This is a genomic window from Photobacterium indicum, assembly GCF_003026215.1.
Lineage (GTDB): Bacteria > Pseudomonadota > Gammaproteobacteria > Enterobacterales > Vibrionaceae > Photobacterium > Photobacterium indicum.
The window spans coordinates 115344-230686 of record NZ_PYOC01000002.1 but is presented as its reverse complement, the minus strand read 5'-3'; the positions used below and the strand labels follow the sequence as shown (position 1 = coordinate 230686).

General features: G+C 42.3%; 84 protein-coding genes and 4 pseudogenes (1 of these 88 only partly in view). 42 read left to right on the top strand and 46 right to left on the bottom strand.

Annotated elements, in window-relative coordinates; all coding sequences use genetic code 11:
* Positions 1–80: 80 nt before the first annotated feature.
* Together C9J47_RS06895 and C9J47_RS06890 are read right to left on the bottom strand one after the other, a co-directional pair.
* Positions 81–626: an IS1595 family transposase gene (locus C9J47_RS06895; protein WP_107252863.1), complete on the bottom strand. Its 546-nt coding sequence runs from the start codon at positions 624–626 to the stop codon at positions 81–83.
* A gap of 9 nt (positions 627–635) precedes the next feature.
* Positions 636–1028, bottom strand: coding sequence for a transposase-like zinc-binding domain-containing protein (locus C9J47_RS06890; RefSeq protein WP_107252862.1), 393 nt, complete (start codon positions 1026–1028; stop codon positions 636–638).
* A 77-nt stretch (positions 1029–1105) separates the two neighbouring features.
* Here C9J47_RS06890 and C9J47_RS06885 point away from each other — a divergent pair.
* The 11 genes and pseudogenes from C9J47_RS06885 to C9J47_RS06835 form a co-directional block, all read left to right on the top strand.
* A pseudogene (locus tag C9J47_RS06885) lies at positions 1106–1285 on the top strand (DUF3131 domain-containing protein); the annotation flags it as partial.
* 25 nt (positions 1286–1310) lie between these two features.
* Complete coding sequence (locus tag C9J47_RS06880; RefSeq protein WP_245903351.1) at positions 1311–2147, top strand: DUF3131 domain-containing protein; 837 nt, start codon at positions 1311–1313, stop codon at positions 2145–2147.
* Between the two features lie 43 nt (positions 2148–2190).
* Positions 2191–3318 carry a glycosyltransferase gene (locus tag C9J47_RS06875; RefSeq protein ID WP_245903350.1) on the top strand — a complete coding sequence of 376 codons (1128 nt, stop codon included), beginning with the start codon at positions 2191–2193 and terminating at the stop codon, positions 3316–3318.
* Positions 3319–3599: 281 nt separating this feature from the next.
* Positions 3600–4685, top strand: coding sequence for a TRAP transporter substrate-binding protein (locus C9J47_RS06870; RefSeq protein WP_107252860.1), 1086 nt, complete (start codon positions 3600–3602; stop codon positions 4683–4685).
* A 66-nt stretch (positions 4686–4751) separates the two neighbouring features.
* On the top strand, positions 4752–5318 hold the full coding sequence (locus tag C9J47_RS06865) for a TRAP transporter small permease subunit (protein ID WP_107252859.1): 567 nt from the start codon (positions 4752–4754) through the stop codon (positions 5316–5318).
* Positions 5315–6694 carry a TRAP transporter large permease gene (locus C9J47_RS06860; protein WP_107252858.1) on the top strand — a complete coding sequence of 460 codons (1380 nt, stop codon included), beginning with the start codon at positions 5315–5317 and terminating at the stop codon, positions 6692–6694. Before C9J47_RS06865 ends, C9J47_RS06860 begins: the two co-directional genes overlap by 4 nt.
* A gap of 155 nt (positions 6695–6849) precedes the next feature.
* Positions 6850–7734: a helix-turn-helix domain-containing protein gene (locus tag C9J47_RS06855; RefSeq protein WP_107252857.1), complete on the top strand. Its 885-nt coding sequence runs from the start codon at positions 6850–6852 to the stop codon at positions 7732–7734.
* A gap of 92 nt (positions 7735–7826) precedes the next feature.
* A complete protein-coding gene (locus tag C9J47_RS06850; protein WP_107252856.1) occupies positions 7827–8441 on the top strand; it encodes a GNAT family N-acetyltransferase in 615 nt (204 codons plus the stop codon).
* A gap of 708 nt (positions 8442–9149) precedes the next feature.
* Complete coding sequence (locus C9J47_RS06845) at positions 9150–12428, top strand: molybdopterin cofactor-binding domain-containing protein (RefSeq protein ID WP_107252855.1); 3279 nt, start codon at positions 9150–9152, stop codon at positions 12426–12428.
* Positions 12425–12943, top strand: a complete 519-nt coding sequence (locus tag C9J47_RS06840) for a (2Fe-2S)-binding protein (RefSeq protein WP_107252854.1) — start codon at positions 12425–12427, stop codon at positions 12941–12943. Before C9J47_RS06845 ends, C9J47_RS06840 begins: the two co-directional genes overlap by 4 nt.
* Before the next feature lie 122 nt (positions 12944–13065).
* Positions 13066–14442, top strand: a complete 1377-nt coding sequence (locus C9J47_RS06835) for a nucleobase:cation symporter-2 family protein (RefSeq protein WP_107252853.1) — start codon at positions 13066–13068, stop codon at positions 14440–14442.
* A gap of 173 nt (positions 14443–14615) precedes the next feature.
* Here C9J47_RS06835 and C9J47_RS06830 read toward each other — a convergent pair whose 3' ends face one another.
* From C9J47_RS06830 to C9J47_RS06810, 5 genes are all read right to left on the bottom strand, one after another.
* Positions 14616–17429, bottom strand: coding sequence for an FAD-binding and (Fe-S)-binding domain-containing protein (locus C9J47_RS06830; protein ID WP_107252852.1), 2814 nt, complete (start codon positions 17427–17429; stop codon positions 14616–14618).
* On the bottom strand, positions 17429–18109 hold the full coding sequence (locus C9J47_RS06825) for a LutC/YkgG family protein (protein WP_107252851.1): 681 nt from the start codon (positions 18107–18109) through the stop codon (positions 17429–17431). Before C9J47_RS06825 ends, C9J47_RS06830 begins: the two co-directional genes overlap by 1 nt.
* Positions 18106–19566, bottom strand: coding sequence for a LutB/LldF family L-lactate oxidation iron-sulfur protein (locus C9J47_RS06820; RefSeq protein ID WP_107252850.1), 1461 nt, complete (start codon positions 19564–19566; stop codon positions 18106–18108). The genes C9J47_RS06825 and C9J47_RS06820 overlap by 4 nt, the downstream gene beginning before the upstream one ends.
* 1 nt (position 19567) lies before the next feature.
* Positions 19568–20320 carry a (Fe-S)-binding protein gene (locus tag C9J47_RS06815; protein WP_107252849.1) on the bottom strand — a complete coding sequence of 251 codons (753 nt, stop codon included), beginning with the start codon at positions 20318–20320 and terminating at the stop codon, positions 19568–19570.
* A 208-nt stretch (positions 20321–20528) separates the two neighbouring features.
* The gene (locus C9J47_RS06810; RefSeq protein ID WP_107252848.1) at positions 20529–22232 is read right to left on the bottom strand and encodes an L-lactate permease; all 1704 of its coding nucleotides are present in this window, start codon (positions 22230–22232) and stop codon (positions 20529–20531) included.
* 227 nt (positions 22233–22459) lie between these two features.
* Here C9J47_RS06810 and C9J47_RS06805 point away from each other — a divergent pair, with 227 nt between their 5' ends.
* Entirely contained in the window at positions 22460–23362 is a 903-nt protein-coding gene (locus tag C9J47_RS06805; RefSeq protein ID WP_107253451.1) for a LysR family transcriptional regulator, read from the top strand.
* 34 nt (positions 23363–23396) lie between these two features.
* On the opposite strand, the gene C9J47_RS06800 is transcribed toward C9J47_RS06805, so the two are convergent.
* Positions 23397–23783 (bottom strand): YcgJ family protein, encoded by a 387-nt coding sequence (locus C9J47_RS06800; RefSeq protein ID WP_245903349.1) that lies wholly within the window; start codon positions 23781–23783, stop codon positions 23397–23399.
* A 272-nt stretch (positions 23784–24055) separates the two neighbouring features.
* Here C9J47_RS06800 and C9J47_RS06795 point away from each other — a divergent pair, with 272 nt between their 5' ends.
* Positions 24056–24445 carry a DUF805 domain-containing protein gene (locus C9J47_RS06795; RefSeq protein ID WP_107252847.1) on the top strand — a complete coding sequence of 130 codons (390 nt, stop codon included), beginning with the start codon at positions 24056–24058 and terminating at the stop codon, positions 24443–24445.
* A 127-nt stretch (positions 24446–24572) separates the two neighbouring features.
* On the opposite strand, the gene C9J47_RS06790 is transcribed toward C9J47_RS06795, so the two are convergent.
* The 9 genes and pseudogenes from C9J47_RS06790 to C9J47_RS27300 form a co-directional block, all read right to left on the bottom strand.
* Positions 24573–25631 carry a TolC family protein gene (locus C9J47_RS06790; RefSeq protein ID WP_211321730.1) on the bottom strand — a complete coding sequence of 353 codons (1059 nt, stop codon included), beginning with the start codon at positions 25629–25631 and terminating at the stop codon, positions 24573–24575.
* A 24-nt stretch (positions 25632–25655) separates the two neighbouring features.
* Entirely contained in the window at positions 25656–25790 is a 135-nt protein-coding gene (locus C9J47_RS27440; protein ID WP_281258925.1) for a hypothetical protein, read from the bottom strand.
* 427 nt (positions 25791–26217) lie between these two features.
* A complete protein-coding gene (locus tag C9J47_RS06780) occupies positions 26218–26979 on the bottom strand; it encodes an ETEC_3214 domain-containing protein (protein WP_107252846.1) in 762 nt (253 codons plus the stop codon).
* The gene (locus tag C9J47_RS27015) at positions 26979–27152 is read right to left on the bottom strand and encodes a hypothetical protein (RefSeq protein WP_170107469.1); all 174 of its coding nucleotides are present in this window, start codon (positions 27150–27152) and stop codon (positions 26979–26981) included. Before C9J47_RS27015 ends, C9J47_RS06780 begins: the two co-directional genes overlap by 1 nt.
* A 26-nt stretch (positions 27153–27178) precedes the next feature.
* The gene (locus C9J47_RS06775) at positions 27179–28690 is read right to left on the bottom strand and encodes a transglycosylase SLT domain-containing protein (protein WP_107252845.1); all 1512 of its coding nucleotides are present in this window, start codon (positions 28688–28690) and stop codon (positions 27179–27181) included.
* Positions 28691–28783: 93 nt separating this feature from the next.
* Complete coding sequence (locus C9J47_RS06770) at positions 28784–29383, bottom strand: lipoprotein (RefSeq protein ID WP_107252844.1); 600 nt, start codon at positions 29381–29383, stop codon at positions 28784–28786.
* The gene (locus tag C9J47_RS06765) at positions 29384–30382 is read right to left on the bottom strand and encodes a hypothetical protein (RefSeq protein WP_107252843.1); all 999 of its coding nucleotides are present in this window, start codon (positions 30380–30382) and stop codon (positions 29384–29386) included. It lies immediately after the preceding gene.
* Positions 30383–30407: 25 nt separating this feature from the next.
* On the bottom strand, positions 30408–31397 hold the full coding sequence (locus C9J47_RS06760; protein ID WP_107252842.1) for an LPP20 family lipoprotein: 990 nt from the start codon (positions 31395–31397) through the stop codon (positions 30408–30410).
* Between the two features lie 229 nt (positions 31398–31626).
* Positions 31627–31969: pseudogene (locus C9J47_RS27300) on the bottom strand (IS4 family transposase); the annotation flags it as partial.
* 67 nt (positions 31970–32036) lie between these two features.
* Here C9J47_RS27300 and C9J47_RS06750 point away from each other — a divergent pair.
* A pseudogene (locus C9J47_RS06750) lies at positions 32037–32327 on the top strand (SMP-30/gluconolactonase/LRE family protein); the annotation flags it as partial.
* A gap of 44 nt (positions 32328–32371) precedes the next feature.
* On the opposite strand, the gene C9J47_RS06745 reads toward C9J47_RS06750, so the two are convergent.
* The gene (locus tag C9J47_RS06745) at positions 32372–32764 is read right to left on the bottom strand and encodes a ribosome recycling factor family protein (RefSeq protein WP_107252840.1); all 393 of its coding nucleotides are present in this window, start codon (positions 32762–32764) and stop codon (positions 32372–32374) included.
* A gap of 143 nt (positions 32765–32907) precedes the next feature.
* A complete protein-coding gene (locus C9J47_RS06740; RefSeq protein WP_107252839.1) occupies positions 32908–34611 on the bottom strand; it encodes an FAD-dependent oxidoreductase in 1704 nt (567 codons plus the stop codon).
* A gap of 201 nt (positions 34612–34812) precedes the next feature.
* Between C9J47_RS06740 and C9J47_RS06735 the strand changes: the two genes are divergently transcribed.
* Together C9J47_RS06735 and C9J47_RS06730 are read left to right on the top strand one after the other, a co-directional pair.
* Positions 34813–35232 carry a YeeE/YedE family protein gene (locus C9J47_RS06735; protein WP_107252838.1) on the top strand — a complete coding sequence of 140 codons (420 nt, stop codon included), beginning with the start codon at positions 34813–34815 and terminating at the stop codon, positions 35230–35232.
* A 13-nt stretch (positions 35233–35245) separates the two neighbouring features.
* On the top strand, positions 35246–35683 hold the full coding sequence (locus C9J47_RS06730) for a YeeE/YedE family protein (protein ID WP_107253449.1): 438 nt from the start codon (positions 35246–35248) through the stop codon (positions 35681–35683).
* Positions 35684–35814: 131 nt separating this feature from the next.
* On the opposite strand, the gene C9J47_RS06725 is transcribed toward C9J47_RS06730, so the two are convergent.
* From C9J47_RS06725 to nirB, 5 genes are all read right to left on the bottom strand, one after another.
* Complete coding sequence (locus C9J47_RS06725; RefSeq protein ID WP_107252837.1) at positions 35815–36180, bottom strand: SpoIIAA family protein; 366 nt, start codon at positions 36178–36180, stop codon at positions 35815–35817.
* A 163-nt stretch (positions 36181–36343) separates the two neighbouring features.
* Positions 36344–37207 (bottom strand): uroporphyrinogen-III C-methyltransferase, encoded by an 864-nt coding sequence (gene cobA / locus C9J47_RS06720; protein WP_107252836.1) that lies wholly within the window; start codon positions 37205–37207, stop codon positions 36344–36346.
* A 44-nt stretch (positions 37208–37251) separates the two neighbouring features.
* Positions 37252–38073, bottom strand: a complete 822-nt coding sequence (gene nirC, locus C9J47_RS06715) for a nitrite transporter NirC (protein WP_107252835.1) — start codon at positions 38071–38073, stop codon at positions 37252–37254.
* Positions 38074–38203: 130 nt separating this feature from the next.
* Complete coding sequence (nirD, locus tag C9J47_RS06710) at positions 38204–38530, bottom strand: nitrite reductase small subunit NirD (RefSeq protein ID WP_107252834.1); 327 nt, start codon at positions 38528–38530, stop codon at positions 38204–38206.
* Positions 38527–41076, bottom strand: coding sequence for a nitrite reductase large subunit NirB (nirB, locus tag C9J47_RS06705; protein ID WP_107252833.1), 2550 nt, complete (start codon positions 41074–41076; stop codon positions 38527–38529). Before nirB ends, nirD begins: the two co-directional genes overlap by 4 nt.
* Before the next feature lie 436 nt (positions 41077–41512).
* On the opposite strand from nirB, the gene C9J47_RS06700 reads away from it, so the two are divergent.
* From C9J47_RS06700 to C9J47_RS06670, 7 genes are all read left to right on the top strand, one after another.
* Complete coding sequence (locus C9J47_RS06700; RefSeq protein WP_170107468.1) at positions 41513–43789, top strand: hypothetical protein; 2277 nt, start codon at positions 41513–41515, stop codon at positions 43787–43789.
* Positions 43790–44010: 221 nt separating this feature from the next.
* Positions 44011–44253: a hypothetical protein gene (locus C9J47_RS06695; protein WP_107252831.1), complete on the top strand. Its 243-nt coding sequence runs from the start codon at positions 44011–44013 to the stop codon at positions 44251–44253.
* A gap of 258 nt (positions 44254–44511) precedes the next feature.
* Entirely contained in the window at positions 44512–45258 is a 747-nt protein-coding gene (gene pnuC / locus C9J47_RS06690) for a nicotinamide riboside transporter PnuC (RefSeq protein ID WP_107252830.1), read from the top strand.
* A complete protein-coding gene (locus C9J47_RS06685; RefSeq protein ID WP_107252829.1) occupies positions 45258–46013 on the top strand; it encodes a nucleoside phosphorylase in 756 nt (251 codons plus the stop codon). Before pnuC ends, C9J47_RS06685 begins: the two co-directional genes overlap by 1 nt.
* A 227-nt stretch (positions 46014–46240) precedes the next feature.
* Positions 46241–46921: a Crp/Fnr family transcriptional regulator gene (locus C9J47_RS06680; RefSeq protein WP_107252828.1), complete on the top strand. Its 681-nt coding sequence runs from the start codon at positions 46241–46243 to the stop codon at positions 46919–46921.
* 540 nt (positions 46922–47461) lie between these two features.
* Positions 47462–48640, top strand: a complete 1179-nt coding sequence (locus C9J47_RS06675; RefSeq protein WP_107252827.1) for an amino acid permease — start codon at positions 47462–47464, stop codon at positions 48638–48640.
* 555 nt (positions 48641–49195) lie between these two features.
* Positions 49196–49999: an ATP adenylyltransferase family protein gene (locus tag C9J47_RS06670; RefSeq protein ID WP_107252826.1), complete on the top strand. Its 804-nt coding sequence runs from the start codon at positions 49196–49198 to the stop codon at positions 49997–49999.
* A 77-nt stretch (positions 50000–50076) separates the two neighbouring features.
* Here C9J47_RS06670 and C9J47_RS06665 read toward each other — a convergent pair whose 3' ends face one another.
* Together C9J47_RS06665 and C9J47_RS06660 are read right to left on the bottom strand one after the other, a co-directional pair.
* A complete protein-coding gene (locus C9J47_RS06665) occupies positions 50077–51243 on the bottom strand; it encodes a PcfJ domain-containing protein (protein ID WP_107252825.1) in 1167 nt (388 codons plus the stop codon).
* Between the two features lie 196 nt (positions 51244–51439).
* Positions 51440–51961 carry a C40 family peptidase gene (locus C9J47_RS06660; RefSeq protein WP_281258924.1) on the bottom strand — a complete coding sequence of 174 codons (522 nt, stop codon included), beginning with the start codon at positions 51959–51961 and terminating at the stop codon, positions 51440–51442.
* Positions 51962–52367: 406 nt separating this feature from the next.
* On the opposite strand from C9J47_RS06660, the gene C9J47_RS06655 reads away from it, so the two are divergent.
* Together C9J47_RS06655 and C9J47_RS06650 are read left to right on the top strand one after the other, a co-directional pair.
* Positions 52368–53555 carry a sugar ABC transporter substrate-binding protein gene (locus C9J47_RS06655; protein ID WP_245903347.1) on the top strand — a complete coding sequence of 396 codons (1188 nt, stop codon included), beginning with the start codon at positions 52368–52370 and terminating at the stop codon, positions 53553–53555.
* Positions 53552–55648, top strand: coding sequence for a diguanylate cyclase domain-containing protein (locus C9J47_RS06650; RefSeq protein ID WP_107252823.1), 2097 nt, complete (start codon positions 53552–53554; stop codon positions 55646–55648). Before C9J47_RS06655 ends, C9J47_RS06650 begins: the two co-directional genes overlap by 4 nt.
* Before the next feature lie 73 nt (positions 55649–55721).
* Here C9J47_RS06650 and C9J47_RS06645 read toward each other — a convergent pair whose 3' ends face one another.
* Complete coding sequence (locus C9J47_RS06645; protein ID WP_107252822.1) at positions 55722–56195, bottom strand: RNA methyltransferase; 474 nt, start codon at positions 56193–56195, stop codon at positions 55722–55724.
* Between the two features lie 170 nt (positions 56196–56365).
* A complete protein-coding gene (locus C9J47_RS06640) occupies positions 56366–56698 on the bottom strand; it encodes a PBPRA1643 family SWIM/SEC-C metal-binding motif protein (protein ID WP_107252821.1) in 333 nt (110 codons plus the stop codon).
* A 525-nt stretch (positions 56699–57223) separates the two neighbouring features.
* On the opposite strand from C9J47_RS06640, the gene zwf reads away from it, so the two are divergent.
* The 7 genes from zwf (at position 57224) to purU (ending at position 65790) form a co-directional block, all read left to right on the top strand.
* Complete coding sequence (gene zwf, locus C9J47_RS06635; protein WP_107252820.1) at positions 57224–58723, top strand: glucose-6-phosphate dehydrogenase; 1500 nt, start codon at positions 57224–57226, stop codon at positions 58721–58723.
* A 2-nt stretch (positions 58724–58725) separates the two neighbouring features.
* Positions 58726–59442, top strand: a complete 717-nt coding sequence (pgl, locus tag C9J47_RS06630) for a 6-phosphogluconolactonase (RefSeq protein WP_107252819.1) — start codon at positions 58726–58728, stop codon at positions 59440–59442.
* A gap of 11 nt (positions 59443–59453) precedes the next feature.
* Positions 59454–60902 carry a decarboxylating NADP(+)-dependent phosphogluconate dehydrogenase gene (gnd, locus tag C9J47_RS06625; protein WP_107252818.1) on the top strand — a complete coding sequence of 483 codons (1449 nt, stop codon included), beginning with the start codon at positions 59454–59456 and terminating at the stop codon, positions 60900–60902.
* A gap of 541 nt (positions 60903–61443) precedes the next feature.
* Positions 61444–62991 carry an alanine/glycine:cation symporter family protein gene (locus C9J47_RS06620; RefSeq protein ID WP_107252817.1) on the top strand — a complete coding sequence of 516 codons (1548 nt, stop codon included), beginning with the start codon at positions 61444–61446 and terminating at the stop codon, positions 62989–62991.
* A 207-nt stretch (positions 62992–63198) separates the two neighbouring features.
* Positions 63199–63684: a VOC family protein gene (locus C9J47_RS06615; RefSeq protein ID WP_107252816.1), complete on the top strand. Its 486-nt coding sequence runs from the start codon at positions 63199–63201 to the stop codon at positions 63682–63684.
* A 492-nt stretch (positions 63685–64176) separates the two neighbouring features.
* The gene (locus tag C9J47_RS06610) at positions 64177–64869 is read left to right on the top strand and encodes a DUF3108 domain-containing protein (RefSeq protein WP_107252815.1); all 693 of its coding nucleotides are present in this window, start codon (positions 64177–64179) and stop codon (positions 64867–64869) included.
* Between the two features lie 48 nt (positions 64870–64917).
* Positions 64918–65790: a formyltetrahydrofolate deformylase gene (gene purU / locus C9J47_RS06605; protein WP_107252814.1), complete on the top strand. Its 873-nt coding sequence runs from the start codon at positions 64918–64920 to the stop codon at positions 65788–65790.
* Positions 65791–66320: 530 nt separating this feature from the next.
* Here purU and C9J47_RS27295 read toward each other — a convergent pair.
* The 5 genes from C9J47_RS27295 to C9J47_RS06580 form a co-directional block, all read right to left on the bottom strand.
* Positions 66321–66809, bottom strand: a complete 489-nt coding sequence (locus tag C9J47_RS27295) for an alpha/beta hydrolase family protein (RefSeq protein WP_245903345.1) — start codon at positions 66807–66809, stop codon at positions 66321–66323.
* Positions 66806–67189: a DUF2784 domain-containing protein gene (locus tag C9J47_RS06595; RefSeq protein WP_107252813.1), complete on the bottom strand. Its 384-nt coding sequence runs from the start codon at positions 67187–67189 to the stop codon at positions 66806–66808. Before C9J47_RS06595 ends, C9J47_RS27295 begins: the two co-directional genes overlap by 4 nt.
* Positions 67190–67346: 157 nt before the next feature.
* Positions 67347–68102, bottom strand: coding sequence for a glutathione S-transferase N-terminal domain-containing protein (locus C9J47_RS06590; RefSeq protein ID WP_107252812.1), 756 nt, complete (start codon positions 68100–68102; stop codon positions 67347–67349).
* 277 nt (positions 68103–68379) lie between these two features.
* Positions 68380–68772 carry a hypothetical protein gene (locus C9J47_RS06585; protein ID WP_107252811.1) on the bottom strand — a complete coding sequence of 131 codons (393 nt, stop codon included), beginning with the start codon at positions 68770–68772 and terminating at the stop codon, positions 68380–68382.
* A 9-nt stretch (positions 68773–68781) separates the two neighbouring features.
* A complete protein-coding gene (locus C9J47_RS06580; RefSeq protein WP_107252810.1) occupies positions 68782–70827 on the bottom strand; it encodes a S8 family serine peptidase in 2046 nt (681 codons plus the stop codon).
* A 758-nt stretch (positions 70828–71585) separates the two neighbouring features.
* On the opposite strand from C9J47_RS06580, the gene C9J47_RS27010 reads away from it, so the two are divergent.
* Positions 71586–71954 carry a hypothetical protein gene (locus C9J47_RS27010; RefSeq protein WP_170107463.1) on the top strand — a complete coding sequence of 123 codons (369 nt, stop codon included), beginning with the start codon at positions 71586–71588 and terminating at the stop codon, positions 71952–71954.
* 76 nt (positions 71955–72030) lie between these two features.
* Positions 72031–72402, top strand: a complete 372-nt coding sequence (locus tag C9J47_RS06575; RefSeq protein WP_107252809.1) for a hypothetical protein — start codon at positions 72031–72033, stop codon at positions 72400–72402.
* 385 nt (positions 72403–72787) lie between these two features.
* On the opposite strand, the gene C9J47_RS06570 is transcribed toward C9J47_RS06575, so the two are convergent.
* Positions 72788–73684: a LysR family transcriptional regulator gene (locus C9J47_RS06570; protein ID WP_245903343.1), complete on the bottom strand. Its 897-nt coding sequence runs from the start codon at positions 73682–73684 to the stop codon at positions 72788–72790.
* A gap of 226 nt (positions 73685–73910) precedes the next feature.
* Between C9J47_RS06570 and C9J47_RS06565 the strand changes: the two genes are divergently transcribed.
* Positions 73911–75005: an alcohol dehydrogenase family protein gene (locus tag C9J47_RS06565; RefSeq protein ID WP_107252807.1), complete on the top strand. Its 1095-nt coding sequence runs from the start codon at positions 73911–73913 to the stop codon at positions 75003–75005.
* A gap of 452 nt (positions 75006–75457) precedes the next feature.
* On the opposite strand, the gene pfaD is transcribed toward C9J47_RS06565, so the two are convergent.
* From pfaD to C9J47_RS06540, 5 genes and pseudogenes are all read right to left on the bottom strand, one after another.
* Complete coding sequence (pfaD, locus tag C9J47_RS06560) at positions 75458–77092, bottom strand: eicosapentaenoate synthase subunit PfaD (protein ID WP_107252806.1); 1635 nt, start codon at positions 77090–77092, stop codon at positions 75458–75460.
* A gap of 18 nt (positions 77093–77110) precedes the next feature.
* Positions 77111–82897: pseudogene (locus tag C9J47_RS06555) on the bottom strand (beta-ketoacyl synthase N-terminal-like domain-containing protein); the annotation flags it as partial.
* 29 nt (positions 82898–82926) lie between these two features.
* Entirely contained in the window at positions 82927–85011 is a 2085-nt protein-coding gene (locus C9J47_RS06550) for a PfaB family protein (RefSeq protein ID WP_170107467.1), read from the bottom strand.
* Entirely contained in the window at positions 85011–92720 is a 7710-nt protein-coding gene (locus C9J47_RS06545; RefSeq protein WP_146150842.1) for a type I polyketide synthase, read from the bottom strand. Before C9J47_RS06545 ends, C9J47_RS06550 begins: the two co-directional genes overlap by 1 nt.
* 1091 nt (positions 92721–93811) lie before the next feature.
* Entirely contained in the window at positions 93812–94213 is a 402-nt protein-coding gene (locus C9J47_RS06540) for a thioesterase family protein (RefSeq protein ID WP_036803613.1), read from the bottom strand.
* Between the two features lie 425 nt (positions 94214–94638).
* On the opposite strand from C9J47_RS06540, the gene C9J47_RS06535 reads away from it, so the two are divergent.
* From C9J47_RS06535 to oleD, 4 genes are all read left to right on the top strand, one after another.
* Entirely contained in the window at positions 94639–95688 is a 1050-nt protein-coding gene (locus C9J47_RS06535; protein ID WP_006231582.1) for a 3-oxoacyl-ACP synthase III, read from the top strand.
* 154 nt (positions 95689–95842) lie between these two features.
* Positions 95843–96754 carry an alpha/beta fold hydrolase gene (locus tag C9J47_RS06530; protein WP_107252803.1) on the top strand — a complete coding sequence of 304 codons (912 nt, stop codon included), beginning with the start codon at positions 95843–95845 and terminating at the stop codon, positions 96752–96754.
* The gene (oleC, locus tag C9J47_RS06525) at positions 96754–98553 is read left to right on the top strand and encodes an olefin beta-lactone synthetase (RefSeq protein WP_107252802.1); all 1800 of its coding nucleotides are present in this window, start codon (positions 96754–96756) and stop codon (positions 98551–98553) included. The genes C9J47_RS06530 and oleC overlap by 1 nt, the downstream gene beginning before the upstream one ends.
* Positions 98550–99662: a 2-alkyl-3-oxoalkanoate reductase gene (gene oleD / locus C9J47_RS06520; RefSeq protein WP_107252801.1), complete on the top strand. Its 1113-nt coding sequence runs from the start codon at positions 98550–98552 to the stop codon at positions 99660–99662. The genes oleC and oleD overlap by 4 nt, the downstream gene beginning before the upstream one ends.
* 91 nt (positions 99663–99753) lie before the next feature.
* Here the strand turns inward: oleD and C9J47_RS06515 are convergent, their stop codons facing one another.
* The 5 genes from C9J47_RS06515 to purC all read right to left on the bottom strand — a co-directional run bounded on the left by C9J47_RS06515 (position 99754) and on the right by purC (position 107614).
* Complete coding sequence (locus C9J47_RS06515; RefSeq protein WP_107252800.1) at positions 99754–101622, bottom strand: methyl-accepting chemotaxis protein; 1869 nt, start codon at positions 101620–101622, stop codon at positions 99754–99756.
* A gap of 413 nt (positions 101623–102035) precedes the next feature.
* Positions 102036–104498: a trimethylamine-N-oxide reductase TorA gene (torA, locus tag C9J47_RS06510; RefSeq protein ID WP_107252799.1), complete on the bottom strand. Its 2463-nt coding sequence runs from the start codon at positions 104496–104498 to the stop codon at positions 102036–102038.
* Positions 104499–104521: 23 nt separating this feature from the next.
* The gene (torC, locus tag C9J47_RS06505) at positions 104522–105700 is read right to left on the bottom strand and encodes a pentaheme c-type cytochrome TorC (protein WP_107252798.1); all 1179 of its coding nucleotides are present in this window, start codon (positions 105698–105700) and stop codon (positions 104522–104524) included.
* A gap of 47 nt (positions 105701–105747) precedes the next feature.
* Positions 105748–105924: a trimethylamine N-oxide reductase system protein TorE gene (gene torE / locus C9J47_RS06500; RefSeq protein ID WP_041394097.1), complete on the bottom strand. Its 177-nt coding sequence runs from the start codon at positions 105922–105924 to the stop codon at positions 105748–105750.
* Between the two features lie 586 nt (positions 105925–106510).
* Complete coding sequence (purC, locus tag C9J47_RS06495; RefSeq protein ID WP_107252797.1) at positions 106511–107614, bottom strand: phosphoribosylaminoimidazolesuccinocarboxamide synthase; 1104 nt, start codon at positions 107612–107614, stop codon at positions 106511–106513.
* Between the two features lie 688 nt (positions 107615–108302).
* Between purC and C9J47_RS06490 the strand changes: the two genes are divergently transcribed.
* Positions 108303–110696 carry an ATP-dependent helicase gene (locus tag C9J47_RS06490; protein WP_107252796.1) on the top strand — a complete coding sequence of 798 codons (2394 nt, stop codon included), beginning with the start codon at positions 108303–108305 and terminating at the stop codon, positions 110694–110696.
* Between the two features lie 38 nt (positions 110697–110734).
* Positions 110735–111631 carry a LysR family transcriptional regulator gene (locus C9J47_RS06485; protein ID WP_107252795.1) on the top strand — a complete coding sequence of 299 codons (897 nt, stop codon included), beginning with the start codon at positions 110735–110737 and terminating at the stop codon, positions 111629–111631.
* 41 nt (positions 111632–111672) lie between these two features.
* On the opposite strand, the gene C9J47_RS06480 is transcribed toward C9J47_RS06485, so the two are convergent.
* Both C9J47_RS06480 and dsdC read right to left on the bottom strand, forming a co-directional pair.
* Entirely contained in the window at positions 111673–113343 is a 1671-nt protein-coding gene (locus C9J47_RS06480; protein ID WP_245903341.1) for an amidohydrolase, read from the bottom strand.
* Between the two features lie 397 nt (positions 113344–113740).
* Entirely contained in the window at positions 113741–114676 is a 936-nt protein-coding gene (gene dsdC, locus C9J47_RS06475; protein WP_006231597.1) for a DNA-binding transcriptional regulator DsdC, read from the bottom strand.
* Between the two features lie 223 nt (positions 114677–114899).
* Here dsdC and dsdX point away from each other — a divergent pair, with 223 nt between their 5' ends.
* A protein-coding gene (gene dsdX / locus C9J47_RS06470; RefSeq protein WP_006231598.1) for a D-serine transporter DsdX crosses the window boundary here: on the top strand, positions 114900–115343 show its start. It continues 894 nt past the right edge of the window; the window shows 444 of its 1338 coding nt (coding positions 1–444); its start codon is at positions 114900–114902; its stop codon lies beyond the right edge, outside the window.

The window sequence follows — 115343 nt, the reverse complement described above, 5'->3', positions numbered from 1 at the left end:
GGGAATAGCTTAACTAGTTTGGACTGAATTAGAGTGCAAACTAGTTAAGCTGGGTTTGTCCATTTTCGTGTTTGAAGCATTCATTCAAATGGCGTTAATTGACCTGTGGCCTCCTTTAGCCAAAGATTTTCCTCACCATAGCTTTTATCTCTCATCCAGATATACCAAGCTAGATAGTGTTTAACATAGACCGTTCCGACCCCACGGAAACGGTCTAGCCATTCTTTCCACAAACTAATAAACCCATTGACGTGTTGAATGTGGTATATCCCTTCAACGATGCGACCATCAGAAGCAATGATGCGCTTGTGATCGAGGTTAATATCTAGTTTTTCAACGATACTCTTGTAGGATAAATTGCCATCTGTGCAAAGACAGCAACCCTCTGACAATAAGGGTGTTATTGCTCTGGATATGTTCTCTTTCGTGTTTCTATCCATCACCTTATACGTAAATTTATCGCCACGTTGATATGAAATCAACACTGGCACTAAAGGAACTTTACCACCACCTCTTTTACGGGATGCGCGAGGCATTTTCCTTTTTCCTTTAAAGGGTTCAGGTAAGAAGGCTTCGTCAGCTTCGATAATGCCCGTAAAGCTCGAAGGCTGATTCTTGTCGGGCATTTGCAGGAATCAGTGTCGCCAGAAAAAGGCTGTTCTCAGGCTAATATTCAAGGTTTTGGCGATTTTTCTCAGTGTTATTCCATCCCACATCATAGATACGTAACTAAGCCACTTATCTTGCTTTCGCATCTTATATAGCGGTGTTTTGGTCAGAGAACAAAATGTCTTTTTACATTCTTTGCAACGGTATCGCTGAATACCTTTTGCAGTTACACCGTGCTTTACAAACTCTGGTGAATGACAGTGAGGGCATTCGGAAACTATATCTTCTCGTTCAGCGATAACCTTGCCGACTATATCTGAATCTAGCTTTTGTTTTACTGAAGAATTAAGACGCTTGGTGTCAACGTAATTTAAGGAGAGGATTAACTGTAAAATTGAGTCCAGTGCTATGTTTTTCATGACAAAGCGCCTCAAGAGTGAACTTAGTCGTTACTGTGAATATAGTTTAACAACACAGAAATACAACAGAGCCTTTAATAAACACATTCACATCGAATAATAACGGTATAACGATGGAAATACTCTTGTGTAAACAGCAAGGGAAATTACTGACTTATAAAGATAATATTGCTCCAAGTTTATGGGATAAAGCATTAGAAACCCCGTTTGGTTACGAAGGCCAATGCTTACCTCGTAAGCCAACAGCACGCCCGTAGTTGTGGTTGTTTGAAAGGGATGTCGATGTTGAAAGTAGCTGTTGCCGTTAGTCTAGCTTTATCATTATCTGCTTGTGGGGTGGTGTATAAAGGTGTGCAAGATGGAGTTTCCTCTATTAACGAGTCGCAAGTGATTCGTCAGGGGCGCTTTGGCGAGCTTACAGAACTTGAAATTGAATGGGCTAGGGTAGCGTGGAAATATGTTGAAAATAATACGCAGCTTAGTACCGGGTTAGTGAATACTATCGATAATTACCCGACAACTAACATGGCAGGTCTGGCTGATTATTTACTGGCTTTAACTGCTGCGCGTGAATTTGAATTTATTACAAGTAAAGAACATGATGAACGCCTATCGTTAGCCATTAGTTTTCTTGCCAAAATGAACCTCGGGCCGACTGGGGTTCCCAATAAGGTTTACAGCACAAATACTGGTCAAAAAGTAGATTATGGCAATCAACCTAGTGATATTGGTTGGTCATCGATTGATGTTGGACGGTTATTAATCGTTCTAGCCATTATTAAGCAGCGTAATCCAGAATTTTCAGAATACGTTGATAAAGCTGTTTTACGTTGGAATTTTTGTGAGCTAGTCAGCCAAGATGGGGAACTATATGGTGGGGCAATTAATGATGGGCAGATATTTCGTTACAAAGAAGGTCGACTAGGCGTCGAAGAATATACATCTTACGGGTATGTAGATTGGCATATTGTGCCAGAAAAATCGATGCGATTAGACCCGTACGATGTTGCCACAATAAATGGTATCGATCTGTTATTTGATGGGCGAGACCCTCGCCATTACGATGTACTTCGTCCAGAAGAAGTACATCAAAAAAAAATTACTGATTCTTGCAAATAAATTATATTGCCTTACTGAAGTATCAACTGAATTTTATAAAAATATGATCAAAGAGGTAAGGCGCCCTCTAGAATTTCGCCTTGCTATTAAATTGGTAGAGTCTCGTCGTTATTTATTATCACTGAACAAACCACTAACGATTGGCGTCGTATTTGCCATGTGGGGGGAACATAATAGATTAAATGTAAAGAGTGTTACTAACCCTCACGGTGAAGATTCCCTGCGAACAAAAATAAATCAGCTAAATTGGATAACAAAAGGTACATCGGTTGATTGGCATTTATACCCCGTTGATGATGGGTGTCCGCATAATAGCGGAGGAATAGCGAAGAACATACTGGCCTCCCATGCAGATAAGAATAAAGTGACCGTGCTAGCGCTTCAAAATGCGATTCCCACTGAATCTGGCCCTTTGCAGAATCTTCATCATGCTGATGATTCGCGTAAAGGTGGTGCGATTATTTATGGTTGTGAGGTTGCCTTAAAAGATAATGTCGATTGTGTTGTGTATACCGATGCAGATAACTCTGTTCACTTAGGGCAGTTGGGTTTGCTGGTCGAGCCTTATATCAAAAATGATTATCAAGTTGTATTGGGTAATCGTAAGCACCCAGATTCAATTTTGGTCAAGCAGGAAGAACGCTGGGGTGTGGGTATAAAAACACTACGTCATATACAGCGAATGATAGGGCAAGAAATTTTTACTAAAGGTATTAAAGACACTCAAGCCGCTTTTAAATTATACGGTAATGTAGCTTTAAGAAAAATTGTCAAAACACCGACAGTGTATGATTTCTCATTTGATACCGATTGGATTCTTGCAGCGATGGAGATGAATCAGCCTATAACAACAGTACCTTTTGCTTTCATTGATTCTGCTGCCGAATCCGCTTCTATTGTGCAAGGGCCAATGACGACGTGGTATACCCTGCTTGATGGTTTAGTGAAGGCGGTTCGCGCAAGACATGCAGCGCACAGTACAGAGATGGCAGATGTATTTGAACGAGAAATTTTATCTCATGAAGATCTCGAGTTGATTATTAATTGTGTGCCACCTGAACTGATCAATGCTCAAGACTCTGATTTAGGCGATCCCAATGTTATGTCTCCTAAAGCCATTGAGCAGTGGTTGATCACCATGAAATCACCTCAGACGCAGAGCGTTACTTGAACCTTATATACATAGGTTATGTGGCTATAAGTTAAACCGCTTCCTAATCATTGTGCATTTGCATACCACCTCAATACCTAATGCTAACTTAGCGGAAGGATTGGGGTGTTTTTTCATCCAATTTCAAGTGAACTTTTATTCATATAGAGCAAATGAATGTTTGATCAGCTTCAAACATAGACCAATTAAATTTTTATAAGTGTCAGTTATGTCTACAGTTGTATTAACAAATTTGTAACCTAATAGTGATCTATATGGGCGCTAACAACAAGGAGAGCAGGATGCAGTTGAAAGAAGTAATAAAAAAGTTAGCACTGATTACAACAGTCGCCAGTGTGCTTTTTACCCCACTTATTGTGCAGGCAGCAAGCGCTGAATATAAGTGGAAAATGGTGACCACATGGCCTAAGAATTTCCCTGGTTTAGGTACAGGTGCAAATGATTTAGCCAACCAAATTAATGAAATGAGTAATGGCCGTATTCAAGTCAAAGTATACGGTGCAAAAGAGCTTGTCGGTGCACTTGAAGTTTTTGATGCAGTGTCGCGTGGTACTGCTGAAATGGGGCATGGTGCAGGGTATTATTGGAAAGGAAAAGTACCTGCAGGTCAGTTTTTTGCGGCTGTGCCTTTTGGCTTAACCGCGCAAGAGATGAACGGTTGGATTTATAGTGGTGGTGGTTTAGAACTGTGGCAAGAAGCCTATGCACCGTTTGGGATTATTCCGATGCCTGGTGGTAATACAGGTGTGCAAATGGGGGGGTGGTTTAATAAAGAAATCAAAACCCTTGGTGATCTTAAAGGCTTGAAAATGCGAATCCCAGGTCTTGGTGGCGAGGTATTAAAACGTGCAGGAGGCACGCCTGTATTGTTACCGGGTGGTGAAATATTCCCAGCGCTTCAGTCGGGTGCGATTGATGCCACTGAATGGGTAGGCCCGTACAACGATATGGCATTTGGTCTTTATAAAGCCGCGAAATATTACTATTACCCAGGTTGGCATGAGCCAGGTACAACACTTGAAGCGCTGATCAATAAAAAAGCCTTCGATAAGCTACCTAAAGACTTACAAGCGATTGTATTAAACGCGACAAAAGTGGCTAACTCGAACATGTTGGCTGAATACACCGCACGAAATAATGCCGCGTTGCAAAGCCTGATTACGGATCACAAGGTTAAGTTATTACCTTACCCTGCAGAAGTGTTAAGCCAGCTGAAAACCTTATCAGATGAAGTCGTCGCAGAAGAAGCTCAGAAAGATGAAATGAGTAAGAAGGTGTATGCCTCTTATATTGCTTTCCGTGATCAAGCGGTCGATTGGCATGCTGTTTCAGAGCAAGCTTACTTGAATGCGAGAAACCCTGAATAAAGAGTCGTAATACGGTGGGGTAGAAGGCTTACCCCATCAATTTGTATGTTGTAATGAGTATTGTGTATGGACGCACCATCTCCCGCTGTTATCAGTTTTATACGGCGTCTTAATCGTTTCAGTGATATTACTGGTCGGTTTGTTTCGTGGTTTGTTTTAGCCATAGTGTTAATCACCTTCGTCGTTGTGGTTATGCGTTATGTGTTTAATACGGGTTCGGTTTTTCTACAGGAATTAATCACCTATTTTCATAATTATGTCATCATGTTGGGTGCTGCTTATGCACTGCTCAAAGGTGCGCATGTCAGAGTCGACATATTCTATCGCCCTATGTCGAATAAGAAGAAAGCGTGGATTGATTTATTCGGTTTTCTTTTTCTATTGTTACCGACCTGCTTATTCATTTTTGTCATTGCTTGGGAATATGTCGCCTTGTCGTGGAAAATATTTGAAGGTTCGCAAGAAGCTGGGGGAGTTGATGCCCGTTATCTTTTTAAAACCACGATTCTATTAATGCCTATATTAATGATTGTGCAAGGCTTGGCAGAAAGTATGAAGGCACTTTTAACCATTGCGGGTTATGAAGATGCAGTGAAAGCGCTTGATGAACATGACGAGGAGCACGCATTATGATTGAGCTTCTTCCTCTTTTACTTTTTGTTGTTGTATTTATTGTGTTGTTGTTTGGCTATCCCGTAGCGTTTTCGTTAGCAGGTTCAGCTTTATTATTTGCCGCAATTGGTTATGTAACAGAGACATTTGATCCTGTATTTCTTGAAGCCATACCCAATCGAATTCAAGGCATATTATCGAACGAGCTATTAATTGCGATTCCGCTATTTGTGTTCATGGGCGTAATGCTAGAAAAATCTAAAATAGCTGAAGAATTACTCGATACCATGGGGCAAGTATTTGGTGGTATGGCGGGGGGTTTAGGTTTATCCGTCACCTTAGTCGGCATGTTATTAGCCGCAAGTACCGGTATCGTCGGAGCAACTGTCGTTACCATGGGGTTACTGTCGCTGCCGACTATGTTACGTCGGGGCTACTCGCCTGAAATCTCTACTGGGATCATTTGTGCATCTGGTACGTTAGGGCAAATTATTCCCCCGTCGATTGTATTGGTGCTATTGGGGGATGTGATTTCATCTTCTTATCAACAAGCTCAGCTCGATCAGGGGATCTTCGCTCCAGACAGTGTCACCGTGGGTGATTTGTTTTTTGGCGCGCTTATTCCAGGTTTGATTCTTGTGAGTCTGTACGCACTTTATATTATTGCCATTGCGATTATCTCGCCAGAAAAAGTCCCCCCTATTCCTGAAGATGAACGTAAAGTCAGCAAAGAACTGTGGATGCAAGTGCTCACCGTTTTAATACCGCCGATTTTATTGATCGTATTAGTACTGGGTTCAATTTTAGGGGGTATTGCGACACCGACAGAAGCTGCATCGGTTGGCTCTGTAGGGGCAATAATACTGTCGTGCTTTAAACGTACTTTCACCTTCAATATTCTTCAACAGGTCATGCGAAGCACGACGGAAGTGACTGCGATGGTGTTCATGATATTAATTGGCGCATCGGTATTTTCGTTAGTGTTTCGTGGTTTTGGTGGTGATGATCTTGTTAGAGATTTTCTGATTGATCTACCCGGTGGTGTCTTTGGCGCTGTACTGTTAGTTATGATTGTCATGTTTTTATTGGGCTTCTTTTTAGATTTTATTGAAATTACGTTTGTTGTGATTCCAATTGTTGCACCAATACTGCTGACTATGGGGCTAGATCCAATCTGGTTGGGAATAATGATTGCGTTAAACCTCCAAACATCATTCTTAACACCACCCTTTGGCTTTTCACTGTTTTATCTTCGGGGGGTTGCACCTGATTCAGTCTCAACACCACAAATCTATCGGGGGGTGATTCCGTTTATTGGCATTCAATTGTTCGTACTTGGTTTGTTAGCGTATTGGCCAGCTCTTGCAACTTGGTTACCTAATGCCGTTTATGGCTAGATAGGTGCTTTCATCGTTTAGTGCTATGCATGGCTAACTATGCTTATAGTTAGTCATGTATGCATATATTCGTTTTCCTGAGAGGGTTATGAAGTTTGGGTACAAAGGGGATTTATGAGAATATTCATCCGACGTTTATTAAATGATTGGATCTCATGAAAACTTGGATGCACCAGCCACGCAATATTGATGTTTCACACTACGTAGATCGATACTGGTGGCTAGAGGTTGGTGAAAGCGATAGTGGTTATGAACCCGCGCTATTAATTCCCAATCCGAATGCTAACCTCATTTTTACATTGCCGACTCAGCAATATTCCTATCACCAAGAACAGCAGGAATTAGTCGGGCAGGGTAGCCATTTACTTCACCTATGCAGCAAAGCAATCAGTATTAATGACCAAGGCAGTATTATTCGGCTTGGCATTAAGTTTAAAGCAGGTGCGCTGTATGCGTTATTTGGTATTGAAGGAAGTGAAACACAGAATACGGTTACCTCTGATTTGTCGCTGTTGCATCCATCGTTCACTCTTGCCAATATACGTCAGCTCATTGATACTGACTATGCTTCTGATAAACAGGCGGATCAGATCAAATACAGCGTTGATAATGTGATTGAACGATTGGATAACCTGTTTTCGCAAGTTATTCAATTAGCAAAAGAAGATCGCCACAGTATATTGGTGCGTGATGCGTTGAGTCTACTTGCTGATAATTCATCGGTTGGGATCGAAACTAAACTGTTTTGTTCACGTAGAACTCTTGAAAGGGCATTTTTGCGTGTAACGGGTGTATCAATAAAGCAGTACGAAATGATGATGCGGTTAGATGCCGTTCTGATGTATATCTTTAAGAACTTAACTGATCCCAAGAATGATACGAGAATAACAGAGCCTGATTGGGCTGATATCGCACAGTACTTTGGTTTTAGTGATCAACCACATCTTATCCGTCAGTTAAAGCAAGCGATTGGACATACCCCAAACAAATACCTGAATACACGTAATCTGATTATTGATGTGTATGGTGATTTTGAATAAGTCGCTATTTATCTGACCACACCACACATTGTCGCTTTTGTTCAATCACCATTTTGCTTTAGAGGTTATGCTCTGATGCAGGATCTATATTAATGAAGAGTAACATTTTGCAACTTGAAGATTTAAAACAAGGTAAACCTGTTCCCCTATCAAATACATTTACTATTCAACTTATTCGCCAAGAAGATTTTACCGATATTCGAGTGATGCTTGAAAACCCGAATGTGACTAAATTTTTATTTTTCGCACCAGCCCCCGTTGAGCTGTATGAAGCGTTCTTCTTGCCAATCATTGAAAATACAGAAAAAGCGATAGCAAGCGGTGAGTGGCCAGAACATCTAACTATCATCATTCGTGATAAGAACCATCAATACATGGGCATGGCGGGTTTAACGCAAGTCATGCTGTTAGCGGGTAATTTTGAAGTTGGCTTCCAGCTACCCGAACATGCTTGGGGTTTAGGCATCGGTACATTGACGTGTGAATACTTAACTAAAGTCGCATTTGAACAGCTTAATGCACATAAGGTTACTGCAGACTGTTATAGCCAAAATGTGGGGTCTGCAGGTGTATTGCGTAAGTCAGGTTATGTACTTGAAGGTAACCAAGCAGGGTATTTTCATACCGAAGAATCAACCGATGATCGTTTGTTATTTGGTATGACGGCAAGCCAGTACTTGGCAAAGAAAATGGGTCAAGCTGTATAGAAAAGCGATAGAATAAATAATGGCGGTGTACAGCCATTAGAAGGCTGCTTTTCGAATATTAAAATTGTTTCCCGCCGAAAGACAATACGTTTTCCAATGCTCATCCCCACAGTGGATGAGCAACTTTATAGATAGCTTTGTCCTTGTCAACTAACCCTACCTTTAGTCAATTTAGCCTCAATGTTCACTTTTATCATTTTGATATTGTTTATTGTTTTGATAGTAAAAATGACTATCAAACTGATATTTACGCACTCTCATTGCGTAAGTGTGCAGTTGTAATTTACAGATGTGATTAGTTTGATCCTTAAACTAATATCTTTGATTAAGAATCAACCCCTGCAAGATCACATATCTCCTTCTTGTTTTCTACTCTTGCCCCAAGTCGGTCTAATTTCTGCTTAACAAGATTACCTGTTTATCATTTCTGTGTTTATGGAAGTATCTCGGTGAAAGTATGGCGACAAGGGGTAATTGGATAACCCATGCGTCTTCATCGTTTCGTGGGTAAACAGATTAGCCCCAGAGTAGTGGATTCAGTCTTTTATTGTTCCTTCTAATGGATAGAGTGCCCAGGCAAGACGGGTAGGGATAATCGTAAACAAAGATTGTTGCGCTCTGGGTTGGCCTGCAGGGTATCCCTATCTCACATGCAATTCCGCTGTGAATACCTTGTTGAGTCAGAACCCAATTGAGAAGGATATTTCAATGACTAGCTTTAATCAGCTTGGCAAGCGCACCCCTCGGGTCGATGGACTTGCTAAAGTGACGGGAAAGGCGATTTACGGTAATGATATTCAGATTCCTGGCATGCTTTATGGAGTATGCCGTTACGCTGATATTCCGGCAGGTAAAATCAATAAGATAGATACAGAAGACGCTGAGAAAATTGCAGGTGTAATACGTATCGCGCGTTTTGACGATATACCGGGAGATCCTACTGCTGGGGTGATCATTCGTGATTATTACCCCATAGTAAAAGATGAAGTCTGCTTTATGGGCGACGTAGTGGCTGTGGTGGTTGCTGAAACCTATGAAGCGGCGTGTCTGGCGGCAGATAAAATCAAAGTGGAATACACGCCATATTCGCCGATTTCGGATGTACATGATGCGCTCAAACCTGATGCGCGTCGTATTCATCCCGATAAGCCTTCGAATGTGGTGGCGACACATCATACTCAGCGTGGTGATTACGAAGCGGGGTTTGCACGATCGAGCCACGTGATTGAGCGAACGTTTCAAATTGGCTTCCAAGAACACGCGTATATTGAGCCTGAATCTATTACCGCTTACCTCGATCCTACCTCTTCTGATCTTATTCTGACAGGGTCAATTCAAAACCCACACCGTGTTCGCGGTTTTGTGTCGTCGTATGTGGGTCTACCACAAGCGAAAGTCGATGTGCGCCGAGCTGTTATGGGCGGTTCGTTTGGCGGCAAAGATGACACCATAGATCATTTGTCATGCCGTGCAGGTTTGATGGCCATGCTCACGAAACGCCCAGTGAAGTTCACCTATACCCGTGAGCATTCCATGGCTGAGAGCAGCAAGCGTCACCCGTATCACATGACCTACAAAGTTGGCTTTGATAGTGACGGAAAAATCCATGGCATGAAGGTTGATATTCTGGCTGATAGTGGTGCTTATGCGGCATGCACGCCGTTTGTGACTTGGCGTTCCGTAGTACAGGCGGCAGGTCCATACGACATCGAGAATGTTCGTGTTGATATTCAAGGTGTGTACACCAACAACACATACACAGGTGCGATGCGTGGATTTGGCTCGCCACAAATTGTGTTCGCCAATGAATCCTTGATGGATGAAATTGCAGAACATTGTGGCATCAGTGCGATAGCTGTCCGTGAAATAAACGCTATTAAACAGGGTGGCCATAGCATTACAGGGCAGAAATTCGATAACCACGCGGTGTCTGCGCTGGAAGTGATGGAAAAGGCAACAACGCAAGCAGAATACCTCAGTAAAGTGGAACAGTACAAGGCGTTGAATGCGTCCGATAACACGGTCAAATATGGTATTGGCTTAGCGATTAGCTACCGAGGTTGTTCAATGGGAGCGGAAGGCGCCGATACCTCATCTGCATTGGTGTCAGTCAATACCGATGGTAGTGTGAATATCTCGACAGGCGTATGTGAAAACGGTCAAGGATTGCAAACCACTATGTCGTTGATAACGGCTGAAGTCTTGGGTCTGCCTGTTGATGCTGTGAATTTCACAGAGCCACCGACGTCTATGATTTCTGACGGCGGTCCAACTGTTGCCTCGCGCGCCACGATCACTGGCGGCAATGCCGTCAAAAATGGCGCTGACATCATCAAAGCCCGTATTTTTTCGGTGATTGCCGAAACTCTTCAGGTCGCAGAGCTAGAAGATACGATTTGGAAAGACGGTGTCATTAGTAATAACAAACAACCTCATTTGCATATCACGTTTGCTGAAGCGGCAAACAAGGCGAAATGGGCTGGTGTGAATCTGGCTGCGTACGGCTGGTTCGATCAACCAGATATTAGTTGGGATGAGGAACAAGGCTGCGGCAGCCCGTATTTTACTTGGGTCTATGCGTGCCAAGTCGTCGATCTCAAGGTCGATACCAGCACGGGCAAATTGGAATTGCTCGATATTACAGCGGTTCATGATGTGGGGCAGGTGATCAGCCAAGTGGGCTTTGAAGGTCAAGTTGCTGGCGGTATAGCACAAGGTTTTGGTTTAGGTGTACTGGAAGATTACAACATTGAGCATGGTGAACTAAAGTCTGAAAACTTTGATAGCTACCTCTTGCCGACCATCAAAGATATGCCACCGATGACCATTATGGCAGTCGAAAATGCAGATACGGGTGGGCCTTTTGGTGCCAAGAGCATTGGTGAACCCGCAACGGAGCTTGCGGCGGCAGCAATCAATAACGCAGTCAGTTTTGCACTCAATAAACGTATGCGCCAATTACCACTGACCCTTGAGCAATTGGTGTTGGGCTATAATCTCAAGAAACCTGCGCGTCAAAGTGAGCAGATGCTCAAATCGGAAGAGAAGAAACATACCCATCGCTTAACGGGCTTTTCGGTGGTAAACCCCTCATCACTCGCTCAAGCATTGTCGTTGTTGCAAGATGGTAAAGCCACCGCGATTGCTGGCGGCACCGATGTGTTGGTGCAAGGTCGTATGCAAAGTGGCGAGCGTAAGTTGGTCAATATTGCTGACTTGCAAGGCTTATGCGAAATTATCGAAGACGATACCCATGTCACTATCGGTGGTGGTGTGCACTTTAATTGCTTGGTAGAGCATCCGGCCATAGCGGAGAACTTCCCGTTATTGGCAACTGCCTGCCACACCATTGGTTCCCACCAGATCCGCAATCGCGCTACAGTCGGCGGTAACATCGTTAATGCGGCACCGTGTGCTGATTCTGTTCCTCCACTGATGATCTACGGCGCCGAAGTTGAGCTTCGTATGGCGAGCTCTTCCCTATCAGAGGGTGCGAGCGAAGGCGTCATCACTCGTCGTATGCCGCTGTCTGCGTTCATCACAGGAGGGTATCGCACAGAATTGCAGACTGGCGAACTGCTCACCAAAGTGATCTTACCGAAGCTGCCTACTCAAATATCATCCCGGTCTTGTGGTTATATCCAGAAGTATAGCCAACTGGGGCGACGCAATGCGCTCAACATTACCCGTTTGAGCTTAAGCTGCTTGATGGCATTTGATGAAGAAGGATATGTGTCGACTTGCCGCTTGGTTGATGGGGCATTGTTCAGTAAGCCACAACGCTTAACTGCGGTTGAAGATGAATTACTGGGCTATCCACTCGACGAAGAGCGGCTAATACGTGCAGAAGCGGTGCTGATGGATGCAATTGATACTGCGATTGGCGGGCGTTGGTCGGCGAAATACAAACAACCAGTCTTCACCAATATGTTCCGTGATTTGATGAATGAGATTCGTGCAGAGCAAGCAGAAGGGGTTTCGCAATGAATGAATTACAAGCGACAGCGATTGATCAGCGTGAAACTACGCGTATTCGTCTAACGGTGAACGGCAAACTTCATTTGTTGGATATCGACGGCAATACCCGTCTGTTGGATTTAGTTCGTAATGACTTAGGCCACACGGGCACCAAAGAGGGCTGCTCAATTGGTGAGTGCGGGGCGTGTACCGTCATCATGAACCAAGAAGCAGTGTGTTCTTGTATGGTTTTGGCGGCACAATGTAATGGTGCCGAAATCACCACGATTGAAGGCGTGGCCGAAGATCCGTTAGCCAATCAACTGCAACAGTCTTTCATTGAAGAAGGAGGAGTGCAATGTGGATTTTGTACGCCGGGTGTGTTGATGAGTACTAAAGCATTATTGGATAAAAAGCCCACGCCATCTGACGACGAAATCATGGACGCGCTGGAAGGCAACTTATGCCGTTGTACGGGGTACCAACCGATCATGAGTTCCGTAAAAGCCGTAATCGCGCGCAATCACGACAAGGATAAGCAATAGCCATTATAAGCTCAATAACTACCGTTCATAACGAGTTTCCCCCTGCGGTTGAGTGAGAGGCAGGTAGCCTATACATAAGCTCTGGGGGGGCACGGATGCGTTTTACCATTGAGGATACAACAATGAAGTTACTATACAAGCTGAACGAAAAGCCTCCCCAGGGAGTGACCTTCTTTCTCGCGCTACAACACATGTTGGCATCAATCGGCGGGATAGTGGCGGTACCCCTGATCGTGGGTGGATCTATAGGGTTACCACCGGATGAAATAGTGACGCTCATCAGTGCATCGTTGTTTGTATCTGGTATTGCGACCATCGTGCAATGTATCGGTGTTGGGCCGGTTGGGATTCGTTTACCCGTTGTGATGGGGTCCAGTTTTGCGTTCTTGGGTACGTGTATTGCGATCGGAACGAACCAAGGTATGTCCGGTATTATCGGCGCAGCGTTTGTTGGTTCCTTTATGGTGATTATTGCCAGTTTCTATATGGAATATATCCGAAAGCTCTTTCCTACCTTGGTGAGTGGTGTCGTGGTGACCCTGATTGGCTTGACTATTTTGCCTGTCGCCATGAGCTGGATTGGTGATGCGCCAGCAGGAAGCCCTGAATTTGCCTCGTTACCCAAAATCTTTTTGGCCGCAGTTTCATTGGCGGTAGTGATTGGTGTTTCCGTTTTTTGTAAAGGCGCAGTAGCCGCATCGGCGATAGTGGTCGGCTTGGCAGTGGGTTATATCATCGCTCTACCAATGGGTATGGTCGACCTGCAACAATTGTCTGACGCATCATGGTTTGCGATGCCTGAACCGTTGAAATACGGCATGACATTCTCACTGCCTGCCATTATTAGCATGACCTTGGTCTATATCGTGGTGGTGGCAGAAGCAACTGGTGACTTCATGGCACTAGGCAGTAATTGTCATGTGGAAGTGTCAGGGAAAGATCTAAAACGGGGGCTACTTGGTGATGGTTTAGGCAGTACCTTTGGTGCATTGCTAACCGCGATGCCAGTCGCGAGTTTTAGCCAGAACGTCGGTATAGTCGGTATCAGTGGCGTTGCTAGCCGTTTTGTTGTTGGCGTCACGGGTGGGTTGCTGATCCTTGGCGGTTTGTTCCCTAAAGTCGCCGCATTGGCGGTTACTGTACCGAAACCTGTGTTGGGCGGGGTCGGCTTTGTAATGTTTGGTATGATTGCGTATGCCGGTATTCGCATGTTACTGAAAGCGGCAGATTCACGTCGTAATGCGCTGGTGGTTTGCGTTGGTTTGGCATCTGGTATGGCAGTCACCTTGGAGCCTAATTTGCTGCAACACTTCCCTGAAGATCTTAAGATGCTGTTTCATTCGGGAATCACGACTGGGACACTAGCGACCGTGGTTTTGAATATGTTGCTGCCGAAATCGAAGAAGAGTGAGCTTGAAGATGAAGAACCTGAAAAGAACATTACAGCGAAATCGATTCTGACGAAGCCAGATAAACGTACAAAAAAGATCGCTGATTAATTAGTAATGCAGGAGTGCTATGAAGCTGTGTTTTACAAATATGTAGGGCGGCTTTTTGGTGCTACATGGCGAGTGGAATAAAAGAGAATAAAGCAAAACCATTGCCACAGTGGATGATGGTATCTCTAGGTGGCAATGGTTTATGTCGTTTTTAATTTGTTCTTTTATTTATATTAAGATGTCGCTTCATCGACTAAATACAAGATTGATTGATAGGGAATACCACTGTGGTGTGATAATCCTATTTCACAGGTACGGCTATTACTGAATCCACGCGTACAGTTATTGGGCACTTGTTCTTTTAGTGGGTGTACAGCCGCAGCGTTAAGTTCTGGCGTGGTAAAGCCTTTATCACCCGCCCATCCACAGCATTGAATATGTTCGGGAATAACCACTTCAGATGCACAGGCATTGGCTAATTTAAGCATACTGCTTTCTAAGCCCATTCGTCGAGAACTGCAAGTAACATGTAACATTACCGTTTCTTCAATGGGTGAAATAGTTAAATAGTCGAGTAAATATTTGAGTACAAAACCTGTGGGTTCTAAGATTTCCATAGGTTGCGTAAATTGCTCAATACTGCGTTTAGTACAAGGGCTGGTATCCATTAACACGGGCCACTTTCCTTGCTCGCTCGCTTGCCATAGTGCATCTTCTAATTGTTGCGATTTCTGTTCTGCCAGTGCAGTCATGCCTTTGCTATCGTAAGGCATCCCACAACATTGGTCGGCTAAAGGCTCAGGAATGATTATGTCAAAGCCTGCTTTTTTGATCAGTGATGTGGTTACTTCAGTGAGTGGTCGGCTATCAGTATTACCTGCTTGTTGGCCCATAGTGCGGCTGGCACATGAAGGCAAATACACCACCTTTTTATTGACTCCGGTGTGTGCTTTTATGTTTTTGGGCTGGTGGCGATTAGAGGTTGGCATTTCCGGCATCCAAATAGGTGTTCTACCAGCAGTTAGATTACGGATACCGTTGGTCATTTTACCAACTGTTTTTTCACCCAGTACTTTCTGAGCGAGTTCATTGGCTTTAAGCCCGACATTCACCATTTTGGTCGTTGCAGTGAAATGATCTGCTGTCCAGCGGGCAATTGGGGTAAATTTCTGGTACTTGGCAGTACGCAATTTTTTCACCAGATCACCAGTATTGATACCGACAGGGCAGCGATCAGCACATAAACCCGTTGCAGCACAGGTGTCTAGCCCTTGGTATTCAAATATGTCACGCAATGCTGCTGAATTGGCTGTTTCGCCAGCGGCTTCTCGACGTTGAATCTCGCGGTATAGCACAATACGTTGGCGTGGCGATAAAGTAAGTGTACGAGAAGGGCATACAGGTTCACAGAAACCACACTCAATACAACGATCAATCAGATCGTCAGCTTTAGGCATAGGTTTCAGGTTTTTAATGTGTGATTGAGGATCATCATTAATAATGACTCCAGGGTTTAATATGCCACGGGGATCAAACAACGCTTTGATTTGCTGCATTAAGGCATAGCCATCTTTGCCCCATTCCAGCTCGACATACGGTGCCATGTTACGCCCTGTGCCGTGTTCTGCTTTTAATGATCCTTGATATTTGACCGCAACTAATTCAGCCACGGCATCCATGAAATCACCATAACGTTGTATTTCATCGGGTGATTCAAAACCTTGAGTGAAAACAAAATGCAAGTTGCCTTCAAGTGCATGGCCAAAAATAATGGCTTCGCCGTAATGGAATTGGTCAAAGAGCTGTTGTAAATCACGTACACCTGCTGCCAAATTTTCAACGGGAAAAGCGACATCTTCAATAATAACGCTAGTGCCAACTTCGCGCACAGCACCAACGGCGGGGAACATGCCTTTACGAATGCCCCATAAGGTTGCGACGGTGTGGGCATCGGTGGTGAAAGCGATAGATTCAATCACATTGAATTGCGCGATCGTTTGCATGATGGCGTTGCACTGTTGGTTTAATGTTGCTTGGTTACTGGCATGAGATTCAATTAACAGCGTACCGGCTTCTAAATTCAAATGCTGAATAAAATCAGGCATACCCGGTTTGTCTGCCACTGAATGTATCGCGCGACCGTCCATCATTTCGACGGCTGATACGGGATCTTTGGCTAAAGCGGTAACCGCTTGGCTAGCTTCTTCAATGCTGTTAAAAACGATCAATGCAGAGGCTTTGTACGGGTGTTCGATCACTGTGTTATAGGTGATCTCAGCAATGAAGCCTAATGTGCCTTCGGATCCGATCATTAAATGCTTGATCACTTCGATCGGGTCGGAATAGTCGACTAACGCATTGAGCGAATAGCCTGTGGTATTTTTTAGGCGATATTTATGGCGAATACGTTGGGCTAACTCGACATTATTTCTGACATCGGTGCACAGGTTTTTAATACCCGATATCAATTCGGGCTGTTTATGTTCAAAAGCAACAATACTTTCTTCACTGGCTGTATCGAGTAGCGTACCGTCGGCAAATACTAACTTCATGCTATCAACAGTACGGTAAGAATTTTGTGCAGTACCACAGCACATACCACTGGCATTGTTTGCTGCGATGCCCCCAATTTTACAGGTATTGATAGAGGCGGGATCAGGCCCTATTTTACGACCGAACGACGCGAGGTATTTGTTTGCGTCGGCACCAATTACGCCCGGCTGTAGGGTGATTTTATGTCCGTCGTCGTGAATTTGGTGCTCACGCCAACCATCAGTCAATGTGATTAACACGGAGTCTGATACCGCCTGCCCAGATAAGCTAGTGCCTGCTGCACGAAATGTACAAGGAATATTGAGTTGATCACAAGCTTGAATGGTGAAAATGACTTCATCAAGGTCTTTTAAGCGCACGACCATTTTCGGAATTAAACGGTAAAAGCTGGCATCTGTACCGTATGCAAGAAGCTGGGCTTCTTCGGTGAAAATTCTGTCTTGAGCAAGACGAGTCGCCAACATATTTTTCAGTTGTTGGTAGTTATATTCCATTACATATCCTCAATCAAAATCACTACCAACTGGCTTGGACCATGTGCACCATAAGCCAGTGTTTGCTGTATATCGGCGGTTTTAGATGGACCAGAAACTAAGACGATATTGGTAGGCATATTGTTCTGCCATGCTTGCGTTACTATGAGTTCAGCAAAGTTGCTAACAATGGTCGAGCGTTTTATCAAGGCAATGTGACATGGTGGGACTAATGAAAGGGTTCTTGGTTCTGAAATGTCTGGCCACAACACTAATGTACCTGTATCTGCAATACCCGCCCGGCAATGGGTAATACCGGCATCGACATCATTAAATAGCGCTGACTTCAAATCACTGATGTCGCAATCAAACGTCATTGTTTCTAATGGCTGTGTTTCTATTGCTGGTGTTTCTAATGATTGCGTGGCTTTCACTATATCGGAATGAAATTCACCTGCGGTGCCTAGTGCGATGCGCGAAAACTGCTTACTTACAACGATGTTTTTAATGACGTTATTTAATGCATCACGATCTGTTGAAATAATTTCAGCATGGCTGGCAGATAAACCATCAATAAAACGTTGCCTTGTGAGTTGAGCATCGTTGCTTACCCACGGTTGATAGGTGATGGTTTCCATTGCTTTTGCTTCAGGCTTGGCGTCACGAAGACGGGATAGAATCGCATTTCTTGACGTACTCATGATTTTTCTCCCTGTTTCCGAGCTTTGATTAATTGGTGCAAGGTTTTACTGGCGGGTTTAGGCGCTGTTCGGCATTGTGTCCATGGCCCTAGGTTACTGGGCATTAAGGCTTTCATCTTGGTGGCTGACCATGTACCCATGTGATAAATTGACGGATGTGATGCTGCAAATGCAAACCCTTTCATTGCCAAAGATTCTGCTTTACTGGCTGCGGCTTCTTGCCCTCTCATCGCTGGCATATCGGGTTTTGGCGGGTTTTTTGCTTCATTGCGTAAGCGTTGTAGCATCTCAGGAATAGGGATCCGCACTGGGCATACTTCACCACATGCCCCACATAAACTTGATGCGGTAATCAAATCTTTGGTTTTTTCTAATCCCATCATATGGGGTGAGATGATCTTACCAATCGGTCCTGGGTAAACGGTGCCGTAAGCGTGCCCACCAATACGGGTATAAACAGGGCAGTGGTTCATGCAAGCACCGCAACGAATACATTGCAGTGTTTTACGCATTTCCTCATCGCGGAACGCCTGCGAGCGGCCATTATCAAGTAATACAAGGTGCACTTCTTCAGGACCATCTAATTCACCATCACGACGGGGTGAGCTGATCATATTGAAGTAGGTGGTAATCGCTTGTCCGGTTGCTGAGCGAGTTAACGCGCTATAAAGAGGCGGTACATCGGTTAAGAATTCCACCACCTTTTCGATACCAGTAATGGCGATATGTACATTCGGCACTGTCGTACACATACGCCCGTTGCCTTCGTTTTCTACTAAGCACAATGACCCTGTTTCTGCGACTGCAAAGTTAACGCCAGATAAGCCAATATCAGCATCATGAAACTTTTGACGTAAACGACTACGACCTGTTTGGATCAGTTCATCAACATCGAGCGTTGGTGTAAAGTTATCGAGGTTTTTCTCAAACGTATCACTGACTTCTTGTTTGTTTTTATGAATTGCGGGCATGATGATATGCGAGGGCTTATCGCCATCGAGTTGAACGATGTATTCGCCCATATCACTTTCTAAACACTCGATACCTAGCTTTGCCATTTCATGGTTGAGTTCAATTTCTTCACTCACCATCGATTTGCCTTTCACAATACTTTTTGCATTATGGCGTTGAGAGATAGCGGCAATAATTGCGTTAGCTGCTTTAGCGTCTTGAGCCCAATGCACCTGAATGCCATTGTTGGTACAATTGGTTTCAAGTTGTTCAAGTAAATCGGGCAGTTTGCTAAGGCAACGTTGACGAATCGCTTCAGATAAATCACGAATGTGTTTTTCTTCTGCGGGATCAGAAAAAGCTGTTTTGCGTTTGTCTTGCAAGTAGTCCATTGCGCCACGAAAGTTTTGACGCAGTTGTGGATCGGCGAGTGCCGCTTTAGCTTGGTCATGAAAATGTTCTGGTGCCAGTTCTTGTATATGAACACCGTTATTTGATTGGCTCATCTTATTTTCCTCCCGTTCGCTCTAATAAAAAGCTCGCAAGGTGACGGCCATGCATAGGTTTACCTTGGTATTCCAGCGCACCGTTAATATTGAGCAAACAGCCCCAATCAGCACTGACAAATTCACTGGCTTGGGTATCTGATAAATGGCGAGTTTTATCTTCGACCATGGCTTGGCTTATATTAGGATGGCGTACTGCGAAAGTACCACCAAAGCCACAACATTCACTCTCATAGGCTTGCTCACGAATTTCAACATTATCGAGCTGAGTAAGCAGTTGAGTTGCAGTAACGTGCACGTTCATTTCACGACGAGCAGCGCATGAGGTATGCATAACAACCGACGTGCTTTCTCCTTTATCGTTGAGCTTTACTCGACAGACGTTAACCAAAAATTCAGTCATTTCAAATACACGATCACAGAAAGCATCCACGTGTGCTTGGTTTTCATCGTCTTTAAATAAACGACGGTAGTGATGATGCATCATGCCACCACAAGAGCCTGATAATACGACAACAGGCCAGTTTTCAGTAAAGAGATCCATCTGGCTTTGCGCGACTTGTTTGGCTTCTTTATCGTAACCCGAGCTATAAGCCGGTTGACCGCAACAAGTTTGCTTTTCGATGAAGATCACTTCGATCTCTTGTTGTTCTAATAATGTAATGGCATCAAGACCGGCTTCTGGATCAAACATGTCAACTAAACACGTAGCATAGAAATAGACTTTTACCGGCTTTGCAGGGTAGATACGCATTAGTGTTCTCCTTTATCGCTATTCAGTCTTTATTCTAGTGCGCACTTTTAGTCAGTGACTATGGGCATTTATATGATCTGAATAACGAAATAGTTTGGGCTTCTTTTTACGGTTTCAGTGTAGAAATAGGCTTAGCTTTATTCCCTAAGCCTATGCTGAAAAATGTGGTCTTTGTAAACATGGGCGTGTTGTAAACGTGACGCTGTGTTTAACCTTGTTGAGCAAGCATCAGGGCGTCGGTAATATTGAAACCATAGATGATCACTAAACCAATAACACCTGTTGCAACAAGGTAATAGAAGGTAGGGATTACCGTTTTACGCAGTGTTGCACCTTCACGACCGAGCAGCCCAACAGTGGCAGATGCCGCCACAACGTTGTGAATGGCAATCATATTACCGGCGGCTGCACCGACAGCTTGAAGGGAAACAACCGCGGCACTTGATATGGTTAATGTTTGCGCCACTTCGAACTGAAATTGACTAAACATCATATTTGAAACGGTATTAGAACCTGCAATGAATGCACCTAGCGCACCAATAGTGGCACTAAGAGCGGGAAAGAACTCACCGACCAAACCTGAGGCAAAGTGCGCTGTGGTTACAGGCATACTGGCTAAATCAGCCGCGTTAACACCTGAGTTTATAAAGATACGTACCATCGGAATGGTAAACACCAATACAAAACCTGCGCCAACCAGTGTTTTACTTGATTCGTGAAGAGCATTGGCTAAAGGCTTAACACTGCGTGATTGTAATAAAACAGCAAGTAATGCAATGAAAACCAAAATTCCACCCGGTAGGTATAGCGGTTGAATTGCGGCATTAACGCCTGTTTCGCCTAAGATATTGCTGAACGATAAGCTAATACCTGTTAAGAAGCCTTTGAAATCAGCGCTAACGCGACTAGCTACAAGTACCACAGCCAATAATACGTAAGGTGTCCAAGCAAGCGCGAGGCTCATTGGTTTTTTGTTATCGTCTTTCAAATCCATTTTCAGTGAGCCTAACCATTCTTGAGGCCACTTGTTTTCGTTTTCAAAATCCCACTTTGTTTTAGGTACAAGAAAGCCTTTTTTAGCTGCTGTTACCACAATCGCGAGGCTCACTAAACCACCAATCAATGATGGGAACTCTGCGCCAAGGAAAACACCCGTTAATGCGTAAGGTACAGTAAATGCCAAACCTGCAAAAATAGCGAAAGGCAGTATATCTAACCCCTCAGTCCAGCTTTTGTTCTTGCCAAAGAAGCGAGTCAGCATCATTGCCATTAGTACAGGAATAAATGTACCGACGGTTGCATGAATGATGGCCACATTGGTTGTGATTTGCTGTAGGTAGAACTCCCACGTTGAACCGCCAGAAACTAGAATTTCAGAAATATTATGGGTATCAAGGCCTTTGTTAACACCAACAATGATGGGTGTACCTACAGCACCGAATGATACTGGGGTAGATTGAATCATCATCCCCATTAAGACTGCAGCTAAAGCGGGAAAACCGATGGCAACTAAAAGTGGGGCAGCAATAGCAGCAGGTGTACCAAAACCAGATGCACCTTCAATGAACGAACCAAAACACCAAGCAATGATGATAGCTTGCACTCGGCGGTCGGCAGAGATATCGGTGAATCCATTTCGGATAACACTGATAGCACCAGTATGTTTCAGCGTATTGAGTAAGAAAATAGCGCCGAAGACGATCCATAGAACCGCAACGGTTATTGCTAATCCTTGTAGGGATGAGGCAATAACACGAGTGGCAGACATATCCCAACAAAATAGTGCCACAACAACTGTCAGCGCAAAGGCGACAGGCATGGCACGTTTTGCTGGCCAGTTCAGGCCGACCAGCAACACGGCTGAGACCATTATTGGTGAAAATGCGATTAACGCGAGTAGGGTATCATTCATGATTGTGTTTCCTTCCTTCGTACAGCTGTTGTGTCGTAATAGGTATGTTTAAAAGAGAGTGAAATTCGTTTATCGTTATTTTTATTTGTTGTTATATTGTATGTTCACATGCGGCTTTCTGTAGGCCTCCTTGTAATCCATTTGTTAACTTGATGTAACGGTACTCCTTTATTTTTTTTCAATATAGAGAAATAATGAAAAAGATTATTTCCAAAAGTGGACTAATGATGGCAAAAACAGATGACCTTATCCTGTTTGCTCAGGTGGTAGAACAGGGTTCTTTTAGTAAAGTGGCAGAGCTTAATTCCCTTACAAATTCAGTTGTTAGTAAGCGTATAGCGCGGTTGGAAGAAGACCTTGGTGTGCAGCTTTTGTATCGAACGACACGTAAATTAACGGTCAGTGAAGCAGGGAAAGTACTTTATCAAGGTGCGAAAAATGTGAAGCAGGCAGCGGTAGAAGCTATTGATGCGGTGTATGGATACGGTGAAAGTGTTACAGGGCACGTAAAAATGTCGGTGCCTACTATCTCGGGTGATTTATTGTTAGCTGATGCGGTAGCCGAATTTTGCAGTATGCATCCTGGATTAACTGTTGATATGTCGCTTGAGAATTTATTTGTTGATCTTGTTGAAGATGGTTATGACTTGGTGATACGAACAGGATACTTAGAAGATTCAAGCTTAATTGCACGCCATATTCTCGATTCACAATGGGTGATTTGCGCAGCGCCTGCTTATATCGCTAGTGTGGGTAAACCGGTGACACCAGAAGACTTGGTTAATCATAATTGCTTGCAATACGCGTATCAAACAACAGGGGCATCTGAATGGGAATTCAAAGGGGATAACGGCAACTATATCGTCAAAGTCGCGGGTAATTTTTCAACCGATAATGCCGCGGCGTTACGAAAAGCGGCATTAGGTGGTTATGGTTTAGCTTATGTTCCTCGTTGTTTGGTCTATCAAGATTTTTTAGAAGGTGACCTAATTGATGTTTTTCCTAAACGCGTGGGTAAAAAGCTTGGTATATATGCTGTTTATCCGTTTACACGGCAGCCACCTCAGAAAATCCGTTTGCTTATAGAACACATCAGAGAGCGATATTTAGCCATGCGTGAGTGCTTTTAATTGCTTTGATTATAAAGAGTTAAATTAAATACGTTTAGTTGAATAATATGTCAGAGAATTTTACTTCTCGCGTGTCATTAAAACGGGATTTGAAACAGCCTTGTTTAAGAGAATCACAAAAAACGCCATTACTGAGTGAATAACGCGTTGTGTCGAAGTTTTTAGTGCCAACAGAGTCGATCACTTTCATCATCTCTTTTTGGGCTTCATTGCCTAAGTATTCTTGGGTAAATGCCATAGAGATACCGAATGAATCAACACAAAATCCCGCTTTTTTATCACATATTACACCTTTGTATGGTGAGTAGATGTGGGGTGTTAATTCAGTAGTCACTGCCGATACTGAACCAGACAATATCGTTAATAAGGCTAAGGTAACAAGTTGCTTAATTCGGATTGAATGCAAATGGATGGTATTCATGGTACTTCGCTTTTTGATAGTAAAGGGACATAAATTAAGCGTAGCAGTTGATGATAATTTTCATATATCGATAGCGTGGCATTAATATTAAGTGCAAAATTATTTGTATGACGTTTTATTGGTACTATACCCAAGCATCTTGAGGTGACTTGGGTATACACTGATATAACACACTGTTAGTGAACGAAGTGATCCATTGTGAATGCCATTCAGTTTTATGGACGTCTGTCAGTGTTTACGTGTTTAATTATGTTGAATCAATAGGTGAAAGAATGAATTGGTATTTGGCAGTTTTGAAAAAATATGCGGTGTTTCAAGGACGAGCAAGAAGACAAGAATATTGGTACTTCTTTCTATTTAATATTGTGATTGCGATTGCCCTAGGTATTCTTGATGGTGTTTTAGGCACCCCAGGGACACCTGAATCAGGGCTTCTTAGTTCTCTGTACTCTTTAGCTATTTTAATTCCAAGTATTGCCGTTGGGGTACGTCGGTTACATGATTCTGGTCGCAAAGGCTGGTGGATGTTAATTGGTTTAATACCTTTAATTGGCGCATTGGTTTTGTTGTATTTCTTCATTCAAGATAGCCAGCCCGGTTCTAATGAATATGGCGAAAACCCTAAAGAAAATAATAATGACAGTGGTCAAATCAGCATGTAGCTTGGGTATAAGGCTGTTGGTTTTCGTGATTTCGTTATTCAACTGACAGAATACAAAGCCCAAATATCTTGAAGAAGTATATTCGGGCTTTGTGTATTGATGAACCATATTCGACTAAGCGCTGTGTTTACTCTGGCAATGTTAGCTTTTCTGGTAATGGAACATCCGTTTCGACCCAACCGCCTCCAAGTACTTTATAGAGTGTCAATAAGTTGAGTTGCTTACTGAGCTTCGTTGTAATCAAATCTTGTTGCGCGGTGTAATAAGACCGCTGCGAATCGAGCACAGTGAAATAGTCATCGACCCCTTCATTAAAGCGCAAATTTGATAATCGGAAACTGTCGCCTGAGGCATCCACGGGCATTTGTTGTGTCGAAAGTTGATCATCTAATGTAGCTTGATTAGCAAGGGCATCGGCCACTTCTTGAAAAGCAGTTTGAATTGTTTTTTCGTATTGATTCAAGGCAATCTGTTGATCGGCAATCGCCACATCCAATTGAGAGTCTAATTCTCCCCAGTTAAATATCGGTAGGCTTAATGCGGGTGAAAATACCCAACTTCGGCTATCACCAGAAAATAAATCATCGGCTGCCGAGCTTAATATCCCACCTGTTGCCGTTAATGACATCGTCGGGAAATACGCGGCTCGTGCTGCGCCAATATTGGCGTTTGCAGCAATTAGGTTGTGCTCTGCGGCCATAATATCAGGACGCTGCAATAACACCTGTGACGGTAAACCTACAGCAACAGGTGAAAGGGTATTTAGATCACCAGTACGGGGTAATAGGTGATCAGGTATTGGAGACCCAACCAACACATTCAAGGCATTGATATTAACTTGGCTAGTAAAGAGGGCGACATCTTTCAATGCAGTTGCAACGGTTGTTTCGGCTTGTGCGACATCAAGCCCCGATGAAACGCCATTTTGGAAGCTTTTCTGGGTTAACGTTAACGAACTTTGTTGGCTAACCAATGTTTCTTTTGCTAACTGCAATAGGCTTTTTGTTGTGGTTAAATTCAAATACGCTTCTATTACGCTGCTGATTAAGGTGAGCTGTGTATTTCGACGTCCTTCAATGGTTGATAAGTATTGTTCTAATGCTTGTTTTTCGAGGCTAGAAATTCGTCCCCAAAAATCAATTTCGTAGCTGGTGATACCTAAATTAACACTGTACTGACGGTCAATGGTGGAATTGCCTCCGTTGACATTTTACGATAACCGTTGATTGGAAGCATCAGCTGATAAATCAATGTTAGGGAACAATTGTGAACGCTGAATATTGTTGCTTTGCACAAATTGTCGCCAATCACTGTAAGGTGAAACTTGCGCGCCAAGGTATTTCATCTTTAAGCTCTATATTTTGGGGCACTATAGTGGTGTAACCAATATCATATTGCGGTTGTTGCTGCACTGCAGGCTCTTTGCTATCACAGCCCGTAAGAACAAGGCTTAATAAAATTAAGATGTGGCTGCGCGTAAATACATTGAATTTATTATTCTTTTTATGCACCAAAGCCTCCGAAAAAACAAGCCTGCTAATAATCAAAAAGTATATTTAAGAAATGAATGAATATTTTTAAATGTCAGTAATTTAGGAAGGTACTTATGAGGAGAGTGTATTCTTCACGAAGAATTTTATAAAGAAGAGTTGAAGATAATTGTAACCCAAAAGAGTTAACTTAAACCGGTCTATGTTGATGGTAAGAAATATTGAAATTCCTTACCATCAAGTGAAAATTGTGAATGTTCTCGTAGCCTTGAGGGGCAAGTTTTATTTATGAATAAGTCTGTATTCTGAATTAGACAAAATTGCGTCTTCTAAGGTAGCTAGGCTAAGAGTGCTATAACCATAAAAGTTAGGCTTAATGTTTTTTCTAATGTCTTTAATAGTCTCAATTACATTCTCATCTAACATTTGTGCATCAGTTAAGTTAGAAAGGCGTTTCTTATCATCAACTGATGACGGCATTAAAAACTCACTAAATCCACTAATTGAAGAGTATAGGTAGCCAAAATCACCGCCATTATTTTCTTCAATATAGTAAATTCCAGTTCTTGCATAAGATGAACGAACATCATTAACGCTTTCGATGTTATCTAATGGTTGTTCGAAAAACAACTCACCGCCAGCATGCTCAAGTGTTGTAGGTTGAAACCCTTTATTAGGAAAAACTAAAAACGCTACAATTGCATCATCACGAGTAATTGCAGATAAAATAAACTGTTCGTCTAAATAGTACTTGATTACATCATCAGAACTTGACCGTTTAATGTATACAGGGGCACCAAATGTTTCATTTAAAACATCAGACGAGGCTCGAATATAAATACGCTCTAACTTATGGTGAGATGGGATATCAGTAAGTTGAGATAAGCTGAAATCAGCTATCTTTTCTAATGCTTCAAAGGTGTCATTGAATCCACCTAAAGCAATAGAGACAACAGAGGCGAGAGCGATACTTTTTGCCCATTTGTTTTGAACTTGGTCTCTAAATGTCGGAACCGTTAAGTCTGCTGCATTTATATCACTCATTATTTATCCTTTAATATTTCTATTCTTTCTAGTAGGACGTCTTTACCTTCTTCTACTTTTTCTTGAATTTTTTCAAATGTTTCAGTATCCATAATTGTTTCAACTTCATCGTTGTAGTTGAGGCCGAGATAGATGCCCAAGCAGATAAAAATTAATGGAAAAATTTTAAACATAAATAGCTCGTATTAAGTCGTGGTGATCAACGGTATAAAGCGATACGGCCGTTTACTTTTTTCAAGTAATTTTTTGTTTCGTCGTATGGAAGGTTTTTAATCAAGTGGTCGTAAACTTCATCTGGAGACATTAAATTGATAACCTTTGCAGCGCGACCAACGCTTGTCGATTTATTCGTATTGAATGCTCTGGCGACATTACCAGCACCAGTGTTATAGGCAGCAATAACACAATATAAACGGCTCTCATTACTTTTAATCGACTTAAGGTACCTATCGTGCAAGATGTGTAAATAAGCAGTACCAGTTTCAACATTAATTTCTGGTTTATATAGGTCAGCGGCTTTCATTGGTGCATCAATGTTTCTGACTTGTTTGTTTACGTCGTGGCCAGCACTTGAAGGCACCACTTGCATTAAACCAAATGCAGGTACATGTGATTTAGCATCAGGCCGAAACGCCGATTCACTGTGCATTATAGCCATCACGAGTGCAGCATCAATTTTCCAAGTCTGGCTTTCTTTTTCTGCAAGAGGCTGGTATTGAGTGGCTCGTATCTTCAAGCTGTTTGCAGGTAATTTAACGTTATACTTAACCACTTTTTTGGGTGTCGTTACTTTAGGCGTAGATACGACCGCAGGTGCTTTTTTTGCAATCACAGGTGCTGTTGCCGTTTCTGTTTTTTTCTGAGGTTGTACTTTTGGATCGTCTTTTTGTGTTGGCGCACTTATTAGAGTGCCAGTTTTCTTTTTTTCTACTTTTATCGGTACGGTGTTTACTGGGGTACTTTCGATGGGAGAGCTCTCTTTAGCTATAATCACTTCTTCTGGAATGCCGTATTTTGCTCTCATTTCTTTATAAATTTTAGATTGAACATCAATACGCTTTTTTGACTGCATGATTAGCGCCATGTTTTTCTTATAAGCGCGCTCATAAATATAAGAATCTGGAACACCAGTATCTGAACGAATTAATCGCTCAGCTTGAATGTCTAACTCATTCATTTGTTGCTGTGTTTGAGTAATAATGAATTGAGTTTCTTTCTTTTCTTTTTCCGGTGAATATAGGTTTAACTCTTCTTCAAATTCAAGTTTTTCAAGCTCAAATTTTTGACCATCAATTGATGACGGTACTTTTTTAGCGAGTTGTTTCATGTCTCTAGGGTTATAGTTTACATCTACAAGTAAAGAGACTGACATTGTATTTGTATCATAGTCAACCACTGTTTTTACTTGACCATCTTCAGAGTAATCGACTGTTTTTGTTTTACCTGAAACTTCACCTTCACCCCATGATGCAATTAATTTAGCACGCTGAGCGTCTAGATCTTTTGTATATTGATCTCTCCAGCTTTCATATTCATCTAAATACGCATTAATATAAGAATGAAATTCAACAACTTTATCAACATGAGATTGCTTTTGTTTTGTGACGGCTTGATCAAGCTCTGCAAACTTATCGTCGGCAATGGCTATATTGAAAGAGAGTGCAGATGCAATAGCAACGGCAAGGGTACTTTTGACTATCGAATTAAACATAAACATCATCCTGATTTTTAGGTATCGAGAATACAAGATAAAAAGGCTACCTTGAGGTAGCCTTTAAATTGAGATAGGCATTAAATTGGGCTATTACCGTTTTAATGACTCTAATGCTTGTGCAAGTTCTTTAGCAGCTTTCTCGTTATTGAATTTGTCCCAAAGAGCAGAATCTTCATTTTTCACTTCATCTACTACTTTGTTTACATTCATATCATAAGCAGCTTGATCCATTCCAACTAAAACATACAAACCACCAGAAGGGCTTGCTTGGCTGACGATCAAATGGCTGTTTGTTAGCGCTCTTGTTGTCACATTTTTAGTGATGCTTTCGAACGTTTCCTGAACGCGCTCATTAGCACCTAAAGCCGTCGTTGTTTCTGTCGTGGCTTCAATTGCTTGCTTGAACATATTGTTAATGTCTACTTGGAATTGAGATGCTAAATCAACACGTGCATTGTTTATTGCAACTTTACGCATCACGCTCATACCAGCAACGCTTTTCTTAGCATGCCCTGTAGCACCAGCAGCCAGATCTTTTGGCATAACATCACAAATCCATGCTGGCGCTTCAACCGCCGGTGCATCAGGAAAAGTACAGTTTGCAAATGTTTGAGTTTGTTCAACAGTTTGTGTACTTGAGCAGCCTGCCAGTGCTACTGTTATTGTTGTAGCAAGAAGTAGTTTTTTCATTTATTTCATCCATTCTTTTGCTTGACATTCTATGTCTATAAAGCTGCATTCTTCTGGGATAATTTTAGCAATATTTCCTTTTTGCACTTTTTTTGCTAATTCTTTATCAACGGAAACCCAAGAATACTTGGCTTTAATACCGTGCTCAGGGATGCTAACAACGGTACCTTCACCAAGTGCAAATGTTTCAACTTCACCGTCGTCATTCTTCATTGATTTGGAAAAAGCAACGTCTATGCCTGGTGTTACTTTTTTGTTTGTACCCATGGCAATTTTAACCATGCTGCCTTCTGTACATTGACGAAGTTCTAGAATTGACGCACTTGGCGCAAGCATTTTCTTTAGATCATGAGTATAACTGACTGACTCTGCTGCGGCCTTACTTGCTAAACCTGTGTATTGAGCGCTAGAGATAGGACATTTTGAACTGCGAGTTTCCGTTGTAATTGATTCATCACCAGTCAACTCAATGCGTTTGACTAGTTCCATGCTTGGAAGAGAAACTACTTTTGCAATGGCTTTAATATCCACTTTATAGCTACATTTAGCGGGAACCCTTTTAGTTTCACCATCTTTATTTTCATAGGTATAAGCTTCTTTATATGACTTACTCAAATCAGTAGAGATGATTTCAGTTAGGATTGCATAATCAGCTATAGGCACACCTTTACTGTTATAGCGACCACTTTGTTCTGCTAATTTTATTTCATTTTTTAATTTATTAGCCAGTTTACGATCAACCAAATTTGCACCAGAGTGAGCTATTTGGGCTTCTAAATCGTTGCGAAGAACTGATTTCACTTTTGTATTTGAACTGTCTTTAAACTCTGCATCTACAGGTAAAACAATCACTTTTAAGTTTTCTGTTGAAGGTGTTTTTACGTCTGCAGTTTCTATAGCAACTTTAGTGTCAGGGGTACATACGCGCTCTGGTCCAGTAGTTACACAGCCTGATAAAGTCGTCAGTAAAATAGTAGCCAACAGTGTTTTTTTGAACATTAAAATTTGCTCCAATGCGTTTTTATTATTGAGTAATTCCGAGTGACGTCCATAGACCATGGTCATCAATTTGTTGTGCAAAATGACGGCTAGCACCTTCATTCGCCATTTTGTAGCTAGTGACTGAGTTTCCTGAGGAGATGATCTCATTACTTGCGATCGTCTTACCTTTTTTATTTATAAGTTTAAGCTCAGTGACTAGTGTTGATACATAAGCATCACCTATAATGTTTTTACGCGGCTCGCTTATTAGAGTTAACGTATGTGTAGTGTATTTGTTATAGGTATTGGTGGTAGATATGTTCTCTAGTGAAAATTTATCACTTAATAATGAAGCTGATTTTTTATTTCTTTTATTTGTTTTGATTTGAATAAGAAGTGAACTATTTACACTACTTAATGATACTAGTGATTCATCCAGTAAAAGGGTATTAAACTTATCTTGTGGAGATACTACAGATAACATTGCAATTCTAATGAGTGCATCTTTTTTTAATTGAAAAGCATTTTGATTCTTTAACCACCATAATAATGAATCTGAATTTTTTAATGAATCTAATTGAGATTGTGCATTATTATTCAGCTGGTTTAGTTCTAAAATGAGCTGTTTTCTTACAAGCTCTTTTTTTACTCGAACTTCAACAAAAAAACCTAACTCGTTCTCTTCTGTATTCAAGAACTCAACACCGTTTAGTGTTAACTTTGCAGTTTTAGTATTGATTTTATTATCAATTAGGTTGTTTGATGTACTCTGCCCATTGTTTTCTTTGGCTACATCTCTCATATAGAAAGAAGAATCTACCTGTGTCCATAGCTTTTCATTGACATTATTGATCGCCATTTTTTTGGCGTGACTTAAACTTCTCCCCTGAGCTGCTGCATAAATATACTTATTTGTATCCGGTTTTGGTGAGGTATACCATTCTGGAGGAGTAGTGCTTGCACAGCCAGTAATAAATATTGTGATGCTGATCAATGTTATTTTAATACAGAGTGTGATTGAGATGAGTTTCATTAGATAGCTCACGAAATGAAAGTGACGTTATTCTATATAATAAAACTCATCAATCAATAATTAAAATATGTTAAATGTCTCTTTTTATTAAATTCGATCGATTTTGTACGCGGTATAATATGAAAAAGAAGCTGAATTCTAATGCCTGTGCTGTATTTAATGGCTTTTTGTATGAATGAAAATTGAATAAATCTCAGTGTTGATTTAAATGCTGGTGAGTTTTATATCGTCATGGATGATAATTATTCATCGACATTAGAATAAGAGTACACTTCATCCAGCGTATTTTTGATTTGTTGTGTGATATTTCAACTGTCGACAATCTCTTTTCAGAATATAACGAAATGAAATGTTTCGGCCTTTATCTCACCTGTCAAAAAAATGACGGCACCGCCAATTGTGCTCTGTAATAACCGCAAACCACCAATCGACCATAAATGTAAGTAGACCTATAAGCAGTAGAATATCGAATTGTTTAGAAGAATGGGGGTAGCTTTGGCGTAAGCCAAACCGTATTGCGGACTTTTTAAGTCACGAAACGTTTCTTCAATTTACATACGTTTGGTGTAGAGTCTGGCGATACACCGAGATGAAAAATTCCCTTAAGCGAAAGGATGCCCTCGCTGGGATGATCCTTTAGGCTGTTTCGCTATGTGGCGTGATGAAGGTTTTATACTGGCAGCTAAGTCAGGAATATACCGTTTAGAGAGCTGGGAAAGTAACCGTGAACTTGTTGCTCCCCTTATTTCTGAGTATCCGCGTATGCGTTTTAATGACGGTAGAGCGGCACCGAGTGGGCATTTTGTTGCTGGTACTCGTAATGGTGCCAAGTTAGGTGATCAAGGGCAGTTTTATCAATTGACTGAAAATGGTCAGACAAACCCGATGCCAATGTACGCTTGGGCATGCTGCTATTTAGCTATCCAGTAATCAATCAAGATAGACGAATGGTGATGTTATCTCAATTGCCGCCATTAAAACGAATCAGCGTCGAATCGAGCAAACCTAGCTTCTGTGATAGAGCAGTTAGTTATCTGCATTAGCTCAGCAAGCGTGATATTTGAATTCTGTATAACGAGTCTTTTTAATTTATCTTCTATTCGTTCTAGCTTGTCGTTGTATGTAGTGAGTCTTTCGTCAATTTTTCGTATTAGAAATTGCATGGCTTCAGGCTCAGAGAGTCGCAGCCTTTCAGACAGTTTTTTAAATGAATGTTCATTGCCAGCTACTTGCCAATTTCTAGAACGTCGAATTCGCTTGATTTCACAACCACACTCAAGGGCAACGAGCTTTGCCTTCTTTGTGTTGTCTGAGCCGATTCGATGAATTAATGATGGTAGGTGAGTCGTTATAGTTTTATCTGTCATCTGCCCAATATTGCATGTTATTTAATGAAAAATCCAATCGTACGCAATTAACTTGTATTAGGAATCGTGGTTCAAATCATATTTAAGTGTTTGAAATAAAAAAAGCCAGAACGGAATCTTTCTGGCTAGGATTTTGAGGTTGATTACATTTTCGCAAATTTATAAGTGCGGTACCCGCCGATAAGGTTTCGTGCTTTAAAGCCATTGTTGACCAGTTGACGATAAGCAACGTTACCGCGTAACCCAACCTGACAGTAAATAACGATTTCTTTATCTTTTGGTAGTTCGTGCATGCGCTGGCGAAGTTCATCGACAGGAATATTGAGCGTGCCTTCAATGTAGCCACCGTTCTCTAATTCCCCAGAATTACGCACATCAAGCAATACTTGGTCATCCGTTAGGTTATCTATCTCATCAAAGTGGATGGGTGTTGCGTCTCCCTTGATGATGTTATTGGCAACAAAGGCAGCTTGGTTGATAACATCTTTTGCGCTGCCATAAGGGGGCGCATAAGTCAGCTCTAAGTGTTGAAGTTGTTCAACCGTCATACCTGCACGCTGCGCAACGGCCATGATATCAATACGTTTATCGACACCATCTTTACCTGCTGCTTGCGCACCGAAAATCTTGCCTGATTTAGGGTCAAACAACATCTTGAACGAAACAATTTCTGCTCCAGGGTAATAGCTGGCGTGGCTCGCGGTGTGTACGTAGACTTTTTCATAATCAACGCCATCACGTTTAAGCTGCTTCTCGTTCTTGCCTGTAGCTGCGATAGCTAAATCGAAAATCTTACAAATCGCTGTGCCTTGTGTGCCTTGGTAGTTCTCATTTCGACCAAGCATATTGTCTGCCGCCATGCGACCTTGTCGATTTGCTGGGCCCGCAAGAGGTACTAGTGTTTGGTTACCTGTAACGAAATCAGTTTCTTCTATTGCATCGCCTACAGCATAGATTGCTGGATCGCTGGTCTGCATATTTGGCGTTGTCCAAATGCCACCTAACTCGCCAATTTTAAGCCCAGCTTCTGAAGCCAGTGTCGTTTCAGGGCGAACACCAATCGCCATAATAAGAAGATCAGTTTTTAGTGATTCACTGTTGCTGAGTGATAGGTTCAAATGCCCATTAATGTGTTGATGCTCGGTGCTTTCACCAGACTCAAAACTGGCAATGTGCGTCTCTGGTATATATTCAACGCCAGATAGGGCAATACCAAGGCGCAGATCAATGCCGTGATCGCGAATTTCGGCATGCGCAAAGCCAGCCATTTCTTTATCAACAGGCGTCATTACTTGGTCGGCAAGTTCTAGCAATGTGGTTTTAATGCCACGTTGGTGGAACGCTTCCATCATTTCAAGACCGATGAACCCACCACCTACAACTGTTGCGTGTTCGACATTGTTGGTTTCAATCGTCTGAAGGATGCGATCCATATCAGGAATATTACGCAGAGAATGCGTTAACGGATTTTTCACGCCAGGAATAGGTGGAACGATAGGGCCAGCACCAGGGCTTAGCAATAAAAAATCGTAACGTTCAGTGTATTCGTTTCCGTCTAATAGGTTTTTAACGGTCACTGTTTTTTCATTACGGTTAATGTTCACGACTTCGTTCATCACGCGAACATCAACATTAAAACGCGCCAAGAAACTTTCAGGTGTCTGTAGTAATAGTTTGCTGCGGTCCTGAATGTCGCCGCCAATATGATACGGTAAACCACAGTTAGCAAACGATACGAACTCGCCTCGTTCGAACATGATGATTTCGGCATCTTCACTCAAACGACGTGCTCTAGCTGCTGCTGAAGCACCACCTGCAACGCCTCCGACGATAAGAATTTTAGTCATCTATTACTTCCTTTCAATGCATCTTGAGGTAGCTTGGGTATAAGCTATTCCATCGGTATTGTAAGATACTATAAACAATCAATTAGTAAAAGCTAATAAAATATATGCTTTATTAGTTAAGGCTAAATTACTATTGACTAATTTTTATAATTTAGTAATCTCTAATTAACGAAATCTATGTTTGATTAGGAAAGAAAACATATGACATTTGAAATCCCATGGGATGCATTACGTGGCGGTATGTTACTTGGGCTAGCCGCAGCGTTGTTATTAATAATGAATGGAAGAATCGCAGGCATAAGTGGCATTGTTTCTGGGTTACTTAAACCCGTTAAAGGTGAAGTGTCGTGGCGGCTTCTTTTTGTTCTAGGCATGGTGATGAGTGGGGCACTGGCACCTTTACTTGGCTTTAACGTACCGGAATCGCTACCTGTCACATCAGTATTTTGGGTTGCGTTGGCTGGGTTACTTGTCGGTATTGGCACGAAGCTTGGTAACGGTTGTACAAGTGGGCATGGGATTTGTGGAATGGGGCGTTTATCTAAACGTTCGATTGTTGCGACTTGTGTCTTTATGGCCGTTGCGTTTGTGACGGTATTTGTCCGTTTACATCTTTTATAAGAGCATGATGAATATGAATCTATTATCTAAGGTGATTGCACTTATAGCGGGGCTGCTGTTTGGATTAGGCATGATGATGTCTGGAATGGTTGATCCCACTAAAGTCATTGGCTTTCTTGATATTGCGGGCGATTGGGATCCTAGCTTAGCATTCGTGATGGGTGGGGCATTGTTAGTGTTTACGCCAATTTACTTGTTAGTGATTAAAAAGCGTGAAAAGCCTGTGTGTAGCCGTGAGTTTCAAATCAGTTCAAATAATACGGTTGATAAGCGTTTAATCAGTGGTGCGGCATTATTTGGTTTAGGGTGGGGTATTGCAGGCATTTGTCCAGGACCTGCCTTTACATCGCTTTCTGCGTTGAATAGTTCGATGTTGTTATTTATTGCTTTTATGCTGGCGGGTATGTGGTTGGGCATTAAAATTGATGAAAAACGTTCTGCGCTAGCGTAACTTTTCTTGCTTGGATATTAAGCTAGACAGATTAAGCTCTTATGAAGAGGGTACGTTGCTAATTACGATGTTTCACTATGTTAGGTTATTCGGTCAGTAATTTAATAAGTAATTAGCAGCGTTTGATTATGTTATTGAGTTAGCCATGCTTCGGCATTTTCAGTGTCATTGGGTGGAAAGCCTTTAATGTCTAATCCTGGAAATAACATACCTTCTAGTTCACTGATTTTTCGTATCCATTGTTGTTCGGCAAGCACTGCCACTTTTTTAAATTTACGTGTGTGGCGAAAAAGTTCAGGCAAACGAGTGAGTTCTATACCTATAGCACTGAGTGTCGGAAAATCGAATTCGTGAATGGTGTATAGCATAGTGCCATTTTCTACATCTTTGGTTTTATCCACGAATTCATCTAATAGTGCTTTCATTTCTTCGCTATCAAGTTTGCCGCCGAATGACATATCAATACGATTGTCACCACATTGCGTTATTTCAAACATACGTACCTCAACTACAGTTGTTAACCAACTGTACTCATTTTAGTGCACGTTTGCAGATATTAGGTGATAAATTACGAAAAACCAGAGGACATAACCTTCGATATTAGTTTAAACAACTATCTAAGGTCTGTTCTCGGCTTTTATACTTTGTTAAAAAAAGAGTTTATAAACCTGCTACTTTGGCTATTGGAGCAACTCGCATTTCAGAGTATTCGTCATGGATATTTTTTTCTGGTGCAAACCATGACAACTTATGAGTAAGCTGTGTAACACTGCCAATAATAATTAAGGATGGGCTTTGTGCATGTTCAGCAATAATGTCTAATGTTTGAAGTGAGCAAGGTAGTACACGTTGCTGTTTGCTTGTACCACGTTCAACAATAGCAACAGGTGTCGAAGGTGACATGCCGTTAGCTTCTAATCGACGGCGAATTTCACCGCTTTGGCTTAATCCCATATAGAACACTAAAGTGTGGTTTGAACGGGCCAATGAGGCCCAATCAATTTGCTCTTTTTCTGATTTTAGGTGACCTGTAATAAATTGCACACTTTGCGCATGATCACGGTGAGTCAGAGGAATACCAGCATAAGCCGCACAACCCGCCGCAGCCGTAATACCGGGTACCACTTCAAATGGAATTTGGTATGGCAGTAATGCTTCTAGTTCTTCACCACCACGACCAAATATAAATGGGTCGCCGCCTTTTAGGCGAACCACCAATTTACCTTTTAATGCATGCTCAACTAAAATCTGGTTAATACCCTCTTGCGGTACACAATGGTGTCCTGCACGTTTTCCCACAAAGACTAATTCAGTGCTTTCTGGCGCAAGTGCCACAATATCGTTAGAGACAAGTCGGTCATACACGATGACATCAGCTTGCTGAATAAGACGCAGCGCTTTCACGGTTAGCAAATCAGGATCGCCCGGCCCTGCACCAACAAGTACGACTTTACCGAGTTGAGTGTTATCACGTTTCTGATTCACTGCTTGGTTTAGCTGACTTACTGTATTGATAGTTGCCATTGTATGCTTACTCCGCGTCATTATTCGGTATGTTCAGTCTGGTATTAAGCTGTTTGGGTCACGTTGTTAGTCAGTTCTTTTTTTGCAGAAGCAAGCAAAGGACGTTGCGCTTTGGGTGTAGAAAACCAGTAACCTAAGCCTACAAAGACAACACCAGAAATCGTATTACCCACAGTTACCCAAAGTAGATTGTGACCAATGCCTGCTAATGTGAAGGCTTCTTTATGTTCACCAAAGTAAGACAGAGCAAAAATAGTCATGTTAGCCACAGAGTGTTCGAAACCTGATGCGATGAAGGCAAGCAAACACCACCAGATAGCGATGAATTTTGATGAACCTTCAACACGCTGGCACATCCAAATAGCCAGACAAACTAGCCAATTACATAGAATACCTTTAAACAAAAGTACTGACGCTGGGGCGGCTGTTTTTGCCATCGCCACGTTGTTTAATAAGCTGTTGCTATCAGGTAATAATTTACCGCCGCCAGCATAGAAGAACAGTAGGGCGACACCGACAGAGCCAATTAAATTACCCATCCACGTTTGAGGTAGTACGCGTAAGGTATCTGCAACAGTGATTTGACCTGTTTTTACACCAAAAGTAAGGAACATAGTGTGTCCGGTGTATAGCTCAGAGCCAGCGATAATAACGAGTGTTAAAGCAAGACCAAATGTACTACCCATTACCAGTGAACGGATTGATGGATCAACCATGTTCCCCAGTGTGAATATCAAAATAATGCCTAAACCAACATAAGCACCAGCCATGGCAGAGCTTAGCCAGAATCCAAATCTTTCTTTATCTGCAAAATCGACGATACGTGCAGCGGTAGCTGAACATTTCTTGATTGTATCTGCGTACATGTAGTTCTTCCTTAAGTTAAATCGAAATCTTTTTGGAATAGATAAAAGAAGTATCCATACTCATTCCAAAAAGCAGGGAATTCAAAACAACTGGAGATGCTGAATTCCCTGAATGATGTTTCTAACTATTCTATGCTGCGACTTGAACGTCGCCGTTTTCTACTTGTATCTGGTAGCTTTTTACTGAAACGTCAGCGTTTTCTAAACAACGCCCATCTTTTAAAGCGAATCGCTGTTTTTTCAATGGACTTGCAACCCAGAGTTCACCATCATGTTCACAAATTAAACCGCGAGATAGCACGTTTGAGCGTGCAAATGGGTCCATGTTGTCGATGGCAAAAAGTTCTTCTGACGCGTATGGGCGAAAGATAGCAACTTGCTCGCCTTCAATAAGAGCACATACCCCTGTGCCTGGCATCAAGTCGTCAATTGCACATACTGAAATCCACCGGCTCATACTTTTTCCTCCAATGAAATAGTGTAGATTGGCGCTTTTTCATTTTCAGTTGCAGGGCGATGTTGTTCACGTTCGGGAACGAAAGCGACATTGCTGTCACGCTCTGAAGAGTTAATGAAATGATTGAAACGCTTCAATTGGTTGTCATCTTCAAGTGTTGTTGTCCATTCACACTGGAAGCTAGCAATCAGTTTCTCAACATCGGCTTCAAGTTGAGCATTGATGCCTAACTTGTCGTTGATGATCACATCGCGCAGGTATTCGATACCGCCTTCTAAGTTTTCTAACCATACCGATGTACGCTGTACCTTATCGGCAGTACGTATATAGAACATCATGTAGCGGTCGATGTATTTAATTAGTGTGTCTTTATCAAGGTCGGCTGCTAATAAATCAGCATGGCGAGGTTTCATACCACCGTTACCACACACATACATATTCCAACCAGCATCCGTTGCAATGATACCCAGATCTTTACCTTGTGCTTCCGCACATTCACGGGTACAACCCGATACACCGAACTTCATTTTGTGTGGTGTGCGAATACCTTTGTAGCGATTTTCTAGAGCAACACCTAGAGCGGTACTGTCTTGAACACCAAAGCGACACCAAGTGCTACCTACGCATGTTTTTGCCATGCGAAGGGCTTTTGCATAGGCTTGACCTGTTTCAAAACCAGCAGCAATCAATTTTTCCCAAATAGCAGGAAGGTCATCTTTGTGTGCACCGAATAAGCCAATACGCTGTGCACCTGTAATTTTGGTGTACAAGTTGTAGTCGTTAGCCACTTGAGCAATGGCAAGTAATGCTACTGGTGTAACTTCGCCTCCCGCCATACGCGGAATAACAGAGTATGTACCGTCTTTTTGCATGTTGCCAAGGAAGATATCGTTGGTATCTTGCAGTTGCGTATTGTCTTTAGTTAGAACGTAATCGTTCCAGCTAGACGCAAGAATAGAGCCGACGGTTGGCTTACAAACTTCACAGCCGTAGCCTTTACCGTATTTCTTTAATAATTCGTCGAATGATTTGATTTCTTCAACACGAATGAGGTGGAATAGCTCTTGGCGAGAATATTCAAAGTGCTCACATAAGTGATTTTTAACTTCGATACCGGCTTTTGCTAGCTCAGCATTCAGTACTTGTGTAATCAGTGGAATACAACCACCACAACCCGTACCCGCACCCGTTACAGCTTTAATTTCACCTAATGTTGTATGGCCATCCGCAACAGCGGTTGCAATCTTGCCTTTAGTCACATCGAAACATGAACAGATAACTGCTGTTTCAGGTAACGAGTCTGCACCCATTGATGGCTTTTCTGCACCAGCGTGGGCAGGCAAAATCAATGTATCTGGATGCTTAGGCAGATCCATATCATTAAGCTTAAGTTGCAGTAGATTACCGTAATCGGATGTATCGCCGACTAATACCGCGCCTAATAACTTTTTACCGTCTTCAGAAACGATGATGCGTTTATACACTTCTTCGTTTTCATCAAGGTAAACGTAGCTCTTACAGTTAGGTGTACGACCATTCGCATCGCCAATACTGCCTACTTTTACGCCAAGCAATTTTAGCTTCGCGCTCATGTCTGCGCCTTCGAATGTTTTGTCTTCACCAATAAGGTGGCTAACAGCAACTTGTGCCATTTTGTAGCCCGGTGCGACTAAGCCGTAGAATATTTCATTCCACGATGCACATTCACCAATTGCGTAAACATCTTCGTCTGATGTCAGGCAAGTGTTATTGATTGCAATACCACCGCGACGACCTGTTGCCAAGCCACATTGCATTGCGAGTTTATCTTGTGGGCGAATACCAGTAGAGAACACGATGAAATCGACTTCTAGCGATGTGCCATCAGCAAAGTTCATGGTGTTGCGTGCTTCAGTACCTTCTGCCAAGATTTCTTTGGTGTTTTTGCCTGTGTGTACTTTCACACCCAGCTTTTCGATCTTGTTACGAAGCTGCTCACCGCCTTGGCGATCAAGCTGTTCAGCCATCAATACGGGAGCAAATTCGATAACGTGTGTTTCAACACCAAGTGCTTTTAATGCACCAGCGGCTTCAAGCCCGAGTAAACCGCCACCAACAACAACGCCACTTTTACTGCGTTTGGCTGTTGCTTCAATGGTCTTTAAATCTTCGATTGTACGGTAAACGAAACAGTCTTTTCCTTCGTTACCTTTAATTGGTGGCACCCAAGGATAAGAACCTGTCGCCATGATCAATTTGTCGTATTTAATTTCACGACCAGTATTCGAGTAAATGATTTTTTGAGCGCGGTTGATTGTGATAGCACGTTCACCAATAAGGACATTGATGCCGTGTTTCTCATAGAAGCCTTCTTTTACTAAAGAAAGTTCATCTGCAGTGTGGTGCGAGAAGTAAGAAGACAGGTGAACCCTGTCATATGCAATGCGTGGTTCTTCACAGAAAACTGTTACTTCAAAATTTTCCATGTCTGCTTTATCGACAAGTTCTTCGATATAGCGATGGCCGACCATACCGTTTCCGATAATTGCCAATCTGACTTTGCTCATAATATCCTCTTAACGAAGGCGTTAAATCTGATTGGATAATAATAAGTCAGCTTGTGAATGAATATGATGTAAATCAACCACACTTTAAAATAACCCTAAAGAGGTATACCTTTATTATCAGTAACTTATGAGTGGTATTTTATTTTTATGCTGTATATTGAAAGAAAATTACACGAAATATGAATGATTTATGAGTGGTTGTGAGCAAATAATCATTTTGAGTGATGGTATTTAAATAAAAAATATTTACGGCCAGGTACGAGTAAGTATTTACTTTGTGCATGTATTTAACTGCAACTATACATCTCGCTTTTATAGTTAAAATCAAATGGTTAGTTGGTTTCACACTTAGTGAAGATTTTACATTCCTCTAACATTTCTCTATGGGTTGGTTTGTAGGGTGCATATGCGTCTATACACCTACATAGGAAATATAATGAATATAAAAAAACTACATTACTGCTTGTTGCCGTTTGCTGCTTTGTTAACTGGTTGTTTTGATGATAGCGAACTTGAGGTAGATACAAGGCAATACATAACTTACGATTTAAAAGCACTGCATTATCCGAATGATCTTTATTTAACTGGGAGTGATGGCACGATTGAGCTGCCGTCTGAATCTACTGATGAAGTGGATTACCAAAATTATGAAAATGTTTATGGGGCACTTGATGGTTGGTCGACGGGGTATAAAATTCGTTTGCCGCTTTCTGGTGTCGAAACCGATATCGATGAAGGAACTTTGGCTGGCAATATAGTTGTTTATGATGTTGCGGCAGGGAAGTTACTGGGTGAAGATAAATTCATCAGCCGTGTCTCCGCTGAACGTGAAATTGAAATACTACCTACCGAAGTATTGCCTGAATCCACAAGCTATATTCTTGCGGTTACCGCTGGGGTAAAAGATCTTGATGGTGTGCCATTAAGAAAAGATTATAACTATGAGCAACTCGCACAAGGGAAAGTGCTTGACGGTGAAGCAAGTAGTAGTGATGCCATTGCGCAGATAGCCCAGAATGAAAGCTTACTCAAACAGGTCGGCGTAACGAACGAGGTTGTCTACAGCGCTGCTTTTACAACACAAAGCATTATGCCTGTAATGGAGGCTGGCCGAGCGTTGATTCCTGATGATATAGCGCTCAATGACAGCTTTAGTCATTTAACAGAAATTGCTGTTGGCGGTGGTGGGCTATCAAAATATGATACATACGGCACGACGGTAACTTTACCGTATTATCTGGAGTCACCGACTTCGGTTAATGACTGCAAAGTGTTGACGTTATCTGGCACTCAACTGACTGAAGAGGAAAAATTGGCTGTTCGAGCAGATCCTATTGGTAGCTGCCCTGCGCTTTATAGCTGGTGGGAAGACAGTGCAAAAGGGTTTGTTCATGGTGGTAATACTGCGCTGACAAAGAAATCAGACCAAACTGTACCTGTGGTTATTTATGCACCTAAAGGCTGGGATGGTACACCATTGCCGGCAGCTATTTTTGTCCATGGTATTACTGGTTGGAAAGAATCTGCAGCAACCATGGTGGCAAGTATTACCAGTAGAGATGGTAAAAAAGGAAGGGACAGGCTTGTTATTGCCATTGATCAGCCGCTTCATGGTTCGACAAAAACGGATGGTGGTCGAGGTGTTGATCTTGATGGTGACGGTATCCTAGACATTACCGCTACCAGCACGGACGAATTTGAAAACAAATCTGTTTACCTCAATCTATCAAGCCCCTTAACTTTACGTGATAACCAACGCCAAGCGGTGCTTGATCAGTTAGCCTTACGTAAAGCGCTTAATAACACGAGTTTTATTGAGAAAAGAGTGGGAACTGATAACGCAGAAGTTAGTTTGATTGGTCATTCTCTAGGTGGGATTGTATCAACTATGGTAAGCGAAATGTCACAAAATGATAGCTCTAAAGCTGGTGATGAATTCAAGTTTACCACTGTCAATCTTGCTGTTCCGGGTATGGGCTTAACCGATATTATGTTGAACTCGCCATTATTGAGCGGTGAGGTTGTTAGTGAGATTAAAGCCTCAACAGATGTGCAATTAGCGGTGGCAAGCATGTTGGGTCTTTATGATGAGAGTACTGATACCCCGCAGGAAGGGTTAGCAGCGATTGATGCGTACCGTCTTGAAGATGAGGAAAAGGTCGTTAAATTTGAAAATATTGTTTACGACATGGTTGCCCCTGCTCTGTTGCAGGCAACGCAAACAACTGTCGATGGTGGCGATCCCGCTAACTTTACGACAGAGCAAGCAAACAGTGCCCAACCGATTTTGTTATTGGAAGCAGTAGGTAACTGTGGTGATGGTTCAACCCCTGAATGTGAAGTGGGGGTTGAGTATATATCAGACAATGTGGTTGTTAACTCTGTTGAGGGTATTCCGTTAACAGGAACTGAGCCTTTAATTACGCATTTAGGGTTAGATGCTATTACTGCAGATATAACAATGAGTACAGATGTCATAAAAGGGGTTATTCGAGTGAAGTCGGGCGGTCATGGAACTTACCTCTTTCCTTATGAAGGTCCTGTTAACGAAGATGGAGTGCCTGGGTCAGTGAATGGTCACATGGGTTACCTGAATGAGTCGATGGCAATGCAACAGGAAGCAGTAGCATCCTTTATTAATAGTGATGGTGAATACGTGAATATTATTAATCCAGTACATGTTGAGGGTGAAGTGCCTCCTCCTGTAAATTGATGCTTCTGAAAATGATCGGTTCTTAGTTACATAAATAAACCCATCCTCTTGCGTGGTTGCAGTACCACTAAAATAGAGGGTGGGTTAGTTTGCTCATGCAGCTAAAAGGTGAATTAATAGACAGATACCGGTTTCATAGTATTACAAAGAGAAATTAAGGCTTGCATCTGCGTCTCGATTTGGTAAAACAAAGTATGACCTCAAGGAAGCAGGTGTCCAATATGACGATTGCCAATAAATTACTTAGCCCTGCCATTGAAGCCCAAGCAAAAAAGGAAGGGGCACTGAACGCGCTAGAAGCGGTGTATGTAAAAGCCCGTTACGCCAGATTCAAAAAAGTTAATTGGGGAGGTCGTATTTTCGACGGTATCCAATTTGGCGACGGCAGTTTAATTGCAGTGAAGCCCGGTGCTTTTAATCGGTTAACGTTGGTATCGGTTGAGCATGAAAGCATGCTGGAGTAGCCTTTGGTGTAAGCCGATTTGCTAAGCTGCATCGCGTAATGGCAGATATGCTTAGTGATAAACATGATATTTCTTATTCTGAAGCCCTGATGATGGTGTTAAAACACTGTTGTCGGGGCTTTCTTGCTTCAATCTTTGATATACGTCGAGTACGAGGGGACAAATGTCCTCTTGCTGTTTTCGTACATTCATTACACTGATAACCACAACAGCAATACAGCTAAATAATAAATGCAATAACATTAGAAGGGATAGAACATGGATATACTTGCGTGGTTTGATATCAATAATACTTTGGTGAATATTCCAATTGGTGGCGGGTATGCCATGTCATGGATTGAAGCTGTTGGTACCGTTTTTGGCTTGCTGTGTATTTGGTACGCCAGCCAAGAAAAAACCATTAATTACGTGTTTGGTCTGATTAACGTTTCCCTTTTCGCGATCATTTTCTTTCAGATCCAACTCTACGGCATTTTGATGCTGCAATTGTTTTTCTTCTGCGCCAACATCTATGGTTGGTATGCGTGGACACGTCCTTCCTCGGAAGCTGGCGAGATGTTGGAAGTCCGTTGGCTTAATAAGCAAAAAATGGCGTTTACTGCTGCGGTCAGTGTTGCTGCTATCGCTATTATGACGGTATTTATCGATCCTATTTTCTTTGCTTTAGCGAATATCAGCGTGGATGTACTGAATACTTTTGGTGCTGATTTAGCACGTCCAGAATTGTCGCCAGATGCTTTCCCATTCTGGGATTCAGTAATGACAGTCTTGTCGATTGTGGCGCAAATCCTAATGACGCGTAAATACGTTGAAAACTGGATGTTGTGGGTCGTAATTAACATGATCAGCGTGTGTATTTATGCCGCGCAAGGTGTGTATGCTCTGTCTATTGAATATGCGATTTTACTGTTTATTGCGGCGAATGGTACACGTCAGTGGATGAATACAGCGAAGCAAAATCAGCAAAGCAAGCAATACGATCAGGCGGCTGAGGTAAAAGCATAATGAGTAAGCAACCTCACCTTTGTGTTTCGGCAGAACAAATTGCTAAGCGTGTGATTGTATGTGGTGAGCCTGATAGGGTTAATCGCATTGCTGCCCTACTGGATGGTGTCGAAATCATTGCTGAAAACCGTGAATACCGTTTGATGAATGGACGATTCAATGATCAACTCATCACGATTTGCAGTACTGGCATTGGTGCACCGTCAGCTATTATCGCACTCGAAGAGCTTAACTTGTGTGGTGTGAAGCAAGTGATCCGCGTGGGGTCATCGGGTGCACTGCAAGTTAATATTGCACTGGGTGATTTGATTGTTGCCGAGGCTGCTGTAAGAGATGATGGTGGATCGAAAACGTATGTTTCGAGTGCTTTTCCAGCATATGCAGATCGTCATCTGATAGCCAAGATAGAAGCTTATTTGAATCGCTCTCTGACAATGCCAAATACCGAGCAACATGTCGGTCAGGTGCATTACGGTGTGGTACGTTCACACGATAGCTTTTATACCGATAACGAAGCGCAACTTTGCCAGCATTGGCATGAAAAAGGCGTACTAGGCGCAGATATGGAAACTTCGGCGTTACTGACTGTCGGTAAGTTGAGAGGGATGCAGGTTGCATCGATTTTGAATAATGTCGTGCTGTTCGAGCAAGATGTACAAGAAGGTGTTGGTCACTATGTGAATGCTGAGGCCGTGATGATGAATGGTGAACAACGTGCTGCCTTGGCGGCGTTGCATGCCCTGTGTAACGATTAAGCGAGCAAGTAACATTACTATGGCTGCTGCTGTATTGAGGGCTGTATTTGATTGATATGAATACAGTGTACAACCTGAGAGCCCAGCATATGTTTTTATTAACATGTGCAGGGCTTTCTATTTTAGATAGCCCTGTTTTTAAATAACCCTGTTTTTAGAAAATCCTGCTATTTAGGTATATCATGTGAGCCAATAATTGCTCGAGAATATGTTGGAAACCCAACGCTATGCAGATTAAGCCCTATCAGCAAGGACGTTTCACACGTCACCTTGAAACACTTTATCCTGCCTTTAAAGCTGCGTTTTATCAATGCCAAACGCACCAGCAGTTGTTCTGTGCTGGCGATGAAATTTTGCGTCAGGGACAAACGTTAGAATACTTGTATGTGGTGTCGGTTGGGCGTGTTTCAATGAATATTGCCGCAATGAATGGCCGTCGTTTTCAATTGGGAGAGATCGATTGTGATCATCATATCTTTGGTGAAATGGAATTTTTCAGTGACACCCCTTGCCAATGGAGTGTGGTGGCAGAAGAAGATCTCGATGTTGATATTATCTGTTTACAAGCATTGACGACATTGCTGATTGAGCGACCTGAGTTTCAAGTGTTTTTTTCTAGCGCGCTGGCTGCCGATTACCAAGACTCGTTAGATATCTATACCCATAGGTTATTGCATCCGATTACTTATAATATTGCTTACGATTTGTGGCATCGCAGCCAAGTGAATGTGATGCTTGGCAACTTCGATAAAGTGACGTTGGAAGCTGAGCGGTTTGGCACTTCTAGCCGCGTTTATCGTCGCGCAGTAAAAGAACTGATAGAGAAAGGATTAATAGAAAAAGAGGGGGCGGAAATCTCAATAGTCAGTCTTTCAGCATTAAAAACCTTTATCGACCATTATGATTAGCAGTAAATTTTACGTATTTATAACAAATTATTGTAAAATAATCATTGTGCTTTAGTGCGAAGTTTATTATTTTGCTCAGTGACCGATTTACTGTTCTGACCGGAGCAGTGTAGATGGCAGAAGACCTGTCATTGGAAAATAGGGATTACATCGTTTTTGGAGTACGATAAATGAAACACATTTCTGCTGTGCTGCAGTTAATGCCAGCAAGCATACTACATGCAATATCCGCCGCTATACGTTCGGGGTCGACCCGTATTGCTTCACGCACCCACGTCTATCTTTCCTATACCTCAAGCCGATTTATGGGCTTTTTTGCTTTTTCAGGTCTTAGTGCTTTTCGATTTTAATCCTGAAATTTCAATTTATTAAGACATCTTTATTCGTTACACCTTTTTCAATTTGATTGCAGTACATGATGAATACTCTTTTATATCAAAGTCTATCATGTCCGGAATTCGCACAACTGACCGAGTATTGCGTACCTTTTCTGCAAGCAATGGGGTGTAAACAAGTAACAATTAGGTATAGGTAAATATTGTGAATTTAAAATTAGTGGGTAGTTCGTTAATCATTGCAGGTACCGCGCTGGGCGCAGGTATGTTAGCCATTCCGATGGTACTGGCGCAGTTTGGCCTATTATGGGGCACTCTTTTGATGGGGGTGATTTGGTTGGGTACAACCTACGCCGCATTGTTATTACTTGAAGCCAGTATTAAAGCTGGTGGTGGCTTAGGCATGAACACCATTGCGCGTAAGACCTTGGGTAAAGGCGGCCAGCTGGTCACCAACGGTTTGCTTTACGCGTTGTTAGTATGCTTATTGATGGCTTACATCATCGGAGCCGGTGATTTAGTGAAGAAGATGCTGCACGGTGTTGGCATTGAAATGTCGATGATGCAGACACAAATCTTGTTCACACTGGTTGCAGGTGTAGTCGTTGCCTCTGGTACTGCAGCCATCGATAAGATTAACCGCCTGTTGTTTGCTGTAATGGTTGTCGTATTAGGTATCACGCTATTCTCGCTCGTGCCGACTATGTCTTTTGAACACCTTTTAGATGCGGCAAGCAATGATAAAGTTGAGCTAATAAAAACCAGCTCAGTGTTGTTCACCAGCTTTGGTTTTATGGTCGTGATTCCATCACTTGTAACCTACAACAAAGGCGCGTCACACCGTGATTTGCGTAACATGGTTATTGTAGGCTCTGTTATTCCATTAGCTTGTTACTTATTGTGGTTATATGCCGTTGTGGGTAACTTAACCCCAGAACAATTGGTGAAGTTTTCAAATGTGTCTGAATTGATTGCCGCATTGGGCGAGCGTTTCAGCGGCATTCAAGTAATTCTGTCTACTTTCACAGGCCTAGCGTTACTGACGTCATTCTTGGGCGTGGCCATGGCACTGTTCGATCAAAATGCGGATACATTTAAGCAAAATAAAGCCGTTACCTATGTACTTACCTTTATTTTCCCATTAGTTGGTGCACTTTGGGCCGCTGATCAGTTCTTATCTGTATTGGGTTATGCTGGCTTTATTCTTGTGTTCTTGGCTATCTTTGTACCAATGGCGATGACAATGAAGTTACGTAGTTTTGAAAAGCAAAAGTCATCTGGGCATGAAGCTCTGGCAGAAGCTTACCAAGCTGGTGGCGGCTCGGTTGCTATGGGGCTTAGTTTCGTATTTGGTTGCTTCTTAATTGGTGCTCAGTTGGTATAAGAGCTGTTGATTACTGATTGTAGAAATAGAATGTGATTTAGATGAAAAAGGCGTTTATCGAAAGGTAAGCGTCTTTTTTTGTATTCTTAAAGTGTAAATCTGGAAAATAGGATGCGAAGAAGGCAGAGGTCTTTAGCAAACAAGTAGAAATAAGAATGGATGTATTAACGCGAAGGTTTACGGAGTAGAGAGGGAAAATAGGGGTAATCAGTTTGACCGAACTGAAAATACCCCTATCTAATGGTAAACCTTTAAGTGACCGAAAAATAAAGGTTTACCGCTAAATCTTGCTCTTTTCCATGGAGTACGAAAACGGGTTCGTTGGAAAACAGCACTACTTAACTTGATGCGGGAATCATACAAATTTTCATCCAAACCTGCTACAAAAGGCCTGAGTTTTGTCATTGCTATTTTTGATGTAAGTGTAAACTAAACAATACACTTTAGTTTGAATGCACCGATCAAGCACGGAATCTTAGGTTGTCGTTTTGGCGACATGACAGCAGGGCAAACATGCTTTATGTTATTTCATCGGTAAATTAGAAGGATAAGGGCATGTTTTGGAAAAAAGCTGAAAAGGTTGTTGAGCAAGCACTAGTCAATAATAGTCTTCTACCCATAACAACCGAAGCTTGTGTGATCAACGAAGCTGGTATTGATTACTTTGGGCATGTCGTTACTCAAAACGCGGAACGTAAATTTCAGTCAGGTACGAAACAAGACAATCCTTTTTTACCTTACGAAGAAGACATGTTTGTCGATAATGCTGGTGAGAGTCATGTTTGCCTGCTTAATAAATTTCCGGTGTTATCTCCCCACTTGTTAATTTGCTCCCGTGAGTTCGTTCCTCAAACATCGCCTTTAGAGCTACAGGATTTTTGTGCATGGGTAATGGGGTTCGATAGTGACAATGTGTTAGGTTTTTATAATAGCGGAACGATTGCAGGCGCGAGTCAAGCCCACCGACACATGCAGCTCGTACAATCTTCTATTCCTTTAGAACACGCAATTATAAATCATGAACTACCGTTCAAACATCACTTGTATCAGTTTGATTCACTCAGTGGTGAGCGACTGTATTTGTGTTATTTAGCGGGGTTAAGAGAACTAGGTATATTGGATAAAAATGGTTTAACTAATGACAATAGCTTACCAAGCGAGCTAGTGTGTAAGCCATACAATTTGCTACTAACTAAGCACTGGATGTTAATGATTCCACGCTCTACGAATCAGGTAAATGATGTGTTTGCGAATGGCATTAACTACAGTGGTCGTTTTTTAGTGAAAGAGCCTGAACAACTGGCTTGGCTAAAGGAGTACGGCATGATGCAGTTTTTGAAAGACTGTAGCCAAGGTTAGCTTCTTATTAACACAGCGAGATGCAATAAAAAAGACCACTTCAATAACGTTGTGGTCTTTAGAGCGACTATCGAAGGCTATAAATTCATGCGTTGCTTTTCACCTTCGAGCCATGCATAAAGGGCTTGAAGTGTTTCTTCAAGAGGGCGACGATTACATTTTGCTTGAACTTGGTCAATTTCGTAATACTTACGACCATCAGGGCGCCTTATCATCCTAACTCCCATCGTGACACGCTCTGGTGCAGTGACTTTGAATACTTGATATTCATCGTTTAAAACTCGCGCATGGTAAGCTCCTACACAATGGCGTTGCTCTTCACCTTCATCACGTAATTCAAAATAGTTTGTTAACGGCTGAATATATTCAGTACCAGTAAAGACTATCTGATACGGCTTTTTATGGGTCGGACACGGTACATAGTGCTTACGGTTTTGGGCTCGAATCCAGCTATCATGTAGTGCTGAAACATCTTCGACGGTGCGTAACTTACGTAAATAACGCATAGGTTCAGTTAAACCTAAATTAACCCCCATCATTAATGTGTCATTAAGTAACGTTGGCAGTTTAATTCTGCTTTTGAGCTTGCTCTCAGATAAATTAATAGCAAGGTTTGAGCCAGTTAATCCCGGTAATACCATATCAAGCTGTAATGACTGATGAGTAATAATAGGGTAATGACCAAATAGACGGTAACGCTCAGCAATTGGATGCAATAGGCGTGTAACTAAGGTATGGCTTGAACGCGTATCAAACGTAATATCTAGACGATCTAAAAAGCGCAAGGCTGCTTTACTGTGTGAAAAACCGAGTATACGTAAGATTTCACGTTGACCGTATTGGCAAAGTTCTAATGATTTTTCGCGATCTAGAGGGTATTCATTGCAGATTAAATATAATAGAGCAGGGCGTAATTCAAGAAGCTGACGAGCATTTCTATTGGAAGCTGCCAAGCTCAACATATAAATTGAAGTTTCAGGGAATGGTTTTACGCGTTCTACAAGTAACGGGGGAATAGAGGCAATCCATTCATCGCCACCAGGCGTAAAGGCGATTTGATCGATAGAAAAACCAATGTTTCCTTCTAAGGATTCAATATCACCATTCGTGTACTCGCGCTTCAAAAGTAATTGCTGATCCCACGGCCATAATTTTAGGCTGAACTTAAAACCAAACGGTGTTAAATCGAGAACCAGAACTTGGCTTTCATCATTGATTGTGTGCGTGTTTTCAGCTAACTGCATTGTTCTGTCATTATATGTTATTTATCTGAATTAATCCCAGTAAGAATAGTACCTGGGGTGCTTATATGCCATTCAAGATGAAGGTTATCTATGAAGCAAGAGTCTTGATGTAGCTTAGATATAGATACTAACAAAAATTAAGCGTATTTCTACGAATAAAATAAACATTTTTGTCAATGTATTGTTATTTTTATCGTTACATTCTAACGACAGTTAAAAAGCGTTTGGGGTAACCACTTTTATGATAATTCGTTTCCGTTACACCGAAGTGCTTCTGCGATGATGAGCTATGTACAAACTTTATTGAATTATTATTTATCTCTGAAATTATACCAGCGTGGCCAGGTTTTCGTACATTAGGGTTTGTTCCTGTAAATACAATCAGATCGCCGACTTGTGCATCCTTTAACGTCACAGATTTTGTGAAAAGTTGAGAGTACTCTGACGTCGTTCTTGGAATTTTAATATTGTAACTATTATATACGTATTGAATGAAACCTGAGCAATCAAAGCCTTTTGGGGTAGACCCGCCCCACACATATTTAGTACCGATAAAACTACGCGCATAACTGATCATTTTTTGTTCATGTCTTGTGGGGCTATTTACCGTTAAGTTTTTGGCTACTGAACTTGAAGGCGCATTAGGGCTTTGACAAGCTGTTATAAAAACAAGCGTGATGATACAAGATGAAAACTTAAAATAGTGTGAGGTGTTCATTTTATTATTTTCTTTGTTTTATAGAAATCATGATTTAAGTGTGAAATAAATTTTATCTCTTAAATCCATTTAAAAATGTAAAAACGTGGTATTCGTTCAATACATAAGTAGCATTGAAGGTAGACTATTTAACGAAAGAGTCGTATTTAATTTATTACCGTTACTTGGGTATAAAGACAGCTTCTTATGTGGTTAGTTTCATCTTCTATATGATAATTTATAAAATGGTAGAGGATAATCTTGATAGTGGTAATGTTAACTATGTGGTACACGTGTTTCTGTACTTTTCGTCTATAACTTAGAGTGATACTGTATAAAAAATGGTAGTCTAAGTGCTTAAATAAATAGGCGTTTATGCCGTTTTTATGGTCATTTGACCGATGGTTCCTTTTTAGAGGCGTGTGAGTTGACCGTTTTTCGCCGTTTTATATTGATGTTAGTAGCCTTAATACTAGGCACTCTTTCCTCACAATCCGCTTTTGCGGCAGATATTACTATTTGGTATTCACATCAGTCATCACGATTTGTTGAAGGTTTAGTGCAGCGTTTTGAACAAGAAACTGGCATTCAAGTGTCGCTAGTCCAGTTTAAGCCGAGTAAAATTAAAGCAGAACTTTTGCTAGGGGCTCAATACGGTGGCGTGCCGGATCTTGCTTTAGTACCATCTGATTTTTTGGGTCTTTACCAGCAAATGCGATTAGAGCCAGTTTTGGAACAGTGGTTGAGTACTGACCTTAGCGAAGATGCATTAAAAACGGCTAAAGTCGATGATGCTTATTGGGGGGTGCCTGTTATACAAGGTAACCACTTAATGTTGTTTTATAATAAAAAGTTTGTCGAAGAACCCGTAGCTAGTTGGCAAGAACTTATAAAAACATCTCAGCAATATCGAGATAATAATCTTATGCCAATTGGCTGGAATTATACTGATATGTACTTTTTCATGCCATTTCTATTCGCTTTTAATGGGCAACCTCTAGATGGTGATATGATCACTTTAGATACGCCTGAAATGGTTGAAGCACTTGATTACTATCAACAACTCTCTGTTCAGCAAGTTGTTGATAAAACATGTAATTATAATTGCTCTCAGCAACGTTTGATTAAAGGTGAAGAAGCTTATGCAATTAATGGTGATTGGGCATATCAAGACTTAAAAGATGAAATGGGTGATGATTTAGGGGTGGCATTGTTGCCAACACTTAACAGCAAACCTATGTATTCAATGAAAAGTACGTTTGTCTTTACCCTTCCTGGTAAATTGACAAAAAACAGTGAGAGGGAAAATAGAATTGCAGCTTTCCTAACATTTGTTCAGCGTGAAGATAACCAACAGTGGGTCTACCAAAATTATCATTTATTACCTGTTCATCAAGCTTTATTTCAACAGGTTGTTTCTCAAGCAAAGGGTGATGAATTAGTGTTATTACAGCAGCTACAATTTGCTAAGCCGATGTCATCGGAAACAAACATGGCTATTGTTTGGGCTGCAATGGAAAAAGGTTATCAACGGTTTAGAAATGGTTTATCAGCGAAAGAATCAGCACAGTACATGCAGAAGGTAGCTAATAAACAGAGCAAGCGGTTACGATGAAAATGAAATTACGCCTGAAGTATTCTCTTGCATCATTAATGATACTTATCGCAGTGATACCTGCGGTGATTGTTGGTGGGCTACTACTTAAACAGCAGACTGAAATTGAAACCAATTATCAGCGAGAAAAACTTGAGCGTTTAAGCAATACACTAAAGCAGGAATTCAATTATCGTTTTTATGTTTTATCAACCAGCTTAGATGTACTTTCTAGAGATCGCTTGTTAGTTCAAGCGATGGATGACTTTTTTCTTACTAGCCACGTACGTGAAACATTAGATTCGTTAGTGAGAAAGGTGCCGTTAGTTGAAGCTGCTTATTTGATTGATAGCGACTGGGAAGAGGTTGAGAATTACAACGGAATTTCAGGTCAAAATAGCTTCAGTAAGATAAAGCACTATCTCGCTGAGCAGTACGAAAAAAAGTTGTTAGAAAACGGCTATCAATGGCTATTTACTTATGTAGATAAAGAGCTCGTTTTAGATGAAGAGAACCCCTCTGATGATGGGCTTATTGTTGTTGACCCTATTTACTCTTCAGTATTATCTAGTGGGCTGAAAAGAAAACCTGTTGGGTATTTAATTGTAGTCATTCCGACTGAAAATATTAGTAAAATGTTGAGAATGTATTTGACTGGCGATGAAAAGGTTACGTTTTTACGTAATGAAAAAGAAATCTTGAATATTAAATCAGATGGGTCTTTGGGGAGTAACGGGATACTAACGTTAAACCAAAAAATTAAAATAGACAGTGATTTAATTTCGAACCCGCTTGAATACGAGATTAAGATCTCGATGGATAAAAAACCGGAAGAGGATAAGTTTACCCATTCGCTTCAGATTATTTCTATTGTGGGTATCTGTATGGTTATTGTCGGCATATTTGGTGCAGCGATAACCTACCGTTGGGTAACGCGCCCACTGGCTGCTTTGATGGTAATGGTAAGGTCGTACTCTCGTGGTGATTATAACCAGCGTGAGCGAAAGTTACGATTTTCTGAATTCTATCAAGTCGGGGAGTTGTTTCATGATATGGCAACCACGATTGAAGAGCAGCTTGAAGATCTAGCATCCAAAAATACAGAGCTGAAACAGGCTAATAATCAGAAAGAAGAATATAACCGTCAGCTGATCAACTTTAATGACAAATTAGAGAAAAAGGTAGAGGAAAAAACAGGGGAATTAACGTTATCACTTGAGCGAGAAGAAAGGCGCCGTGAAATATTGAAATCCTTATTGGCATTTAGCTCGAAGCTGCAACAAGAAGATATTAAATCGGTTGCACTCGCCCAAGTTTCAAGCCTGTATCCTGAAGCTAATTGGGCACTAAAGCTGAGTAAAATCGATAATAACCAATGGCAATCAGACGGTATTATTGAGTCTGTGTTAGCTAAAGTGGATGCAGTTCAAAATAAAGCTGAGTACTTTTTTGTTCCAGATATTAAATTATTGTACTGTTTCAATTTGATTGATTCTTCAGGTCAATTGCTAGGGCGTCTAGTGATGAAAAGTGAGAAGTTAGCAAGAACTGACTTGGAAATTGTTTCATTGTTTGCGCGTCAATTGTCATCAACAATTGAAGGGCGGATACTGAACGCTGAACTTGAACGAATTGCTGTAACCGATGCATTAACAGAGCTACCCAATAGAAAAGCATTTGATAACGATTTTAAAAACAATGCTGAGCGATTGAAGCGTTACCCCGAGCGACAATTTGGTTTATTTATTATTGACGTTAATAAGCTTAAACAAGTTAATGATGAATTCGGTCATTATGTGGGGGATGAATTACTAAAAGCGGTATCAGAATTATTGATAGGTGTTTGTCGTCAAACAGATAGAGTTTACCGTTTAGGTGGTGATGAATTCGCTATTTTGTTAGAAGAAGGTAGCGAGCAAGCTTGCCGCCGGTTATCAGCTCGTCTTGATAGTACTCGAGGTCATTCCTTTACGCAAATAGAGACGGGCGAGTTATTGCCTATTCATTTTGCTTTAGGCTGGCTAAGTAGCGAAAGTATTTCCCCTGAAAAGATGTTTAAAGCAGCAGATAAAGCGATGTACAAAGATAAACAAGCCTACCGTAATAGTAACTAGCCTAAATGTTACAAAACCACCGTGTATAAGATTTGTTGCTAATTCAGATACAAGGTGGCTTTTTATTAGATTTCTAGTGGTTAGAAAACTCTTCGCCTCTTTCAATTTTAGCCATGCGATCATAAAGGATAACATTGACTGCAGCAGCTAAATTCATGCAACCTTTGGTTGGTACATAAATCGTATCGCGACAAAAATCTGTGATCTCTTTTTTTAACGTACCGTCTTCTGGTCCAAAAATATAGAATGCGCGCTCAGGGTGCTTATATTCTGGTAGTGGCTTTGCGCCTTCTATCAGATCAACAGCAACAGGCGTACAACCAACAGGAATGATGTCTTTTAACTCTTGCACACCAATCAGAGGAATATTATTGATGACATTTTTCGTATCGGTACAGAATTGCTTAGCAAGGTCATAGCGTGTGCCAGTATAAAAAACAGAGTTAACACCATAACAGCCAGACGCGCGTAAAACGGAGCCAACATTTTCTGGTGTCTTTGGATTAAACAGACCTATGCAAGTGTAACCTTTACTTTTTTTGCTCATAATGTACATCTTAACTGAAAAATTGAAGCGGGATTATATGTGTTTAAAAATCAGGGGATTACAACTGGAAAAGTGTGTGAATCCCTAGCACGTATAATATGGATACTGATAAAAAAACATAATAGATTTGTATTTATTACGCTTTGAACAGCGAAGTTGCAGCTCTAATATTAACCGCAACACTTCTTGAATTTTTTACCACTGCCGCATGAACAAGGGTCATTACGGTTAGGTGTTTTTTCGAAGGTTGTCGTTTTAGGCTTATTCAGCAAGCCGTTTAAATCAACAATGTTTTCCTCAACGTCAGCGTTTACTTCGATTGTTGCGAATAACGTGTTCTCTTCTAGAATTGCTTCAACTTCTAGTTTACGTGCTTCAGTTTGTACGATAACAGAAATTGGGTTCTCTTCTGTACCAGGCTTAGCTTCACGCTTAGTGTTGTAACCACAGCTTGAGTGTTTAGGTTTTTTTTCAATGCGGCCTTTAAAGAAAAATTTAGACATTACGACTTCCTGTATACACACATTTACCCATTTCTCTTAAGAGCTGATGGGAAATTTGAGTAAGGTGTTAATAGAAAAAGCCTGCTCAACAAGCAGGCTTTTCAAAATATTGGGCGTTTATATTACGAGTAACGCTGAAAATTCAGCAGTTTTATGCCTCGTCGCCATCAGTTGGCGATAATGTTAACGGGATCACAGCTTTCAAGCAAGTTTTCAGACGTTTTGAGCGCATATATTCTCACTATTTATTGATCATGAGCAGACTATATTGGGTCGAAACCCATAAATTTCTTCCTACTTTATAACAGCTAAAACACAGTGCTGAGAAGTGACGTTAATCGGCGGGTTTTGAAAAAGTGTGGATGTAACAGTCTTTGACTAAGCTTCATACAGTTTAAGCTTTTGCCTATTAATACGATAGGTAATACCGAATATCACTGAAAACTATAAATGCTAACATCATGAACAGCCAGCAAAACTGATTGCTACCTCAGATCGCCGATCTGTGTTAAATGGGAAAATTATATGGTTAAGCCAGAAAATAACGCGATTGTTATTTTTGGTGCGTCAGGCGACTTGACTCACCGAAAATTGATTCCAGCATTTTATCACCTCTATGCTAATGGGTTATTACCAGAAGATTTTGCAATTTTAGGCGTAAGTCGCACAGCGTACAGTGACCAAGATTTTCGTGAAAAACTAAAAATTTCACTCTCAGAAACAGAAAAGGTAAACGAAGAAACGCTAATTAAATTTTGTGAGCATTTATATTACCAAGCATTGAATACGTCAGAAGTGGCTGAATATGCGCTGTTAAAACAGCGTTTGGGTGATTTGAATGATAAGCATCATACCCAAGGTAATACTGTCTATTACTTAGCAACCCCACCTAGCTTGTATGGTGTTATTCCTGAATGTTTGGGGGCACATGGCTTAAATGATGAAATGCAAGGTTGGAAAAACCTTATTGTTGAAAAGCCATTTGGTTACGATTTAGCATCAGCCAACGAGCTTGATGAACGTATTCACGCACATTTCAAAGAGCAGCAAATTTACCGTATTGACCACTACTTGGGCAAAGAAACGGTGCAAAACCTTCTTGTATTTCGTTTTGCCAATGGGATGTTTGAACCACTATGGAACCGCAACTTCATCGATTATGTTGAGATCACGGCAGCTGAATCTTTAGGTGTAGAAGAGCGCGGTGGTTATTACGATGGAGCAGGTGCTGTACGTGATATGTTCCAAAATCACTTACTTCAAGTACTTGCTATGGTTGGAATGGAGTCGCCAGCAGCAATCAATGCCGATTCTATCCGTGATGAAGTTGTAAAGGTTATGCAAAGCTTTCAGCCTTTATCAGAAAAAGATTTAGAAAAGAATCTTGTGTTAGGTCAATACACTGAATCTACGGTACGAGGGGATTATTTACCTGGTTATCGTGAAGAACATGGCGTAGCAGATGATTCTCGAACAGAAACGTATGTCGGTATGAAGATGTTTATCCAGAACTGGCGTTGGAATGGCGTGCCATTTTACGTTCGTACTGGTAAGCGTTTACCCACTCGTGTTACGGAAGTGGTCATTCACTTTAAGAAAACACCACACCCAGTGTTCGGAACCAATGCACCAGAGAATAAGCTGATCATTCGTATTCAACCCGATGAAGGTATCCTAATGAGCTTCGGTTTGAAAAAGCCAGGAGCTGGTTTTGAAGCTGAAGAAGTTTCCATGGATTTTCATTACGGTGATTTAGAAGAAACGAATATGCTTACCGCTTACGAGCGTTTATTACTTGATTGTATGAAGGGTGACGCCACGTTGTTTGCCCGAACTGATGCGGTAAAAGCGTGCTGGAAGTTCGTTCAACCTATTCTTGACTATAAAGAAAACCCTGAACATTTATTTGGTTATGCGGCAGGTACTTGGGGACCAAAAGAAGCAGATGAGTTATTACAAGGCGACGAACGTAATTGGCGCTTTCCGTGTAAGAACCTGACGAATACTGACTACTGTGAGTTATAACCATGATGAATTACCGCGTATTTGAAACTCCCGTTCATGTTGTGCAGTCGTTAGCAGAAACAATGTTGGCATTTAGCCAAGAAGGACGACCAGTCCATATTTCTCTCTCTGGTGGCAGTACGCCGAAGTTATTATTCAAGACACTAGCGCAATCTCCATTCGCTGAACAGATTGTATGGAATAACCTGCATTTTTGGTGGGGTGATGAGCGTTGTGTAGAGCCGACAGATACCGAAAGCAACTTTGGTGAAGCAAACGAACTGTTGTTTAAACATATAGCACTACCAAACGCTAATATTCATCGCATTCGTGGTGAAGATGAACCTGAGCAAGAATCTGGGCGTTTAGCCGGTGAAATGGATACCGTTATTCCGCATAAAAACGGCTTACCTGCGTTTGATTGGATTTTGCTAGGAATGGGAACCGATGGGCATACCGCGTCATTATTCCCAAACCAAACGAACTTCAATGACCCAGCACTGACAGTGATTGCAGCACATCCTGAAAGTGGTCAGTTGCGTATTTCAAAAACGGCACGTTTACTTGAAAATGCCGATCGCATTACGTATTTAGTTTTGGGTGCCAGTAAAGCTGATGTAATCAAAGAAATTAATGATCAACCAGCAGAAGCATTGCCATACCCAGCAGCAAAAATTAAGGCCGTACACGGTCAAACAGAATGGTTTTTAGATTCAGACGCAGCCAAAGCGCTAGTGTAAAGGAGAGTAGGATGAAAGGTGATATTGGTGTAATCGGTTTGGCTGTAATGGGTCAGAATCTGATTTTAAACATGAACGATCACGGTTTTAAAGTCGTAGCGTTTAATCGAACCGTTGCTAAAGTGGATGAATTTCTAGCGGGCCCTGCGAAAGACACGAACATTATTGGCGCAACGTCTTTAGAAGACCTTGTAGCAAGCTTAGAAGCCCCCCGTAAAGTGATGCTGATGGTACGTGCTGGTGATGTGGTTGATCATTTCATTGATAGCCTTGTGCCTTTATTAGATAAGGGCGACATCATTATTGATGGTGGTAATTCTAATTACCCTGACACGAACCGTCGCGTTGCTGATTTAGAAGCAAAAGGTATTTACTTCGTCGGTACGGGTGTATCGGGTGGTGAAGAAGGTGCACGATTTGGGCCTTCGATTATGCCGGGCGGCTCTCCTGAAGCTTGGCCACATGTGAAGCCGATTTTTCAAGCAATCTCTGCAAAAACCGATCAAGGTGAAGCGTGTTGTGATTGGGTAGGTAAAGATGGATCGGGTCATTTTGTTAAAATGGTTCACAACGGCATCGAATACGGTGATATGCAGCTGATCAGTGAAGCATATCATTTCATGAAAGAAGGCTTAGGGCTATCTTATGATGAGATGCAAGCAATCTTTAAAGAATGGAATGACACTGAACTCAATAGTTACTTAGTTGAAATTACAGCCGATATATTAGGCTACCGTGATGAAGATGGCGAACCGCTGCTAGAGAAAATTCTTGATACGGCAGGTCAAAAGGGTACTGGTAAATGGACGGGAATTAATGCACTCGACCTTGGTATTCCGCTAACGCTGATTACTGAGTCTGTGTTTGCACGTTGCCTGTCAGCCATTAAAGATCAGCGTGTGGAAGCTGAAGTGTTATTTGGCAAAGCCATTCAACCGGTTGATGGTGATAAGAAAGAGTGGGTTGATGCACTGCGTCAGGCGCTGCTTGCTTCAAAAATTATTTCTTATGCACAAGGTTTTATGTTGATTCGTGAAGCCTCAGAAGAAAATAATTGGTCACTGAACTACGGTAACGTAGCACTCATGTGGCGTGGCGGTTGTATTATACGAAGTGCTTTCTTGGGCAATATTCGTGATGCATACGAAGCCACACCTGATATTAAGTTCTTGGGTACTGACCCATACTTTAAAGATATCTTGGTCGATGGCTTACCAGCATGGCGTAAAGTGGCTGCGAAAGCAATGGAAGTGGGTTTGCCTATGCCAACAATGACATCAGCATTAACATTCCTTGATGGTTACACAACAGGTCGTCTACCTGCCAATATGATTCAAGCACAACGAGACTACTTTGGTGCGCATACGTATGAGCGCTTAGACCAACCTCGTGGTCAGTTCTTTCACACGAACTGGACAGGTACGGGCGGTGATACAGCATCTACCACGTACGATGTGTAATCTCGTATAATTGGTTCTTAATTATTCAATAAAAAACCACCGTTCAGTCAACTGGGCGGTGGTTTTTTTAGGGGAAATATGGCCTATAGAATCAGTTATTAGCCTGTTTCTGCTGAATCAGCGACATGAAACTTGCCACTATGTTAAATGTTTTTAACATACCATTTGTTCCGTTTACTATTTTGTGTATCGTTTGTATATATTGATTTCTTTGAATAAAAAGTGAATATTTCGCACTAGTATGGTGCGCTTTTGCTTTAAGTTGGTGCGTTTAAATGCGGCGAATTAAGGGGGTTATTGGCAGTTTATATTTAAATTTGATGAACGCGCATATGAATACCTGTTGCATATCAGTGTGTTGCTGTGAATAAATAATTATATTTAGCCATTGGATAGAGTAGAGCTCTCTGTGTAAATGTTATCTTTTTGTGCTTGCTGTCACACGGAATGGTGTTACAAAATAAAAAACTTAACAATTCACTTACAATCTGTTTATTATGCTGCTGAACATTATTTACCAAGCTATATAACAGGGAGTTTTATGCAGGAGTTTGTAGATTTTCTAAACGGTATTATTTGGAGCCCAATCCTCATTTATTTGTGCTTGGGTGCTGGTTTGTTCTATTCCATCGCAACACGCTTTGTACAGTTAAGGCACTTCCGCGAAATGTGGAGACTGCTTCTTTCTGGCAAAAGTTCCGATCAAGGTATTTCCTCTTTTCAAGCATTAGCAGTTTCGTTATCGGGGCGTGTAGGTACAGGTAACATAGCAGGTGTTGCAGCGGCTATCGGTTTTGGTGGTCCTGGTGCAGTATTCTGGATGTGGGTTGTGGCATTTCTTGGTGCAGCAACAGCATACACTGAATCAGCGTTAGCACAGATTTATAAAGAAGAAGATGAAGACGGTCAGTTCCGTGGTGGCCCAGCTTACTACATTGAAAAAGCAATGGGACAAAAATGGTACGCATGGGTTTTTGCCATCGCAACCATCTTTGCATGTGGTATTTTACTTCCTGGCGTTCAATCAAACAGTATCGGTAATGCGGTAGAAGCTGCATTTGGTCCTGGCGAAATGATTGAAACGGCTATCGGAACAATCAGCTTTGCTAAGATTGTGACAGGTACAATAATTTCTATCATTCTTTCTTTCATCATCTTTGGTGGCGTTAAGCGTATTGCTAACTTCACACAGATTGTTGTGCCATTTATGGCATTGGCATACATTGTTGTTGCTTTCATCATCATTCTTCTAAACATCGGTCAAGTACCAACTGTTTTTGCAATGATTGTGGGTGATGCCTTTACACCGATGGCTGGCTTTGGTGCGGCGATTGGTTGGGGTGTTAAGCGAGGTGTTTACTCGAACGAAGCGGGTCAAGGTACTGGTCCTCATGCAGCAGCTGCAGCAGATGTTGAGCACCCAGCCCAGCAGGGTCTTGTTCAAGCGTTTTCTATCTACATTGATACATTACTTGTTTGTTCAGCCACGGCGTTCATGATCATCATCACTGGTGCGTATAACGTACACGGTGGTGCTGAAGGTGTATTCCTTGTTCAGAATCTAGCGACAAATATTGGTGCGAATGGCCCAGTCTTTACACAGATGGCAATTGAAAGTGCAATGCCAGGTATTGGTAAGCCATTTATCGCCTTTGCGTTGTTCTTCTTCGCATTCACTACGATTCTTGCTTACTACTATATTGCTGAAACCAATGTTGCATACATTCGTCGTACGTTCAAAGTGCCTGGTTTGATGTTCATCTTAAAAGGTGTGCTTGTTGTGGCAACTTTCTATGGCACAGTGAAAACAGCGAACTTAGCATGGGCTTTGGGCGATGTGGGTGTAGGTTTGATGGCATGGTTGAACATTGTCGGTATTCTGATTGTCTTCTTCTTAGGTAGACCTGCGCTTAAGGCTCTTAAAGATTATGAAGCGCAACAGAAAGCGGGTGTTACTAAATTTACCTTTGACCCTGTCAAGTTAGGTATTAAAAATGCGGACTTCTGGGAGAAGAAACTTAAATCTCAGGGTAAACCAAAGGCAGTTGAAGACGTTGCTGATGGTGAGCCAATTAAGCCTATTGCTTAATAACGGTTAACTTATAACGTGAAAAGGGGCTAGCTATCGTGCTAGCCCTTTGTTTTTATGAGTATATAGAGTTTGTATTTACTCTATTGCAATAAGTTTTCATTATCATTTTTATAAATAATGATAATTTCAAGGAATTAAAAGAGGATTATATACTCACTCCATCAAAACGAATAATGAATCAATTATCTGAATTTGGAGTAAATTATGAAAATGAATCATGTCGGTATTATGGTGGGTGACATGGATAAAGCTGTTGAGTTTTATACTAATGCTCTTGGTCTTAAAGTCGTAATGGGCAATACCAAGGTTGAAGAAGAGCGCGAAACAGCAATCGGTAGAATGTGTGTTGCAGTTTTTGGTGAAGGTTTTAAAGGCTTTAACATTGCACATCTAGTCACTACTGATGGTATTGGTATTGAGCTATTTGAAATGAAAGAGCGCCAAGAGCGTCACGAAGTTGATTTTTCTCGAATCGGTATTTTCCACTTCTGCCTTCAAACAGATGACTTCCATGGTGTTATTGAGCGTACTAAAAACTTTGGCGGTAAAGTACGCATGGATATTATGCGTTACCACCCAGAAGATAATAACAAGCAAGCTAAGATGGTGTACTTAGAAGACCCATTTGGCAACCTATTTGAGCTTTACTCACATACTTATGAAGAGACTTATGCGTCTGAGTATGAGTAATTAATAACACAAAGAACAATGATGAGGGTTGGCCATAGCGCCAGCCCTTTTTTGTGCTGCCTTTGCTTGAATTCAATTGTTATACCAACCTAAATAAGTACCTGTTCATTCTTGCTGATTAAAATCGATAATAACAGCGTTAGAAATTTTATAATTAGAACCACTAGTTACTTCAATTTCTGCCTTGTTCTTACTGATTTTTCTTGCGCAAATTTATGACCATTTACTTATCCAGATTGGTATTAAATAGCCAACCTGTATAAATAGGTTGACCATGATAACTGAACTCAGTGTTAATGGAATAATTAAGCATTATCTGAGGGCTTCAACAAAGCCGCACCAACCCGATATTCACGTTTAGCAGCATTTTTTCTCCTGATGTGCACGTTTCTTATTATACTGATCTAATATGCTTGAAGGCATCTATCTCTCCATATAGCCGCGGAAAGTGGCTGATATATATCACGAAGGTATGTATCAAAGGAGCTGTACATGAACAAAATTCTGGTTGCTACTGTTGTGGGGCTTTTTGCATGTCTGGCTCAGGCCAGTGAGGAATTGCAGCTTTTTCATGCCAACTATGAAGCTTACTATCAAGGCGCTCACTTGGGAAATGGCGTCAGAAAGTTAGAGCGTTTGCCAAATGGTAAGTACCGGATGAGTAGCGAAAGCAAACTCAGGTTCCTGCTCATATCTGATACACGTTACGAGGCGACTGAGTTTACATATCATGACGGGCAGTTGCAGCCAGTCTCTTATTATTTTACTCGGAAAGGAACAGGCCGCGACCATCAAATGCTGGTTAATTTTTCCGCCAGGCAAGCTTGGGTGAACTATGACAATAAGAAGAAAGTGATTCAGGTCAAAGAGGTTTTATTTGATCCTCTTTCTTACCAGGTACAATTAAGGCTCGATGTAATGCGGGATAAATTAACCTTTACTTATCCAGCGGTGATTAAGGGTAACTTGCGTCAGCTTGATTTTGAAGTGGTGGGAGAGGAGTTATTGAAGCTGCCTTATGGCAAAGTAAATACCATTAAGCTGAAAAAAGTCAGAAAAAACAGCAAACGCGAAACCTATATCTGGTTAGCCAAAGAGCTGAATTATATCTTGGTGCGCCTACAGCAAAAAGAAAACGGTAATGAAGAAGCAGATTTAAGATTAGCCAGAGTCAAATTTCTATAAATGGCACTTGAGCAATGCTGCTGGACTTGTACTGAATAGGATGAGGATATGAACCAACAAAGTTTGACTTATATACTGACTGCGAGTTGCCCCGGACGCTCGGGTACTGTGGATGTTGTAACTCGCTTCCTACGGAAATTTGGCTGCTACATTACTGAACTGAATTCCTTTGACGATGCACTGAACCAGCGTTTTTTTATTCGCACGGTATTTCGCATGGAAGATAATGCCCCGCTTGATCAATCTGCGTTTTGCGCCACCTTTGCCGAGCGGGCCGAAGCGTTTGATATGGAGTGGGAGCTGACGCCGTCAGATTACCGACCTAAAGTGGTGATCATGGTGTCTAAATACGAGCACTGTCTGAACGATCTGTTATACCGCTTCCGAACCGGCAATCTTCCGGTCGATATTCGAGCTGTGATTTCCAATCACCCTGATCTACAGTCACTGGCCCAGTGGCACGATATTCCTTATTACCACTTTCCGATCAATGCAGATACTAAGCCGCAGCAGGAAGCTCAGGTACAAGCCGTTTTAGATGAAACTGGCTGTGAGCTGCTGGTGCTTGCCCGCTATATGCAGGTGCTTTCTCATGAAATGTGCGTTCGCTGGGCGAGGAAGGCCATCAACATCCACCACTCGCTGTTACCTGGCTTCAAAGGGGCTAAGCCTTATCATCAGGCCTATAACAAGGGGGTCAAGTTGGTGGGGGCTACAGCCCATTATGTCAGCGACCATCTGGATGAAGGACCGATTATTACTCAGGGAATGGGAACCGTAAACCATACCTATTATCCCGCTGATTTGGCTAGAAAAGGGATGGATGTCGAATCCCTGACATTGGCCCGAGCCATTCAATATCACGTCGAGAAACGCATATTTCTATTTAACGACAAAACCGTAGTGTTCGAACGCTCGTGAGCTGAAGGTTAGTTTTCACCAACAGTTTTGCTGAGGGGGTTATGTGGGGGGGGGCAACTAACCAGGTAAGACAGCTCTACCCCAGTGATGGCCCAATGATTACTAGTAAATCGCCTCAACATTGAAGAGACGATTCAAGGGGGCTAATGTAATGAACCATCCCGCCCCATAGCGTCCGTCACGCTATGATTATGGTGACAATTAATAAGCAATTAATTGATAAGTGGGAAATGAATGAATAGAAAGTTATCGGATTTAGTATGATTGCAACGCTCGCTTCACCCCAGCAATATATTCAGGATACAGTGAAATATCGTTATGATCGGCTCCGCTGACTAGAACCGAGTCGATCAGTTGCTCTGTGAATTGATCTTTTAACCGCTCGCTTCTTGCCCGCGGGATTACCCGATCGTTTTCCGCAATAAAGATATAAGTTTGTGCAGTAATGTTTTTCGCCCTGTTTATTGACTGGAACTTATCCTGAAGAAGCAGGGAGACCGGAAACATCCAGTAGATATTCTTGGCGACATTTACGATGCTATCAAAGGGAGTGACCAGTAGCAGTTTTTCCACCTGCCGGTTAAAACCGCCACATAGGTGGCAACACCTGAGCCAAGGCTTCTACCCATCAAAGAGATCTGTTCATGGTTTACCTTTACCCGATCAAAAATATACAAGGCATCGTGATAGAGATATGCTTCGCTAGGCGTACCAGTACTGTTGCCATAACCCCGATACGGAATTAAATATACGCTATAATTCGACAATACAGCTTCAAAAAATGCGATGTTATTTTCAATACGTTCTGCATTGCCACCATAATAGATTAATGCTTTCGGCTGGCCCTCATTAACCACCCAGCCACTCAACTGTACACCGTCGGTAGTAAAGCTGATTTCAGTTATTCCTCTTACCGCAGCTGATGGTTGCGGAAAATATATAAATTTACGTTGCAAAACGAACAGTAGCAGACAGAATATAATATAGATTAGCAGTATTGTCGTTAAGGTACTTTTCATACCCGTTTCCCGCCGTGCTTAGCCATACGCTTATAATAGACAAAACAATAAATACTGAGGTTAATTAGTAAAGCAAAGATGCCAAGCATGACCTGAATATTAGGAGTTAAATTATTCGGATAAATGATAGGAATCAGATAATGCTCGACAAATCCTTGCTCATAATCAGCCGAACCAGCAACTCGCCTCAAGTGATTTTCCAACGGAGTCAATGGACAAATCCAACCCTTAAAACTAATCAGCGTTGCCCAGATGACGGCAGGGAGATGCACAAAAATAAGAGAGCCGCGTAACATAAGCAATAGCCCGCCCAAAAGTACAAAAATGATAAATAGCAAATGCACTAGCACCAGCAAATCTGCCAGTATTAGGTAAGTCATTATTTTCACCTTACATATTAGCCCATGCTTGATATTATAAGTTATATACTCGTTACCTATAGAAATGCAAAAATCAGCATATCTATAGCAATTTCATAAATTGATAACGCCTATTAAGGGTTTTGTTGAAGCGCTCAAATAACCCACAAAATGCATTTCACACCGCATAAGTCTGCTGTAAATAACGCAGGATATCTTTTGACTCAAACATTTCTATGCTGGTATTCGGATCAATCAGATAGGGCACCTGTACATTGCCGTGTCGCCTGAAAAATTCATCCCGCTTGGTATTTGGCAATGGCCTGTAAGTCTTAAGGGTCCAGTGGATATTGGCCAGCCCCATATCTGAAAATTGCTGTTTCCCAAGGTTGATCAGGATATAAGTCAGCTCAAGTTCGCATAGTCGCTCACGGACAGGACGGGAAAAAGGACTGGACTCAAAACTGTATAAGATCAACGGCAGATCTGGTTGTTGAGATGGCCGCGCTTTAATGCCGGCCCCAAAACGAACTCCTGTTGCCAATTTGGATGTCAGACTGCTTTTTAGTATGCTGGCAAATTCTCTTGGTGCTTGCATTTCTTTGTACTGTTTAAACAGGTAACGGACAATCTCAATAGCCCCTTTGGTTACGCTTGGGCTATTGAGATCAACCAGCATTGGGGGGCTAACACCATTGAATACCGATTTAAATTTAGTGATATTTAGCCCGCCGGCGGGACAGGGAGCGACGATAACATCCAAGTTCAGCTCGGTTAGTACTTCGCGCACAAGCCGACACTCCGGGTTGCCTTCTTGATCAAACAAGATCAGCATTTGCTTAGGCTGAGCGGTGGTTTTGCTGGCCAAGGTTCCGTGCCAGAACCGACAACTCGAGGCCAGAGTTGATGTCGTGATATCCAGCAAATGGTTCATGTGCTCACCTGTTATCCATATTAGAGGGGGGGGGATGGAATACACATCCAGGGTAAGTAAAAGCAGTTGCAGTGAGTATTTAATCTAAAAAAGCACCCGACGGCGGTTCTGTCGCAAATAGAGTTTTTTAGCCAAAATCCAAATTTAAAATCGATTGAAAACAGATTGTTAAAAAATGAAAAAACGTCCAAATTTACTATTTGCGACAAAACCTTATCTTCTCCCTTTATATTCCTGGATTAGAGTAGATACGGTTACCTTGTGTTTATTGTGTATCTTACAAAGATAAGCCGTTTTTCTTTTCAAATAATTGTCGCTCTGGATTGGGTTCCACATAGTCGATGATGCCGCGATAATCTATACGATCAGAGTCGATTTCTTCAAAAGCCGCTTTATCAAGCGTGACGATCAAAATACGTCGTTCTGGCATAGCGTCAGTGATTGTTCCACCAAGCTTATTCACTAAAGATTCAGTTTTTTCCTGCATATCAGGCTTATATTTCAGATAGTAGCTTATCTGCATATTTTCCTGACCTTGCTCTGACTGTTGATCAGAGGCTGGAAAAAGCATGTTTGGGTTATTAGCATGTGCAGGAATACTAAAAAGAGCAGTAAATCCAACAGCTAGCCCAACACTCAATAAAGCCTGTGAACGTAGTTTCATTTGCATAGGTCAACCTTATTTAAAGTTGATACGCCAGTTGTTTAGAGTACCAGTATCACGGCGAGAATCATCGTACACTTTCAATTGCCAAGTGCCTTCAGATTCGACACCAGTAAAATCAGCTTCAAATAATTTAATGATATCATTGCTTGAACGTCCGCTATTATTATGTAAAACAACGCTTTGACCTGTTGGTGATATTAACGCCACGTTTAGATCACCGATATAGGTATGAGTGATGTTAAGATCAACCGTTACCACACCTGCGTCACCTTGACGGGTGACATTAATGTCGCTTGTGATACCTGAAAGGTTATTGTCTGGAATAGCTGTTACTTGTGCATTTTCAAAGCTACTTGCCTTAGAACCACCTCCGCTACCGTCTGGGCCATTACATCCTGCATCTAAATATTCTTTAGCTGCGACAGTGTTGATAAGACCATTACCAGTACGATTATCTCGACCTACAACATCAATATCTTCCGCTGTGGCATTTAGCGCATCTCGGACTTGTTTAGCTGAACATTGAGGGTGATAACTCCATACTAGTGCTGCAACACCTGTTACGTGTGGTGTTGCCATTGATGTGCCGTTGTAGTATTCGTAATCTTCGTTAACCGAACTATCGACAGTAATCGTTTGGCCAACAGCATTTGTTAGCTCAAGACCAAGATCTCGATCGACAGATACAGACACTAGATTGTAACTGTCATTAGTATCAACGAGGAACGGATTTTGTAGACCAGCAAGTTCAGCATTACTGTATACAATTGCCGCAGATGCCCCCGCGTTGTAGCAAGCTTTTACAGCATCAACTTCAGGATAGACACCGGATGAGTCTTGATTACCTATACGCTCAGTAAGACAGATTTTCCCGGTCATATCACCACAGTTAAAACTACCTGAAGAGGTGTCACAATGGGCAAGTTCACCCGTTTTTGAACCTGGAACTGGTGACGATTCATAGCTGCCGTTAATATTAACTAGACGGTTATGCGGAACCACGCCACGATCAAAATAACGTTGACCAGCCAGTGAAATATCCGCAAGGCGACCTTCACCTAATGTAACGGTAGATAAGATCGCTTCGCCAGGTGCAGAGATCTCTACTTGATTAGTTGCCTGTGAAAAATCAGCATGATGTTTTTGGTTATCAATAGCAGCTACCGATACTACTGAATCATATGAAGCAGGGTAGCTGTGTGCGGTATTACCATCATTACCTGCAGCAGCAATTAGTAGCACTCCATTGTTGTAGTGATCTTTTAGTGTATTTTCTTCTGTTCGGCTTGAGTTATCACCACCTAAGCTCATATTGATCACGTTAGCGCCGTTTGCAACACAAGTATCAATCGCTTTCACTAAGCTTGAAGAGTAGCCCCAACCTGATTCATTGAATACCTTAACGATATGTAAGTTAGCATTCTGATTGGGTAAAACTCCTACTACACCTTCTGTGTTAGATATTGCTGCGATGGTACCGGCAACATGTGTACCGTGTGCGTTGTGATTACCTGGTGAAGACCAATTACCTGTACCACTATCGTTGGTTCCATCAACTTGGTTGCCGCTCAAATCGTTGTGGGCTAAATCGTAACCAGAATCGATAATACAAACGGTACGGTTGCCTGCATTACTGTCACTGAGCTGCGTAGCCCCAACAAAGGTTTGTCCCCATGGAAGGCTTTGGGAGAGTAGATAGCGAGGTTGATCGACTTCAACGTACTCAACCTCAGGGTTGCTTTGCAATTGGTTAATTGCTTTCGTATCGAGTAAAGCACTGTAAGCAGAAGCACTGCCAAACTTCTCAACCTGTTTAGCACTTAAGCGGTCAAGAAGCGTTTCTTGAGCAACACGTTCCCCTGAGAATGCTGTGCTTGCACTTCTTAGTGAACGAGTATTGTCCTGCTGCTCTTTAAACTTAACAATATATTTAACTGGGATATTCGGTTTACTAAAACTAGCCAATTCATTAGCGTTTGCTGATGCACTTACACCGAGGGCAATGGTTATCACTGATAACGTAATACCAGCAACGCTAATTTTATTTTTTCTGTTCATCCGCTCTTTCCTTTTTTTATGAGCATTTTTATTGCTTATAACCTAATGATGTTTATTCATTTTTTGTGAATATCTGTACCAGATAGGCAACATGCTACATATAGCTCAGTTAATTTATAAGCGTGAATAAAAACAAAAAAAAGATTAATAATTGCGCTGAAGATCTGATTATCAACTAACCAAGTAAGTATTTGCGGGGTGAATGCTCTGTTTGTAAGTGATTTGGTTGGTCAATCAAATGCAATTATATGTAACTTATCTGACTAATTAATACAGATGAAAAATCTGTGATTGCAGCAGTCACGCTGTAAATACGTAATGGGCATAGCAAGGGAGAAGACCATCTGACCTTGTAGGCCACATACCAGCGGATCGCCATTAGAATAGTGGCGGAAGGAAACTGTTTGTTGATGGGGTGTTTTTTTGAACAGCATCACAGAACCATTGCTCGCAATCGAGCATTATACCTTCTCCAGCTGCTCGAACGAACATTTGGGCTCTGTGAAATGGTTATTTGAAACCATGACTACGTTGAAGTACTGAGGTTATAAATGTTTGGTATATTCAATCCAAAAGAGCATATTGCTCCTTTACTCGGGGATTGAATTGATTCCACTTATAAGCAATTAAGATGGCAATTGTTCCTTGGTACTTTCTTTGATTATGCTGGTTATATGAAGGACAGTGTTTACTTACAAATTACTAGCTTGAAGTTTAGTTTTCGAACGAACCAAATTTTAAATTATTGGGCTACACATATGAATGTTATAAATATTGTGAGCAATATAGCAAGAGTAATGCTCGTTGGTGGAATATTAATTTCTGTGTATTTCTACCATAATCCTAAAATGGTGATGATAAGTTCTGTAACATCGTTAGTGGGAATGTTGGTATTAAAAGTAATGAGTATCATGTGTAATCGTGATTTATTGATTCTAGATATCGCTCAATCAACTGAGCGCTCATTTCTAATGGAAATTAAGAGACGCGTTGAAAATGAAAAATCATTCAATGATGAACTCATCAGCCTATGTAGTAATGCCACAAATGAGGTAGAAGCCAAATATAAAGTTATTCATAACTTAAATAGGCCTGTTGAAGCCGCTTGTCGCAAGAATCTGACCTAAAATTAGAATATCACTTTACTGATTTGGTCGACACTTGGCGTTGTTTAATACAAAGTTAGGAATTTAGGCGGTTGGGATGGAATATCAACATTTTCAAGCTTTAATAAAAGATGCATTATCTGATGGTGTTATATTTTATTATCCTGGTGGTGGCTCGTCGAAAGTGCAACAAGTATTAGTCTATAAAGTTGGTTATACAAGGTCTAAGTCGACAATATACCTTTCTATACCAGATATGTTTTCTACCTTTACCGAGTTTTCAGGCTCTAGTATTACATCTAATGACTTAAAACGATTTATGCCTGAAGTTTATGATTCTAAAGCTCTGCCGGCGGGGAATTCATGTAATTGCGCTTTTTTCTTTATGGTTATTAATAGTATAGGGTTGGCGGGAAATATTAACGGTAAAGGTGTAAGAGGGAATCCTTTTGGGATAATACTTAAGTAATGAGTTTCGTGCCAATCAAAGCAATCGCAGCGACCGCTATTACTCAGTAGTTTTAGCCTGATTTACCATAACGCCCGTGAATGGCTACCAAGCTGGTTTTTTCTGTATAAACAAGCAAAAAGGTCACGTCCGTGGCCTTTTCACACAAACATCTCTTGTGACTCATCTTTACCCCATTATTTGCTAGAACTATTACTCATTTACATCCTGTTCATGTCGATTTTCCATATCTGAAGTAATGTGGTAATGGGTCGTGTTCCTGAGAGTCAACATCGCTTATAACTCCCATTTGTGAGCGTTGCGCAAAATTTTTCGGTTCAGGTTCGTGGTGTTTTTTTGTCCGCTTTCAGAAAAAGCGTGCAAGAGAATTTTGCTCGAAATTTCCCTAAACAGATGTCTTTCCTAACCGTTGGCTGGTGCTGGCTAGCCGCAAGCATTCTGCTATTTTAGTTAGTATTGGTTCGTCTATCATTGGTGAATTAATCATATTCATATTGAGCACTAAATTACTTTTTAAAATACTTGAAGATACCTCTTGGATTTTGCAAGCATTAAACATTGATTCTGGTAACAGTGATATGGCGAAACCGGAATGAACGGCGGTGGCGACATTTTCGAGTATTGAACTGCTAAATACCTGCCGATATGAGATATTGGCTTTTTTCAATCCACTGATACATAAATCGCTAACGATGCAGTTATCATCATAAATGGCGACAGGTACTTCTTTCAGTTCTTTCAAATTGATATGGGTAGAGGCTGACCATATCAATCGCTCACTCCAGAGCAATAGATCATCTGTGTAGTCTGCTTCCCCTGCAACAATAGCAATATCCAATTCGCCAGCTTCCAGCTTCTCTCGTAAGTTTCGACTACGGTCACAGACTATTCTCGCTTCAAGGTTTGGAATCTCACGGGTCAATACTGGCATAAAGTAATTTAAAAAATCTTGGGCATAGTCCGTCGGAACGCCAAAATTGAACTGACCGGACAGGTCTCGCTCATTTAATGCCGAAAAGGTTGCGTTATTGAGTTTCAGAAACTGTTCGCTGTAGCCGAGTAAGGTTTCTCCGGCACCGGTTAATTGTATCCCCCGGTTGCTGCGTTCCATCAGCGTGCAGCCAACTAATTCCTCTAGTCTCTTCATCTGCATACTAACGGCTGCTTGAGAGCGGAAAATGGCTTCAGCTGCTTTCTTTAATTCTCCGGTCTTAGCGACCATGACAAAGGTACGTAATAACTCAAGATCGAGCAATAGACCTATTTTCAACCTTTTATCCATCTCAGCTATCTCTTCTGCTTTATAAATTAGACACTTACGATTCAGTTCATAAATTCTGAATCGAAGGTTCACTATTATTCGTTTGGTTGAAGTATACGTTTTTTTTATAGTTATAGGTAGTTGAGCTGTTCCGGCTTTCAAGCGCTGATACGTGAAGAAAGGGTTGGAATAGCAATATGTAAACAAGTTTTTGTCGTTCAATGAGATCGAAGAGAGTGGTATTACAATGAACAAGCTACCTAAGAAAATGTCTGGCGTTATATTGACTGGTCACGGAGGTTTAGAAAAACTGGAGTATCGCACTGACTTGCCAGTACCAACTCCAGAAAAAGGTGAGGTACTTATCAAGGTTGGAGCTAGTGCGGTGAACAATACCGATATTAACACCCGTATCGGGTGGTATTCAAAATGCGTAATAGAGCAAACCAATGCAGGTGCTTTCGATGGCTTTCAGACTATTAATGACAATGATGCCAGTTGGTCTGGTATTCCAGTTAAGTTTCCCCGGATACAAGGTGCTGATTGTTGCGGTGAAATAGTAGCAGTCGGAGAACAAGTCAGCTCTGACCGAATTGGAGAACGGGTGCTGGTGCGAACTTTGCAACAATCGGTAATGACAGAGGCTGAGTACAGTTGTATTACTTATGGCTCTGAGTGTGATGGGGGCTTTGCCCAGTATACCAAGGTACTGGCAACGGAAGCGTTTCCGATTCGAAGCTCGTTGAACGATGCTGAATTAGCTTCGTTTCCATGCGCGTACTCAACGGCTGAAAATATGATCGATCGGGCCAACGTTAAACCCAATGATACAGTTCTCATTACAGGTGCATCCGGTGGTGTTGGGTCAGCTGCGGTACAATTGGTCAAACGACGTCATGCTGAGGTCATTGCTATCTGTAGTGAAAATAAAATGGAGCAACTTATTGCGCTCGGGGCAGATAAAGTGATTCCACGTGGACGAAACCTACTTGATTTCTTGGGGCAAGACTCAGTGGATGTTGTAATTGATCTCGTTGCAGGGAAGCAATGGCCAGAACTCCCCGACCTACTACGAAAAGGAGGCAGCTATACTGTTGCAGGAGCAATTGCGGGGCCAATAGTGGAACTGGATGTCAGAACACTATATCTAAAGGATTTAAGTTTTTTGGGCTGTACTTACCAACCTAGATCAGTGTTCGAGAACCTGATCCGATATATTGAACGTAGTGAGCTTCACCCCTTAGTCGCTAAGCAATATTCATTGAAAGAAATTAAAAGCGCACAACAGGATTTCATGGCTAAAAAATTCGTAGGGAAGCTGATATTACTGCCGCCTCAGTAATATTGATTAAATTCGTTGACACCTTTATTTATTTTCGTTTGCTCAACACAGTATAAATGGAGTTGCCGAAGGGCTAAAACGCTGGCTAAGCATATAAGGGATTGAACAAAAGTTTAAGTTTTCAAGATACTTTCCCTAATGTAAATCAACCTTGTTGGAGTCGCAACTCTAACAAGGTTTTGTCCATATATGGTTTAGAGTAATTATGATCGTTTTGTGATCCTGCCTGACATTGTGATCAAACTATTGTCTGCTGACTGTAGTAAACAGAACTAATAAAATGGTTGAGAGAGGTTGAAAGGGTGTAACTAACCGTTATATTTGTAAAACCAGAGGTCTTAGCCTGAAGCCGCTTGGTATGGAGTTCATAGCCGTTGAGGCAGGAATAACGTAAAAATAAAAAAGCCCCAGTCATAACAACAGGGGCTCATAAGCGTTTCTAGTATTTAGCTTTAAATCATTTTCTCAACAGGCTTCCAACGTGCAAGCTCTGCAGGTAATCGAATACCTTGAGCTGCAAGTAGGTTAACGCGTGCAAGGTAAGCAGCACCATGCATTAGATGCTTGGTTAAATCAACAGCACGACGGTCTTGGTAGTTATCTAAGTAACTGCCTTTTGCCCATGCATTGAATGCCCCCAGAGCAGGACCAGCCCAAATTTGGTAATCCATCTCACGGCCTGCTTCGCCAGTGTTTGACCAACGGCTTGAAAGACCAAGATACCAGCGGAAAATCAGTGCCATTTTACGCTTAGGGTTGCCTTGCGCACGTTCAATTTGCTTAGGATCGCGCTCGTTAAAGTGAGCAACGGTTCCTTCCCAAATGGCATCTAGCGTTGAACGGAAAACCTGAGCTTCAAGCTTGTGGCGTTCGTCTGCTGGAATCGCTTCAATTGAATCGTAACGTGTGTAGATTTCGTACAGCTTGTTAGCGCGCATTGGGAACAATGTACCGCGCTTCACAACTTGTAGCTTTACACCCATTTCGAACATGTCAGCCGCAGGAGCCATTGCAACATCAGCCATCTCGGTAGTCGCAAGCAGTTTACGAGTATGTTCACTTGCTCCCGCTTCAATACAAGCTTGGTTGATTGACCCTGTCACAATGTAAGCAGCGCCCATATTGAAGGCTGCGAGTGCAGCATCAGGAGTACCGATACCGCCACCAGAACCTACACGTAGTGGTGTTTTGAATTGGTGCTTAGCTTGAATGGTTTCTTTTAACGCTAAAATAGTAGGCAATAGCGTAACAAGAGGGCGGTTATCTGTATGGCCACCAGAATCAGCTTCTGCTGTAATATCATCAGCCATTGGTACTAGCTGGGCTAATTCCATTTGTTCAGCAGTGATACGTCCTTCATCAACTAAGCCTTGAAGCATCTTAGCAGGTGCAGGTTCCATGAACTTAATCGCCACTTCAGTACGGCTTACTTTCGCAATCACCTTGTTTGCGATAACGATCTCGCCTTGTGCATCACGGCTTAAGCCTGCTGCACGGTATTGAACGATTTGCGGCGTTAGACCTAAGAATGCAGACGCTTCAACGGTACGTACTTTGTGTTTTAAAAACAGCTCAACGCTACCACGCTCTAGTGCGGGTTCACTTGGGCTGTGGATCAAGTTAAACGCGTAAGGGCCATTAGGCAGTGCTGCTTGAATACGGTTGATTGCCTGTTCTACACGAGAAGGAATCAGACCTGCGGCACCAAACGAACATAAAATGCCCGCCTGACCTAATGCAATCACTAACTCTTCAGAAGAGATACCGTTAGCCATTGCACCTGCGTAGTAAGCATATTTAACACCGTGTACACGACGGAAATCATTGTCGCCTAAACTTTGGGTGCCTAATGCTGGTGCGAAAGCACTTACTGGGTGTACATGGCTTGCACTTGCACTATCTCCAGATGTGATTTCAGCCTGCTGGCTAATGCCAACCCCTTTTTCAGGGTGATTCACTACGTAACAACCTAGGCTCAAATCTTTTAAAATTTTAGCCATTGCTGCATTATCAAAGTGAGTTGCATTTTCTTCAACCTGCCACGGCCATGGCGACAGCTTTTCATTATTCATTGTTTGCGTTGTCATATTCTATTTACCCTTACTTCAGGCTTCTTCAATACAGATTGCAATGTCTTTCACTTCGTAAATACGCAGACCGTCTTTACTTAAGTTGGCATCACCCACGATGATACGTTTACCGTCTTCATCTTTAATCGCGGTGATGTGTACATCTAATGACATTTGCTTGTTTAGTGGGTTAATTTGACCACGGTATTTCCATTTTACTTCAGATTGAATTTGACCAAACTTCGGCGAACGGAAACCTGCGCCTAAATCTTTGTTTAGGGCATAAGTTTGCATCAGTTCAATAATGGCTTCTACACCTAGTGAGCCTGGCATTACAGGATCTTGGTGGAAGTGGAATTGGAAGAACCAGTCACTCGGGTCGATAGTACGCTCGGCATATAAGTAACCTAAGCCTGCTTTACCGCCATCACTGGTAATATCTACTTTATCGATGAAGTTTAAACGGCCGCCAGCTAACTGGTAGTGCGGTTGTGCTTCACCTGTTGCTGAAAGTGGCGCGTTGAAGTAACGGCTTTCTTTATCAAGCAAGTTAATACTTACGTCAGGCGTACGGTTATTATCAACATGCCATGGGTAGGTGACTTTACCGTTATCCAGACCAAGCTGATCTTTCAGTGCTGCACCTTTGAAGTAACCAAACACTGCCGTGCCTTCATAGAAAGGAACACCGTCGGTACTCAGTTCGAAGCTGAAGCTTTGAACGATGTTGGTACCCATCATTACCGTTGATAACAGACGCGAATCGTTGACGATAGTTTTACCACGCAGGTCGACATTGCGCAGCATCTTGCCGCTACCATCAAGGTTACGGAAGAACAGCTCTAAGCCTGGGAAGCCTAACGTTGTGCCCATGTAACCAGAGATGAAGCCATTAGGTTGTAATGAAATTTCCATTAGTACCGAATATGGCATCAAGCTGCTGTGGCTGTTTTCATCAAAGTACCATGCGTTTTCTGGCACTTCATATTCAGCAATACATGATGACGGCGTTTTAAAATCGCCACGTGTACCGTTAACTTCGATAACACGAGTCGTTAGCTGCAGATCGCCACAAGGAGTACGTGGTGGGATCATGCCGCGATAGATAGAGAAATCAGGACCGAAACATTTTTCAATATCACCCGTTGCGAATTCAAACATATGGTACGGCGTGAACGGTACTGTGTCTGGTGTACGGTTTTGGTAATCAGGAACGATAGGTGCTTCAACGTGTTGAAGAGGAATAACACCTTTGTTTGACGCTGTATCAAAATCTGGTACTTGTGCCATTAACGGCGCATTCGCTGATGCTTGTTGGCTGATCTTAGCTTCGACTGGAGCAATGATTTCTACCTGAGTCGGGGTACTTTCCGGCGTGTAGTCTGATGAGCCGATGTAGCGAGTACATTCTGACTCTTCTTTGATCATCACACCCAAGTTTTGGAAATCAACCACAACTTTGCCATCAAGCAAGATATCGATGTTTGCTTTTGCATACGGGCGAGGGCTTAAACCAATCTCGGTCACTTCCATGCGGTAAGTTAACACTGCTGATTGAGGAAGTACCTGACCACGACAACGTACTTGTTGAGGTGCATTCTCAAGCGGTTGGAAACGACCATTTTCCACTTGCGTGTGCATGCCTAAGTACATCATGAAGAACTGTAGTAATTGACCACAACCTTCTGCCATTAATGAACCCGCCATAACGGAATCATCTTTGAAATGACAAGGGAAGTACCAGTGGTCAGCTTCAAGCTGCTTGTGACCTTCGATTAGGCCCAGTCCCCATGTACCACCTTGTGGGTCAACATGGCTAACTTGTTCAATCATCATGAACTTATCAGAGCTGAAGCATAGCGATGGTTGATGACGGTCTGAAATATGGCTTTCACCGAAACAACCTGCAATATTGGCGTTTAGCAAGTTATGCAGTGTTTGGTAATCAAATTGCGTTTTCTGGCAATGCAGAAGCGGGTTGAAACGCTGTTTAACTGCGAGGTTTCTTGATTTGATTTCGTCTTCAGTGCGAATAACACCTTTACCGTCTGCCAGCTCTTCATCAGTGAAGAAACCTGCACAGCCGTTATCCATTTTCAGGATCATCTTGTCGCCTACGAAACATTCGTAAGAGAAGAAGAACAGCAAAGTATCGCCATTACGGGCAAAGTTATTAATCGAGATATCGTAACGAAGTGTATCACCACCACGAGGCAAGTCACCAAGGAAGGTCAGCGTACAATCTAATAGACGGTATACACGCTCGCCTTTGTTTTCAAAATCGATACCTAAGTAGCTTATTAGCATCAAGTCACACTGACCTGATTCTACTGCAACAGCCCAAGGGATTTGACCATCAACCAAATACGGTGCATCAACAGGAATATCGTATTCTGTCGTCATTGTGCTTGGCTTGTACTCAAGCATGGTTGCATCAAGCTTTGTTACTCGAGATACCAACAGGTAATCGGTGGTTGGTAGTCTTACACGGCGAGAATAGTTATCGATCACTGCATAGTCAGGACCAAACACATTAGCGATATCGCCTTCAGCGTATTCCACTAAATCTTCGTAATCCCAGATACAAGGTTTGCGAATAGGGTTCATAACCGCTGGTGTAGCAGCCACATTCACAGGTACTGCTGTTGAAGCTTCTGTTTGTACTGGAGATGGTGCTAGCTGGTGGTCAAATACCTGACCTGTAGCGGCATTTATTTGAGCCGTTACTTCGTTCAATTGTGCTTTTAATAAAGCGTCAGCCATCTTCAAACCTTGTTCACGGTTTTGAAGGAAAGCTTGATGCACTTGTTGCGCGAGTTGTTGGTTTTCAACAAACGCAGAGCTTTGGAATGCAGTTAAATCATGCTTGTTTTTAGCGGATAGGACATTGGTCATATTGCTTTGAATACCTGTAATCGGCGTCTGACGTGGTGTTGTCAGAATCGGGGATACTGATGGAGCTGCTGCTGGCTGTTCGATGCTCTGTGGTTGAGCTACGGGTTTTGCAATAGCTTGAATGCGAGGCTTCTGAATCTTCGGCTTCGTATTCGCGACTTTCTGCTGAATTTGTTGAATGTCAGAAAGTTCGGTTGTCACGATATGTTGATAAATATCGCGTCCACCAAGGGTAACTTGCTTAATTAATTGACGTTTTGAGTCGTTAGCCAGTTCGCTATTTAGACGAGCGGTTAATGACTGAGTTTCAGAACTGGTTTGGGTTAACAGCAGCTGAGAGCATTGGTTTTCGCTGACGTTAGCCACGATTGCCGCTTTAGATACCGCAGTATTGAGGTCGGATATTGTAGTTTGTTTAGGTATTGTATTCAGGCTTAACAAGCCATGAAGAATACTCGCCATACCAGATGCAGCATAGCAATGCCCTAAGCGTTGGTTAGCCTGAGTTTGCACTGCTGATGGCAGTGGAAACTGCACGACATCAATGCTTTCTGGTGCTTGGTTTAGCTCCAGTAGGTTGACGTTTTTTGCTGTAATTCCCGCAGTAGTTAACAGACGATCGCTAATGATATTGCTCTGAGCGGCAGAGCCAAAATCAAGCGCAGCGATTTCACCGTAGCTGTTTTGAGTCTGCGTATTGTCAGTATCGACAAGAACGATAGCACCCGCACCTTCACCCACATTCCAGCCACTGTCTTGCGCATGTAATGCAACAGGCGTTACGCTGTTTTTAAGGATGATTTGTTCAGCACTGCCACTTAAATCAACAGCGGCAATAACCACTGCATCTAATGACTCTTGCGACATGAGGTTTTGTGCAACATCAATACAACGCGCAACAGATTGTTCCGCTGCTGAAATAGTGAAGGCTGGACCATTAAAGTCCCACAATGAGGCAATACGCGACGCCATTATGTTCCCAATGAAACTGGTGTACTGGTTTAGCTTTGCTGCATCCAGAACACTATCCATCGCAATGGTTTCAAGCGCTTGGTATTCGCTACCTGTAAGCTCAACGCCCATGTTCTGTAGGCTGTCAGCAAGTTGGGTATGTAAATTTACACGGCCACGGAACTGATGCATTTCGAGTTCCGTTTCCATTGCTACCAGTACCGCGACTTTTTGACCCGCCTCAAGTTTTGCATCACGAATGGCTTCATCGGCAACTTTCATCAACAGAAGTTGTTGTGAAATTAGGCGATCATCTTCATTCGGTGGCACTTTAAAGCGTAAGAAATCTAATTCAAACTGATCAATGTATGCGCCATGTGGAACGGCATCTAATCCGAACTGGCTTAATAGCTCAGGATGTTGATCTAAGCCTTTCCAACGTTTCTTTGGCAAAGCAATAAAAGCATCAGTATTTGTTGTAATGGCGTTATGTAGCGCATTAATGGTTTTTAACGAACCGAAATGTGACGCTAGGCCTGTTACTTTCAATGGTGCTGAAACAGCTGACTTTGCAGGACTATTTGTTGCAGGGCTATTTCTTGCAGAGTTAGCTGAATGTGCTTCAAGTAATAGGTGGGCATTACAGCCACCAAAACCAAAGACTGATACACCAGCACATCGTTCAGTATTGCCTGCTTTGTCTGGCCAAGCTTGAACTTGAGTTGGTAACGTATGCGAACCGAATAAACCTTCAGGTGATGACAATGGCGTTGAAAGGTTAATGCTTGGTGGTAGTACACCTTCTTTCATTGCAAAGATCATTTTCATGATCCCTGGCATACCGGCAGCCGTTAACAGGTGGCCTAAATTCGATTTTGCAGAACCAATAAGCGGAGCTTGAGAACCGTTTAATTTGTCTGCAAAGAAACGTTCCATCGAGGTCATCTCAACTTTGTCACCCAAAGGTGTACCTGTTGCATGGCACTCTATGACTTCAATGCTTTCTGGTGATAAATTTGTCGCTTCATAAGCACGTTCGAATGCTTGGACTTGTCCTTTGCTGTTCGGGCTCAGTACAAACTGACCACGACCATCATTAGATAAACCAATACCACTAACAACGGCATAAATATTATCGCCATCACGCTCTGCATCTTCTAGGCGTTTTAGTACTAAAACACCAGCGCCTTCGCCTGCAAAAAGCCCTTTACTATTGGTATCGAATGGAACCGATACACCATGGTCAGGGTAAGCGTGGAAGATAGAGAAACCCATATTGATGAAGAATGGGTCAGCGCCAGATACTGCGCCTGCTAACATCATGTCTGCTTTACCTGTACTTAGGTAATCACAGGCTAATTTCAGTGAATAGACTGAACTTGCACATGCCGCATCTAGGCTAAGCTGTGCGCTACCCAAACCCAGTGCATCGGCAACGAGCTTAGAGGCATTGTGTGCCGCAGAACCGTTTGCAGGATTAAGGCTAGTAATATTTGCGTTTGATGGGGTTAATGAAAAGTGTTCATTTCCCAGTTTGGTTTGTAATGCTTTCTCTACCGCAGAGTGATAAATCGGTAGGAATAAGTCATTTGAACGCTTAGTCGGGAACGATAGGGCACCCATAATAACACCCGTACGTTCAAGTACCGCGCTATCTAATGAAATGCCAGCATCAGCCAGTGCTTTGCGGCTGGTATCTAATGCCCAAAGAAAGCTTTCATCTAAACCTTCAAATGTCTCTACTGGCAAACGGTATCCGTTGCTATCAAAAGAGAAATTTTGAATGTAGCCGCCTTTATCACAATAAAAGCGATCTGACTCACCTTGTACACCTTGATAGGCATCAGGGTTAGCCCCTAATTTTTCAGGGCTCAAGGTGGTGCGAGAATCTTTTTTAGCGAGTAGGTTTTGCCAGAAATCCTTTGGCGTATCCGCATCAGGATATTGATTCGCTAAACCGACAATGGCAATTTTATTGCTTTGGGAAGCAGTACTATGTTGAGAACTCACACTGGCTCTCCTTGTGTAGTGTTCGGTGTGGTATTAGCTGAAGATGCACTGCGTAATTCCAGTGTATTCACTTGTTCTTCTAACCCTTGAAGCAGGGGTGAAAGTGACAGCGGTATTTGATGCGTAATTAACTGGGCAATGCATTTAAGCAAAGTAACGATATCTTCGCCGCCTTTTGCATTTGCTGCGATAGTACAACTCTCTGTTGTTACGTTATCTGTGCGGTTTATCTTATCGATAAGCGTACTGGTTTGTCTGTCGGCACCAATTTCAACAAATAAACGTGCGCCTTGTTCACGGGCGGTGCGAATCAAAGCGGTAAAATCGAGTGTTGTGCAAAAAGTATCGGCAATCGAATTGGCAATACTTTGGCTGTCGATATTTACAGGTACGTTTTGATTCTGAGGCAATAGCCCAGCCGCGCTGATGAACTTAATGTTCGTCGGTAGCTGATCACATAATGGCTGAGTATAAAACTCGGTGACTTGTGAATGCTGGCTTAATGCTGGTGTGGTGTGCATAGCGGTTACACGATTCGCTGCAATACCGCGTTTGCCAAGCTTTTTGAGTAAGGCACGACATGTCGCTTCACAACCTGCTAATACACAAGTGTCACCTTGAATAATCGCAAGGTAGGCGCGCGGGAATTCAGGTAATAATGCTTCAATAGACGCCGAATCACAGCGAACAACAAAGCTATTCCATGTGATTTCGTCTGCATCAGTTAATTGCCATGCTTCACGAACAGCGGTTAGCTTACCGGAAATAGCTGTGGTGAAAATTGGGCTCGTTTGGGTTAGCTCGATCAATGCATGTGGGTTCTTCCACACACCTAAGCTCGCCCACATTGAGGCTTCACCTTTAGAGTAACCTAAAGCGAAATCAGGCTTAACGGCAAATTCTTCGCAGAGTAATTGGGTTAACAAGTAGCTGCTACCAACACCAGCAATGGCTAATTCACCGAGTGTCATTTCGGCTGGATTTTCACCGTATGTTTTTTCGGCTTGCAGCATTTCTTTCAGGTTTCCTTCGCGCTCTAGTTGTGCGAAAAGTGCGGGGAAATACTGATGAAATTCGCGGAACATGCCAGGGTATACAGTACCAACGCCTGGATAGACAAAAGTAACACCGCCTTTGCTATTGGGTGCAGGTGAGAAGCAACTTCCGGCTGGTGTTTTGTAATGACTTTTCTCTGCTATTACTTTTGGTAAAGCATTACTGATTGCAGATATTTCCTGCAAAACAGCGGCAACAGAAGCACCTTGCAATACGATAGTCGGTAGTGACATCGATGAAGTGGCAGACGAAACGTCAGTTTGAAACTGTGTTAAGTTCTCTGTCATTAAAGCAATAAGTGTGGCGTTGTCATTTGCAGTCAAGTTATCAGGGAAGCCTGTTAAGCGTTGCTTTAGCTGCTCTAATTGTACAGATAAGTCTATTTCATTTTGCCCTGCCACGATGAAGAAAAGGCGAGAGGCGTTCAGTAATGATTGCGCTTTTTGTAAGCCTGTTGCTTGTGTTAATACCAAGCTGCTTTCTGAGTCAGAATTGGCATTAAACGTTAAACTTGCCACGCGTGCTTTATGCGGTTCAGTGAACCAATAATGGTTTGTATTATCAGCTGTTTTTATTGTTCGGCTGGCAATACCATCAATCATCTTAAAGAAAGCCAAAAACTGCTGATCGGCAGCTAATGTTTCAGATGTTTGTTGATGACTGAGATCGGCATTCTGGCGACGAGATTGGTTGAGGGCTATTTCTAGACTATTAACAGAGCCTTCAGCAAAACCTGCAAGATATGCGTGTGGGTGGATTTTGTTTTTAGCTGCAGCTAAACCGTTAAGCATTAGTAAACGGTGTTGTGGTTCGTTTGGCTTACATTGAAGGGTAAGTTGAACCAACTGACCTTGGTTTACAGCTTGAATCGCAGTTTGAAGCGCGGCATTGAAATTGCCATCAACCGCAATATGTTGAATTGCTGGTAATGACACTAAAATATCGGCAGAAAGCCCAGCAGCGTCTGCTGCTTGGGCTAAAAGAGCGATGCGCAATGGCATCGCTTTATTAGAAGTATCAGCCACTATGACAGAAGCTCCTTCTCTGGCTCAGACTTCACCAAAAATGCCTCGTTTAGGCTTTTGCTGATCGTTACTTTTGCGCCTTTCATAACAGCACTTAAACGACCATCTTGATGGTAAAGCGAGATGTTAGCCTGTAGTGAGCGCGACGTATTTTTAATTACGTCGAGTTCTAACCAACCTTTATCACCGGCTTGCATTGGTTCATAAGAAACAAATTCGCCGATTGCTGAAGGTAGGCTAGCAGCACCGTATTTCAAGCGTGCCCACACCAACATTGCTTGTAGCAAGTAGTCTTCAGCGAAAGGCTGGCAACCACCAAGGTGTTGGGTTGGTACAAATACGCCACAGTCTGTATCAGCAACTGTTGGTAGCTGACACTGTGCTAGCAAACCAGCATCATCAAAACGTTCAACCGTTGTGATGCCTTGCAGTCGTGGACCATGGAATAAGGTGCCATTACTGTATAAGATTTCAGCCGTTGTCACGGGTTCATTTGAATCCGCGGTAAAGGTTTTAGCCTGTGCAACTGATACGGATTCGACAACCAACATCGCTTGATACTGAGGACGGCCTTGGCAGCTGATCAAAGCTTTAATTTGATCCGTTGCTTTTGCGTCTGGCGTCAGTGTCAATGTGAGTGTTTGTACTTCATTAGTATCAAAGATCACGCCTTTAAGCAGTTTGTAGTTGCGAATAGTAACGTTCGCCCCTAGCACTTGCTCTGCTGCTTCACGCATCCATTGAATGGCACACACTGTCGGTAACACTGGGTTACCGGCAATGCAGTGATCATTGATGAAAGGCATTGCCTTCGGGTCAAGATCGCGTGTTACAGTGATGCTTGAATTCAGCGGACTCTTTGCTACTAGCACAGACTCCGCATCAAGCTTTTTTACAGCGGCTTCCTTGTTGTCTGAACCTTGCATACTTGTACCCACAAGCAGTTGAATACCTGTTTCACTTAGCAGCTGAGAGCTAAATAGCTCAGCACCCGCCTGAAGAGGAATCACGTATACACCACGTTCAGTAAACATTTTCTTCAATGCTGCGTTTACCATGCCACCGTCCCACGGTCCCCAGTTGAAGCTCATTACTTTAGCTTCAGGGTTACGTGCAGACAGCTGTAATGCTGCTTTATTCAAGATTTCATTGGACATCGCGTAATCGCTTTGACCAGTGTTGCCGTAGAAGCCCGCTGCTGATGAGAACATCGCAACCAGTTTTAGCTTGTCGCTGCTTAATGCGTTAAGCACAGCTTCAAGGCCGCCTACTTTAGTGCCATAAACAAGGTTTAACTCATCAAGCGTTTTATCTTGAATATGTTTATCAGCTAGCACGCCTGCGCCGTGAATCAGACCCGTAATATCATTGAACTGAGACAATGTTTTAGCAACAGAGTCACTGTTTGATACGTCAAGGCTTATGTATTCAGCACTCGCACCCACGTTAGCAAATGCAGAAAGAGCAGTGTTAATTTCAAGGCTGCTTAATACAGGTTTGAGTAACGCGTCTACTTTCTTTGGTGTTGGCTTATCGCCAGATGTTTGAATATGGCGAATGGCTGCTGGCTTTAGCTCGTTTGCTTGTTTACCTTGTGCCCATTCTGGCAGTTCGTTTGTCGTAATATGCTTACTACGACCTGCAAGAATGAAGTGTGATTTACACTGTTTAGCCAGTGTTAATGCACATTCAAACGTAACGCCTTTAGCACCACCAGTTACAAGCACTTTATCGTTCTTGTCCAGTTTTGCTGAGGTGTTTTTTGTTAGAGCAGTACCAGCATCGGTTGCAATCAGTGTTGCTCGACCAGATTCACCGTTATTCGCATCAGCAAGGCCCACTTCAACAGTGTGAGTATCAATATCGAATAATTCAGCTGTTACTGCTTCTGCAAGATGACGAGCATCAAGCGTTGGTGCAACATCCAGTGCGCGACAGAATACTGTTGACCATTCGTGGCTCAATGTTTTCGTTAAACCAGATAATGCCGCTTGGTTTAATTCTGCATTGATAAGTTGTTCTGCATTCAAGTAACCAAAGCCACCATCAATACGACTTACCGTAAAGAAGGCACTGCGGTTTGTTGCTGCGTTTAGCTGAGTTTTAAGCAATTTAGCGAATAGGAAAGCAATCGAGATACTTTCTTTTGCCGCAGCATGCAATGTTACAGCTGTTGTTTTATCTGTTTTAACATCGGCAGCAAGAGGCTGTAAGTGAATGAATCCACCAATTGCTTTTTGCTTGCTCTCAATGTCTGAAATGACAGTTTTGATACTAGCGTCATCAATGCTTGCTAATGTGTAGCTCGCGATTTCGCTATTTAACGGTGACGCGGCAGATAGAGGACTACGTACAACAGCAACTTGAAGGCCGTTTGCACTTAACTTTTCTGCTAGAACACCGGCATTGTGACCATCATCGGTAATCACGATACAAGCTTCTTTGGAAAAACAGTCTACTAATTTATCTACCGCTGGTAACTTTTTTAGCGCCACCTCGCTGTGAGGAGGAAGCTCTACATTGCTTGTTTCTGCAATCGATTCTACAAGGTTTTCAACAGCAGGTGCAGAAGGCGCTGCAACTGCTGAAGTGTTAGAAAGCTTGCTTTGCATGTAAGTAACGATTTCGCCCAGTGTACGACACTCAGCTAAATCTTCAGGGTTCAATTCAGGCAAGCCCGGTAGTTGGTCTTGCACTGTACCTAGAATTTCAACACGCTTGATAGAGTCGATACCAAGGTCAGCTTCCATGTCCATTGCAAGGTCTAGCATTTCTGCTGGGTAACCTGTTTTGTCGGCAACCACATTCATCATCGTGTTTTGAACATGTGCTGCGTCTAAACCGTTTGATGCAGGAGCCGCAGCTACTGATACCGTTGCTGTTTGTACTGCTACATTTTGTGTAGAGACAGCTGGTAGTTTGCTGTTCATGTAGTCAACGATTTCGCCCAGTGTACGGCACTCAGCTAAATCTTCAGGGTTCAGTTCAGGCAAACCCGGTAGTTGGTCTTGCACAGTACCTAGAATTTCAACACGCTTGATAGAGTCGATACCAAGGTCTGCTTCCATGTCCATTGCAAGGTCTAGCATTTCTGCTGGGTAGCCAGTTTTATCGGCAACCACTTCAAGCATAGTGCCTTGAACTTGTGCTGCATCTAAACCGTGAGATGCAGGAGCCGCTACTGGTGCTGCTGTTTGAACCGCTACATTTTGTACAGGAGCAGCAGGTAATTTGCTGTTCATGTAATCTACGATTTCGCCTAGCGTACGACACTCTGCTAAGTCTTCAGGGTTCAGTTCAGGTAAGCCCGGTAGTTGGTCTTGCACTGTACCTAGAATTTCAACACGTTTGATAGAGTCGATACCCAAATCTGCTTCCATGTCCATTGCAAGGTCTAGCATTTCAGTTGGGTAGCCAGTCTTATCTGCAACAACGTCTAGCATTGTGCTTTGAACTTGCGTTGCGTCTAAGCCATTTGATGCAGGAGCAGAAGCAACTGTCGCTGCTACAGCAGAAGCTGCAGGAAGCTTGCTGTTCATGTAGCTTACGATTTCGCCTAGCGTACGACATTCAGCCAAATCTTCAGGGTTTAACTCAGGAAGCGTTGGTAGCTGGTCTTGAACCGTACCTAGAATCTCAACACGCTTGATAGAGTCGATACCTAGGTCTGCTTCCATATCCATTTCTAGATCAAGCATTTCAGTTGGGTAGCCAGTTTTTTCAGCAACCACTTCAAGCATTGTGCTTTGAACTTGTGTTGCGTCTAAGCCGTTTGATGCTACAGGAGCAGAAGTAACCGTTGCAGCAGAAGAAGCTGCAGGCATTTTGCTGTTCATGTAAGTAACGATTTCGCGCAGTGTACGGCACTCAGCAAGATCTTCAGGGCTTAGCTCAGGCAGGTTTGGCATTTGGTCTTGCACTGTACCTAGAATCTCAACACGCTTAATCGAGTCGATACCTAGGTCTGCTTCCATATCCATATCGAGATCTAACATCTCGGTAGGGTAGCCAGTTTTCTCTGCAACCACTTCTAGCATAACTTGTTCTGGATTCGCGGTTTGAACAACCGCTTGTGCTACTGCCTGAACAACAGGTGTTGGCTTAACTGTTTGTGCAACAGGTGCTGCGATTGGCGCTGAAGCGACAGGTGCTGAAGCGACAGGTGCTGATTGTTGAGTTGGAACAACAGCCTTAACTGGCGCAGGTGTCGCGACTGGCGTAGCAACTACTGGAGCAGCAGGAGCCGGAGCTACTGATACTTGCTGAACTGGCGTCTGATAAACAGGAACCTGATGAGCAGGCGCTTGTGAAGTCAACATACCTAATGCAGAGTTATTGCTGCTTGCTTGTAACTCAAGGTAGTGGGCATGTGCTTTTAACGTTTCAGCCTGATGCTGATGGAATAGCTCCATCGAACGCTGTAGGCTTTCAGGTACCGCAATACCAGCCGTTGCCATTTTAGCTTGTTCTGTCATCAATGCCGTGAATGTGTCACCGTATTGCTGAGGAATCGCTAGGAACTGCTGATGAAGTTCAGCGGCCTGCTGTTGAGCACTAAAGAATGCATGCAGTGACGCATCACCGACTGGCAGTTGTGCCGTTGTTTGTGTAACAACTTGAGCTGGCGCTGTTGTTGCGACTGCTGGCGCCGCTGCTTGTACAGTTACAGCCTGCGTTGGCGCTGCAGCAACAGGTACTTCGCGAATTTCCGTTTTAATCACTTCTTTTTCCACAATCTTCTCAACGACTTTTTCAACGATTTCAGTTTTTGTGCTTACTTCGCCGGTTGCTAATGATTTTGCCATTTTCGCACGGGTAGAAGGGCTAATGTAATTCGTTGCGTTTAGTTTGATGTTCATTGGTGATGTTGCTGCTGGTGGCGCGATCTCTGCTTGATATGGGTCGATATTGTCTAGCGAGATACCCACAACAGCCAGCTGAACAGCGGCTAAGCGTAATTGCTGATCACTATCACCTTTAGGGTTCGGGTTAATACTGATCGTGCAAAGCTCATCGGCTTTATTCGTTAACGTCTTTTCAACCAGCTTTTGTAGAATGTTCTTTGGTCCGAATTCGACAAATACACGTGCGCCAGCATCATACATAGCTTCAAGCTGTGTGCTGAAACGAACAGATTGCAACATATGTTGCTTGAACGCCTTCTTAATGACCTTGCCATCGTTCTTATGCAGCTCACCTGTCGCATTAGAATAAAGCGGTAATGTTGGTGTGCTGAACGTTGCTTTATCAATAGCTGTTGCAAAAGGCTTTTGTGCATGAGCAACGAGTGGGGTGTGGAAAGCACCAGAAACCGGAAGAGGAATCGCTTTGAAGCCTTGCTCTGTTAGTGCTTTGGCAGCAAGTTGAGCGTTGTCTGTAGGACCCGCAATAACTAATTGTGTAGGCGCGTTGTAATTAGCAATGCTTACGCCTTCAAATGCACTAATGCATTTTTCAACATCTGCCAGCTTATCAGCGTCAAGAATAACAGCGTACATTGTACCGCTATCACCTTCTGCTGGTGTTGCTGCCATTGCGTTACCGCGTGCAAAAGCAAGCTGGTAGTAATCATCTTGAGAGATAACACCAGAAGCGCATAGGGCACTTAACTCACCAAAGCTGTGGCCTGCAACCATGTCGGCTTTAAAGCCTGCTTGCGTTAGCAGTTCAAATTGACCCATCGACATTACACCGATTGCACTTTGTGCATTGGCGGTATTAGTCAGTAAAGCCTCTTGTGCTTGTGTGCTTTCTTTATTGAACGTTGGAATAGGGAACAGAACTTGTGATAGTGCTGTTTTCTTATTCTGACCGAATACTTGATCAGCTTTCGCTAACTGTTGACGCATTTCAGGGTAATGACATGCTAGCTCACGGCCCATGTTCAGGTATTGTGAACCTTGACCCGCAAATAATGCTGCAATTTTTGCTGAATCATTACCGTTTACAAGCGCTGATTCGCGGTAGCTTGTACCACTAGGAAGCTGCCAATGTGTTTTAGTTTGGCTTTCTAGGTTTGAAATTGCTTGAGCAAGCTGAGTGTTTAGCTCTTCGCTTGTTTTAACAACTAGACCTAAACGTGCGTGTGATTCTTCGATGCTGCGTAAGCCATGGCTTTCAGCCAGTGTTTCAAGATTCACACTATCGTTAGCAATATTTGCTGATGTTTCTTTTAAGCTCGCAATCAGTGCTTCGCGAGACGCTGCGCTAAACAATAACGTTTGTGCGACTTGGCGCTGACGGTATTTGTCACCGCGTGCATGTTCTGGGGTGTATTCTTCCAATACAATGTGGAAGTTTGTACCACCGAAACCAAATGAACTGATGCCAGCACGACGTGGTGTACCATCAACACGTTGCATCCATGGACGCGTTTGTGTATTGAGGTAGAAAGGTGAGTCCTCAATATTCAGTTTAGGGTTAGGGCTGGTTACATTGATTGTTGGCGGCAGTACTTTATGGTGCAGTGCTAAAGACGCTTTGATTAGACCTGCAGTACCTGCTGTTGACTTAGTGTGACCAATCTGAGATTTCACTGAACCCAATGCGATGTGTTGCTTCTCGTCATTACCTTCACTGAATACCGAATTCAGGCCACTGAATTCTGCCACATCACCTGCAGCTGTACCTGTGCCATGGGCTTCAAGTAAGCCAAGTGTGTGCGGTGCAAAACCGGCATCGTCGTAAGCGCGCTTAAGTGCTTTAGCCTGGCCTTCAGGGCGCGGCGCGTAAATGCTCTTAAACTTACCGTCTGAAGATGCACCAACACCTTTAATAACCGAATAGATACGGTCGCCATCGCGCTCTGCGTCTTCAAGACGTTTAAGCGCAATCATACCGATGCCTTCACCAATCATCATACCTTTCGAGTCAATATCGAATGGTTGAATTGTTTCGTTGGTTGTAAATGCTGGTGTTTTAGAGAAGCTCATGTACATGGTTGGTGAGTTATCGGTACACACACCACCTGTGATCATCATTTCGCTGCGGCCTTCAACAAGCTCGCTTAATGCCATACGCAATGCAGCAAGAGAGCCCGCACATGCTGCATCAACCACACAGTTCATACCACCGAGATCGAAACGGTTAGCAATACGACCGGAAATAACGTTACCCAAAGAACCTGGGAATGAGTTTTCTTCCCAGTGAATATATTGATCTTGGAATTTCTTAATCAACATTTCACTGTCTTCGTCACTGATACCGCTGTTTTTGAATACTTTTTTTAGAACAGGGTATTGAAGACGAGCGTTAAGGCTTTGACTGATCTTCTGACCACCACCCACACCAAGGGTAATACCGATTTTATCGCGGTCGTATGCTTCAGGAAGCTTGGCATCAGCCAACACTTCTTTTGCTACGATCAGTGAAAGTAGCTGTGACGTATCAGTTAGTTCAAGAATGTTAGGCGGAAGGCCAAATTCCATTGGGTTAAAATCAACTTCCGGCATAAAGCCGCCACGTTTACAGTAAGACTTATCCGGCGTGCTTTTGTTTGCATCGTAATAATCTTCTGGGCGCCAGTGAGTTTCTGGCACTTCTGTAATCGCGTCAATCTTCTCGCTGATAAGATCCCAGAACTTATTTAAGTAACGGGAATTCGCAAACATACTCGCCATGCCAACAATCGCAATTGGCATGTCTTTAAGACGTTTATTGAGTCGCGTATCTTCCTGCGATTCAGACGTGGTTTTCGGGGTTTGGCTCATCATGAGTCTCCGCTTAACACCCAAGAGCTGGGTGTTATATATTCGGTGTGGGCGTTGCGATTAGGCAACTGGTGAAAAATAAGAGTGAAAAAATGGCATAACGCATGTGTGAGTACAGGCGCTAAAAATTGATTGGCAGCATCATGGCTTCGGAATGTACGAGTAGAAAGATTATGCATATTTATGACTGCATTTTTTTGACATTCGACGATGCACAGTTGTGCTTTCATCCGTAACGGTAATATCCATCATAATCCTGCTGTACTACTGCTGCGATTATCAAATAAGGAGGTACTTACCATCCGTAATGAAAGCATGCTTAATCAGTTAATGGTTGGCAGACTACCCGAGGACGCTTTTCGTTACAATCACTGGAGCAAGAGGTTGGATCACTTCAGAGCCGTTTTAAAAAGCAATTCCCGAGCGTTTGTAATGTTTACGTTATTAAGTTATTGATTGTATATCTATTATCCTACCAAATTAGTGTAAATACTCAGATGCAATTGAAAATATGACCTATGCCGCATTTTTGTAAATAAGTGTGATGTAACAGCTGATATCAACGGGTTTTAGAGCTTGATTGCAAAAAAAAGTCATTAGACAATATAGTAGATGATTACACTTTTTTTACTCCACAAACAGGTAACTTATTGGCAGGATGTGAGTAGATATAAAAGATATGGCTGATTACTCGAAAGGATATTTTTTTGTCATCTTCAAGTACTATTCAGCTATGGCTCTGTCTTTTGTATCAACGTACCGGTTATATGATCAAAATTGGTGTTATTGAAACTTCTGAATCAAGTGAATTGTTAGAAAAAAGCAGGAGAAGGTTGAGTCATAACAAGTTAATTAAAGTGACTTGTTATCGTAAAGTTGACGGTCAAATAAATGGGTGTTATTTATACGATTTAAGCAAGGGTTATTAATTGGTTGGAAGTTTTCCCTAAGTAACAACGGTGACTATATAATTTGATAACTTTAATTCGAGAGGGAAAACGCTCTAAAAGCCAATGCTGAAATGAGATGCTACTGTCATTCGCATGTAGGTAAACATGAGAATGACAGGCAGTGCAGGGTGCGATACGTATTTAATCAGCCATCATCGAAGCGAGAATATCAGCAGGTACAGGTTGTAAGCGTTTTTCTTTATCTAGACATACCATCTCAATATCACCAATAACGGCTGCACGACTTGCACCTGGTCGCCAGACTTCCTGACGCCATAGTGTTTTGTACTTGCCATCCAATGTGAACGATGTGCGAATATCGCAGATCTCAGCAAATTCCACACCATCTTGAAAAATCATATTCGCTTTGTATACGGCAAAGCCTAATCCGTGATCGTTCCACAATGTGGCGAGTTTATCACTATCAATAACGTGTTCGCGTGCACGTTCAAAATACTTTAAAAAATTTGGGTGATAAACCACACCAGAATGATCGGTATCTTCGTAATAGATTTGCACTGGGTGGTGATAAATTTTACTCATTGCTGCAACAACTCTCATGAAGGTCGGAATATACAAGCATAATAATATTATTATGCTAATTGGCGCTCATTATTAGGAGGAATAACCCAAGTGGTGTAACTCAATATGAACTTATCTACCTTGATGGTTACAGTCTGTAAATTCAAATGATTTAAAACTGGTCGTACAAGCTAGCAACATCTCGTTATATGACAGTTTTTATTGAATCATGCGAGTTTTCTTGCTCAAATGGCGCGTTACTATACCCAAGTTACCTCAAGTCGCAGGGATCTGTGAGATTAAAATCGATGGTTTACTGCCGTTTATTTGCCTTTAACTGAATCTTCAGCAGCGCATCTACGATGGATTGAGGTTGTTTTGGTATAAACCCATAATAACGATGATCGGCACTTTTCGCCGAGATAGTGAGCAAGTTATATAGCTTAATGAAATATTCTAGCGTATTTATCAATAGTCTAGCTTACGAGCTAGCACCACAAGTGGTTTCGAGTTCTGAGTTAGAATCCCGTTTAGCCCCTTTATATCAAAAATTCCGTATTCCTATGGGCCAACTGGCAGCACTTACTGGAATAGAAGAGCGTCGATGGTGGCCGAAAGGTCACGTTTTATCTGATGGCGCATTATTAGCAGCCCGTAAAGCGATTGATGAAACGGGTATCAATGTTGGAGATTTAGGTGCTGTTGTGTACACCGGTGTATGCCGAGATCAGCATGAACCCGCAACGGCTTGCCGTATTGCAGCTGAATTAGGTGTATCAAAAAATACGGCTATCTATGACATCAGCAATGCGTGTTTAGGCGTACTTTCGGGCATTCTTGATATCGCAAATCGTATCGAACTAGGGCAAATCAAAGCTGGATTAGTGGTTTCATGTGAATCTGCCCGTCATATTGTTGATATTACAATTGACCACATGCTTGCCGAACCGACGATGCAAAATTTTGCACAATCTTTAGCGACCTTAACTGGCGGTTCAGGTGCTGTTGCTGTGATATTAACAGATGGAAGCCTTCCTCTTCACAATGAGCGCCAGCATCAGCTATTAGGTGCTAGCCACTTATCAGCACCTGAGCACCACGATCTATGTCAGTGGGGCTTACAAGAAGTAGGGCCTCAGCTGTACCGTGAATTTATGCGAACAGATGGCGTAACCCTTCTGAAAGAAGGTGTGCAACTGGCGCGTGATACATGGTCACATTTCTTAGCACAGCGTGACTGGGTTGTTGAAAATGTAGATAAAGTTATTTGTCACCAAGTTGGCGCTTCGAATCGTCGACAAGTCCTTAATGCCCTCAATATTCCAGTAAATAAAGAATTTCCGACCTATAAGCTAATGGGCAATATGGGCAGTGTTTCTTTACCTGCTACCGCTGCAATGGCTCACGATCATGGTTTCTTAAAATCAGGCGATAATGTGAGTTTTCTAGGTATAGGTAGTGGACTTAACTGTATGATGTTAGGGCTAAAGTGGTAATCAAACCTTATCGTTGTTTCATTTTTAATTCATATTAAAAGTGCATGAAAATGAAACAGCAGAGATGGTTACTGATAAATGCTTAGTGCAAATACCGAAATAGTTACAAAAACAGGATGGGTAATTCCATGCTGAGAATAGTCAAGGATTGGTCATGTTAGACACGTTGTTTCCCTTTAAACGTAATTTTCTTAGCCGCAATGGGCACAAACTCCATTACGTAAATGAAGGGCAGGGTGAACCTGTCGTCATGGTTCATGGTAACCCGAGCTGGTCTTTCTATTACCGTAATTTGGTGACGGAATTAAGCCAGAACCACCAATGTATCGTACCTGACCATATCGGTTGTGGTTTATCGGATAAACCCGATGACACGGGTTATGACTATACGTTAAAGAACCGTATCGATGATCTCGAAGCGTTACTTGAACACCTTGAAGTACGTGAAAATATTACCCTTGTCGTACATGACTGGGGTGGAATGATCGGCATGGGTTATGCGGCTCGTTATCCTGACCGCATTAAACGTTTAGTGATACTCAATACAGGTGCTTTCCATTTACCTGACACTAAACCTTTTCCGTGGGCATTATGGATTTGCCGCAATACGTTATTAGGCACAGGCTTAGTACGTGGTTTTAATGCATTCTCATCCATTGCTTCTTATATTGGCGTTAAGCGTAAGCCAATGAGCCCTGAAGTGCGTAAAGCGTATGTTTCTCCTTTCAATTCTTGGGAAAACCGTATTTCTACATTACGTTTTGTGCAAGATATTCCATTAAGAAAAGGGGATAGAAACTACGAGCTAGTTTCTGAGATCGCTGCAAGTTTGCCGAAGTTCTCGCACGTTCCAACGCTTATTTGTTTTGGCTTGAAAGATTTTGTATTTGATAAGCACTTCTTAGCTGTATGGCGTGAAAAAATGCCACATGCGACAGTGCATGAGTTCGAAGATTGCGGACACTACATATTAGAAGATGCCTGCGATGAGGTTGTACCGCTTATTTCAGATTTTATGAAGACGCCATTAGCAACTGATAGCAAGCCAAGCGAGGCAGATTTGTGATGGATAAAGGGCATGAGACTGATGCCTCTTTCGATTCAGATGAGGCGTCGACGTTAGCATCTTCGAAAGCTAATAAAGCCAATATTTGCCGCCACTTAACACGCGCGGCAAAAGAAACGCCTGATTCACTCGCTGTTGCTGTTCAAATAAAATCATTATTCGGCAAACTACGCTATGAAGAGTTAACGTTCGAACAGTTAAATACTGACAGTAATGCGATTGCGCAAGCGCTGAATGATCACGGTATTAAACGAGGCATGAAAGCGGTACTGATGGTAACGCCTAGTCTTGATTTTTTTGCCCTTACATTTGCGTTATTCAAAGCGGGTATTGTTCCTATTTTGGTGGATCCCGGAATGGGGGTTAAAAACCTCAAACAGTGCTTTGATGAAGCTAAGCCCGATGCGTTTATTGGTATTCCTAAAGCACATATTGCCCGTTGTTTATTTGGTTGGGGTAAACCGAGTGTTCGACGTTTACTCACCGTTGGTGGGAATGATGTGTTCGCCAATATTTTTGGTGGCACAACACTAAAAGCATTGCTTAAGCGAAATACCGTTATTAAGCCGCGCAGTAAAATGCATCAAGCGGTTGATTACGATATTGCCAAGCTCAAAAATGATGATATGGCTGCCATTCTATTTACCAGTGGCAGTACGGGTACGCCGAAAGGTGTTGTGTATACCCATGCAATGTTTGAAGCACAAATCAGTGTATTGAAAAATGATTATGGTATCGCCCACGGCGAGCGTGATCTCGCTACCTTCCCGTTATTCTCTCTTTTTGGTCCAGCTTTAGGCATGGCATCGATTGTGCCTGATATGGATGCCAGTAAACCAATAACGGCTAATCCCGACAGTTTGTTTGCTGCGATAGAACAATACCAATGTACCAATATGTTTGTGAATCCTGCATTGATAGAGCGTTTAGGGCAAGCAGGGACGCAGCGTCATAAGCCTCATACATTACCCAGTATCAAACGTGTTATTTCCGCTGGTGCACCTGCCACTATTTCGTCTATTTCGCGCTTTAGTAAAATGCTAAAGGATGGGGTTGAAGTACTGAATTCTTATGGTGCGACAGAATCATTACCTCTTACTATGATTGGTAGTGACCGATTAATGCAAACCACGGATATCACTGATAACGGTGGTGGTATTTGTGTCGGGCAACCTGTTGATGGTGTTGATATTGCGATCATTACGATCACTGACGATCCAATTACTACGTGGGACGAAGCCCTGTGCTTACCTGTAAACCAAATTGGCGAAATCGTTGTAAAAGGTCCAATGGTGAGCCGTGCGTATTATCATCGTGATCATGCAACTGTTCAGGCTAAAATTACCGATGGAGCGGATACTGTACGTCACCGCATGGGGGATTTGGGCTATTTAGACGAAAACGGGCAGCTGTGGATGTGTGGTCGTAAAGCTCACCGTGTTGAAGCCAATCGCGTTGCGGTTGCATCAGACAGGCTGCCGTATTTCTCTATTCCTTGTGAACGTATATTTAATACTCACTCTTCAGTCAAGCGTACCGCATTGGTAGGCATTGAACGTAATGGTGAAACCGTACCACTGCTGTGTGTTGAGCTTAATAAAGGCACAACCCTAACAGATGATACTGCCCGTAATACGTTTTTTGCCGAGCTTAAAACGATTGGCGCCAAACATCAGCAAACTGTGGGCATTGTTGATTTTCTTATTCATCCTGATTTTCCCGTTGATATACGCCATAACGCCAAGATCTTCAGAGAAAAACTGGCTGTATGGGCGCAAAAAGAAGGGAAAGCATCATGAGTATTTCATCCCACTCACAAAGCCTGCTTAATCGTAAATTTCCTGATCGTGAATTGCTCCCATGTCGAGAATTGTTACCGGCTGAAGAAGCGGCATTACTCTCGTTATCTTCAAGTGTAAAACATGCATTTGTTACGGGGGCGGGTGGTTTTCTAGGTAAAGCAATTTGTCGATACCTACGCATTGCTGGTATTGAAGTTACAGGTTTTGCCCGTGGCAGTTACCCCGATTTAGAGCAAATGGGTGTCACCATGGTGAAAGGTGATATCAGTACTAAGTCTGATTTATTACAAGCGATGCAAGGTTGTGATCTTGTATTTCATGTTGCATCAAAAGCAGGGGTGTGGGGATCGAAAAGTGATTATTACAGCCCAAATGTAGACGGTGCGCGTAATATCATAGAGGCATGTCAAGAGCTTGGTATCGATAAGTTGGTTTATACCAGCACGCCAAGTGTTACCTTTGCAGGCAATGATGAAGCAGACATTGATGAATCGACACCCTATGCCGATAGCTACCTTAATTTTTATGCAGAATCTAAAGCCATTGCCGAGAAAATGGTATTGGCTGCAAACGGGAAGTCAGTGAGAACTGTCGCATTGCGTCCTCACCTTATTTGGGGGCCGAATGATCCACATCTTGTGCCTAGAGTCATTGAACGTGCGAAAGCGGGGCGTTTAAAGCTTGTGGGGCGTGAAGATAAACTGGTTGATACCATTTATGTTGATAATGCTGCCTATGCCCATATTTTAGCGGCATTACGTTTAACCGATCCAAGCAGTACTTGTGCTGGTAAGGCTTACTTTTTGAGTAATGATGAACCCATAACAATGGCATCTATGCTCAATAAAATTTTATCGTGTGCTGATTTACCGAAGGTGACAAAGCGTGTACCCGCGGGATTAGCATATCAGGTAGGTGCATTATTAGAGTGGATTTATGGCGCTTTGAATAAGCAAGAAGAGCCGATAATGACTCGCTTTGTTGCGCGCCAACTGTCGACTAGCCATTACTTTAATATTAGTGCTGCTAAGCGTGATTTAGGCTATACACCCTTGGTGAGTATTGATGACGGTATGAAACGGTTAAAGCATACTTTGAACGCCTAGTGGCGTGGGGCGAGCTTCAAGATGCTGTTAATTGAAAAATAAAAAAGACCGAACTGTGTATGCAGTTCGGTCTTTTATTTTAAGCTATAGCTTACACCACAAACTTATTCATGATGTCATCTTGGGCACGTACGGTATTAATTTGAATTGCCATCGCGTCGTTGGCTCCATCTGCAGCACTTGCGACCTGTTCCGATAAATCTTTTATCTTAATAGTGTTACTGTTGATTTCTTCAGCGACTAGGCTTTGTTCTTCTGCCGCAGAGGCAATTTGCATGTTCATGTCACTGATTTGCTGAATGGCAACACGTATGCGCTCTAGCGCACCATCTGCCTCTTGGGCTTTCGTTACTGTATTGGTTGCCGTTTCTTTACTTTGACTCATAACGGTCACGGCAGAGCTTGATCCAGATTGTAACTGCTCGATCATCTGGCGGATTTCTGTGGTTGATTGCTGAGTACGTTGTGCCAATGTTCTTACTTCATCGGCGACCACTGCAAAACCTCGGCCTGAATCACCAGCACGAGCGGCTTCAATGGCTGCATTTAACGCAAGCAGATTAGTTTGGTCTGCAATTTCGTTAATGACTTTTAAGATGGTTTCGATATTGCCTGTCGCATGTTCCAGTTCGCGAACCACGTTTACGGCTTGGTCAATTTGCTCTGAAAGCTCGTTAATGGCTGATGTTGTATGTGAGACAATGCTTGCCCCTTCGATTACTGCGTTATCGGCTTCTTGGGCTGAAGCGGCTGCACCTTGTGCGTTACCGGCTACATCTGAAGAGGTTGATGCCATCTCGTTCATTGCTGTTGCGAGTTGCTCTAATTCTTGCAGCTGAGTCGACATCGCGCTAGCTGATTGCTTTGCACCTTCTGCCGTTTGCTCGGTGCCAGCCATAATATCTTCACCTAGCGACTTACTTTCGATAATTAAGTGCTGCAGCTTTTCAGTGAAGGCATTAAAGCCTTTTGCCAATTCTGCGAACTCTTCGTCAGTGTTGGTATCGAGACGACGGGTTAAGTCTCCCTGACCTGAGGCGACGTCTTGAATTGCTTCGTTTAATTCGCGCAGTGGGCGCATTAAGACTTTAAATACTAACAACAAAGCGATGATGCCAGCGAACAATGCCACCAACGAATAGATGATAGAATCGTTTTTCAGCTCATCAACGGCAGCAAATGCGATGCTTTCATCGAGCACAACACCTACGTACCAGTCTTGACCATCAATTTTGTCGAATGATACCTCTAGATCTTTTCCGTCAGCTACAAAACTCTGTGATTGCTCAGAAATTGATGTGTTACCTAAGAAGCTCGACATTGGTTTGCCATTTAATTTGGCATTTGGGTGTGAAATGATAATGCCATCAGCCGAAACGAGGAAGATGTAGCCAGCATCAAGCAAAGAAACCTTGTTCGCCAATTCCGCTAAACCAGATAAGCTGACATCAAAGAAGATAGCCCCTTTAAATTGATTGTTTTGCATCACTGGTGTCGCAATTGATACCAATATTTCATTGGTTACTGAATCAGCATACGGTGCTGTTATTATAATACTATTGGCTTGTTTGGTATCTTTATACCAAGGGCGGCTACGCGGATCCCATGATGCACCAGGATCCCAGTTAGGATCGTTACTCACAAAGCTCCCATCTGACTCAAAACCAAGCCCTGCAAGTAGAAAAGTATTCTTTACGATAGGTTGGCTAATCACCGTTTCAATCTCAGATGGCGTTAGATTTTCTTCTGCCATGCTGGTGGCATAGCTGGCTAGCGCTTTACGACTGTTTAATTCGGCATTAACGGCACTTCCTATACCCGATACAATCTCTTCCACACTTTTAGTAACCAGTGAGTGGATCTGCGATTTTATATTGAAATATTGATTAGCAGAGAGCGCAGACAGCGCAACCAAGAGAATGGCGGAAGAGGTCGCCACAATTTTGTGATTAAATTTCATCGGGTTATTCCTTTAGCAAATGTCAAATACAGTGTATTTCTATTCTTATGTTCTTTTTATCGGCAATAAGGCTGGTTTCTATAGGTTGAATGTAAGAAATATGTGAAAAAAGAATATATGGTTTGTACTTTATGTAAGGGGATGTGATGCCGCTTCAGGTTTAGTTTGTGGGGTAATTGATATTCTCAATAATAAGTGCCAAATGACGATATGTGTCAAGGTGAATGTAATGGTCAATGAATTGTGGGCTAGGCATTGGTAGAAATGAAATTAAAGGGGGGGGGGGTAGAGAATCGTTACCGGTATGAAAAAGAAAAGGGCACTCATGCTTTACTTGAATAAGTAATGTCATGAATACCCTTTATTGACTGGTTAGTCATATGCAGTGATATAGCTCAACGCAGTAATACCAATTAGCTTACTTCGATCGGACCGCCGAATGAAGTAACAGGTGGCACTTCACCTTTGAACTTCTCAAAGTTAACCAAGCAGGTGTTTGCACTTGTTGCCTGAGCAAGCTCTGATGACGGAATATCCTGAGTTAGGGTATTTGGATCGCCATAGGTATCAATTGCACCAACTTTTTCGTTAAGCGGGCCGTACCATGCACCTTCTTCAATACGGATAACACCACGAGAGTAGCTATCACTAAGAACTGCACCAGCAAGTAGTTGACCACGGTCATTGAATACGCGAACGATATCACCGTCTTTGATGCCTTTTTCTGCTGCATCTTTCGGGTTGATATATACAGGCTCACGACCTTTCACGGCGTAAGTTGCACGCATTTCTTCAGATTCACACATTTGAGAGTGCAAACGCTTATCAGGGTGACAAGACTGCATCCAGAATGGGTGTTTCTTCGAACCAGGACCACCGTGAGAACGTTCACTCTTCTCGAACCACATTGGGTGGCCTTGACAGTGTTCGTAACCGAAACGGTCGATCTTACGGCTTGAAATTTCAATGAAACCTGATGGTGTGCCTAGTGCATTGATTTCAGGATCTTCACGGAAATCAGCATGGCGAACCCATGGTTTACCTTCACCAAAATCAAGTACGCCTTTTGCCCAGAATTCATCAAACTCAGGCATGTCGAACTTGGCTTTGTTTGCGTCGCGACAGTCAGAGTACAATGAGCGAACCCACTCCATCTCATCCATGCCACGGGTATATTCTTTGTGACGACCGAAACGACGAGACAACTCAGTAAAGATGTCGAAGTCAGTTTTCGATTGGTATAACGGGTCAACTAACTTGTGCATCGCAACCAAACCACGACCACTGTATGAACCGTAAACATCAATATCGTTACGTTCAAATTGTGTACAAGCTGGCAGTACGATGTCAGAGAAACGACAGGTTGCCGTCCAAGCAAAATCGACGGTTACAACCGTTTGAAGCTTCTGGAAAGCTTGCTTCATACGGTTACGGTCTTGGTGGTGATGCCACGGGTTATTACCACTGATTATCATCATTTTGTAATCAGGTAAGGTAACTTTAGAACCGTTGTATTTGATTTCTTTACCTGGTTCAAGCAAACAATCAACCCAACGAGCTACAGGAATAGTGCGGCTGTAGCCGTTAAAGTCGTTGTTATCCCATTTAGGCTTCTGACCTTCGTCAACATTACGAGGGAAACCACCTGGTGCCGCGAAACCTGTTGATGGAACACCAATTGAACTGTAGTGGTGACCGTAAGAAACACCGCCACCAGGTAAACCAATTTGACCTACCATGGCTGCGATTACAGCACCCATCCAGTAAGGCTGCTCACCGTGCTCTTGGCGTTGAATACACCAACCAAATAGAATCTGAGTACGCTCAGAAACTAACATACGTGCAAAGTCACGGATTTCATCAGCAGGTAAACCACAAATTTCCGCTGCCCACTCAGGTGTTTTTTCGATGTTATCTTTGCTCTTACCCATGAAGTAAGGAACAAACTCGTCGAAACCTAAGCAGTACATCTTGATGAATTCTTTGTCGTAAAGATCTTCAGTGTACAAGGTATGCGCAACTGCCAGCATGAATGCTACGTCAGTTTGCGGGTTGATATACATGTGGTCGTTGCCCAAGAAACGTTGTGTCTTGTTTTTCACTGGGTCAACAGACAGTACGTTGATCTCGCCTTTTGCAACTTTCTCTTTCAGTTGTTCAAGGTATGCGAATGATTCATGTGTTTCACAGTTCCAGCCAACTTGCAGGTTTTTCACTGGATCTGTTGCCCACAGTACGATGTTCTTACTGTGATCAAGAATTTCAGACCAAGATGTACCTTGAGCGTAAACTTCTGTCGAACCTAATACGTAAGGCAGAATAGTTTGGCCTGCACCCGTCGAGTAGTCGCCTACTTTTGTGATGAAGTTACCGTGCATGCCGACAGCACGTTGCATGTGGCTAGTACAGCTGTGGAACTGACCTGTTTGACGCCAGCCAGTTTGACCCGCGTGCAATGCCCATGGGCCGTAGTCTTTTTGAACGCGCTCTAGTTCGCGGTAGAACAAATCAAGCGCATCATCCCACGTCATACGGATAAAACGGTTGTTACCACGAGTTTCGCCACTGTATTTGTGTTTCTTCAACCAATCTAGACGCACCATTGGGTAACGAACACGTGATGGGCTGTAGATAATTCCCTTAATGCCGTTCAGCATATCAGTAGGGTATTTATCCATTTCTAATGGCTTAATTTCTTGTACTTTACCCGCATAAACGTGGGCACGGAATGCACCCCAGTGAGAACCGGATGTTTTCCATGTTCCTGTTGTTTCTGCAGCCATCGCTTTTGATGATGCTAGTAGGCTAGGACCAATTACAGATACTGCACTTGTTGTCGCTAAGCCTTTAAGAAAACTTCTTCTGCTAACAGACATATTCAAATTACTCCATCAATCGCTTAGTGTTTGTTATCAGAAAAATCTGAAGAGTGTTTTTGTAGGTACTTCAATACCAGTGCTTTACTGTCTGTGTCGAAGTTTACAAATGCCATCATACCGTTGAACATACCCGGCCATGTGTTGGCATCGAAGTGATCTTCAGCTGGTTGAGTGTGACAAACAGAACAGTTAGTTTGGTAAGATTGCTTAGCTTTATCCCAAATAGGTTGAACATTTGCTAGCATTGCATCTTTCTTCATCCACACTTTCACGTTCACACGCTGCCATGGTAGGCCGGTTAAGTCGTCTTCTTTAATTTCGAATTTATCAACAACCGCATCGTTCTGTGCGCTTTCTTTTAGTAAAGAAGCAACCGCGATATTCATACCAAAGTCTTCTTGAATTACGCGACCGTAACCTTTGTCTTTACGCCAGCCTGCAATTTCAACTTGCATAACATCGCCAGATTCAGCAACAACTTTTACTGAAGACGCAGGGTTTAGAAGGCCCGCTTCAACGGATAATGCTTTATCTTCATAGATAGGTAAATGACGAACGCTGGTGTAGTTTTCATCTTTTTCATATTTAGTGTTTGATGCCAATTGCTCTAGTTCAGAGATCATGCCGCCACTTGAATCCATATTTTCAGGAAGGTGGTGTGCAATACCTTTATGGCAATCAATACAGCTTTGGTCACGTTCTTTCGCTTGCTTCATTTGAATGCGAGCAGTAGGGGACATTTTAGTAAAGTCCATACCATCGTAATCGTGACAATTACGGCATTCCAAGGATTTATTAGCGCTAAAGCGATCCCATTCATGCTGGGCAAGTGTTATTCGACGTTCTTCAAATTTTTCTGGTGTATCGATAAAGCCAGCAAAGTGAGCGAACACTTCTTTACTTGCTTGAATCTTACGAGAAATCTTTGATGTCCAATCGTGAGGAACGTGGCAATCAGGACAAGTAGCACGAACACCTGAACGGTTTTTATCGTGAATAGTGCCAGCGTATTCTGGTGCGATGTTATCAGCATGACAACCAACACAGAATTCTTCGGTGTTAGTTGCTTCTAGTGCCGTGTTAAACCCACCCCAGAAGATAATGCCAGCTAAAAATCCACCTAGGGTTAGGACACCTAGGCTGATATGTACACTTGGACGAGCAAACGTCTTCCAAGCTTTTAATAAAAATGATTTCATAATGTGCTCTTTCTAAACAAATTCAGTTATATTTATTGGTAAGTTGCTTAGCCGCCATGGCCAGGAGGACCTAAAAGGAACACTTGCAGCATCCAAATAATAAAACCGTACCCACCTACAAACATCACACTAAGAATTGGAAATAAAAAGACAGTGATAAAAAGGAAGGCTTTCCACTCGCTAGAGCGGGTTTCCCCATCACCGTTATTAGTTACACTACTCATAAACACCACCTGCTATTTTTTATGTTTTTATTTAAATAGAATGCATTTCAATATGTAACAAACTATTTATACGCAGATCATAAAGTAGTCACTCCCTATAGTTCAATTAATACTTAGGGGTTAAACCTTATATTTAATAAGTTTTTTGATGCTGCACAGGATTATTAATGAGATGCGATCTAATGTGTTGTTATGTATACAAATAAGAAGAAGTAAGAGTAAATATGAAAAGATATGAAGAGTATTTTTTCGTAGCTGAATGTATACACTTTGTTTTATTTGTAGCGGTAATGTATCGAGTTGTTACTACCCACAATAAAGAAAAGGTTATTTTGCAGCTGAAATAAAATATGAAACACAGTGATTAACAAGGTGGTCATTTCTATCTTAGAAATACGTTAACAATTTACGGAAGTAAAGATATTAAGAGCTATTTAGAAAAGTAATGAATAGCTGTTCTGGTGATGCCTGAACTTTTTATAACTCTTCATTATTAATAGCATGTATACCTGAATGAATGCTGAACAAAAAAGGGTAGCGCAATGCTACCCTTTTTTGTAATTGTAACTAAGTTTAGCTGCGTCGCTTAATCAACTAAGCCATATTGGTCACGTAGAATCGCTGTAATTTCTGCTTTAGGGTTCTTGCTCAGGATGATTTTTTTACCTGTGATTTTTTCTGCAATGTCAGTGTAAATTTTAGATACTTGCATCAATACTTCTTCAGGTAATGCATTATCGCGTGCTAAAGCGGAACGCTCTTCCATACGATCTTTATTCAAAAGAATATCTGGATCAGGGAAGTGGTTAAGCAGTAATTGGCGGAAATCTTCTTTCGAATTTTCTACAATTTTACCATCACGGTAAGCTGCGGCATCCCAAATACGAGACGAATCTGGCGTACCGACTTCATCCATGTAAATAAGCTTTTCTTTACCGCTCGCATCTGTCACGTAGCCAAATTCGAACTTGGTATCGACGAAGATTTGATCAAGTTTTTCTAGCTCAGAGCTAATAACATCGAAGCCTTCTTTTAGTAGTTTCTCGTAATGATTAATATCATCCGTATTACGGAAATTGAATGCTTCGAAGTTTTCTTCAATATTTTTACGCGTAATGTTTACGTCATCAACTGCTGGAACTCCTGGAATACCTTCCAGAATACCTTTCGTTGACGGTGTAATTAATAGTTCTGGTAATTTCTGATCTTTATTTAGACCTTCTGGTACTTCAATACCACAGAAATCACGTTCGCCTTTGCTGTAAGAACGCCACATTGAACCAGTAATGTATTGACGGCAAATTGCTTCAATCATTACTGGTTTGGCTTTTTGTACAATCCAGATGAATGGGTGCGGAATATCTAGAATATGGCTTTCTGCTAAATCATTGTCGCGGAAAAGCTTAAACCAATGGTTAGAGATTGCGTTTAATGCAGCACCTTTACCTGGTACGCCCTTCATTCCGCCTTCACCATGCCAAATGCAATCAAAAGCTGAAATACGGTCACTGATTACCATGATGGCAAGCGGTGCATCCGGTGCAACGTTATACCCTTTTTCTTCGATCAGGCGACGACTATCCGCTTCAGTTAACCAGTAAACAGAACGTACTTTGCCACTGTGTACAGGTTTGTCGGTACGGATTGGTAGGTCATCATTTACAGCAAGAACTTGATCAGCAAGGCTCATGGTGAAATTCCTATTTCAATAATCAATATAATGATAAAAGCACTTCGCGGCTAATGACTGAGATATAAGCCCTTTAGCCGAATTCTGATGAGAATAATACCAGAATTTACAGCGGTCGCCAGTAAAAAAAGCAAACGTTTGCCTTTTGTGGGTGAGTTATACGATTCCAGAAATGAAAGTTAGAATTATCTTGAGCGATTTTTGAACGTAATTTGATATCAAAAAGAACCTTGAAAGGGATATATATTGCTTATTGTCTATAGCCGTTTGTCTTATATGTGTATACCCAAGTCACCTCAAGATGCTCGTTTCAGCGAGAATTTGTTGGGCTCTAGGCAAGGCATTTATTTATAGGCCTAGTCGTTCTACGTTGGAAATAAGTAACACCGCATAGAGCCCAACAAAACTTGCCCTTCGGGAGTGATTCAGCGTATCTACTTCTGTGTCAAACGTGCTTGAAAGGGAATGCCATTCCTACACACATTTTCCTTGAATTAAATACGCTGATATCACTCTGAATCCTGCATCTTGAGGTGGCTTGGGTATAATAAGGTTAATTATTATGCACTGGTGAGTGGTGTGAAGATAAAAGACGCGGCGTTTGCTGCTTTAGGCGCTATATCATGTTCAAATACAGTACGTTTATCGAGTCCATTTTGTTTATTACATTTAAGAGCTGAATCAAAGCATGACGAGTTTTACCCCAGAACAAACAGCCTTCATTAATCACCAATCAGGCAATGCCTTGTGTGTTGCGGGGGCGGGCACCGGTAAAACCACGACATTGGTCGGTTTGATTGCGAATAAACTCGATACCGTACCTGCCAACGAAATGTTGGTGATGATGTTCAACCGTGACATTCGAATCGATTTCCAAGCCAAGTTGCAGGCGAAAGGTATTAATAGTGCTGTTCCTGTTCATACTTTTCACAGTTTTTGTATGCAATTGCTTAAGCAAACAGGCTATTTGAATGAAACTGGTTTTCAGCTAAGTTTTAATGAAGGCGATCGCGACAAAACTATCGCTAAATCCATCTTACGCACTGTTGCGGCGGGTGAAAAAAGTTATCAACGTCAGCAGTTGATTAAAGACCCTAAAACCATTGAGCTTTTAATGAGCTTCATTGGTTTGGTTAAAGCCTACATGTTACCGCCTAAAGAAGTGTTCGAGATGTCGGACATTAACCGCGAATACCTGTTTATTATTGATGCATATTGGCAGTTTGAAACCATACGAAAAGAGCAGAAATTGTTGTTCTTTGATGATTGGTTGGTTGAATCTGTACATGTGTTGAAAACGAATACCAATATCCGCGATTTCTATCATCAACGTTTTAAATTTATTGTGGTTGATGAGTTCCAAGATATCAACACAGCGCAATATTGGTTGTTAAAACATTTACTCGCACCGAATGCCCAGCTAGTGGCGGTAGGCGATGTGGATCAGTGCATCTACAAATGGCGTGGCAGTGCACCACAGTTTATGCTTAATTTTGATGAAGATTTTGCGCCTGCGACAACCTACACCTTATCGCGTACTTTCCGATTTGGTCACAGTTTAGCGCTGTCTGCTAGTCATTTGATTTCAAACAATAAACAACGTTTCCATGATTTTTTAACCGTATCTCACGATAATGTTGACGATACCTTGGTGGAAGTGATTGGCAGTGAACGCCAAGTGGGCGAAATTGTACAATCAATCCAGCAGTATTTAGCGCAAGGTGGAAAGCCTTCTGAAGTGGCGATTTTAGTGCGTCGCTGGTCACAAACGCTATTGTTTGAATTAGCCTTTTTGACTAAGCAAATTCCTTATCATATGCCAGTGCCTTCAGTGTTAGCTCATAGCCGAGAGGTCAAACTGTTGCTAGACGTTATGAGCTTGGCAACGGGGCGCTTCAATGAAAACGAACCTCATTTTCGTGCGACATCATTGTTTAATTTACTGTGTTTTCCACATTGCTATGTGCCTAATGCGCAGTTACGTCCGATTTGTGATGAATTGGCAAACATGCCTGCGCCGCAATGGGAATTACACGCTAAGAAGTTGGAAAAAGCGAAAGGTGACGGCAAGTTAGATACGCTTATTGAGCGAGTGAACTTGTTGGCTCGATTACAACAAAAAGGTAGCGTGAAAGCGGTTAGTGTATACCGTCAGTACCGTGCTGAAAGCCAATTAGATGCATGGATTTGGAAAACAGAATCGACCGCATCAGAAATTGAAGAAGCTATTGAGCGCTTAGACAGTATCGAAACCGTTTTAGATTCAATGGATCAAGATTGTGGTAAAGCACTGCAATACTTCGAGTATTACTCACAGAAGTCAGCGTCAAACTCCCGCGGTAATTCGTATCAAAATCCAAGTTCAAATCCAAGTTCAAGTCAGCAACAACAGAAACAAGGTGTAATCGGTGGGGCAGATGAAGCCGTACAGCCTGTTCAGCTGACCACTATTTTCCGTGCTAAAGGCTGCGAATATAACCATGTATATCTACCGTATTGGGATAAAGATGCTTTTCCGTATGTGAATCGCTCGTCGGCAGGTATCTCAGCCGATACAGAGGAAGAACGCCGTTTAGCTTATGTCGGTATAACGCGGGCTAAAGAGCAGGCTAAAATTTACTATACCGTTGAACCTGTTAAAAAAGGCACATACGTAAGGCCAGATAAAAATGCCAGCCAATTCGTGTTAGAAGCGAATATGAAAGTGGCGCAAGCTTTGGGTCCTATGTTGTATGAGGCACAACCGATCCCGTACCATAAATCACTGATCGCTCAGGGTTACTGTAAACATTTGGGCCGTTTAGATGATATGGCAGAAGCACCGCCAGAGCCTGTAATAACCGCTCCTTCAGTTAAAGATGGGTACAGTTATAAATGGGCAATAGAACAGCCTATTCCACCTAATGGCGAAAAACTTATTCGCTCAATGGTTAAAACGAAAACCATTAAATACCTTGAAACCGAATTGGCTCGTGTTTTACGGGATTTGAAATCGGCGATCAAGAATGAAGATGATGCCAAGCAAAAGGTGTTGGTGAATCGTTTGATTGTTATCGCGCGCGCCAAAGGTCGACGTTACTGAGTGTGAATGGTTCTGTTTGTGAGTAGGAATAAAGTGTCATGAATATTCAACATTTAAAAGCGTTTGTACTTGCTCACCAGTTGGGTTCTATTTCAGCGGCTGCCCGCACTATGGGCAAGCGCCAGTCGCAGGTTAGCCAGTGGATTTCAGAGCTAGAGATCGACTTTGGGGTTACTTTACTCGAGCGAACAGGCAACAGTATTCGCCTAAGTGCAGCGGGGGAAGAGCTGCTACCAATGATGGTACATACCGTGAGCCAAGCAGACAAACTGACAGCATGTGCATCTGCGTTATCACTTGAAGAACCCACCTTGTTACGGATTGGTATTGATAATTATATTCCCCAATCGTGTTTGCAAGCAGTATGGGTGAAGGCGTTGCAGCAACTGAACGTTAATCTTGAAGTGTCGACCAATAGCCGTAAAGCGTTATTAGTGGGGCTAGATGATGGCTCGCTAGACATTAGCTTACTCACCGAACATACCACACTGCATTATAGTGATTTTGATTATTGCCGATTGGGCAGTTACCGAGATGTGCTAGTGGCAGGGATATCGCACCCGTTAGCGTCTGAATCTGTAGTAACTGCCGATCATTTGTCAGCCTATCGAGAACTGATCTGGACTCGTGAAGCCATGACTGACGATGAAGAAGTGGGTTATAGCCCAACGTATGCAACCTTTACCGAGTTGGCTTCTTTAGTGGCGGTACTTCAAAACGGCGTGGGTTATGCAATGTTGCCGTATGATCAGATCGCGCCATATCTAGCGGCTAATCAGGCAGATAAACGCTTACAGGTATTATCGACCGATTTTGAACAAGCAGCGATGAGCCGTCGTGTTGAAGCAGTATGGCAACATGGGTTGTCACAAACCGAGCAAGGCAAGCTGTTATTATCACTGATAAAAACAGAACATGCCTTACTCGTCGAGTAGTAAGCTATTTGTTACTCTTGATTACATTATTCTTGATTATGTTACTTGTCATCACTATCGAACACGACTTCACCTTGTAGCATAGTGAGCATAACGAGAGCATTCGGAATATTTTTAGGTTTCATGGTGCGAATGTCTTTATCTAACACCACAAAGTCTGCCGATTTTCCGACTTCAATACTGCCTGTAATATCGTCTAAACCTAAACTGACCGCTGCATTAATCGTGTAAGCATCGATGGCTGTTTTGATATCCGGTAAGCCTGTTTTTCCCATTAAAAGGCTATTACTGATACCCACTAATGGGTTGATATCGTGCACGTTCCAGTCGCTGCTTAGACTAACATTCGCGCCTGTTTGGTATAAACGGTTCACTTGCATCATGTTGTTGGCACGCTTCTCGCCAATAAAAGGAACAGCCCATTCATGGTCATGTTCCACGATGTAATCGGAACCGACCTGAAAATCAGCCGTCACGTTAAGGGCTTTGAAACGCGGTAAGTCTGCATCTTGCACCATCTCGACATGGGTCAGCGTATAATCACGGTTAGAATGCGTTTGTCTGACAGCCTCAATGGCATTCAGGGATTCATTAATCGCACCGTCTCCGATGGCATGAATATGCGCCCCGTAACCAATTTTATCGAGTGCTTTTAACCACGATTTCATTGCAGTTGGGGCTATGTAGTTAATGCCGTATGGTTCATCTTCGATGTAAGTAGATAGATACGGTGCCAGTGTTTTAGCTGTGCCGTTGATCAAGATACCATCGCTGTACATTTTGACCTGATCGACGATCAAGCGTGATTCAGGATCCCGAGATTGAATACGTTGTAAATAGGGAAGTTGGGCTTCCATGCTATCTGACGGGTAAATCCACGGACGTAACGACACACGCGCTGTTAACGCATCATCTTTTTCTGCCGCTTTCCATACGTCATACCAGCCGCGCTTCCAATACAAGCGTCCGTCACCAATGGTAGTGATACCGTATACCGCGGCTTCTTCTAATCCGTTCATGAGCCCGTCGTAACTTTGGTTAAATTTATCGGCTAAGCTGTTCCACGCCATTTCCATTACGACGTCACCCGCATTATCAAACAAAATGCCATTAAGTTCGCCCGTTTCATGGTCGGTGAGTATCTTGCCACCTTGCGGTTCTGGGCTGTTTCTCGTGATGCCTGCCAATTTTAAAGCCTGGGAGTTGACCCACATGGAGTGCGATGTTTGTTCCATCAACACAACGGGTTGATCGGGGAAAATCTCATCCAGTACTTCAAGCGGTGTACGAGTGTTGTCATCGCTCAACGTCATATCGAGTGAAAAGCCGTACCCCATTAGCCAATCATTTTTTGACGACACATTTTTTTGACTGGTTTTACGACATTGCAGTAAGTACGGGATTTGCTCTTCAAGTGATGCATCCATACTCAGTTCGCAATTACCACCGGCTTCTGATGCCGCTTCAAAAACGTGATTATGGTTATCGACGAAGCCAGGTAATACAAAAGCGCCTTCAAGATCGATAACCTCAGTGTTTGGTGAGCGGTAAGCATTGATGTCAGATTGTTTGCCCATCGCAATTATTTTTCCGTCAGCAATCGCTACAGCTTTGACGGGCTGACCAGTATAAAAAACAGCATTGGTTAGAATCGTCTCAGCAGTTTGCTGTGCTGCTATTGCTGACGGTGCTAGACCAGATTGTACTGTCATTATCATAAGTCCCAAGAGAGTTGGTTTGATGCTTTTCATCGAGCATTCCTTTTATAAGAGTGTGAGACTTAACAATCGAACGATAACCACAAGCGAACTGAATGAATACTATAGTGTATTTCTATTCTGGTACGTTTTTTCTGCATAATGCCAATATTAGAGACATCATATGGGTTGTTGTCGTTAAACAGAGCGTTTGATTGTTAAGTGGAAAAAGCATAACGGCATTGTTTAGATAATGAAAAATGCTCACTATCATGAATCTGTGATAGTGAAATGGAGGTTAAAGAGGGGAGTTAATCGCCACAAGAGATAATTGTGGCGGCTGATATTTGCTGGGAATAGTTACTTATTTCATTAAGTTTGGCGAATCTCTAGGAGGTCTAGAATGTGTGAATTATTCTGCTTCGCGCTTAAGCCAATCGAGAAATAGCTCAATTTGTTTTGAGTGTTGATTTTGAAGCGTGGTTACGTAGTACCTTTGTTGGCAAGAGACTGTTTTTTCCGAAAATGGTTGAATCAATTCTCCGGACTTTATTTTCTTCTGAACTAAGCTGTGTCTGCCCATTGCAACACCTGCATTATTTATCGCGGCAATGACCGCCAAGTCGGATCTATCAAAACTTATACTTGGTATCTGTTTTATTGACTCAATGTCATATGTCTTTGCCCAAGATTCCCATTCATCTAGGTTAGACTCGTAATCCCATGCTTGGTTATCATGCAGTAATGTGCATTTGTGTAAATTTTGAACTTTACCCACCAAATCGTGCTTTTTCGCATAATTTGGAGTGCATACCGGGACAATAGTCTCTGACATTATCTCTTGATACCAAAGTTTTTTAGGTGTTTTATCATCAAAATAGATAGCGATATCGATACCGTAACCACAGAAGTTGATATTTTCGTTACCCGTCAGAATCTTAAGTTCAATAGCGGGATGTAGTTCTTTGAACTTATATATGCGAGGCACTAACCAGCACTGTGCAAAAGATGGTCGTGAATAGATAGTAAGTGTTCCCGAAACCTCGCCATTTCGTACTTCAAAAATTTCTTGATTTAATGTGTTTAGGGATTGCTTTAAGGAAAGATAGATTCGCTTCCCCTCAGTGGTTAGGCTTATTTTTCTATGGGAACGTTTAAATAACTGAATCCCAAGCTCATCTTCTAATCCATTTATTCGATGTGATATCGCGCTGGGTGTCATAGAGAGTTCTTCTGCAGCTAAAGAAAAAGAACTGTGTCTTGCGGCGACTTCAAATGTATGAAGTTTTGAGAGCTGAAAGCTATTTAACCGCTGATTTTTAGCAAGAATATTATCCTTGGTATACATTAAGTCGCCTTTTAAATGAGGTTTGCTTATTACATATCTCATTAACCATACTGGTTTCACATGAATAAATGTGACGCAAATAGCGAAATTATTCTGAATGTCGACTTAGATCACGCGGTTGTTTAAATTTAGCTCATGTATTGGTGATTTTTGATCGCTTGTCAGCACTTTGTATCCTTTGTCTAATACGACGAAATTAAACAATAAAAACAAGGTGTAAAATATGGAGTCGCAACTCTGGGTTATAGCAACCCTCGTATCAAGTATTGTAATGATCGTTTTTGCGATAGTTAAATTTAAGCTACACCCATTCTTAGCACTACTTTTAGCCAGCTTTTATGTTGGTACGTCGATGGGAATGGGCCCAGTCGAAATGGTTAACGCTATTGAAAATGGTATTGGCGGAACTCTAGGTTTCTTAGCTGCAATAATTGGGCTTGGTACCATTCTGGGGAAAATGATGGAGGTTTCCGGTGCAGCAGAGCGTATCGGATTAACACTTCAAAAATGTCGCTGGTTATCACCTGAAGTAATCATGGTTTTAATTGGGCTTGTTTGCGGTATTACACTTTTTGTGGAAGTGGGTGTTGTCCTTCTTATTCCTCTTGCCTTTTCTATCGCTAAAAAAACAAATACATCTTTGTTAAATTTAGCAATACCACTATGT

Bases quoted from the DNA above. Each gene is read 5' to 3' on its own strand.
- C9J47_RS06830 (WP_107252852.1), bottom strand. From the start codon at position 17,429: ATGGAATATAACTACCAACAACTGAAAAATATGTTGGCGACTCGTCTT.
- C9J47_RS06645 (WP_107252822.1), bottom strand. From the start codon at position 56,195: ATGAGCAAAAAAAGTAAAGGTTACACTTGCATAGGTCTGTTTAATCCA.
- C9J47_RS06740 (WP_107252839.1), bottom strand. From the start codon at position 34,611: ATGACTAAAATTCTTATCGTCGGAGGCGTTGCAGGTGGTGCTTCAGCA.
- C9J47_RS06595 (WP_107252813.1), bottom strand. From the start codon at position 67,189: ATGACTTACCTAATACTGGCAGATTTGCTGGTGCTAGTGCATTTGCTA.
- C9J47_RS06835 (WP_107252853.1), top strand. From the start codon at position 13,066: ATGAAGTTACTATACAAGCTGAACGAAAAGCCTCCCCAGGGAGTGACC.
- C9J47_RS06530 (WP_107252803.1), top strand. From the start codon at position 95,843: ATGTTAGACACGTTGTTTCCCTTTAAACGTAATTTTCTTAGCCGCAAT.
- cobA (WP_107252836.1), bottom strand. From the start codon at position 37,207: ATGGCAACTATCAATACAGTAAGTCAGCTAAACCAAGCAGTGAATCAG.
- C9J47_RS06640 (WP_107252821.1), bottom strand. From the start codon at position 56,698: ATGTCTAAATTTTTCTTTAAAGGCCGCATTGAAAAAAAACCTAAACAC.
- nirB (WP_107252833.1), bottom strand. From the start codon at position 41,076: ATGAGCAAAGTCAGATTGGCAATTATCGGAAACGGTATGGTCGGCCAT.
- C9J47_RS06565 (WP_107252807.1), top strand. From the start codon at position 73,911: ATGAACAAGCTACCTAAGAAAATGTCTGGCGTTATATTGACTGGTCAC.
- C9J47_RS06670 (WP_107252826.1), top strand. From the start codon at position 49,196: ATGTTTTGGAAAAAAGCTGAAAAGGTTGTTGAGCAAGCACTAGTCAAT.
- purU (WP_107252814.1), top strand. From the start codon at position 64,918: ATGAACCAACAAAGTTTGACTTATATACTGACTGCGAGTTGCCCCGGA.
- C9J47_RS06585 (WP_107252811.1), bottom strand. From the start codon at position 68,772: ATGCAAATGAAACTACGTTCACAGGCTTTATTGAGTGTTGGGCTAGCT.
- C9J47_RS06620 (WP_107252817.1), top strand. From the start codon at position 61,444: ATGCAGGAGTTTGTAGATTTTCTAAACGGTATTATTTGGAGCCCAATC.
- C9J47_RS06880 (WP_245903351.1), top strand. From the start codon at position 1,311: ATGTTGAAAGTAGCTGTTGCCGTTAGTCTAGCTTTATCATTATCTGCT.
- nirD (WP_107252834.1), bottom strand. From the start codon at position 38,530: ATGAGCCGGTGGATTTCAGTATGTGCAATTGACGACTTGATGCCAGGC.
- C9J47_RS27015 (WP_170107469.1), bottom strand. From the start codon at position 27,152: ATGTTTAAAATTTTTCCATTAATTTTTATCTGCTTGGGCATCTATCTC.
- C9J47_RS06665 (WP_107252825.1), bottom strand. From the start codon at position 51,243: ATGCAGTTAGCTGAAAACACGCACACAATCAATGATGAAAGCCAAGTT.
- C9J47_RS06680 (WP_107252828.1), top strand. From the start codon at position 46,241: ATGCAGATTAAGCCCTATCAGCAAGGACGTTTCACACGTCACCTTGAA.
- C9J47_RS06570 (WP_245903343.1), bottom strand. From the start codon at position 73,684: ATGGATAAAAGGTTGAAAATAGGTCTATTGCTCGATCTTGAGTTATTA.
- C9J47_RS06545 (WP_146150842.1), bottom strand. From the start codon at position 92,720: ATGAGCCAAACCCCGAAAACCACGTCTGAATCGCAGGAAGATACGCGA.
- pfaD (WP_107252806.1), bottom strand. From the start codon at position 77,092: ATGACAACGCAAACAATGAATAATGAAAAGCTGTCGCCATGGCCGTGG.
- C9J47_RS06840 (WP_107252854.1), top strand. From the start codon at position 12,425: ATGAATGAATTACAAGCGACAGCGATTGATCAGCGTGAAACTACGCGT.
- C9J47_RS06775 (WP_107252845.1), bottom strand. From the start codon at position 28,690: ATGTTTAATTCGATAGTCAAAAGTACCCTTGCCGTTGCTATTGCATCT.
- oleD (WP_107252801.1), top strand. From the start codon at position 98,550: ATGAGTATTTCATCCCACTCACAAAGCCTGCTTAATCGTAAATTTCCT.
- C9J47_RS06780 (WP_107252846.1), bottom strand. From the start codon at position 26,979: ATGAGTGATATAAATGCAGCAGACTTAACGGTTCCGACATTTAGAGAC.
- C9J47_RS06735 (WP_107252838.1), top strand. From the start codon at position 34,813: ATGACATTTGAAATCCCATGGGATGCATTACGTGGCGGTATGTTACTT.
- C9J47_RS27295 (WP_245903345.1), bottom strand. From the start codon at position 66,809: ATGAAAAGTACCTTAACGACAATACTGCTAATCTATATTATATTCTGT.
- C9J47_RS06805 (WP_107253451.1), top strand. From the start codon at position 22,460: ATGGCAAAAACAGATGACCTTATCCTGTTTGCTCAGGTGGTAGAACAG.
- C9J47_RS06865 (WP_107252859.1), top strand. From the start codon at position 4,752: ATGGACGCACCATCTCCCGCTGTTATCAGTTTTATACGGCGTCTTAAT.
- torA (WP_107252799.1), bottom strand. From the start codon at position 104,498: ATGTCTGTTAGCAGAAGAAGTTTTCTTAAAGGCTTAGCGACAACAAGT.
- C9J47_RS06650 (WP_107252823.1), top strand. From the start codon at position 53,552: ATGAAAATGAAATTACGCCTGAAGTATTCTCTTGCATCATTAATGATA.
- pgl (WP_107252819.1), top strand. From the start codon at position 58,726: ATGATGAATTACCGCGTATTTGAAACTCCCGTTCATGTTGTGCAGTCG.
- C9J47_RS27010 (WP_170107463.1), top strand. From the start codon at position 71,586: ATGAATGTTATAAATATTGTGAGCAATATAGCAAGAGTAATGCTCGTT.
- C9J47_RS06480 (WP_245903341.1), bottom strand. From the start codon at position 113,343: ATGACAGTACAATCTGGTCTAGCACCGTCAGCAATAGCAGCACAGCAA.
- C9J47_RS06725 (WP_107252837.1), bottom strand. From the start codon at position 36,180: ATGTTTGAAATAACGCAATGTGGTGACAATCGTATTGATATGTCATTC.
- C9J47_RS06485 (WP_107252795.1), top strand. From the start codon at position 110,735: ATGAATATTCAACATTTAAAAGCGTTTGTACTTGCTCACCAGTTGGGT.
- C9J47_RS06660 (WP_281258924.1), bottom strand. From the start codon at position 51,961: ATGAACACCTCACACTATTTTAAGTTTTCATCTTGTATCATCACGCTT.
- C9J47_RS06895 (WP_107252863.1), bottom strand. From the start codon at position 626: ATGCCCGACAAGAATCAGCCTTCGAGCTTTACGGGCATTATCGAAGCT.
- C9J47_RS06855 (WP_107252857.1), top strand. From the start codon at position 6,850: ATGAAAACTTGGATGCACCAGCCACGCAATATTGATGTTTCACACTAC.
- C9J47_RS06760 (WP_107252842.1), bottom strand. From the start codon at position 31,397: ATGAAACTCATCTCAATCACACTCTGTATTAAAATAACATTGATCAGC.
- C9J47_RS06535 (WP_006231582.1), top strand. From the start codon at position 94,639: ATGAAATATTCTAGCGTATTTATCAATAGTCTAGCTTACGAGCTAGCA.
- purC (WP_107252797.1), bottom strand. From the start codon at position 107,614: ATGAGCCTTGCTGATCAAGTTCTTGCTGTAAATGATGACCTACCAATC.
- C9J47_RS06795 (WP_107252847.1), top strand. From the start codon at position 24,056: ATGAATTGGTATTTGGCAGTTTTGAAAAAATATGCGGTGTTTCAAGGA.
- C9J47_RS06870 (WP_107252860.1), top strand. From the start codon at position 3,600: ATGCAGTTGAAAGAAGTAATAAAAAAGTTAGCACTGATTACAACAGTC.
- C9J47_RS06610 (WP_107252815.1), top strand. From the start codon at position 64,177: ATGAACAAAATTCTGGTTGCTACTGTTGTGGGGCTTTTTGCATGTCTG.
- nirC (WP_107252835.1), bottom strand. From the start codon at position 38,073: ATGTACGCAGATACAATCAAGAAATGTTCAGCTACCGCTGCACGTATC.
- oleC (WP_107252802.1), top strand. From the start codon at position 96,754: ATGGATAAAGGGCATGAGACTGATGCCTCTTTCGATTCAGATGAGGCG.
- C9J47_RS06590 (WP_107252812.1), bottom strand. From the start codon at position 68,102: ATGAACCATTTGCTGGATATCACGACATCAACTCTGGCCTCGAGTTGT.
- C9J47_RS06825 (WP_107252851.1), bottom strand. From the start codon at position 18,109: ATGAGTACGTCAAGAAATGCGATTCTATCCCGTCTTCGTGACGCCAAG.
- C9J47_RS06575 (WP_107252809.1), top strand. From the start codon at position 72,031: ATGGAATATCAACATTTTCAAGCTTTAATAAAAGATGCATTATCTGAT.
- C9J47_RS06800 (WP_245903349.1), bottom strand. From the start codon at position 23,783: ATGAATACCATCCATTTGCATTCAATCCGAATTAAGCAACTTGTTACC.
- C9J47_RS06770 (WP_107252844.1), bottom strand. From the start codon at position 29,383: ATGAAAAAACTACTTCTTGCTACAACAATAACAGTAGCACTGGCAGGC.
- C9J47_RS27440 (WP_281258925.1), bottom strand. From the start codon at position 25,790: ATGAAATACCTTGGCGCGCAAGTTTCACCTTACAGTGATTGGCGACAA.
- torC (WP_107252798.1), bottom strand. From the start codon at position 105,700: ATGAAATCATTTTTATTAAAAGCTTGGAAGACGTTTGCTCGTCCAAGT.
- C9J47_RS06580 (WP_107252810.1), bottom strand. From the start codon at position 70,827: ATGAACAGAAAAAATAAAATTAGCGTTGCTGGTATTACGTTATCAGTG.
- C9J47_RS06810 (WP_107252848.1), bottom strand. From the start codon at position 22,232: ATGAATGATACCCTACTCGCGTTAATCGCATTTTCACCAATAATGGTC.
- torE (WP_041394097.1), bottom strand. From the start codon at position 105,924: ATGAGTAGTGTAACTAATAACGGTGATGGGGAAACCCGCTCTAGCGAG.
- C9J47_RS06820 (WP_107252850.1), bottom strand. From the start codon at position 19,566: ATGAGCCAATCAAATAACGGTGTTCATATACAAGAACTGGCACCAGAA.
- C9J47_RS06730 (WP_107253449.1), top strand. From the start codon at position 35,246: ATGAATCTATTATCTAAGGTGATTGCACTTATAGCGGGGCTGCTGTTT.
- pnuC (WP_107252830.1), top strand. From the start codon at position 44,512: ATGGATATACTTGCGTGGTTTGATATCAATAATACTTTGGTGAATATT.
- C9J47_RS06615 (WP_107252816.1), top strand. From the start codon at position 63,199: ATGAAAATGAATCATGTCGGTATTATGGTGGGTGACATGGATAAAGCT.
- C9J47_RS06685 (WP_107252829.1), top strand. From the start codon at position 45,258: ATGAGTAAGCAACCTCACCTTTGTGTTTCGGCAGAACAAATTGCTAAG.
- C9J47_RS06815 (WP_107252849.1), bottom strand. From the start codon at position 20,320: ATGCGTATCTACCCTGCAAAGCCGGTAAAAGTCTATTTCTATGCTACG.
- C9J47_RS06745 (WP_107252840.1), bottom strand. From the start codon at position 32,764: ATGACAGATAAAACTATAACGACTCACCTACCATCATTAATTCATCGA.
- C9J47_RS06875 (WP_245903350.1), top strand. From the start codon at position 2,191: ATGATCAAAGAGGTAAGGCGCCCTCTAGAATTTCGCCTTGCTATTAAA.
- C9J47_RS06695 (WP_107252831.1), top strand. From the start codon at position 44,011: ATGACGATTGCCAATAAATTACTTAGCCCTGCCATTGAAGCCCAAGCA.
- zwf (WP_107252820.1), top strand. From the start codon at position 57,224: ATGGTTAAGCCAGAAAATAACGCGATTGTTATTTTTGGTGCGTCAGGC.
- gnd (WP_107252818.1), top strand. From the start codon at position 59,454: ATGAAAGGTGATATTGGTGTAATCGGTTTGGCTGTAATGGGTCAGAAT.
- dsdC (WP_006231597.1), bottom strand. From the start codon at position 114,676: ATGTATACCAAGGATAATATTCTTGCTAAAAATCAGCGGTTAAATAGC.
- C9J47_RS06890 (WP_107252862.1), bottom strand. From the start codon at position 1,028: ATGAAAAACATAGCACTGGACTCAATTTTACAGTTAATCCTCTCCTTA.
- C9J47_RS06515 (WP_107252800.1), bottom strand. From the start codon at position 101,622: ATGAAATTTAATCACAAAATTGTGGCGACCTCTTCCGCCATTCTCTTG.
- C9J47_RS06490 (WP_107252796.1), top strand. From the start codon at position 108,303: ATGACGAGTTTTACCCCAGAACAAACAGCCTTCATTAATCACCAATCA.
- C9J47_RS06700 (WP_170107468.1), top strand. From the start codon at position 41,513: ATGAATATAAAAAAACTACATTACTGCTTGTTGCCGTTTGCTGCTTTG.
- C9J47_RS06860 (WP_107252858.1), top strand. From the start codon at position 5,315: ATGATTGAGCTTCTTCCTCTTTTACTTTTTGTTGTTGTATTTATTGTG.
- C9J47_RS06765 (WP_107252843.1), bottom strand. From the start codon at position 30,382: ATGTTCAAAAAAACACTGTTGGCTACTATTTTACTGACGACTTTATCA.
- C9J47_RS06850 (WP_107252856.1), top strand. From the start codon at position 7,827: ATGAAGAGTAACATTTTGCAACTTGAAGATTTAAAACAAGGTAAACCT.
- C9J47_RS06845 (WP_107252855.1), top strand. From the start codon at position 9,150: ATGACTAGCTTTAATCAGCTTGGCAAGCGCACCCCTCGGGTCGATGGA.
- C9J47_RS06540 (WP_036803613.1), bottom strand. From the start codon at position 94,213: ATGAGTAAAATTTATCACCACCCAGTGCAAATCTATTACGAAGATACC.